The following is a 115,343-nucleotide window of genomic DNA, read 5'->3' as shown; positions in this document are numbered from 1 at the left end:
AATATCGTTCTGCATTGCTCGGGCAAATCATTTAAGGCTAAATTAATTTGGCTTTGCAATTCGCTTACTTCTAATCGATCTTCTCCAGTAGCATATACATCATTACATTTCTGCGTGTAATCTTCAAACTTACTTTTCACTTTCTGGTGTTTTAAAAAGTTCAAACTATCGTGGTATACACATTTATAGAGATACGCTTTCATGGAAGTTTGTACGGATAATAATGCTCGCTTTTCCCAAAGTTTCATAAAAAGTTGCTGCACGATTTCTTCCGCATTCTCTTCATCCTTTAAAATAACGGCAGCATAGGCATGTAATGCCTTATAATGCGTTTTAAAAAGCACTTCGAACTGCACATCAGTAAGATTTAAAGAAAGGATTGCCGTTTTGTTCAAATTAATTCGTACTCAAAATTATAATTTAAATAGAAATTCGTTTAATAATTTCTTTACCTGTTTCGCTATTGGCAGTTATCAAATCAATGTATTTTACTTTGGGAAACCAAAAAGACCCTCCATCTACTTTCACAAACACTCTTTTAAGCAATAAATTTTCATTTCCATTCTTAATGTACATTTTGTAACTATGATCAATGTCCGACCTCAACAAATACATTGGCATCTTTTTATAGGCCACCAAACGGATTTCAAACTCATCATTACCCAAGGGCTTACATTTTACTCCATAGGCAAACCTTTGTTCAATATTCGTTAAAGGCTTGTATTTTTGTTCTTCTTCGTATCGAATCCACGAGCCAACTACAGGTTTTTTTGGATCAATTCTTCCATCCTTTTTAAAATTTATCTCATAAATAACTGTATTAGCATCTGGAGTTCGTTGTAGAAAGAATAGAAGGTTTTTACCTACCGGAGTTGGAAGAGCAGTAACCTGCTGGCCCTTTATTGCATTTGTTAACAAAAGCAACAATATTGCTAAAATCGCTACGGCTTTACTATACTTTCTGTGCACTTTCTTTTGCCCCAAAGCAGGTATAACAAGTAATTTTCGCTTGTAAATTTCACTTGGACTAGCGAAAATAAAAAATAATGCTTCCTTTAATCCCATGCTGCTTTTTACATCCCTAAACATATCTATGTATTCTTGAAAATTTAAGATAAAAGGATTTATTTTAGTAGTAATTGGGGTTGTTAAGCCATAAATTGGTTTTTCCTCTTCATATTGAAATGATTTAAATAGATGATCCCAAATCATAAAGGTTGCTCCAAAATTCTTATCTAAATATTTTTCCTGGCTACCATGATGCACACTATGATTGGATGGCGTGCCAAAATATTTTTCAATAAAAGGATGCAATTTCCCAATAACTGCGGTATGTACCCAAAATTGATAAAGTGTGCTTAACTGACTAGCCACCATAAATATTACCGGGTGAAATCCAATTAGCAATACAGGAATAAAAAAAACACCTTAAAATGCTGCACCCAACTTTGTCTGAATGCAACCGTTAAATTATAATGCGCTGCAGAGTGATGCACTACATGGGTTGCCCAAAAGAAGCGATTGTAATGCGAAATGCGATGCGACCAATAACTACAGAAATCGTATACTATAAAACATGGAACCAAGCTATACCAGTTTAAAAATATTCGCCAGGGCAGCAAATTATAAATCCAGATTGCAGCATAGATCAATACTATTTTCATCAATAGATTAACCGTTAGATTTCCTAAACCGACTAATAATGAGCCTAAGGTTTCTTTAGTATCGTGGGTTTTATGAGATCCAAAATGGGACACTAGAAATTCAATGCCGGCAAAGAAAAAAACTATGGGTAACGCATAATGCATTAGGTCTGGAGCCTTAGATTGAATTAAATTAATTGCTGAAGAATTAATTTTAGCCGCGCCAAACCACTCGCTTTGCGCCTGCAAAAGGAAAACGACACCTAACATCTTTTTTAGAATTTAATGAGTTTACCTGAGCCTGAGATTTTAGAATCTAGTTGTGGATTCCCTTTATAATACACCTCTCCACTCCCGCTAATCCTTGCCTTTAAGTAATCGGCAACTTGTAGGTGAACATCGCCACTGCCTGAAATATCGATATCAGCTTCCTTAGCCATTGCTTTTTGGAAAAATGCTTTTCCTGAACCTGATATTTTCACATTTATGTTATTAACGATTAACTCAGAGTTTACCGATGCATCGCCAGAACCGCTAATCCATAAATCAAATTCGTTAATTGAAGCGAAACTTCCGTCGATGTCTAATCCACCACTCCCACTTATTGATGCTCCTGTAATTAAAGGTAGCGTTACAAAAATTTCGATATCGTCGTGGTTAACGTTTGCGTTTTTGTAGCTTAGATTAAGATTTTTTCCAGCCACTGTAGTTTTAAAATAAGGAATGAGATTACTTGATCCTTTCAGTACCACTTTGTATTCGTTGCCATAACTAACCTTAACCTTATTGGAGCCACTAATGTGAACGCTTGTAAACTCATTTAATGACCTGGTATCTGTAATTCGGTCGCCATTTGCGGTTAAATGATCTTTTGCGCATGAGGTTAGCATAAAAATACTGATGATGATTATTGTTAGCTGTTTCATTGTATGTGTTATTTGTTTTTAAGTTTTTGAATTTTTATTTTTTGGATGGGCACTAAAATAAGATGTGTGCACCTACGGTGTAACCGATGTAAAGAGCGGTGTAATCTCTACCCCATTTGTTGCTCCAGCTCTTTAAGGCTGTGGTATAGAGTTGCTTGCCTTCATCACTGCTAGTAGTAACAACGTTGAGTGATGGACCGCCGAAGAGTGCAAGGGCATTAAACAGCTTGATATTTGGCATTAATCTAAAACTCGTTTTAAAATAGTCTGCTGTTTTAAAATCTTCTAAAACGGTTGATACTAATTCGGTATTTAGGCAAAATACTTGCGAAGAAAAGAAATGGGCACCCAGACCTAGCTCTGCAGCATACACTTCATCTTCATTTTTAAAGTTATATCCTAACCCGATTAGGCCATACAATCCTTTTCCTCCAGATCTGAAACTTAAAATGGTGGTTTGCGTTTCGTCGGTACTTATGCCAATACTTTTTTCACCATTTTTAATGATGTTGATGATACCTATCGGATAATCTGAACTGTCGGCAACATTAACAAAGCCAGCTATTTGAGCACCTTTTACTTTTCTAGCAATGTTTATAAATCCTGCAAGCTGCGTTCCTTTTACGTTGCCCGCTTTATTTATGAATCCTGCAATTTGCGATTCGCTGATGCTTTTATTAACAATGTTCATGAAACCCGCAAACTGTGATCCCTTAATGCGATGGGCATAATTTATAAACCCCGAAAATTGAGCACCATTTACATTGCCATGGGCTACATTGGCGAATCCTGCAAATGCGACACCCTTGCCACCACCATATGTATTGGCAAAACCTGCAAATTGGGCACCGTCTGCTTTTCCACCAACATGGTTAGAAAATCCTGCAAACTGACTGCCAACGGCGTCTTTAAGGATTACATTACTAAAGCCTGCGAAACTGGGGCCACGCTCAGCAGCAGAAACACCAATAAGTAAATGAATAGATAGATTGTTGGTATCTAAAGGTGCGTGAGTACCATTGGTACTTAGGGGATAAACTAATCCGACATGTATTTTACCGGGTAATTGAGCTATAGCTTTAAAGCTGCTAAAGATGAGTGTTAGTAGTATTAATTTCTTTGTAAGTGTGTTCATTTGTGTCTGATTTTAAAATGAGACAACAAAGTGATAGGTTACCCCTACGAGGGGCGTAAAAAAATATTTCGGCTTTACGCCGATGGTTCTTGAATATTGCAATCGCAATTAGCTACGCTACTTCCTTAAGGTTCGAGGCCTACTAGCAGAATGCATACCTCACACAGCGAAGTTGATGCCTATATAACGCTCATTAATCTGCTCATCTGCGGCAAAAGCGAAGCATAAAAAAATCGGCTAGTGTGTAGCTAACCGATTTAATAAATATGTTTAAATTTAACTTACTTTCTTACTTAGCAGCGATGTATCGTACTCTACCGGGGTTTTTAATTACCAATTTTAAATCGAGCTGAATAATATCCTGAGTTTTTTTATCAGCAAAAACAGAAATAGGGTTCTTTTTATAATCGCTTAATTTAATAGCACGTTTTCCCATTATGGTTATGGTTTCGCTATTGTTTTCTATATAATTCAATTGAAAATTAACACGAGTTCTAACGCCTTGTATATTTAAGTAACCTATAGCATGGATCATATTAAGTTCTGGCAAAACCATAGCATGAGTTAATTCAAAATTAATATCATTCTTGGGTTGTGAGGTATTTAATATTGCAGTATGTATTAATCCCTGGTCATTTTTTCCATTTAAGGGTAAGTTAAATTTTAAATCGTTTAAATGATCTAATTCGCCATTTATCATGTTAAATTTTCCTTCACAAGTAAACTGTGTAGTTATTGGGGCAAATTGACCGTTATTGCTACTACTTGAAATCTTTACTTGGGAACCTTCTAAATTCGAAAAGAACAATTGAGCACATGCTTTTTGCAAATTAGTTATTAGCATTAAAACCAGGATAAATGAAAATAATCTAATCGTGAGAGAGAAGTTAATTTTAAATGATTTCATAAGTGCTTTTTTTGCGAATTAATATGTTACTTATAAAACTATGAAGAATATTTTAATAAATAACAATTAATATTAAATTATGTGATATAATTTCTCATATCGTAGATTAATTTCCCCTTTTTTACACACTAAATTATTCTTAAAAAGAATATATTGGCTTAAACGCTATTTAATTACGTCGTAAGCAAACCGAAGTATCGTTCCAAAAATTACAATTAAAAAGAAAATCCGAACAAATTTGTTCCCTTTTAATAAAGCTAATTTGGCACCTAAAAATGAACCCACAACATTAAAAATTGCCATAGGTATTGCGTATTGAAATAAGACATGGCCAGTTGAAGTAAAGTAAATTAACGCAGCTAAATTAGTAGCCATATTTACAATTTTAGCGTGTGCACTTGCACCAATAAAATCGAAACCCAATACCGCAATAAATACCAAAATCAAGAACGAACCCGTACCAGGTCCAATTAATCCATCATAAAAGCCGATAATTAAACCGAAAACACCAGCTAAGAACACTTGCTTTATGGGTGAATATTCTTTTTGCTGGTGAATACCAAATTGCTTATTAAAATAGGTATAGCCAGCCACTAGAATTAAGACCCCCAAGATAATTGGTTTTATTAACTCATTGTTTATTTTACTAACCGAATATGCGCCTATCAGCGATGCACAAAAGGCCGAGACCACACAAGCAATTAAAATTTTATAATTTAACTTAATCTGATTGGCATACTTATAAGCGGCTACGCTAGTTCCCATCAGCGAGGGGATTTTTACCGTACCAAAAATGGTAGCAACTGGGTAATGCGGCAAAATAAGTAACGTTGCTGGCGTTTGCAATAATCCACCACCACCTACTATGGCATCAATAAAACCCGCAGCAAAAGCGGCTATGCAAAGGAGAATGAGTTCTTGGATCATTACATCCGCTCAGGCACATTTATCCCTAAAATTCTCATCCCAGCTTTCAATATATCAGCCGTTAGGCGGCAAATATTTAATCGATGTTGTTTAACAATTGCATCTTCCTCTTTTACAATTGGCGGCACTTCGTGATAAAATTTATTGAATAGCTTTGCAACTTCGTACAAATAATTGGCTAAAAAAGCCGGACTGTATGCCTTTGCAGCATTACTCAATTCGTCTGGGTATTTGGCCAACAGCATAATCATATCGAGTTCTGTTGGCAATAAATTAACTGAAAACTGTAAACTATTAGTCCGATCGCTATCGGGTGAAAAATGATAATCCGCTTTGCTAAGTAACGATTTAATCCTAGCATGGGTATATTGTATAAAAGGACCCGTATGGCCTTGGAAATCGATAGATTCTGAGGGATCGAAAAGCAACCTCTTTTTAGGTTCTACTTTTAACAAAAAATATTTTAAAGCGCCCAAACCAATATTAGTGTACAATTCATTCTTTTCTTGTTCAGAAAAATTATTTATTTTACCTAAAGCTTCTGTTTTCTGCTTCGCTGTTTCGATCATTTCGGCCACTAAATCGTCTGCATCTACCACTGTTCCTTCTCTGCTCTTCATTTTTCCGCTAGGTAGGTCGACCATTCCGTACGATAAATGATGTAAACCTTTAGCCCAACTCTTGCCTAATTTCTTGAGAATTAAAAACAACACCTTAAAATGATAATCTTGTTCATTACCCACTACATAAATGGACTGATCCATATGAAAATCATCGTATTTCATCTGAGCAGTTCCTAAATCTTGTGTAATGTAAACCGAAGTACCATCGGCCCTCAAAACCAATTTCTCATCTAAACCATCGGCGGTTAAATCGATCCATACTGAACCATCCTCCTTTTTAAAAAATACACCTTTTGCTAATCCTTCTTCAACTGTATCTTTCCCTAGCAAATAGGTATTGCTTTCGTAATAATATTTATCAAAGTCGACCCCAAGATTCTTGTAGCTAACTGCAAAACCGTCATACACCCAACCGTTCATTTTTTTCCAAAGTGCAATTACAGCTTCGTCGCCTGCTTCCCATTTTAAAAGCATTTGCTGAGCTTCTTTAATTAATGATGCATTTTTTTTCGCTTCTTCTTCAGTTTGTCCATCTGATTTTAATGCATCGATCTCTTTTTTGTACTCCTTATCAAAAATCACGTAGTATTTACCAACCAAATGATCGCCTTTTAGGCCCGAACTTTCTGGTGTTTCACCCTTGCCCCATTTTTCCCAAGCCAGCATCGATTTGCAAATGTGAATGCCCCTATCGTTTACTAAATTTACTTTGTACACCTCATTTCCGTCTGCTTTAAGCAACTCGGCTACCGAATACCCCAATAAATTATTACGAACATGCCCCAGATGCAGGGGTTTATTGGTATTGGGTGATGAATACTCTACCATTACCTTTTGTCCCTTAGGTTTCACACTTAAAAAATCATCTTTTAACAACTCATTGTTAAATAGATTTAGCCAATAGCTATCGGCTATGCTAAGATTTAAAAAACCTTTTACAACATTGAAACTTACAATCTCTTTTACATTTTCGCGTAAGTACGCCCCTATCGCATTTGCGGTTTCTTCTGGAGATTTCTTCGAAAACCGAACAATCGGAAACACTACAATCGTTAATTGGCCCTCAAATTCTTTTCTGGTTTCTTGTATGCTGATCACACTTTCGGCTACCTCTTCGTTATAGAGTTGTTTAATGGCGTTAAGCGTTTCGGTAAGGATAAAATTCATGATGCGAAAATAGGGAAATAAGGTGAAAGATTAAAAAGAGCTTTTGTGTTTAGCATCAATCGATTTGACGACTAGTTAACCACTGAGAGAAGGAGAATGCACAGAGAACACCGAGGCTAAAGAGGCTAAATTAACTTAGTGAGCTCGTGTAAAAACTCAGTGTTCTCTGTGTTAAAAACTATAGACTTTTTTGAATAGCTTTGTATCGTCGCAAACCAAATATATGAGTACAAGCAAAGAGAATTTTAAAGTTCAAGTTAATACAGAAATTGGTCGTTTACGAAAATTGTTAATCCATAGTCCAGATAGTGGATTAGGTAAGGTTGTTCCCTCTAAAGCGCAAGATTGGCTTTTTGAAGACATTGTTCACTTAGACACCATCCGTAAAGACGAATACGATTACTACATTAAACTGTTAATGTACTTCTTAGATCCTGCAAAAATTAAAGGCAAACTCGAAGCCATTGATTCAGTTGAAGCGGATAGAGCGTTCTTTAAGCCGGATAGCAAGGATTTTCATGCTTCAGAAAACGTAGTTGAATTACAACAGCTATTAGGCGATATATTAGAGGATACAGCCATTAGAAAAAAATTAAGTGCCTCTGTGTGTGCTATAGAGGGATGTACTTATAAACTCCAACTTCAATTAATTGAAACGGATCCGAAAGAACTTGCCAAAACCTTAATATCCGGTTCATTGCCCGATGGAAGAATGATTTTCTCTCCCATTCCCAATCTTATTTTCACACGTGATGTGGGCACTACCATTAACGACTATATTTTATTAAACAAACCTGCCAAAAAAGCACGGGTACGCGAAAGCTTATTGATGCGTTATATTTTCTTTAATCATCCCCTATTCGAAGCCTACAATGATCATGTGCTAGAAATTCCTGATTCAGAACATCACTTTTTGCGTCCTGGTGAGGAATTAGAAAACCGCACTACGCTAGAAGGTGGCGATGTGATGATGATTAGTACAAATCACGTACTGATTGGTTGCAGTGAACGTACCTCGCCCTATGGCGCTAATGAAGCCATGAAATTATTGTTCGAGAACAATGTGGTTGATAAAATTACCGTGGTTAAAATCCCCAATAAAAGAGATTTTATGCACTTAGATACGGTATTTACGCAGGTAAAACGAAATGTTTGGGTGCTACTGCACTCTATTGCTAGTGTGGATGAGAATAAGTATAAGAATCCGATCGATTTCCTAGTTCAACCTGAACCGAAAGAGCAAACCGAAATTATCCAATTTTATAAGGATAAAAGTAAGCCGAAGCATTTTCTAAGTATGGAGCAGCTCTTCGAAGATATTAGTAAGCATGATCTTAAAAGTATTGAACCTGTTGAGTTTATTTATAGTGGTAACGGTGTTTTCCCATTCGATTCACGCGAGCAATGGACTGATTCGTGTAATCTTTTAGCGCTAAAAGAAGGTGTAGTGTTAGGCTACGATAGAAATGATAAAACTGTTGAGGCGTTTAAGAGTAAAGGATTTGCTATCGTTAAGGTTAAAGATTTAATAAACGATTTAGAAAGTGGAAAGGTTAATGTCGATACGATTACCGATACGCTAATTTTAATGCCATCGTCTGAATTGTCAAGAGCGCGTGGTGGATTTCATTGCATGAGTTTGCCTTTGCTGAGAGATGATTTAGATTGATAATATTAAATATTGATATTCGACACAAACTATTTGATGCTACCAAAATGCAAATAACCAACCATATTTTAATGATTAGGCCGATTGATTTTAAGTTTAATCCGCAAACGGCTGGCAATAATAAATTTCAACAAGAGAGCTCGGAAAGCGATGTACAACAGCAAGCCTTAAAAGAATTCGATGGCTTCGCAGACATGCTCCGTTCAAATGGAGTAGATGTAACTATTATCGATGATACCCTAGAACCTGCTACACCGGACTCGATTTTCCCGAATAATTGGATTTCGTTTCACGAAGATGGCTCGGTATACTTATACCCTATGTTTTCTGAAAACCGGCGTGCCGAGCGTAGAAAAGATATTATCGACCAATTGAGAAAGCGATTTGAATTGAGGCATGTGGGCGATTTGAGTTTTTTTGAGCAACAAGTTTTATTCTTGGAGGGCACGGGCAGTATGGTATTAGATCGTGATAATAAAATAGCCTATGCTTGTTTAAGTGTTCGCACGAGCGAAGAGGTATTGAACAACTTTTGCATGCTAGCGGGGTATTTTCCGCATACTTTCCATGCGATAGACCAAACCCGTTATCCTATTTATCACACCAATGTGATGATGTGTGTAGGCGATACCTTTGCGGTGGTGTGTTTTGAATCTATTCCAGATGCGATAGAACGGGATGAATTAAGGCATAGTTTTTTAAGTACCCATAAAGAAGTAATCGAGATTAGTTTCGATCAGATGAACCAATTTGCAGGGAATATGCTACAAATGAAAAGCAATGCAGGCGAAAGCTTATTGGTGATGTCGGAACAAGCCTATTTGTCGTTAAACGATAGCCAAATTGCTTCCTTAGAAAAGCATTGTAGATTGCTATATGCACCTTTGTACACCATCGAAAAAAATGGCGGGGGCAGTGCACGATGCATGTTGGCCGAAATCCATTTGCCCGCTTTATTGAACAGCCAACCCGTCGATAAATAAGCCCATTGCATCTATTGAAGTTAATCGCACTTTATACGTTCCTGCATTAATCATAGTACCTGTATTCGTAGCTAAATAATTCCATTTCCCTTCTTTTGTTGGTGAAAAGGTAATTTCTTCCGTTTTCATTAGCGTTCCATCTGCCATTAGAAACGCTAATTTACCTTTTAAATTCGTTTGGAGGGGATTATGATATTTTAGGGTAAGCGAATACGTATCGGCCACACCAACATTTATGGTAAATTCGAGAATATCTCCTGACTTAGCTTTATAGGTAACTCTTTGCTTACCCATTAATTCTGCTTTTACGATAGACAAACCTTTTAAAAGTGCATCAGTTGCGCTATAGGTGGTTACGGATTTCAAATCGTACGCTGGCTCTAAATTAGTTGGAGGTAAAACGGCAACTATTCCATATACTCCCAGTTCAACCTGTGCCCCTTTATTAAATCTTTTTCTAAATACCTTAAATTGTTGACCTGAATTATTGATAATGCTCGTTTTAGTATCTTCATAGTCTTTTAATACATCAGGCCGGGAATTGCCATAGATGGCCACAAAAACATCAGCTGTATCGTTTAATTTAAAACTTAAGTTGCTTTTTGCTAGTCTATCTTGAAACCAATCGGCACCATATAAATTTGAAGGTAACGAATTTAAGAGGATACCGTGTGCGGGAAATTGTTCGTTACCAATATCCATCCAGCTTAAGGGTTTCTGATTTGATTCTGCAACCATCGATTCGCTTTGTGGTGCAGATTTAACATTTTTATTTAAACTTGCAATGGCGATGGCAGAAATCACAGCTTGACCAGCTTTTATTTCGGGAAAAGAAATAATTAAGCGTCCGCCTTTTACAGTTGTTTTAATAGTTTTCTTGAGTAGAGAATCATGTCCGGTTAATTTCCATATATCTAGGTCGTCTAGTACCGTTTTATCATTAAAAGCAACATCAAATAAACGCATGCCTGTAGCATCCATTCCCCCACCCGTACCCATCCAAGGCTCGATAAAATACAACTCCACCAAATATTCGCCATCTGGTAAGGGAAAATGAAATTTTAACTGATCGCGCCCATACCTAAAGGTTTGAAAAAGTGGCCAATCTTTAGTACCATTAATGGGATCGAAAGTGCGGCGTTGACTTGCGAAAAATGATGGCACGCCTGGAAAATCGATTGTCCACGAGGTAGAACCGAAATTTTCTTTTCCCGAAAGTTGTCGATCGGCCCACCATTTAAAACCTTGTTTGTCGGTATAGTCTGGCCCCCCACAATTTATCCGATAGATATAGTTGTAATCCTTTTGTGGGGTATTGAGGTTAACATTGCTATATAGATCATCAAAATGAGGAGCTGGAATCGAGAAATTTTGCAAGATAATTACATCTTTTGCTACTGGTTTTCCATTTACATAACCTATCGCATAAAGCACATTGTATTTAACTAATGGCTTATTCCACTGAAAATGAGTACCAATGCTGTTTCGTTTTTGTTTACCTAGCGATTGATGATTTACATCATTAAAAAGTTCTACCTCATCGCAATTTGAGTACACCACAATGCTATCTTTTATTCCTATGTTCGTTTCAATTTTATCCTTTGCCGAAGCACTAGGCCATCTATTTGGCCAAGTATGCGATACGATATACACCATGGGTTCTTTTTCTTTCGGCGCATAATTTGCACGAAACATATAAAAAACATCAGTTGGTTCTTCCCATGGGGTAAACATTCCCTTATAATTCACTGGACCTACACGATCTAAATCGCGTAAGCCTTCACCTCCTTGTACACGACCAGGATTATCGTGAGAGCTATATAGCCAAAAGAAATGTCCCGCTACTTTATCTTTTACCGACTCGGCTAAACGAACTTTCGTTTCCATTAAACTGCTCATGAGGTTTTCGGTGTACCCTTTACCTAAAGAATCGACTTCATGTAAATCAAGCGTTCGCCATGCGCCATATTCGCCCACCAGAACCTGCTGCTGTAAATCTTCGGCATAGGTAAATGGATTTCCGCCATAGGTACCCGTCCAATTTTGGGGAACATCCCAATCAGTGCCCTTGCCCCCATTACATGTAGTTACTTTACGTTGTGCAGAAGCAGTAGGGTCGAGCTTTCTTATTAATTCGGTACATTCTCGCGCAAAATCTTCGGGCAAGGTACTTTCGTTTTCTAAGCCCCATAATACTACCGAAGGACTATTCCTACGTTCGATTACCCAATCGGTTAATAATGACTTAAAATTCTTTCTAAATTCGGGAGTATCGTACCAAATATGTGCAGCCATTTGCGTCCAACTTAAAATGCCCAGCTTATCCCAATAGGTTTGATAAAGTAAATTATGAGGTTGATGAGCATCACGAAAAGCGTTAAAACCGGCCGATTTAATCTGCATCACCCTCGACCTAATTTGTTCATTGCTAAAAGCGTGGCTTTGACCGATTAAATGTTCATATTCGGCAATTCCATTAATAAAAACAGGCTTTCCATTTAACAAAAACTGCTTGCTATTCTTTGCATCCCCAATAGGCCAGCTAATCCATCGAATGCCATAAGGCGTAGTAATTTCATCTGTAAGTACCCCATTTACCCTTAAAGAAGTGTTAATGGTGTATAAATATGGGTTTTCTAAAGACCAAAGCGTTATATTTTTTAATTCATCGGTAATTTGTTTGACTATCATTTGCTTTCTAGGCAAAACGGTTACGCTCTGTGATATTGTCTTAACCACCTTACCCTTAGCATCTACAACCTTATTGGTAAGCGTTATCTTCTTAGTGATGGATGAATAGTTCTTCAGCGTTGTAGCAAAATTTAAGTATGCTGATTTTTCAGAAACCTGATCGTTATTCCAAATATGCACCCCGAAAGGCTCAATTCGCACATCATTGGTAACAATAAGATGCACTGGCCTAAAAATCCCCATGGGTTGTGAGCCTTCAGAAAAACCTCGCTCCGTAGCGCAACCTCCATCAACCCAAGGTAAATCTTGAACGTTAGCGGGGTGATCAGCCCGGATGGCCAGTAGGTTTACCTGATTATTGAGCTTAATAAAAGCAGTAACGTCTACCGTAAATGTTGTTCTTCCTCCAGCATGATAACCCACTCTTTTCCCATTTAACCATACAGTAGCATACGAGCCCACACCTTCAAAAAATAAAAAAAACCGTTTTCCTAACTTTACCTCATCAATTTTAAAGGTTTTACGATACCAAGCATAACCATGCTTATTTCCGTGTAATTTACGTTGATAACCTTCGTATTGATCCCAATTATGCGGAACATTTACTTTTTTCCAAGTATTGGAAACATAATTGATGTTCTCGAAGCCATGATAAGCAGTTTTACTTTTCTCGTCGGCTATGGTTAACCAATTTGAGTTTAAAGAAATGTTTTTTCGAGTATTTTGAGCTACGGCTGGGGTTATAAGGAGCAGACTAATGGTAACCACATAGGCACATAGATAACATAGGGTATGCGTCTTAAAAAATATTTGTGCTAGGTGCCTATGTGGTAAAAAAATACTTTCAATCATAACAACTGTAGCTCCCCATTTAATTTATAAGTCTCACCAGCTTTAGTAAGGATAGAAACATGCTGCTTTTTATACATTAACTTACAATTCCCCCCAACTTTCGATTTTACTTCTAAAGCAATTAACTTTCCTTTATCCCATTTTATTGCCAGTTCAAATCCGCCTCTAGCACAAATTCCTTTCACTTCACCATAAGGTAGTGCGTTTGGCAGAGCGGGTAAAATTTCGATAAACGATTCGTGACTTTGAATAAGCATTTCACCAATGCCCGCAGCAGCACCAAAGTTTCCATCAATTTGAAATGGCGGATGCGCATCGAAAAGATTTACATACGAACCTGCCTTACCATCGGTTGCAGGCTTAAGCAGCATTTTTATCATCGTCATGGCATGGTCTCCGTCTTTAAATCGTGCCCAAAAGTTAATCTTCCAAGCCAAACTCCAACCAGTAGCTTCATCGCCCCTATATAACAACGATTGTTTAGCGGCATTCATTAGTTTAGGTTGCGTTTCCCACGTAATATCGTCGCCGGGATAAACGCCCCAGAGATGGGAAACATGCCTGTGTTTGTTTGTGGTATCGTCTATATCCGTTAACCATTCTTGCAGGTGACCATATTTACCGATTTGATTTGGTGCTAGCAGGGCCAATTTTTCTTGCCATATTTTTCGTAAAGCTTCATCTGTTCCTAAAATCTGGGATGCTGAGATACAATTTTTAAATAGTGTTCTAATGATTTGATGATCCATGGTTGGACCGGCAACTAGGCCTCCATTTTCTGGGGAATTGCTCGGGGTGCTAATTAGCCAACCTGTTTTTGGATCCTTCACCAAAAAATCGTTAAAAAATAGGGCTGCTTGCTTCATTAGTGGATAGCCTTCATTCGCTAAAAATAAGTGATCTTTTGTAAACTGATAATGCTCCCACAGGTGTTCGCATAACCAAGCTGCTCCGCTAACCCAAATGCCGTGATTCGAGGCGTTAATTGGCGCTGTACCGTTCCACAAGTCGGTGTTGTGATGCAGTACCCATCCGTTAGCATTGTAATAGTCTTTAGCCGTAACAGCACCTTTATCGGCAAGCGCTTTCATTTTAGCAAACAGTGGTTCGTTTAAAGCAGATAAATTAAGAATTTCTGTGGGCCAGTAATTCATCTCTAAGTTAATATTGGTAGTGTATTTGCTTCCCCAGGGTGGACTAAGCAAATCGTTCCATATGCCTTGTAAATTGGCGGGCTGGCCGCCTGGCCGAGAACTAGAAATGAGTAAATACCTTCCATACTGCAGATACAAAGCAATTAAGTTCGGGTCGTTAGCCCCATCGAATTTTTTTAAGCGTTCGTCGGTAGGCAGTATTTCATTTTCCGTTCTGCCGAAGCTTACATCAAAACTGTTAAAATAATGACCATATTCCCTGATATGTGCTAGCTTTAAATCTGTATACCTTTTGTTCTTTAAGCTCGTTAAAGCAGTTATATTTGCCCTTGCCGGATTTCCTGAAACATCAGTCGCATTGATAAAATTAGTACCCGCAGTAAGGTATAACGTAACTTCATCAGCATTTGCTATCGAAATCTTACCGTTTGCAGTTTTCACTGCTCCATTCTTTACGATCGCCGTTAATCTGCTTTCGCCCTTTAGGGCACCATCTTTAACGTGTATGGAAAGGGAGATCATTTGGTTAGATAACCCTTTAACCATCGAATGTTGATGTACGCTAGACAATACTGCATCAAAAGAAATCGATTTAGGTTTACTTGCTGTTAAATGAACAATAGTGGCTTGATTTACCGCACTAGAAAAGTATTCTCTTTTATAGTTAATACCATTTAACGTATAAGTTGTTGTCGCTATTGCAGTACTTAAATCAAGCATTCGCCCATAGTTTTTGACAATGCCGGTATGATTTTTAAAATACAAGTTTAAATCGCCAAATGGCTGATAACTTGCTTGATATTGCGCCACTGCGGGCGGTTCGCTATTTTGGATTTTGTATTTCCATTTTTTTACGAGCGAAATTCCTTGCTCAACAGTTAACCCAACAGGATAAATTCCGATTTTTCGTTTCGTGTCTTTATAGCCTGCCAACCCACCTTTATCGAAATAATTAAGCACCATTATGGCTATGGAGTTTAATCCGGGTTTAAGCAATTGCGCTGGAATACTATATTTTCGAGGTTCAGCATTATCGGTATTGCCAATCAACTTTCCATTGATGTAGGTAAAATCGTGGTCACGTATACGATTTAAGTCGAGCACTAGCGCTTTCCCTTTCCAATTGGGCGGAACAGTAAACGTAGTCCTAAACCAAACTGCTCCATCTAAATTTGGCAAACCAACCGTCTCCCAGCCTTCGTACGAAGGTACATTGATCGTTTTCCAAAGGCGATCATCGAAATGAGGCATAGAAGGTCTTTTGTCTGCCGTTACGGCTACCGTCCATTTTTCGCGATCGCCAGCTTCACTTTGCAGGCCCATAAACCTTTCTTGTGCTAAGGTTTCGGCTTCTTTTTGTTTCCCTTCAGCTAATAATTGTCGTATTTTCGGCAAATAAATGCTAGCATCTGGCCGATTATAATTTCGGGGCTTACCGCTCCATAACGTTTCTTCATTAAATTGGATATGATCGGTAGCCACACCCCCGTACAGCATTGCGCCAAGCCTACCATTGCCTATAGGAAGAGCATCTGTCCATTTTTCAGCAGGCTTTTTATACCATAATACATATTGGGAAAAAGCATCAGATGTACAAAGTACAAGTACTACAAAGAAAACTCTCTTAAACAAATTAGCCATCATTCGTCATTCGTCTATTTTAGTTACAGGTTCAGGAACATCATCTTCACGTTTTATGGGATTCTTAAGATTATTAAAATTATTTGCGCCTAAAGTAATATTTTTAGTTTCAGCACCACTTAATCGTAAATAAGGGGATTCGCTTTTAATGGGAAAAGCGTTGTAAATAAAAGCATCGGTAACATCTTTTAAATCTATAGTTGCTGAGTTTACTATTGGCGAAAAAGTTTTTACGCCATTTGCAATAAGGTAATTTACTTTCGCTGCCTTTATGGCTGAACCGATTTCTGTGTTTACGGTTACATTATGGAACTCAATTTTACTGGCGTTATTAATGATAAAGCCTGTTTTTGCGTCTAAATTAATATCGTTAAACGAAATATTATCAATAGGCATTTCTTCTATTCCGTTAATAAAACCTGCTTGATTAACTTTGCCGGTTATGTTACTAAAATGAATATTTCTAAATCGTGGTGTACGTTCAGAAACGGGCTCTGGAGTTGTTTTTGCATACTGCATATCGAGTACAATGGCCTGATCCCGTATTTCTTTCATGATGATATTACTTATGCGGATTTCCTCGACAATTCCGCCTCTTCCCCTTGCGGTTTTAATTCTGATCCCGCGGTCGGTACCATCAAACACACAATTGGATATGCTAATTTTACGTACATCACCACTCATTTCACTTCCGATTACGACGCCCCCGTGCCCCGAAAGCATGGTGCAATTGGTGATGGTATAATTTTCTGCAGGCATTGCCATTTTTCTACCTGGTTCATCTTTACCCGATTTAATGGTGATACAATCGTCGCCCACACTGATATGGCAGTCGGATATACGCACATTTCTACACGATTGTGGATTTATGCCATCCGTATTCGGCGCCTGCGATTTAGGATTAAGTATTGTGACAGCATGAACCGTTACATTTTCACAAAACTCAGGATTAACCGTCCAAAAAGGCGAATTAATAATGGTAATTCCTTGAATTAATAAATTTTTGCAATACATGGTCTGAATGAAAGGGGGTCGTAAAAATCCTCTCTTCATTTGTTTAGGGTCGTCTGGCAATAAAATATCTTTATTAAGTTCGTCGAATTTGATTTGCCATTTAGATCGGGGTCGACCTTCCTTATATCCCTCTACAAAATCCCACCACTTTTTACCGTGACCATTGATTATTCCTCTGCCCGTAATGGCAATATTTTCGGCTTTGTAAGCATAAAACAAGGGCGAGAAGCTGGTAACATCTACACCTTCGTATCTGCTTTTAACCATGGGTAAATAATCGTCGAAGTTATCGCTAAAATGGAGTTCGGCACCAGCATCGATAAAAATAGTTATGTTGCTTTTTAAATGAATCGGACCCGTTAGATATTTCCCAGCAGGAAAATAAATGGTGCCGCCCCCTTTTTTTGAAGCCGCATCGATAGCGTTTTTAATGGCTAAAGTGGCCAGCTTACTGTTATCATTTTTTGCACCATAACTAACTACATTATAGTATGATTGAGCCTTAATACTTAAACTAAAGATTAATAGTATGATTACTAATTTTATGGCGTGTTTCATGTGCATCTTTTTTACCATTACTTCTTAATGGTTTAAATATTTAATTTAATTGCTTTCAACGCTGTTCCTTTATAAATTTGTTTGCCGTTTACATAAACTTTAAAACCCTGCCCTTGGTTAAATTTTTTGCCCGTTTTATCCCATAATATACTAATGGTTTTGCCGTGGTAAGATACATTCGAAAGCTTAAACCATTCCCATTTTCCTTTCGGGATGAGTGGATTAATTTCTAAGATTGAATCTTTTCTTGGTTTGATACCAATTAAATCACTAATTATTAAATCGTTAAAGGTAGAATGATTGTAAAAGCTGCTTCGTGGATTATCGCCTTTTAACCATTCGCCAGTTTTTTCATCCTGGTATTCGCCAATATAAGGTTTTCCATTTTTAGTGTGCGAAAGTGCATATTGGTGCAGTTCGTTATAAAATACCGTAGCATTCATTTTACCATGATTTTTATAATTCGTTAACAAGTTAGAAAGACCTTTAAGGGTTTGCGAGGTAGCAAAAGGCCACAATGCACCATCCCATTCACAACTATGGCCCGAACCACGCGTTCTAAAGGTGGGTTCTCTACGCTCGGCAGTGGTTAGCCCCCAAGGCGCTTTAAACCCATCTGTGTCGAGTATTTGATCCCAGGCCTTGGCATATTCAGGTAAATCTGCTGGCAAGTTAAAATCCCAGGGAACAAACCCAATAGCTTCGCGAGCTGTGGCAAGCGGGCCTTTAGCCATTTTAGTTTTAAAGAAAGAGGCAGATGAATCCCATAAACTATCCATTACCAATTTTCTAAGTGCAGCTGCTTTTGCCTGATATTTAAGTAGAAGCGCTTGGTTGCTGGTTTGTGCAGCCATTTCGCTTAAAGCTTTAGCATTGGCATACATGTAGCTATTAATGGTAGGGCGTCTATTCTCATCCTTTCTCGAGCCGCTTACTGATTCTTCCATGCCGTCTTTTACATCATGCTGCCAAAATAATCCACTTTTTAATTGCCTTTCATTTTCCCATTTATCGTAATCAGCAGCTAAGTCCGGTAAAATTCTTTTTATGAAAGCCAGGTCGGGTTTAACCAGATTATTTTGATAAACCGCATCATCTACCCAACTGCTAAACTGGTGAAAACGAGGCTTAGATTCTCCTTTATCAGCACTATACAACCAAAAATTAATGTATTCCTTGAGGTAGATAGTGTTTTTAAGCCAACGGCCTTCGTAGAGGTGGTGACCTAATGCACAGCTAATGGAATTGTATTTTCCTGCATGTTTTACAGGTTCTATAAATTCGGTAAAGATGAAACCATCGGGCGATTTTACCAAGTGCTTACGGAAGGTCCACCACCGATAATAATAATTTTGTTCAATCACTTGATCGGGGCATTCTAACATCGGAATATTTTCATTTAGCCAAGCAAAAGCCTTATCGTTTGGGATATAATTTTTTACAGCTTCGGTGTCTAAACTGTTAAAAAAAGTTACATATTTCTTCAATTTTCGATTTGGGCCAATGTATTTATCCTGGGTATAGCCTATCAAATTTAAAAAGGCCAGCAGTAAGATTAAGAGTCCTATTCTTTTCATCATTATTCAAATAACCAATCTATATCTCTTCCTCGTCTGTCGAGACCAGCATTAAAAATCCGTATTTGTTCTTTATCATCTATAAATCCCAAAACAAGACACAATCCTTTGCCCAGGTTTAAGGTATGTGAACCTGTATTGAAGGTAAAAGTATGTACGTTTACAGGTGGGAAACCGTTCACAATAACTGCATTAGCGATTTTAATTTCCGATTGACCGTAGTTATTTGCACTTGCATCGGTCTCTAACTGTGGGGCAGCCAAGTAGGTCGGGTTTTTCTCATTAAAATACCCAATGAGCAGTTTTACACGATTTGTAGTGGTAAATTTAATTTCTGTACCCGTATTAATTTGCACTGCTTTCGAAAATTTTATGCCTTTTAAGCCCACTAACTTTTCAGTAATTTCTTTTATTTTAACGGAAGTATCAGAAAAAACTAAACCAGAGGTATCTAATTCGTAAGCAGCAAAATCTGAAAGCAATTGTACTTCAGCATTTTTAAAAGGTAGAACTTTTGTTAGGGTGCCAGTTTTATTATTTTTCAGGGAGTCGATACTTCTTTTAAAATGGTTTAACTCGGCCGTAAAAACTGGTAGCATTTCTTTCCAGGTGATAAAGGTTTTATCGACCCCTCTCATTGGTATTTTGCGCTGCTTGGTTTCCATACTGTTAGCGTAGAGATAATCTTTCTCTGTTAGCTTAACGAGTTCTGTATAATGAGTTAAACTTTTCTGTAAGAATGGTAAAGCTTGTTCGAGGTCGGAAACTTGATTGGAGTACTTGAACCGTAAAACTAATAATGCTGCCTTCACTTTTTCGGCATAAGCATTTGCCATGGCATTGTAGCAATACATATCGTTTTTTAAGCGTGCGAACTCCTCTTTGTTCTTGGTAACCGAACCAGAAGCCAGATTAATGGCCTCAATTGCTTTTTTTCCATGTTCTACAACTTCCTTAGCTATTTGAACAGGGGTTTCTCCAACATGCGGTTGTTTATTCCATTCCTTATCGGCGTATTCGATAATCATTTCACCTTCAGGAGCTTCAGATTCGTACATCAATGTAAACAATCCATAACGAAACGGATTAATTAGTTGTGTCATTAACATACCGAGTGTTAGGGTTTGTCGATTACCATCTGTTATTCCGTAGCGGCGCAGTAATTTGGGGGAGATTTCGCCCGATTCTTCATAGGCTTTTAAAATTGACTTTCCAGCAGTTAAATGAGTACCATAAGTGGTAGCCAATTGATTACTCCAATAGTTAACTTCACCTTCACGATTTCTATCTGCATTCCAAGCGTAGCGCCCCCATTCCTTATACCAAATCCAATCGCGCTCTACCTCTAGTTGACGGCCTTTTACATTATCGGCCGAATATGGCCAGTCCCAATAGGAGGCTTGAGGATACAAATGCAGGCCGTTAGCACCATAAATCTTATGCATAGCTTGAACAGATTTTTGAATGAAATCTGCAGAACCATAGCGAAAAGGTTCTAAATTAGCCAAAATATGCACATTTGAAATATGAACGGTGCCGATAGCACTTAAATTACGGTGTAGCTCCGCCCAGCTTCCTCTGGGTGCGTAGGTGGTTAATGCCTCACCATTAAATTTGGCTTCGGTATATAAATTTTTGTAGATTGGAAGTGCCGCTTTCATTACCCTTGCAGCATCTGTATCGTGTGCTCGGAGTACAATTGGGGGTTCTCCTTTAATTCCAGCTTCCTTTAATCCATCTTGCACACCAGGAATAATCGTTTTCGTGAACCAATCTACATCATCTTGGCCAACTCCCTCCATAGCTTCGCCTAAGGCCACCATCAAACCTACATTAGGATATTTTCTCACAAATTCGGCAATCGATTTACGAGTATAATCGGCAATAATTGGAATAATTGGTCGGTTTCTATCCTGCGTTTTCAGGTTATGTTTTTCTGCAAAAGGTTTTGGGATAAGGATGTTATAGAACATCTGGATTACCCAAATACCCCTCTTATCAGCCTCTTTAGTTAAAAATCTAAAGATTTCTTCATTTTTCTTAAACGTTTCCTCATCAACCTCTAAAGCGTAAGGATAATCTTTTAATTTAACGAGTGATGAAAAAGGATGTCCGTTCCATAGATAGAGTGAATTGTAGCGGTTATCGACCATCATATCCAGATATTTAATCCACAAAGCCTTATCGTAAAACCATGGAAAACTTTCTGGTGTATAGGGATATTCGTATACATCCCTACCGGGCAAATAGTCGGGTTTCTGTAAACCAATACACGTACCCCTTAACACCATTTGTGGATGATCGATAAGGTTTAGCTTCGCTGGAATCTTACCTTTAACTTTAATATCATCAATTAATGCTAAGCAACCATATAGAGTTCCAGAAGCATCTGCTCCAACAATATAAAGCGTGCCATCTGAAGTATAAGTTAAGGTAAAACCTTCTTTCCCTGCTGCTAAAGCTTTCTTTTTAACTACTTCCGGAAGGATTTTGTTTAAAACAGGATCGTTAACTACACTAATTACTATTGCTCCTTTAGCTTTTTTAAATGTTTCATTGTAATTAACTACTTTAAGGTTAATATCATATTTTAGGCGAACTAATTCTTTAACAATTTTCTCGGCACCAAAACCCACTCTTGGATGTGTACTAATTTGCGTAGAAAGAAATACAGTATAGGTTGGTTTAGGCCCTGTACCTTTTGCAAAAGTGGGCAGATACCAGAGAAACACCATAAAAGGTATAAAATTTCTTAGAAAAGGCATATTTGGTTAATTAGCTTTCAAATTTAGTGACCAGCAGTTAATTCTTACTGTAGCATTTCTACCAATTCATGTAGAATATTAGCAATATATAAAAATAAAATTAATTTACCTATAAATATATTATTCACCCATAAATTTTTTTAAACAATCACTTTGCACCAATTTGATCTACGATTTATTTTCTTTTTACTAAGTAATAATTACATCATCAGCCACTATTACTTTCTAAATTTTTCTAAATATTATTTTCCACTAATTACTAATTCCCACCAATTGAGTTATCCAATTTTTACTTAAATACTTGTTAATGTATAAGGATGTTTTGATGGCCATACCGCTTGACTATGCCAATATAACACAATCTTTAGGCAATAACATATAATGAATACCCTTTAATATCCACTTTATTTGTAATAAAATATTTATTCATTTAGCTAAAAAATATCACAAAAAATGCAAGCAAAATCCTATCTTTCGAATGATAATGCTTCTCCTATAAAATCGTATCATTTATATGTTTTCATTACAAAATAAAAAAGCAGTAGTAACAGGTGGTGGTAGTGGAATAGGCAAGGCCATTTCTATGCTATTGGCGAAGCAAGGCGCGGAAGTTCACATCTTAGAATTAACTACCGATCACGCTAAATCTACTTTAGAAGAAATTGAATTAGGTGGAAACAAAGCCTTTAGTTACGCTTGCGATGTATCTGAACAAGAATATGTTATAAATACATTTTGTCAAATTGGCAGGATCAATATTCTTGTAAATAATGCGGGTATTGCACATGTTGGTAAAGCAGATACCACGCTAGAAAGTGATTTTGATCGGGTAATGAACGTAAATGTAAAAGGAGTTTACAACTGTCTTTATGCTGCCATTCCACAACTTCGTTTATCAGGTGGTGGGGTAATCATTAACATGGCCTCAATAGCATCTTTAATTGGCTTGCCCGATCGTTTTGCCTACAGTGCTGCGAAAGGGGCGGTTAAAGCGATGACCATGAGTGTTGCCAAAGATTACATTAATGAAAATATTCGATGCAACTCTATCTCCCCTGCTCGTGTTCACACTCCTTTTGTAGACGGATTCATTTCAAAAAATTATCCAGACCAAATGGAAGAGATGTTCGATAAATTATCGAAAACACAGCCCATAGGCCGCATGGGAAAGCCCGAAGAAATTGGCGCTTTAGCCCTATTTCTTTGTAGTGATGAAGCATCTTTCATTACCGGATGCGATTATCCAATAGATGGGGGCTTTACCACGCTTAATAATTAATTTGTAAAAAGAATAAAGATTAAGGAGTAAGGATTAAACGAAAACAACCAACAAACTAAAAAACTAAAAGATGAAATTAATACGATTTGGTGAGGTAGGAAAAGAGAAACCAGGTTTAATTATAAACGAAGACTACTTCGATGTATCTACACTTGTTGCCGATTACAATGAAGATTTTTTTGCAGGCGATGGAATCGATCAGCTAAAAGAGGCAATTAAAACTTCTTCGTTGCCACCTGTGGATAAAAATGTTCGACTAGGTCCTGCTCTTGCCCGTCCTTCAAAGCTTATTTGCATCGGTCTAAACTATAAAGACCATGCCGCCGAAACCAATGCACCTATTCCGTCAGAACCCATCGTTTTTTTTAAGGCTACTTCGGCCATTGTTGGGCCAAATGATGATTTGGAAATCCCGAAAAATAGCATAAAAACAGATTGGGAAGTAGAATTAGCGATTGTAATAGGGAAAAAAGCCAAATATGTTTCAGAATCTGATGCTTATCAACACATTGCGGGATATGTTTTACATAATGATTATAGCGAACGCGAATTTCAGTTAGAACGCAATGGTCAGTGGGTAAAAGGAAAAAGCGCAGATACCTTCGCTCCTATCGGTCCTTTCATAGCCACTCCCGATGAAATTGAAGATGTTCATAATTTACGCTTATGGCTTACTGTAAATGGTAAACTATTACAAAATGGTAACACTTCAAATCTTATATTTAACGTACCGTATGTTGTTTCTTATTTAAGCCAGTTTATGACACTTTTGCCAGGGGATGTGATTACCACAGGAACCCCAGCAGGAGTAGGATTAGGACAAAAACCAGCGCCATGGTACCTAAAACCTGGCGATGTGGTAGAACTGGGTATTGATGGACTGGGTACAAGTAAACAATTAGTTAAAGCTTATAATGGATAGGTATTGTTTTGCACTTGATTTAAAAAATGATCAAAAATCGATTTCCACCTACAAATCCTACCATAGATCGGTATGGCCGGAGATTAAGGATAGTTTAAAAGAGGTTGGGATTCTAGGCCTAGAAATTTATTTAATTGGCAATCGCCTATTTATGATTATGGAGGTGGACGATGAATTTTCGTTTGAAGCAAAACACAAAGCTGATAAAGCAAATGCAAAGGTGCAAGAATGGGAAAAGTTGATGTGGAATTTCCAACAAGCGCTACCTTGGGCTAAACCTGGCGAAAAATGGGTAATGATGGATCAGATTTTTGAACTTTAGGTTCGGTTGTTAGTTAATATTAAAAAAGATGATTGATTCTCATGTGCATTTTTGGAATTTTGATCGAGTAAGAGATAGCTGGATTACACCAGAAATGGCTGCAATTCGACATGATTTTACTCCAGAAGATTTTGTTAATGCAACTTCAACAACCCCTGTTTCTGGATGCATCGCTGTTCAGGCCGATCAAACGGAAGAACAGAATCAGTTTTTACTTTCGTTAGCAGAAAACAATAGCGTAATTAAGGGAATTGTTGGCTGGGTTGATTTCCTAGACCCAAATTTGGAAGAACGTTTAATCTATTGGAAAAATTTCCCGCTGATTAAAGGTTGGCGCCATGTCCTTCAAGCCGAAAATGACGCGTTTATCTTAAATCCCAGCTTTGTAAACGGACTTCAACAACTAAAAAATTTTAATTACACCTACGATCTACTGTGCTTTCATCATCAACTAACTTCTATTATTAAACTGGTTGATCAATTACAAAATCAACCCTTCGTATTGGATCATTGCGGTAAGCCGGATGTAAAAAGACAAGATTTGAAAACATGGGAAAGTCACATTAAAGAATTAGCCCAAAACAAAAATGTTTTCTGCAAAGTTTCAGGTTTGTTAGCCGAAGCTGATTGGAAAAATTGGAAAGAGATAGAGCTTTTTAATTGCTTTGACGTGATTTTTAAACACTTCGGTACAGATAGAATTATATACGGTAGCGATTGGCCTGTAATGTTAATTAGCAGGCCTTATGAAGATTGGTTAAGCTTAGTTTCGAAATACGTTTCGAAGTTTGATAAAATTAAACAAGAATACTTTTTCTCTGGTAATGCGCATCGTTTTTATAATTTAACATCCTTAGCCAAATAGACCCTTTTAAACCGTAACAGCACATAACAGATAATTTTCCCAAAAGAGTTAAGTTCGAAACATCCAAACTAGATATGAGCAAAAAAATTACTTTCACTTACGACCCTAAATACCCTTCTGTAGCTGATTTAAGACGCAAAGCCAAAACTAGAATTCCAAAGTTCGCATTCGATTATTTAGAAGGGGGCTGTAACGAAGGACTCAATTTAATGCGTAATGAAAGCGACTTCGATACTATTTACCTTAAGCCCAATTATCTGCGTGTAGGTGGAGATATTGATCTTTCTGTAGAATTATTTGGGCATCGCTATAGTGCTCCATTTGGTATTTCTCCGATAGGATTGCAAGGTTTAATGTGGCCAAATGCTCCTGAAATTCTGGCAAAAGCTGCTGCAAAAAACGATATCCCCTACATCTTAAGTACGGTATCTACAAGTAGCATAGAACGCATTGCAGAAGTATCAGATGGCAAAGCGTGGTTCCAATTGTATCATCCCACAGAGAATAGATTAAGAGATGATATTTTAAACCGATTAAAAGCGGTAGAATGTCCGGTGTTAGTTGTTTTGGTAGATGTACCTTCTTTCGGCTTAAGATATAAGGAGATTAAAAGCGGATTATCCATCCCGCCAAAAATGTCGATTAATAATATTTTACAAGCTGTAGCACGCCCATTATGGGGCATGAAAACCCTACAGCATGGCATTCCATCATTCGCAACCTTAAAACCTTACATGGAAAAAGGCCTAGACATGACGCAACTGGGGCAATTTATGAACAGAACATTTACCGGCAAAGTGAATGTAGAAAAAGTGATGGCCATTAGGGATATATGGAAAGGCCCATTAGTATTAAAAGGCATTACAACAGATGAAGATATGCAGGCTGCAATTCAAATTGGCGTAGATGGGGTAATTGTTTCTAACCATGGCGGAAGGCAAATTGATGCGGGCGAATCGTCTATTCATTCGTTGATGAAGTTAGCGGGTAATCCAGATTACCGATCTAAATTAAAAATCATGTTAGATGGAGGCATTCGTTCAGGCGTAGATTTGGCAAGGGCACATGCAGTTGGCTCTGATTTTAACTTTATGGGGCGCCCTTTTATGTACGGTGTGGGCGCCTTAGGCAATAAAGGTGGAGAGCATACCATCAACATGTTTAAAGCCCATTTATACCAGGCGATGCAACAAGTTACTATTGAGCATGTTTCTCAGTTTCCGGAGCGATTGCTTAGTGAGTAGTGAGTATTCTCAATACCTTACTTCAAAAATTTATACGTTGTACTTGTAGCATACGTTTCTCCTGGTTTTAACACTGTTGATGCAAAATTAGCGTGATTTGGCGCATCTGGAAAATGTTGGGTTTCTAAGCAAAATGCAGAACGGTGTGGATACGATTTCCCACCTTTTCCGTCCTTATCAACACCAGTCATAAAATTCCCGCAATAAAATTGAAGGCCGGGTTCAGTGGTATACACTTCCATTATAATGCCAGTAACAGGGCTTTTTACACTGGCAACGGGTGTTTTTCCGTCATTTTTGTTCAATACCCAATTATGATCATAACCTTTACCAAACTTCAATTGTTCATCCGCATTTTCAATTTCTTTTCCGATTGTTTTCGCCACCGTAAAATCGAAAGCTGTACCTTTAACTGGGGTTAATTTTCCAGTCGGAATAAGTGTAGAATCTACTGGGGTATAGGAATCAGCCGCAATCATCAATTCGTGATCTAAAATAGTGGGACTACCCTCGCCACTTAGATTAAAATAAGTATGGTTAGTTAAATTTACGATTGTAGTTTTATCAGTAGTTGCAGTATAATTAATTTGAAGGGCATTATCATCCTTAAAAGTATATACAACTTTAACCGTTAAGTTTCCGGGGTACCCTGCTTCTCCATCGTTCGAGACATAGCTTAGCTCTAATTTTTGTCCGTCTTGTTTAGCCTCCCAAACTTTAGAGAAAAAACCATCGGTACCCCCATGCAAGCTATTTGGGCCATTATTTAACTGCAACTGGTACTCTTTCCCTTCTAAACTAAACTTGCCTTTTCCAATTCTATTGCCATAACGACCAATTAATGCACCAAAAAATGGTTCTCCTTCTTTTCGATATGAGTTTACGCTGTCGTAACCCAAAGCTACATCAACCAATTTATTATTCTTATCCGGAACATGAATTGAAACTACACGGCCCCCATAATTCGTAATGGTAACCGAGGCGCCACTTTTGTTGGTTAATGTATATAATTGCACCGCTTTACCTTCAATAGTTGTGGTATAGGATGAATCGACTTTTGCGTCGGTTTGATCGGTTTTTGTATTCGAATTACATGAAGTAAAAGCCGCAGTCAAACAGATGGCTGGAAATAGAATAGATTTGAAAAATGAATTTCTCATGAGATTTATTTTGGTTGAGGCTAATGTAAGAAAAATAAATTACCGTTATAATAACGATTATAATTTTTATTTTAGCTTTCTATATGCAAGATATCAATTTTAAACCTAAAGCTTTTTTGTTCGATTTAAATGGCACTATGATTAACGACATGAAGTATCATAACGATGCTTGGTTTGCTATTTTAACCGAAAAATTAGGCCTAGCTATTTCATATGCAGCTGTGAAAAAAGAAATGTACGGAAAGAATGAAGAACTCTTAACGCGCGTATTTGGGAAAAATCATTTTACATCGGATGAGATCGAAGCGATTTCTATGGAAAAAGAGGAACGCTATCAAAAAGCATTTTTACCCTTCTTAAAATTGATTGATGGTTTAGACGATTTCTTGGCCAAGGGCAAAGAAAAGGGTATAAAAATGGCTATCGGATCGGCTGCTATTCCTTTTAATATCGATTTTGTGGTTGATGGGTTACGAATAAGACCCTATATTGATGCCATTGTAAGTGCCAATGATGTAAAGTTCAGTAAACCCGATCCCGAAACCTTCATGAACGCAGCTATTGCATTGGGCGTTAAACCCGAAGAATGTTTGGTTTTTGAGGATGTACCAAAAGGCGTTGAATCGGCAAATAGAGCAGGAATGAAATGTTTTGTGATCACTACTACCCATGGTATCGAAGAATTTAATAATTTCGAAAATATTTTAGGATATATTGCAGATTATAACGACCCTATATTAACTCACTTGTTTTAAGTTTTAAGTTTTAAGTATGAACCCGACCTAATTAAAATACTCATTAAAAACGAAATGAATATTTTAATTATCAAAGGCTCCATATGGCAATAAAAAATATTATAAAATACATATGAAGTACGCAGATCAAAAACCACTCTTGGTGGCAGTAGATTGTATCATTTTTGGCTACGATGGCGAAAATTTAAAATTATTAATCATTAAAAGACCAATAGCGCCTGAGAAAGACAAATGGAGCTTAATGGGAGGTTTTATTGGTGAAGATGAAAATTTAGATGGTGCGGCAAAACGAATACTGCTCTCCTTAACTGGCTTGCACGATGTTTATCTCGAACAATTATATGCCTATGGAGATCCAAATCGTGATCCAGTAGAAAGAACACTTTCGATAGCTTATTTTGCCCTAATCGATATTAAAAAATATAGTAAACAAATAAACAACCTCTACCATGCCGAATGGTTTAAGTTAAAAGAAATTCCGGAACTAATTTTTGATCATACTAAAATGGTTACGGCTGCTTTAAATAAAATTCGTTATCAGGCTGCTTTACATCCTATTTTATTTGAATTATTACCGAAAAAGTTTACTATTCCACAGTTACAGGCTTTGTATGAGCAGGTTTATGATTCGCCAATAGACAATCGAAATTTTATCCGCAAAATTACATCGAGCGGGATGCTGATTAAGCAAAATGAAAAAGATAAATCGAATTCACGACGAGGTGCTTTTTACTTTAAGTTAGATAAATTAAAACATAGGTCTCAGTTTCAGTCGTTTTTAAATTTTATTCCTAAATAGTACTTAGTACTTCTACAAAGACTTCCTCAGTGTTAGATAAAACGGCACCTCAATTTTCTCGGTTCGGTTATCTAATATGAGTTCGGCTGCTTGTGAACCTAATGCTTTGAAATCGGTCGAAATAGTAGTTAAGCCATCTAAAATGATTCGTTTTAAGGGTGTTTCGTTGTAAGAAATTACTCCGACCTCTTTTCCAATTTTTAACTTTAAAGCTATTAATCGTTCAATTAGTGTAACTAAATCATCCTCCATTAGGTTAATATACACCTCACCTATGTTAATTTCTTCTAATTTAATTTCATGAATTACTTTATGATTAAAGGCATATTGTTGGCAGAAGCGATAAAAACCGGTTAAAATTTCTTTGGGGAAGTAACTTTCTTTAGGGAAAATTATTTTAAGTGTGTGGTAATTGGCTAGACGACTTAATGCTTGTTCTAGCGCAGCATAAATGTCTTGTGCAAAATTTTCATACACTGCACCATAATCGCCTGTAACCCCTGGCAATAATTTATCCAGTATAATAAGTTTTTCTTTTGGAATTGTATTAATTACATCATGAGCATTCTCTCCACCTTCAATAAAATGAGGGATGATTACATAATGCGTATAGTCATCCTTTTTACTGATTAATTGTTTTTTAAACAATGCAAAATCATTATTATAAATATAAAAGTCTATTATGGCCTGTTCGCCAATTGCTTTCTTAAAAGCATCGTAAATTATTTTTTTATGTGTGCTAAGCTTATTAAACAACAAACATATTTTTAGTTTTCTAGAAAAATCTGTATGAACAATGAAGTAGCCTTTCCCAGGTACGGATTCAACTACGCCTAGCTTTCTCAAATGTCGATAGCCTTTTTCTGCCGTATCGCGCGAAATTTCGAGTTTAAAACTCAATTCATTAATAGACGGTAAGAGACTATTTTTCTTGAGCTTCCCACTTTCTATGGCCGACAATATAGCATTAGTTAATTGCTTATATTTCGGAGTGGATGAATACTCGTCTACAACTAAAAAGGCTATAAGATCTTCTGGCTTCACGTTTAGAAAATTTGGTTCTCCAAGATAGTATTTTGTTTGTTAGTTTGGAAATGGGAAAACGCACCATACAAGCTAAAGCGTTCGCTGAATAAAGGAATAATACTTCAACTCGATAATATCATTCGGAATGGGATTGGTATTCCACACATCATTAATCGACAATGCTGTACCAATTGCTGTGGCCTGCGAAACAGATGAAGCATACACTTCAATATCTGGAATGGAAATAGCTAATAAATGCATATAAATGGCATTTTTACCAAAGCCTCCATCCACAAAAACACGTTTTACGCCTGAGTTTAATACCAATCGCAAAGAGTAAACTTGTTGTTTCACTAAATCCATAATCAGCTGGTGATAGGCTTCTTCGGCAGTTTTAAATAAAGCTAAATCGCGAGAACCGAAAGCAGAAACCGTTGTAAATTGGGTCTGTGGATAGGCATTTTCTGGAACTTTAGTTCCGAGTTTTAAGAACAAGCCCGGATTAAATTTTAAATGCTTAAAAAGGTAGGCCGCACGGTCGAAACGATCGGCAATGCGCTTTAATTGTTGTTCATGCTCATTTCCTGCAAAAATTCGGGAGGCTTTAACAGCTTTACCTTTAAAATGCATATAACATAGGCAATCTTGCTTTAATTCATCAGCCGTTAACGGATCTTGGTTAAAGGGATTTAAACTTATGCACCAAGTTCCTGTAGATAAGAGTACAAAAGGTGTAGAAAAATTAGCTAAATACGGTATTAAAGCCGCTGAACTATCGTGTAGCCCTACTCCAACTTGATAATTTTTACCTTCATATTCCGCTAATGAACTTGAATCAGCAGGGGTAAAAGTTCCAAATTTTTCATCAAGCCCCTCTTTAATTACCCATCTGTGGTATTCATTTTTAGTAAAATCCCATAAGTGGGTATGGCAACCTATGCTGGTAATATCGGCCATTGCCTTGCCTGTGATTAAATAGCTTAGGTATTGTGGTAGGTGCAATGCCCATTTAACCTTTGCGAAAAGTTCAGGTCTTTCCTTTTTAAGTCGATAAAGTTGCAATCCTGAATTTAAACTTCCCAAAATTGGCGAAGCCGTTTCACGGGAAAGTTGCTCTTCACCACCATACTTTGCATAAAATTCATTTTTAAGTTCTTCTGGATAAGCTTTTAAATAATTATAAAGCGGTGTTAAGGGTTCACCGTTTTCGTCAAGATAAACGAAACTTGCGCCGTAAGTAGAAAAATTGATCGCTTTAATATCATAATCTTCCATTTTTGATACTTGCTGCAACGAATCGTAAACCGAAGAACGTAAGCTGTCTAAGTTTTCACAAGGTTCGCCATCTTCATCAACAGTTTCTACAAAACGTGCTGAACGTTCGTATACAATTTGATAGTTTTCATCAATTAAAAACAACTTCTTATTCGTTTTTCCAACGTCGAATATGGCAATAACAGGAATGGGCATAGCTTATCTTATAAACCGGTGGCTACCGTATTTTGTCCACGCTCTCCTATTAATGATTTTCTGCAGCCCAAACCACGATATAAGGTTAACGGCGATAATGCAGCTCCTGCTCTTAACCTAGCTTCGGCAACCAATGCCCTTAAATCGCTACGGAAGGTGTGCTGTAAAATCTCTTGACAGAGCACCACATCGTTATTTTGTTGCGCTTCAGTTAAGGCTTTACGATCAACCAACAATGCCTGCGCATAAGCAATCATTATGGCTTCTATCGATTGCAACAAATCTTCTAAAGGATCCTTCACATTGTGCGATGCATCGATCATCCATCCTAAACTAGTTGCATGATCCATATTACGTGCGTCCATTCCCTCTACCAATTCATTAAAAATCAAGAAGAGCTGATAGGGTTTAATACTACCAGTGGTTAAATCATCATCGCCGTATTTAGAATCGTTAAAGTGGAAACCACCCAATTTTCCTTCCATTAACAACAACGAAACAATCTGTTCAATATTTGCATTTGGGAGATGGTGGCCCAAATCGACCAACGTATATGCCTTTTCGCCAAGTTTATTGGCGTATAGTAACGACTGGCCCCAATCTCCTACCGTTGTAGAGTAAAAATTAGGTTCATAGGCTTTATATTCGACAAACATTTTCCAGTTTGCAGGCAAAGCTGCGTAAATTTCTTTTAAGCTGCTTAACGTATTTTCGAATGCTTTTCTAAAGTTAAGCTGTCCAGGGAAACAAGAACCATCAGCCAACCAAACGGTTAGCGACTCTGATCCTAGGGAAACACCTTGTTTAATTACCTCGATGTTATGATCTATAGCTTGTTTACGAACCGCTTTATCTACATGTTGTAATGAGCCAAATTTGTAACTTACTGGCGATCCTGGTTGATCTTGAAATGTATTTGAATTTACAGCATCGAATTTAAGTCCGTAGCTAGCTGCTAAATTTTTAATTTGCTCAGGATTTTGTGGAATATCCCAGGGAATATGCAGTGATATCGCACCGCTAGAAGCATTTAATGCATGTAATAAGCCTACATCTTCAATTTTTTCTTCAATATTTCTAGGCTCGCCTCCGTTAATGGCAAAACGACCAAATCGAGTTCCTCCAGTACCTAATGCCCAGCTCGGAATAGCAATTTGGAAATCAACCAATTTTTGAATCACTTTTTCAAGATCTAGGTTTGTCCATTCGCCTTTTAAGTTGCTCAGTTTTTGCTGATGACTTGATAAAAGCGAATCGTTATGTTGTGCTATTTGATTTTTTTCGATGTTCATACTTTAGTTTTTACTTTTATTCTTCAATATTGTTGTAAAGTTGGATTGTTTTAATGTTGGAACGTTCAGAGCGATTAATCTAGACATCAAAAACCTTCCAACTTTTCAACCTTTCAACACACTCAACTTCCACTTACCTAACAAATGCCATTGCCACTCCACCATCTACATTTAATACGTTTCCGGTAGATTTATTTAATAACCCCCCTACAAAGGCGAAGCATGCGTTGGCAATATCATCAGGCAATATAATTTGATTTAGCAAGGTACGCTTCGCATAATAAGCAGGCAATTCAGCTACGGTTATGCCATAGGCCTTTGCTCTTCCCTCTGCCCATCCGCCAGCCCAAATGTTACTATCACTAATTACCGCATCTGGATTAACTACATTAACACGAATGTTATTTGCACCTAGTTCAGCTGCATTTAGTCTACTTAAATGTAATTGCGCTGCTTTCGCACTTCCATACCCTGCATTGTTAGGGCCACTAACCAATGCGTTCTTGCTTACAATATTCACAATATCTCCACCAATATCTTGCTTTTGCATCATAATTGTAGCAGCTTGTGTGATAAAAAATTGCCCTTTTACTAAAACATCATATAATAAGTCCCAGTCTTTATCGGTGTGGTCGGCAATGGATTTAGAAATGGATAAACCAGCATTGTTTACTACAATGTCTATTCCCCCAAACGCTAAAGCAGCAGTATCGAATGCCGCATTAATTTCTTCGGCACTGGTTACATTTAAAATTGCAGTGCTATAGGCATCTTTTCCATAGCTAGCTTCAAACTCTTGTCCTGCTTCAGCTAAACGTTCGGCATTCATATCATTTAAAATCACCACAGCACCTTCTGAAACAAACTTTTTAGCGATTGCTTTTCCAATACCTCCAGCGCTACCTGTAATTAAGGCAATTTTACCTGTAAGTGGTTTTGGTTTTGGCATACGCTGTAATTTGGCTTCTTCTAACAACCAATACTCGATGTTAAACGCTTCTTGATGTGGTAATGAAGTGTATTCAGAAATTGCTTCTGCTCCTTTCATTACATTAATGGCGTTGGTATAAAACTCGGCAGCAACTCTTGCGGTTTGTTTATCTTTAGCAAAAGTAAACATTCCGATACCGGGATATAAAATAACTACTGGGTTATTGTCTCGAATGGCAGGACTATTTTGGTGTTTACAGTTTTCGTAATAGTCGGTATACATTGCTCTGTATGCTTCGAATGCAGGCGTTAAAATGGCTTTTAAAGTGTTAGTATCGCTCAGATCGGCATCGCTGGCTAAGTCTAATACCAGTGGACTAATTTTCGTTCTCAAAAAGTGATCAGGGCAACTGGTACCCATTGGCGCAAGGCGTGATAAATCGTTCGAATTGATAAATTCTAACACGCGAACATCATCCGTAAAATGACCGATCATGTGTTGTTGAGAAGAGCACAGTCCACGTAAAACAGGCGCTAAAGCAGCAGCTTGCTTTTTACGTTGCGACGCTACGGCACTTTCTATTTTTTGGCCGCCAAAAACTGGACCTTTTTTACCATAGTTATTCTGTAGATACTCAGAGCAAATTTCGATAACGTCGAGGGTATTGATATAGCTTTCGTAAGCTGTATCGCCCCAGGTAAATAGGCCATGAGAACCTAACATTATTCCTCTGATACCTGGGTTTTCATCTAAGCATTGTTTTAATTGCAAACCAAGTTCAAAACCAGGCTTTTTCCATTCAACCCAACCTATGGTACCCTTAAACAATTCTTGTGTAATTTTCTTTCCGTCTTTAGCTGCGGCAATAGCAATAGCTGCATCGGGATGTAAATGGTCGATATGTTTAAACGGTAAAAACCCGTGTAAAGGGGTGTCAATTGAGGGCGCTTTTGAGCTTAAATCGAAAATACAATGGTTAAATAACTCAACCATTTCATCTTCGTAGGCAACACCTCTGTAAATATTTTTTAAACTTCTTAAACGATCAACATAAAGCGCTGCTAAGCCACTTTTCTTTAAGGTTCCTAAATCACCGCCAGAACCCTTCACCCACATTACTTCAGTTTCTAAGCCAGTAAGGGGATCTTTTTCCATCAATTTGCAGGAAGTGTTACCTCCACCATAATTTGTTAAGCGCAAATCGGCTCCTAATAAATTAGATCGGTAGATTAATAAGGCTACTTCATCTCCAGCCAATTTTTTGGCTTCTTCTTCATTCCAGAGGTAACTTACGTACTTATATTCTTTAACTGACATATATATTGTGTTGTTTTATTATTCATTAATTAATTAATTAGCTATTTTGCAAATTAGCTAATTAGCGTATTGAGTTTCCATACCCTACTATGAGCACAGAAGCAATGATGGTGATAATGCCCACAACTACCGTAATAAAGGTAGTTTTTGATACCCCTTTCCATTCTTTTAACACAATTCCCCACATGTTGGCAACTAAAATAATAAAGGCCATGTGCAAGATCCAAGAACTGGCGCCATTGCCCATTTTGCTTTCGCCCATACCATAGAAAAAGAATTGTAAGAACCATGTGGTTCCAGCTAAGGCAGAGAAAATATAGTTTTTTAATAATGGAACAGTGGGTTTTGTATAATCGCCAAAGGTTTTATTACGCGCATTTAAAATCATGCACCAAATAAAATTGGTAGTTAAACCGCCCCATAGCACTACAATGTAAGTCACGTTATTTTGAAATAAAAAATTTCCGGTCTCGCTAGGGTGAGCTGCTTTCCAAAGTTGATTGGCAGCATCGGCCATTGGTTTACCAGCCTCAATGCCAAAGTTAAAACATGCACTTAAAACACCTGATACGATACCTACAAATAAACCCAATCCAAATTTATATTCAGTTTTCACCTCTAAACCATGCGGATCGGTTACTGCACCTTTAAGCTCCTTTTCTTTCATCATTCCGGCCTTACCACAAATTACAATTCCCACCACACAAATCAGCAAGCCCAATAATACCATACGGCCCCATTCGCTATTCAAAAACATAGTAAATGTATCTTTACCCTCTTTTGGGAAAATATCGAAATAAATAGAAGGAAGTATCGACCCCAACACCATACAGAGGCCTAAAATAATGCTACTACCTAAAGAAACCCCTAAATAACGGACCCCTAAGCCGTAGGTTAATCCGCCAATGCCCCAAAGTACTCCAAAAAAATAGGTAAGCATTAAGATTTGTCCACCTGTACTTGCAATAATATCTCCAAAATTAGGAATGGTTAAATAGGCTGCCAATGGCGGAACGATTAACCAAGAAAATATACCACCTACTATCCAATAGCTCTCCCAGGCCCAGCCCTTTACTTTTTTATAGGGAATGTAAAAACTACCCGAGGCAAAACCACCGATAAAATGGAAGAAAACTCCTAAAATTGCTTGCATAAAATTTATGTTTGGTTAATCGAAAGTATAAATTGATTGAAATTTAACTGTTATGAACTGTCATGGACTTAACTTAATTGCACTATAGGAATTAAAATTATATATAAATATCTAATTTACCAGTAAATAATTAAAGTAACCACACCCGCTAAGTTCATTACTACTAAGTAACATTTCTATCCCAGTTTATAAAAGGCTAGTTAAAAATTTTAATTTAGGTCGAATTTAAAACGCTTTAGCTATTAATTAATATGATGAATAAGTATTTACTACTGGCAACGGGTTTTGCACTTAGTTTAAGTGCATCTGCCCAACAAGGCAAGACTTTTACCGATAAGGATTATGAGCATGCCGAAAAATTTATGTCCTACAACACCGAATCGTATATCGATAAGGGAAGTTTGCGACCCAACTGGCTTGGTGGCGATCGTTTTTGGTATCAAACTACTTCTGTTCAGGGAACTGAATTTATTTTGGTAGACCCCGCTAAAAAAGGCAAAACTGCAGCTTTTAACCATCAGAAAATGGCGAATGCACTATCAACAGCCACTGGAGCAAGCTATCAAGCTAATCAACTACCAATTACTGCACTCAACTTTTCAGCAGATGGAAAATCGGTTGGCGTTACTGTGGATGGAAAACGATGGAAAGTTGATTTATCGAGTTATAAAGTTACCGTCGACGAATCTACCCCACCTGCACCAAGTAGAAATGGGTTTCAAGGTAGAGGTGCAAGAGGTGGCGGCGGTGGAGGTACACCAGAAACCTTATCTCCTGACGGCAAAAAAGCAGTTTACATTAAAGACTATAATTTATGGGTACGTGATGTTGCAAGCAACGAAAAAAAGCAACTTACTAAAGATGGGATTAAAGATTATGGATACGCAACCGATAATGCAGGGTGGAAATCGAGCGAAAGGGCTATTGTAAGATGGTCGCCTGATTCGAAAAAAGTAGCCACTTTCCAGCAAGATCAACGGATGGCTAACGATATGTACTTGGTAACGACCAATGTAGGCGCTCCTGTATTAAAAACATGGAAATATGCCCTTCCGGGCGATAAAGCAGTTCCAACGATACGAAGAGTAATTATCGACATAGAAAGCAGCGCAGTAGTGAGTTTACAAGTTCCACCAGATCCGCACCGAGCAACATTAAGTGATGACATTGCCAGTAGCGGAACATTTGATGATATCGATTGGAAGGCAGACGGCTCTGAAATGGCCTTTCTATCAACCTCAAGAGATCACAAAATAGAGAAATTCCGTATTGCAAATGCATCTTCAGGTGCTGTTCGCGAGGTTTTTGAGGAAGTGGTAAACACACAATTCGAATCTGGTCGCGGCGCTATTAACTGGCGCTATTTACCTGCAACGAATGAAATTCTTTGGTATTCGGAGCGAGATAACTGGGGACATATGTATTTGTACGATGCAACAACTGGTAAGCTTAAAAACCAAATCACAAAAGGCGAATGGGTAGTTACACGGCTATTAAAAGTAGATGAAAAAAATCGCCAGCTTGTGTTTATGGCTTGTGGGCGCGAACCTGGCAACCCCTATTTTACTCATTTGTATAAAATTGGCTTTGATGGGAAAAACCTAGTGTCTTTAACTCCAGAGGAAGGGAATCACCAAATTTCGTTCTCTCCGTCGGAGAATTATTTTATCGATACGTATTCTCAACCAAATGTACCTCCAACGATGACGTATCGCAGCATGACGGGCAAATTGATTAGTGAATTAGAAAAAACGGATGTTTCACGTTTACAAGGTACAGGTTGGAGAGCGCCAGCACCGGTTTCGGTAAAAGCGAATGATGGTAAGACTGACATCTATGGATTAGTATTTACGCCAACTAACCTGGATCCGCAAAAAAAATATCCCGTAATTGATTATATTTATCCAGGTCCACAAGGTGGAAGTGTTGGCAGCTGGTCGTTCTCGGCTTCGAGAGGCGATCATCAGGCTTTAGCCGAACTAGGCTTTATTGTAGTGATGATTGAAGGAACAAGCAATCCTTTCCGTTCTAAGAGCTTCCACGATATGAGTTATGGCAACATGGCCGAAAATACATTGCCCGATCAAATTGCGGCGATCAGACAACTTTCGCGACAATTCCCTATCGACACCAACAAAGTGGGCATCTGGGGGCATTCAGGTGGTGGTTTTGCCACTGCAGCAGCCTTATTCCGTTATCCAGATTTCTTTAAGGTGGGTATAGCCGAGTCGGGTAACCACGATAATCGCAATTACGAGGACGATTGGGGCGAACGTTATAATGGTTTAGCAGAGAATTCGAATTACGAAGCACAAGCGAACCAAAACTATGCTAAAAACCTAAAAGGTAAATTGCTACTGGCGCATGGTATGATGGATAACAATGTGCCTCCATCGAACACCATGTTAGTGGTTGATGCATTAATTAAAGCAAATAAAAGTTTTGACTTGGTATTGTTCCCGAATAGTCCACATGGCTATGGTCCTTTTGCTCCGTATATGATGCGCCGCAGATGGGATTATTTTGTGACTAATTTATTAAACGGCACACCGCCAAAGGATTACCAGATGAAGGTTGGCTCTAGGAACTAAAATTTTAATTAGCTAATTAGCGAATGTGCTAATTAGCTAATTTTTTAGGTTCAAACCTTACAACCTGATTTTTTAAAGGCTTTACGGTTCTTAAATAAGCATAAATAGCTTCCAAGTCACTTTTTTTCATTCCTCCATACATGGTCCATGGCATGGGTGTATTCATCCCTTCCCCTACTTTTGGTGATTGATAACCGGGTGCTACATACAATTGAAAACGTTTTACAAATGCGTCTTTCGTCCAACTTCCAATTCCCGTTTCTACATCATTCGTAATGTTTACAGAACGAACAATTCCTTGAGGGAAATTAAACTCCATACCACCACCAAATTCAGTTCCGGCAACGATACTTCCTTTTTCCATTTTACTATGGCAATCTACACAGCCTGCTGCGTTAACAAGGTAACCACCATACTTAAGCGTATCGTTTTCTTTTGGGAGGGTGGTAAATGAAGCCTTTTTAGGCATAGTATTAATTAAAAAATTAACCGGAAAATCGGGTTCTGAAGCAGGAATAACTTTATCATCAGCAGGAAGCGAGCGCACATAAGCAATAATGGCATAAATATCTTCCTTATCCATTTGCCCAAAGCGATGAGCAGCCATTAACGGGAATAGGGCCTTTCCATCTTTGTTTACGCCAGTGGTAATGGCTCTAAAAAGTTCGCCATCTGTCCAATTTTTTAACGCTCCTGGAGTAATGTTTGGCGCATGAAACGAACCTGGGAAGCCCATTTTTTGATCGAATACTTCACCTCCAGCACCAATTCCGCTTTGTGCCATCGGACCAGCGTATAAACTCCAATCTCGAGTGCTATGACAATCCATACACACGGTTACATGATTGGCTAAATATTTTCCACGTTCTAAACGTTCTGCTGTAGGTTTAACCACCAATTCGGGAGCTTCACCCACATCAGGCAAAGCAAATTTCACATACGTACCTCCGGCAAGCACAAGAAGTATTACAAAGGCAATTAGCCCCATCAAAATTTTTAAGAGTCTCATTGTTAGGTTGTTTGTTTGGTTTAATGAAGATACAAATGTTTAATTATATTCCAAAAACAGCTTAGACAATGATAATTTAATTTTTGTTACATTTTTAAAATATAAGCTGATCTAGCATTTACTAAGCTTCAAATAACGATTTTAATGGCAACGCTATTCCTTATCAACCCTCCGCTTTATAGTTGCCCAGATTTTCAAAGAAAATTGTTTAACCAAAAGTTCTTCCATTCTCATATTGCAGGAGATACCGTTAACTAGCAGTCAACAGATTGCATCAAAAATGCTGTTTGGCAGTTAATTATTTTGTAGCTGTTATATCTTTCCAGTTGTCGGTTCTGAATGGACTCGCAGGTAATCCGCTCGCATTATATAGCGTGGCGTTTGGATTATTTGCCCAAGCGTACCTTACCGCCACCGGATGTGCTACTTCTTTACTTTTTACAATAATCGTATTTCCTTCAATTTCTGCGTTTGCCCAATAGAATTTCTGATCTGCGCCTGCAATTGAAAAGCCTTGTAATGGAGCTCCATTGGTGGTTAATCCGTCGGCATACTTAAAAGTTAAGCGAATAGCATCGCTTTCTTTTTTCATGGCCAAATAACTTGGGCCAGAAAAAGGGATCTTCATTCCGTATGTTTTTGCCAGTGCAATGAACGCTAAACGTTTGCCAACATCTTGTTTGTTTTTTGGATGAATGTCTTTATCGTTACCAATATCTATCGTTACTGCCATACCCGTATTTTGAAGGCTAAGCGTACCGAGTTGTGCATCTCTAAGCTCGGCCCAGTCAGATGGTATAGGCTCTTTTTCGACAGATTTAAAGTTGGCCAGTTGCACAAAATAAAATGGAAAATCGCCAATCTTCCACAAATTCCTCCAATCCCTAATTAACGAAGGAAAAAGGGTTCTATATTGATGAGCACGAGATGCATTCGATTCGCCCTGATACCAAATCACCCCTTTAATTGCAAATTGAATAAAAGGATGAATCATTCCGTTATACAAAAGCGTGGGTTTGTTTACGTTTTGGATAATTTGCGGTGAGGGACCAATTGTTTTAAGATTTAAACCTACATTATATTTCCAATCGCCAGCAATTGAAATTACCTCATCTTTACTCACAGCAATGTTCATGGCCTTGGCCTCACTTGGTGAACCTCCCCAACCTCCACTATCGAAAATTCGAACAGCAATGGTATGTTCTCCGGCGGTAACTTTGTTTGCCGGAATTTGATAGGTTCTATTTGTGTTAGCGGTTAGAGTTTCACCAATTTTTTCCCCATCAAAATAAGTAATATCTTGATCATCGAGTGCTCCTAAATTTAAAGTTAATGCTTTATTCGACCAATTTTCAGGGAGTATAATTTTTTTCCGTATATACACAACTCCATCAAAATTAGGTAAAACCGATTTTTCCCACTGACTTGGCATTGGTATCGTTTTCCATTTGTTATCATCTACCGAACGGTTGAGCCAGGTGTAACTACCGTTTTGATAACCCCTATCGTTCTGAAGCATTGATTGTTGCCAATTTACTATATTTTCGCCCTCTGATTTACCAAATTCCGATAAACCCGATTTTGCTATCGATAGTGTTTCTTCAGAAAAATCGCTATTGGTTTTAAGCGTTTTTGCACTGATCCAGGCTTCTGCAACGGTACCTCCCCACGATGTATGGATTAATCCGATAGGAATTTTTGTTTTTTGATAAATTTCTCTTGCAAAGAAATAAGCGGTTGATGAAAATTCAGCAACGGTTTCTGAGCTACACGGTGTCCAACCGCCATTTGTTACTTTAACATCATCTAGTGGCAATTTGCTCGGTACATGAATTACCTGCAACAACCTTATATTTGGATATGTTGCATCCTTAATTTCTTGTTGGTAATTATTTATTTTTCCCCATCCAGCTAATGGCATTTCCATGTTCGACTGACCAGAACATAACCAAACTTCTCCAATAAGCACATTTTCGAGTACCAGTGTTTCTCCATCTGAAATGGTGATACGAAAAGGGCCTCCATATTTTGGAGTGCTTACGCTAATTTTCCATTCACCTTTACCTGTTGTGGTAGCAGTATACGTTCTATTGTCCCAACTAGTATGTAGTGTAACTGATTTTCCTGCACTAGCAGCACCCCAAATGGCAGCATTAGTTTGCTGTTGCAACACCATATTATTCGTAAAAAATGAAGGGAGTTTAACTTTTGCAAACGCTGTGGATGCATATAAAACAAAAAGCAGCAGAATTAGGTTTTTTTTCATTGGCTTAATTTACGAATTTAAAAGTAGTTAGCTTAAACGAGCCCTAAAAATTCTATTTTAGAAAAATTAATCGACACCCAACCCTAACTAATATGAACATCGAAATCCATGAGCGAGGTGAAATAAGAATAGCAGAACTAACTGCCGACCATTTGTTAGTAACAACAGCAGAGAGTGGTCTACAACTACTTGTAGATTGCTATTATCAAAATTTTGATGGCATAATTTTGCATGAAGAACATATTAGTGACGACTTTTTTGACTTAAAAACCGGTTTAGCAGGCGAAATTCTACAAAAATTCTCAAATTTTCGGGTCAGGCTTGTAATTGTTGGCAGTTTTGATAAATATCCAGGAAAAAGTATCCGTGACTTCATAATTGAAAGTAACCAAGGAAGACTGATTAATTTTTTATCGAGTATTACTGAAGCAAAAGAACGATTATTTACATAATCAAGCTGCCAGGCAGATCTAGCGTATAATTAAATCTTATTTCTTTTCAAAAATGTCATTTGGGTTCCAATTTGGTTTTACCTCATTTGCTGGATTAATTAATGTAGGATGTTAAGCACCCAATGCGGCAATCGAAAAGTAAAGGTGCGATAATGGTTGATTTAATTGCACAATAACTGGAGATGCCAGAGGCATTATCATCTGCTCGGTTGTAAATCGAATGGCCTGCTATGGCTCTACCCACAACTAAGTGGTCTAAATGCCCGGTATGAACTACATATTATATCGTATGTGAAGTATAGCTTTTGGTTGTAACTTTTCAGATACAGTGGCATAGTTTTTGAAATCTTCAACTCATTAACTAATTAATCTACTACATCATGAAAAAAAATTTCAAACACGCCATTAAAGCAAGCGCTCTTCTACTCGCACTCTCATTCACGTTTGTTTCGTGCAAAGACGATAAAGATGATGAACCTACAGCCGCAATGGCTTCACTTACAGTTGTGAATAGCGTTGAAGGCTCTGGTGCACAAGACTTTTACGTGAACGACTCAAAAAAAATAAGTAGCCTTACTTATGGAAGTAATGCGAATATAAGCATTACATCAGGTACCAATGTAGGGGTATTTCGGAATTCATCTGCAACTACTGTAAACGCTAGTGCTACTTTTACGGTTGGTGCAAACACCAAGCAAACCATGTTCCTCATTAAAAATGCTGATGGAAGTTATGGGGTAAACGCGTATTCTGACGATAATACCAGCACTAGCGGTAAAGCAAGGGTACGTTTTATTAACCTTAGTCCCACTTTAGGTGCCGCTATTAATGTTACTACTTCTACCGGTACTTCTCTGGCCTCGGCACTTGCATATAGAGGTGCATCTACTTATCAAACTATTGATGCAAATACCGCCCTTAATGTAAACGTGATTGGTTCTTTACAAACCACAACCATTGCTGGCAGCGAATTTCAAGCTGGGAAAGTTTATACCATTTGGTTCGATTCGTCTACTACCACTGAAGCAAAATATCATGTGATTGCGCAAAATTAAAATTAAAGCATTTCGTCAGGTGCTCTTCCATGGGCAACTGACGAAATTTTTATAAATTACTTTTTAATTTCTCTTTTTAAAGCCCGCTGTTTATTTTCTTGTTGTTTTTCTGCTGCATCAATAGAGTGTGATTGATGAATGTCTATATCTTTTTCCGACTCATTAGATAGCCTAGCATAATAACGGTGCAGCACATCAAGTTCTTCCTCATTAAGTGCTTCTATATCAACCATCCGATTACTGGCGTGCCTACTGGCAGCAATTAATTCGTTTAATTTTAGCTGAATGGCTTTACCATCTTTATTTTGCGACTTTTGAATTAAAAAAACCATCAAAAAAGTGATAATTGTTGTTCCAGTATTAATTACCAGCTGCCAAGTATCAGAAAAGTGAAACAATGGACCAGAAATTGCCCAGAATAATATAATTGCAAATGCAGTTAAAAACGCTGCCGAACTCCCCGTCCAACATGTTATAGCATTGGCTATTCGCTCAAAAAGATTGTCTTTTTTCTTTTTCATCTAAACTTTCTATCAACGAAACTCTACATATTCCTCAACAACGGTAACTGATGGGTTGGAAAGGATCCCAACATCGTTTGCAAAGGTTTTGGCATCATTTACAAATTCGGGGGCTTTTTCTAAAAAATCGTCTAGAAGAGATCTTCCAGTTACTATATCTTTTTTTGTAATGTGTTGAACCGCAGCATAAACAGCTACACCGAACAACGCTCCTTTTATAAATCCCATAGGTCTATTGTTTTAAAATGTAATAATTCAACACCTTAAGATATAAAAAGTTTTATTGGATCGAATATTTGTTCAGGCAGTGATATTTTTGCTGTAATTTCTAAAAATAACAACCATCACTAACAAAGATAATGCGATCAGCACTGCATAGCTATAGGCTAGATTAAGTTCATCTTTGGCTGGAATAATGGCAATAATACCGTAGCTAAGAAAAGAAACAATTACATAATTTATCCCTCCGGTTAAACCACTTGCTATGCCTGCATTCTTTGGAAAGCGACTTAAACAAAATGTAAAAAACGTATTGAAGGTATAACCAGAAGTAGCATGGATACAAAAGGCAAAGAAGATCAGCGAATAGAGGTTAGCCACAAAGAAAAGGCTTCCGAACATTGCTAAACAGAACCCCAATTGTAATGCACTATTAACGATAAGTTTTTTTACGAATGGCTTATTAATAGTTGCTTTACCCAATACCCCCCCTACCATTACTGCAGCGCCTAAGATCAGTGAGCTATAACCTGCTACAATCGGACTAAGGCCGAGCTGATGCTCGATGATAAAAGGACCGGTCATATTATACACCATTACCATACAATACGATAGGCCCAACATAACAATTCCTAGCGTAAAACTCGCTGTACCAATCATATCGATATAGACATTTGCAATCTTTTTAAGGCTAAATACCATTCGTTGCTTAATGGTTTCGCCACTAAAGATGAGCTCTAATAGTAAAATAATGAACGCAAAGAGGGCCAAAAAATAAAAGTTAGCCTGCCATCCAAAAAAGCTTTGCAAATACCCACCAACAAAGGGAGCAATAATAGGTGCCGTTGCCCAAATAATCGAAAACATGCTGAGGTAATTTTTCAATTTTTCACCCGTGTAAACATCTACAAAATAAGCACGTTTCGATACTACAATGGCACCAACGGTAACACCATGAATAATTCGCATGGCATAGATGAGATAAATATTTGCCGTATTCGCAATGATTATACTTGCTACGGCAAAAATAGCCAAGCTAATTAAATTAATACGATACCTTCCGAAGCTGTCGAGCAAACTGCCTACAAATAACTGAGAAACCCCATAGCTAATTAAAAACATGCCCAAGGTTAATTGTACTGCTAACTGGCTAACGCCTAGCGTTTGCGCCATAGTAGGGAGCGACGGAATATATACATCGGTAGCAAAGCCCGACATGGGGATAAGCGCAAAGGCTAATATAGTAGCTATTTGTTGATTTTTTTCTTTTAACATAGTGATTTAGGTCGTAAATTGACCTATGAAGTCTTTTCTAGGTATCATGTGCAAATACGCATAGTCGCCATTTTGCTGTTTACGTTGCTTTAACTGGTATAAAAAATAACCACCCAGATCAATAATAATTGGGCATTTTGCTTCGTACCACACGCGATGTGGATTTAACCATCGAAAAGAGTAATAGTGCGAAGTTAGCGGGATGATTCGTAATTCGGGATGATGAAAGGTCATTTTCTTAGATTCTCCTTTTCTAACCATAGTTAGGTTAGCCGTGTGCGAAAACTCGAAATCTAATAGCCTTATATCATCCACATCGGGTAAATGTTTTAATACTTTAAAGCCTTTAAACTTTGCACCATTTACTACCCAAATTAAGTTAGGATAAAACGCTTCCCTACTTTGTAGTTCCTCTAAACAAATTGGTGAATTCTGGAATTCAATAGCCGTACCACATGCTGTAAACACATCAGCACGATGATAATAACCCATGTTACGGTTTAAAAAAGTTTTCTCACGATAAGCTTCTGGAAATGATTTTTTCCAATCGCTGTGCCATACCGTTTCTCCCGAAAAATAGCGTAATGTTTTTTCGCTTGCTTCGCTAAGCTGATCCATTAAGCAAAGCTAGGAAATATCAGTTAAAAAAATTAACCTAAAAATCTAAATCCGATATTCCCAATTCAATAAAACTAGTATTTAGCCATTTAATCATCAATGGAGTTCCTGCATCTTTTTGCGTTTCGAAGCTAACATCTTTTCCTGTTCCGTAGTTAATTTGTGCAAAGGGATTTTTATCAATATTTAGTACCAAAAGCAATCTACTTCCCTCTTTAATTTGTTTACTAAAATAACGCGAGCGATAAAAAGGGATAGTTTCGACTTTGCCAGGAACCAATAATTGTCGTTTAGTTCTATCTTTGGCATAACTCGCTCTTCCTAAGTAGTACGACAGTTGAAAATATTCACCTTGCGGTGTTACTTCATACAGAACTAGGCCAACATCTATATCTTTTTTATTGATAATTGCCTTGAGTTCACCTGCTAAAGCACCACTTACTGACACGGATTTTTTAAAGGGCTTTGTCCAATAAAACACTCCGTTTTCTTTTCCAATTTCCTTTTTGATAATCGGATCGGGGTAGTATTCGTTATAGTAAGTATTTCTGCTTTGTAAATCTACAACTTGTGTAGCAAATTCTACTTTTGTGGGTTTTCTCGGAGATAAGCCTATTGTGCTATCTAGATAAAACCGAATCTTGTTTTTTTCCATTTTATCAAGAGAGGCTATATGCTTCCATTTACTTGCCCCCATTACTTCGAAATTTATCTTATCTTTTAGTAACGCGGGTTTCTTTCCTCCTTTAAAAACAAAATCGAACCATTGGAACGTAATTTCTTTAGTATCAATTAACGCATTTGAGTCTACTTTATATCCCCTTAATTCAGGCACCCCACCTAATTGGGCTCCAAAATGATCATAAGGTCCAATTATCAAATAATGTTCTGCGTTAGGGTTGTATTTATAGTGCTCCCTTACGTATTCGATTGCAGAAACCTGCCCATCGTCGTAATACCCCGTTATGCTTAAAACTGGGATGTTTATTTTCTTGAAATCGTTACCAACAGGCACCATATTTTGCCAATAACTATCGTAGCTTGGATGAGAAAGCCACTTTTGTAACCATGGATTTGGCGTTCCATCTACGCTGTCGATCTTATTATATGCAGCTCCACTATCCCACCAAGCACCTCGCATTTTACGCCAACGCGCATTATCATTATTTACTACATTGTCGGTGTATTTGTTGTTAGTTACATAAAAAGGCCATTGATAGTTAGCGGTGATGAAAACATTATTTTCCATTGGCAAACCTTGTCCGGGTATAGCAGCCACGTACGGCACAATGGTTTTAAGTGCAGGATGCAAATATTTTGTTGCCGCCCATTGTGCAAAGCCCGAATAGCTTCCGCCATACATTCCTACTCTACCATCGCTCCAAGGTTGGGCAATTATCCAATCGATAACTGCATTTACGTCTTTAACTTCGTGTTCATAAGGTGCAGGGGTATCTTTGCTTAGCCGCTTACCTCTAGCATCGGCCACAATACCTATATAACCATGGTCGGCCGCTACTTTTGCATCCATCAAACTTCTATATGTATTCGAATAAATGAAGTAAAATAATGCTGTAGGTAGTTTCTCCTGAGCTCCCTTTTTTCTTACCACTACTGCCGAAAGCGTTATGCCATAAGTCGTTTTAATCATCACGCTATCGTTAATGATGTAATTTTCTGCATTAGGAATTTTTTGTTGACAAAAGCCACTCATCCCAATGAATAGGCATAGCAATGCCATGCTCGATTTTATCAAGTTATTTTTCATCTGTTTATAATTTTGTTTTTAGTTGTCAGATGTTCCTTACCATGATTAAATAATCATACCTTGTGTGTTTAATGATTCTTTAATCATGGTCGGTTCATTTTAAAAAATTTTATTTATTGATGTTTCTAAATTTGGATGCCTGTCGCTCCGACAGCCGTATGAGTTCATCTGTTGTTAATTTTACCCACATTCCCTCTTTATCTGTACCGATTTCTTTCACATAGTTCAGGTTAAACAGTTGTGCACGTCCGGCTCTAAAAAAATGTGCACAATCAGGATTTTTTACAAGTTTATTCAATGAAGTTTTTAATAAAACATGTTCATTACCAAAATGAATTCGAGCATAATTTTCGACCGACTCGATTAAGTGCACATCTTTCCATTTTATGAGGTGATGCCTACCACGGTCTTTTATAAAAACAGATGGCTCATATCCATAGTTAATCTTTTCTATGACTTGATGAATGGCTTTGGCAAATCGCTCCTCACGAACAGGTTTCATGAGGTAATCTAATGCGCTCACTTCAAAAGCCTGCAAGGCATAACGATCAAATGCGGTTACAAAAATAACCTGTGGCAGCTGTTCTAATCTTTCTAGCAGCTCAAAACCAGATGCATCGGGCATTTGAATATCTAAAAATAGTAGATCAGGTTTTAGCAATTTTATAAGTGATTCGGCTTGATCTACATCACCTGCCTCTGCCAAAAGGGTTACTTGTGGATAGTTTTTTAACATCCGAACAAGCTCCATTCTTGCAGCGGGCTCATCGTCGATAATTAACGCACGTATCTTTTTCATCGGACAGGAATTTTAATTTCAGCGCAAACCTTTTCTTCGTATTCATATAGGCTAAAACTAGCTTGCTCATGATAAACCATTTTTAGTCGTGATTTTAAATTTTTTAACCCCACCCCAAATTGGTTAACATTTTTTCCCAACTTTCCGGTATTCACCACCCTTAAGCAATTAAAATCTTTCTCTTTTATTCCGTAAATTATAAGTTCACCCCCATGCTTTTGATTAGCTATCCCGTATTTTACTGCATTTTCGACTAAGGTTTGCACGCTCATTCTAGGCACTAGAATGGGGGCTAACGAAGGATCAATTTCAAAACGATAGCTTAATCTTTCCTGCAGTCGTAACTTTTCGAGTTCTAAATAATCTTTCACTAAATCGATTTCATCGGCTAGAGGTATTTCTACTACATCACCACTATACAATCCACTTCTTAATAGCTCACTCATTAAATCAATTGCACGTGCCGCTGAATTAGGGTTAGTAAAAATTAACGATTTTATGGTATTAAGTGCATTAAAAAGAAAATGTGGATTTAACTGTGAAGAAAGATTATCCAATTGTGCTTGTTTAACGCTAAGCGCTAATTTTGCATTTTCTGATGCCAAATTAATCTCTCGTTTTGCATAATGATAAAGGTGATAAGCCAATAGCCAAATGGCCATCAGGCGGAGGCCGGCCACGTAAATCCCCAGTGCATTATCCTCAAAAAAACCAGAAAAACTCTGCTGTTGGTGCGTTTGGAATAACCACCTTACCGCATAAAGCTTTATTAATGTTACGAGCAAATACAAAATTGCCATAAGTGGAACAGCTATAACTATACGCCAAATAAGCCTGTTCAGCGATAATTGTTGCCAGTTATTTAGCCGTGCAAAAGCCCGATAAAGATGAGTTATCGCAATGTAAACCACCAAATCGCTAAGTAACTGGATTACAGCCATACCCCATAAAAATCGGCCTGTAGTGTAGCCTTGAAACATCCAATAGAGTGATGCGGTAGTCCACCCCATAAGTTGGCACTTCCAATAAAGCGATATAGGTTTGTTTTTTGGCATTTTCGTTTAGTGAAAACAAAGCAACACAAAAAAAAGTAAAAAGAAAGATAAAGTACAGGAGTGCGGTATTTTGGGTGATGAAGAGGTATTAATTGAGAATATTATTGGTAAATACGCAAACGTTTACGTGGATTTAAATAAAGCGTTCGCAAATTTAATGGCATTTTAAATAATTGTGAATTCGATTCCGCAATTGAACAGTATAGTACAGGATGGCAGATTACCTAAAAAACAATAGTTTCACTTCACCAAATTATAAATCAAATCTCATGAAACGAAACCTGTTTTTTTTTGTTTTCGCACTAATAACCCAGCTTACGTTTGCCCAAAACCAGCGAAGTACCTATAATTTTAATCCAGATTGGAAGGTGTATGTTGGTGATGCAGTTGGTGCCGAAGCTACCGATTTCGACGATAAAACATGGAAAGGCATTACCCTACCTTATGCTTGGAACGAAGATGAAGCCTTTAAAAAATCTATCGAAAATTTATCAACAGGCATTGCTTGGTATCGGAAACGTTTTAGCATACCAATTGGCAGCGCAGATAAAAAAGTATTTCTTGAGTTTGAAGGCGTACGCCAAGCAGGCGAATTTTACTTGAATGGAAAATTTATTGGCCGACACGAAAATGGCATCACTGCTTTCGGGTTCGATATTAGCAATTTAATTGTAGAAGGCAAGGAAAATGTTATAGCTGTAAAAACTGATAACTCGTGGACCTACAGAGAAAAAGCTACTAACTCTACCTATCAATGGAACGATAAAAACTTTAATGCCAACTACGGAGGCATCTCAAAAAATGTGAAATTACACATTACTGGTAAAATTTTTCAAACTTTAGGATTGTATTCTACCTTAAAAACAACGGGTAATTACATCTATGCAAAGGATTTTGATATCACAGGTAAAAGCGCGGTAATAGTTTCTGAATCTGAAATTAGAAATGAAACTAACGAAGCAAAAAATATAACTTACGAGGTAGAAATTAAAGATGCTTATGGAAAAATTATCAAAATCTTTAGCGCAGCGCCACAAAGTTTAGCAGCAGGGGAAACAGCCATTTTAAAAGCCGAATCGTTAGTAGGCAACTTAAATTTTTGGAGTTGGGGGTATGGTTATTTGTATACCATTAATTCAAAATTAAAAGTAAACGGCGACAGTGTTGATGAGTTAATCACCAAAACAGGTTTCAGAAAAACTGGGTTCAAAAATGGAATGGTTTACTTGAACGACCGTGTTTTGATGATGAAAGGCTATGCACAACGCTCCAGTAACGAATGGCCTGCAATTGGTTTATCGGTTCCTGCATGGTTAAGTGATTACAGCAATCAGCTGATGGTAGAAAGTAATGCCAATTTGGTGCGGTGGATGCACATCACTCCGTGGAAACAAGATATCGAATCGTGCGATAGAGTGGGTTTACTACAAGCGATGCCCGCAGGCGACTCAGAAAAAGATGTAACTGGAACTAGATGGGATCAGCGTAAAGCGGTAATGACCGATGCTATTATCTATAACCGAAACAACCCGAGCATCGTTTTCTACGAGTGTGGAAATGAATCGATTAGTGCTGAGCACATGATAGAGATGAAAGACATTCGTAACCGCTACGACCCGAACGGTGGACGTGCCATTGGATCTAGAGAAATGCTCGATATTGATGCTGCTGAATACGGAGGAGAAATGTTATACATTAACAAAAGTGCTGGCAAGCCATTATGGGCAACCGAATATTCGAGAGATGAGGGTTTACGTAAGTATTGGGACGAATTTTCGCCTCCTTATCATATAAATGGGGCTGGACCGAAATACAAAGATGCCGATGCAAGCGATTACAATAGAAACCAAGATTCGCATGCCATTGAAGATGTAATTCGTTGGAACGAATATTATCAAGAACGACCAGGTACGGGCACAAGAGTAAGTTCGGGTGGCGTAAACATCATCTTTTCTGATTCAAATACACACCATCGCGGTGAAGAAAATTACCGCCGAAGTGGTGAAGTAGATGCCATGCGCATTCCGAAAGATGGGTATTTTGCACATAAAGTAATGTGGGATGGCTGGGTTGATGCAAGAAAAACCGGTATCCATATAATGGGACATTGGAATTACAAAGCAGGAACGAAAAAGAATGTGTATGTGGTGGCTAGTGGCGATAAGGTAGCGTTGTTCTTAAATGGAAAACCCTTAGGGTTTGGCGAAAAAAGCAATGGATTTTTATACACCTTTAAAAATGTAAATTATAAGCCAGGCTCGCTAAAAGCAATTTCTTATGATGTAAAAGGATTAAAATTAGCAGAAACAAACTTAAAAACAGTGGGCAAGCCAGTTGGTCTAAAATTAACTAAAATGCAAAATCCTACAGGGTTTAAAGCAGATGGTGCTGATTTAGCCTTGCTGCAAATAGAAGTGGTTGATGCAGCAGGCAACCGCTGCCCAATTGCACTAAACATGATTAATTTTTCAGTTATTGGTGAGGCCGAGTGGCGCGGGGGCATTGCGCAAGGCCCAGATAATTATATTTTAGCAAAGTCGTTACCCGTTGAAGGAGGTGTAAATCGAGTGTTAATACGCTCTACAACTACCGCTGGCAAAATTAAGGTTACTGCAACGGCAGATGGATTAAAACCTGCAACAATTACCTTAGAAACCCTACCTGTTATGGTTAAGACTGGTTTATCGTCGGAGTTCCCTGCGGAGGGTTTAAAATCGAATTTAAGTAAAGGCCCAACACCCATTGGTGCATCGTATCAAATTAGTCGCAAAACAGTTAAAATTAGTAGCGCTAGCGCTGGCGCAAATAACGATAAAGCAAAATTAAGTTACGACGATAATGAGCTCAGCGACTGGGTAAATGATGGCACATTAGGTACAGGATGGATAACTTACACGCTCGAAAAAGAAAGTACCATTACTCAGGTAGAATTAAAATTGAATGGGTTTAGGACAAAAATTTATCCGTTACGCATCTTAGTAGATGGAAAAGAGGTGTTTAAAGGAAACAGCAAAAATAGTTTAGGTTATTTTACTGCTATCTGTACGCCTACAAAAGGTAAAACCGTAACCATACAGTTAATGGGTTCGGGCAAGGATAATAATGCGAATATTGGTGTAGAAGTGAATGGTAAAAAATTGGACGACGGTGTGGAACGAGCAGAAACCAAGTTAAAAGGAGGTTTGAGTATTATTGAAGCAGAGATTTATACGAATCCATAATTGTTTGTGAACAAGAATCGTCATAAAGTAAATTTAAAAATGAAAACAAGCTATAAATCATATCTCCCCCTCTTCCTGTTTTTTGTTACAGTTTTATTGTCCTTTACCTTAATTGTAACCCGAACAATAGCACAAAACATTAAAAACGATGTGTTTTGGAACACCAAAGATGGGCAACCTATAAATAGTCAGGGTGGTGGTATATTTAAGTTTAACAACATCTATTATTGGTATGGTGTACACTATGCAGAAGCTGATATTTATCGCAAAGATCCATCAATCACACAACCAAAAGCTACTTTCGAAGCGGTTACTTGTTACAGTTCAACAGATTTAACAAATTGGACCTTTGAAGGCAATGTATTGACTAAAAATGAGACCAATAAAACGGGTAAAACTTGGGTTGGGCGTTTAGGGGTAAGCTATATCAAAGCGTTAAAAAAGTACGCAATGTTTATTCAACATGGCAATCAAGTGCTGATTACTGTTTCTGATTCTCCAAACGGGCAATTTATCTGGCATCAGAAGATTAATATGGAACGTATGATTGGTACGACCAATACGGGCGACCAAACCGTATTTACCGACGAAGATACAGGTAAATCGTATCTCATTTATTCGTATGGAAAAGGTCGAAATAAAATCTATGTTTCGGAAATTGGTGTTAAAGATGGAAAAGTAAATTTGATCGATTGTACGGAGATTTTTAAAGGCGAAAGTAGAGAAGGTAATTGTATGTTTAAATACAGAGGTAAATATTACATGTACGCATCGAATATTTATGGGTGGGATTCTTCACATGCATATTACCTAATGGCCGATAATATTAGGGGACCTTACCTACCCTCGAATAAGATGCTCGAAACCGAAGGTGCTAAAAATGATTATGCTCACGTATCGCAAACCGGCTTTTTCGTAAATGTAAAAGGTAGTGAGCAAGAAACCGTGATTTATTGTGGCGACAGATGGGCTAATTTTGCAGGAAATGGCTTAGGTTATAACCAGTGGTGCCCAATGTCTTTTGATGGAAAAATACCATATTTTAATTCGCTAAACTCTTGGAATTTAAATACTAAAACAGGAAAATGGTCGGTAGCACTAGATAACAATTACACCATCAATGGGAGTTTTGAGGCCGATCGCAAACGCATCCCTAGCGCAATAAAGCCTGTGCAAACCGAATTAACAGGTTGGCAAACTACCATTATCGCAGGTAATAAAATTAGCCTAGATAGTGCTTCTTCCCCAGATCTGAATCATTTTAATACGGAGACGGATAGAAAATCGGTGATTTGCGAAAAAAGTTTAAGAATTAGTGATAAAATTAATTTTAAAAGAAAAGTTTCGCAACAGATTGCATCATCACCTGATGTGAAATTAAAAGATGGGTTGTATACGTTAACTGCCAAAGTGAAAAACAACAAAGGGTTTAACTTGCTAGAAATGTATGCAATTAGCAATGGAAAAACCTTCCATTGCCCTATAATGAAAGAAAACATCACATGGCAAATCATCGCCATAAAAAATATTTCAGTGAAGGCAGGGAAAGTAGAAATTGGTTTTTTTGCAGATGGAAAGTCGAGTGCGGTTTGTGATGTTGATGATGTGGTATTGACTAGGAATTGAGCAAGGCTTATTTCCCCAACTTAACCGGTTTTACAACCTCAAAAACATCAACAGGTAAAATATTACCTTCCTTATCAAATCTCATCGGCGAAATACAGGTTTCACGATTATAGCCGTTACCTCCAGGTATTTTAAACCGGTGATAAACAATATACCACTCATCCTTACCCGGAACTTGAACTACCGAATGATGTCCCGCCCCCTTTACCACGCCTTTTCCTTTTAGAACCGGTCTGTTTTCGGCTTTTTTAAACGGACCTAAGGGAGAAGTTGAAGTGGCATAGGCCACCGAATACCTTGGATCTCGGGTATCAAATTCAGACCACATTAAATAATATTTTCCATTTCGTTTAAACACGAATGAGCCTTCATTGTAGCCTTTTGGCTTAATTGAGATTACTTTAGTGCTGTCGTATGAAATCATATCATCAGCTAATTTCACCATATTGCAATTGCCCTGTCCCCAATATAAATATGCCGAACCATCATCATCTACAAGAACCATGGGATCGATCATTTGCCCACGCAACATTGCTTTTCGCACCAATGGTTTTCCTAGTGGATCTTCAAAAGCACCCGTAGGTTTGTTCGAAACGGCTACTCCTATATTTACATCTGCTGAAAAATAATAGTAATATTTTCCATTTTTAGAAGCGATGGCCGGTGCCCAAGCGCGTTCTTTTGCCCAAGTTAAATCTTTTGGTAAATCGAGAATTACGCCCTCTGCTTTCCACTTTACTAAATCTTTTGATGACCATGCGGTAAAACTAGATGATTTCCATCCTTCAGATCCATCGGTAGTGGGATAGATATAAAATGTTTTTCCAAAAACAGCTATATGAGGATCGGCATAAACTCCCGGCAGTACGGCCCTAGGAGCATTTAAGGTATCTGTTTGAGCAGATGCAAAGGTTTTGAAAAGAAGTAAACAAAATAGGGCTAGGATTCTAGGTTTCATAACTACTAAAGCGACTGTCTTTTAATAAAACTAAACTCATTTTTAACTTTTAAGATATTTTTAGTTAAAATCATTTCTGCTGCTGTTCTGCCCATGGCCGAAAAATTGGTACTCACGACAGTAATGCCCAAAAGTTCTTTTAATACAGTTTCATTAAACGAAAGAATACCAATGTCTACTCCTAATTGCAAATCTGTATTTCTAATCTTTTTCACTAAAGTTGCCAACTCATTTTCGGTTAAGGTTACGTAGGCAATTCCTTTTGTAGGAATAATTTTGGTAACATCGGCTACCAACTTAAATTGCTTTTTCTTTGCAAGGGAAAAAGCTTCAATACCATTAATAATTTCTTTTGGGTGGTGACTTTCTTTAGGGAAAACTAAGGTAATGCCTTTGTATTTTTCAAATAATTCGCTTTTAAGCAATAATGCGTCTAAAATATCCTTTTCGAAGTCTTGAAAAACATTAATGAACTTTTTATCCAAGATAACCTCTTTATCTAATACCACTAATGCAGCATTCGGGATCTCGTTTAAAACTTTAACATATTCTTCTTGTGGGGTTTGATGAAAAAAATGTGGCATCACTACATAATAATGATATTTCCCTTTACTTTCTTCTACAATTTCTCTAAAAAGGTTAATATTATAATGATGAATCTGTAAGTCGACCTTCGCAGTTTCGCCTAAGGTTTCGATAAATGATTCATATACTTCCTTTTTATAGGAACTCATTTTATTCAAAATCATCAAGATTTTTAGGCTTTTTTCGTGGCCACCTGCTACATAGTTTCCTTTGCCTGGTACACCTAGAATGTAACCTTGTTTTTTTAGGATATTATATGCTTTTTCGATGGTATCTCTTGCTACCTTATGGTTTTTACTAAATTCGTTTATGGAAGGCAATTGCATGCCCACTTGCAGTCGACCCGCTTCTATATCTCCACGCATACTTTCGGCAATCTGAGCATGCTTTGCTATACTAGAATTTGATTTAATGGTAATTTGATAATTCATACTGCTATCAGAAGGTGGTAAAAATAAATATTTGATTCGAAGTACGCTGTATCAAACGTTATAAAAATAGGATAAATTTGTATCCTGTGGTACCCTGAAAATAAAGAAACCCAGGATGCAACAGGATTCTATTCACATGAGCAAACATTATTTTTGACAACCAAGTAGTGTAGATACAGTGAACGAAAAAATGTATATTCATGCAAACATCATAAAGTTTAGCTCAACGAATTAATAGCGATCGGTACTTTTCTAGATGTTAATTAATTAGCATTCTAATTCCCGTCGGGTTTTACCATACTCGTGCGTAAGCTCTCAGGCCAGCGCCACGTCGAAAATTCATCAGGCTTGCTAGGCTCAAATTTTTGTTTAGGGTCGATTAGAAAGTTGGCTAAAGGCAATTTCGCTGCTTTTATCCCTTCTATCACGCAGCGTGCAACCTCATACGCTCCGAATGTATTGAAATGCGTATTATCTGCTAACGCCAGCGGCTGATCTGGGTAGGTATTTGCAGGATAATGAACAAATGCTTTTAGAGATGCCTCTTCGCCCATCGCATTAAATAAGGTTGTAGTTAATTTATTTAAGTCTATTAAAGGAACATTTTCTGCTGTCGCAAGTTTTCTGGCGGCGTCTGGAAAATCGCCTAAAGTATTTTCCATTTTTCCGTCTTTACCAAATCGTCTTCTGGCTGTTGATGTAACAATAACGGGAATTCCACCTTTTTCTCTAGTTCTGGTTACATATAATCTTAAACGTTCTGTATACGATTTGAAGGCACCATCGTTTGGCCCTTTATCTTTTTGATCGTTATGCCCAAATTCGATGAAAAGGTAATCTCCTCTTTTCATTACGCTCATTACTTTATCGAGTCGTTTACTTCCTAAGAATGAGCCAAGTGTTAAACCCGATTCGGCGTGATTAGCAAAAGCAACGCCTGGCTTAAAAAAATGGGGAATCATTTGTCCCCATGAACCCCAAGGCTCATTTTCTTGATTAACAACGGTTGAGTTACCTGCTAAAAATACAGTAATCTGATCTTCAACCTTCTTTATTTCTAGGGCTTTAAGCGTTACATAACGATCGAATTCTAAACTCAGCTTATTATCCCAATCGAGCTTGGTTAATTCTCTATCTTTTAGCTTTACAATTTCGTTAGCATTAATTTTTCGATCTTTAATGTTAACGATGAATGTCTTTTTTACAAACTGTCCTAGTTTCGTTTTAACATCTTCTAACATTAATCTTCTCGACTCGGCTTTTACGAAAGTTCCATGGGTACTACTTAAAGTAACGGTAACCTGATAATTTCCCTCTGGCACATCTACCGAGAAATAAAAAGGTTGGTCTTTTTGCATGGTGGTTCCAAAATCGAAGCCAGCTCCATTCTTAGGGGTGTAGATTAATAAATTTTCGGCTTTGGTAAAATCGAAATGGAATGTTGTTTTTATTTGGGCTGATAGTTGCGTACCGAAAAGAACAATGATGATAACACTAATGGTTGATTTGAATTGCATACGTTTAACTAAATGTGATATAAGAAATTAAACATCTATACGAGACTTGCGAAATTTAAAAATCTCGCAAGTCTTCAGCTCTCTTTATTTCCAATCAAAAGGCAAATACCAATTTGCTGGTGTCATTAATTTTGCTCTTGCTGCTGCTGCATTTGGATCTCCATCTTTAAGTAACTTCTGATATACACGATCGGCTAAAAATGCAGGATTATCTTCTCTCGTGGCTACACGCACTAAGTCTGGCCAACGATTACCTTCGAAGGCCATTTCTAAAGCGGCTTCATCAATTAATTTTCCTTCCAAGCCTAACATATCAGTTTGGTAGCTTACATCAATAGGCGTTATCCCTGCTCTACCTCTAATACCGGTATTTCTATACCATGGCCCTCTAAAATCGGTATTGCTCGATGCGTCCATAAAATAGGGTGCATTATAAGGTGTTCTCATGGTGGCAATATCATCAAATGAAACGGGTGCCGGTGAGCCTGCAGAATTCCTTGTGCCACTATAAAACGTATTTAAAACCCCTGTATTCAATAAAGCCCAGCCCAATTTCCCTTTACCATCGCGGTTTGCAGCTTCTGCATAACGTAAATGCAATAATGTAGCACGGTATAAACCCCATTTCCCACCCTTATTAAAAGCAGATGGCAATGCTATATTGTCTGTTAACTTCGTGATTTCAGGGCCTGCGGTGCCTGTTGTATATGATAATTTCCCTCTTGCATCGTAAGGTATGCCACTATTTTGGCGTTGTGCATTCCAGCTGTCGATAATGGTTTGTGAGGGTTTAACCAGATATTTACCAAATTGTTGCGAACAAAGATCTACCATTGGGTTACCCGGCTTATAATCTGAACTATACGGGATACCCCATAAAAATTCGCCAAGCCACACTCTATTGGTTGTTGGTAGCGTAAATATCGTTCTCCAACCCACATCGTACAACAAGGTGCTTTCATCTTGATAGCGACCATAACGTACGGTCGCATCGGCCCATTGATCTGCTGTATATACAACTTTATACCAACTAAATGACTTATTGAACTCAGGATTGGTGTTTTCAAAATCAAAGATTTTAATATAGTTTTCTGCAGCTTTGGTATAATTATTTTTCCAAAGGTATAAATCGCCCAAAATAGAAGGTTTACTAATAAACATTCTTTCTGTGGTGTTCCCGTCAATGGTAACCATTAAAGGGTGTCCAGTCGGATAAGCGTACACTTCTTTATAAGGCAGTTTCTCTACAAAATCAATCAGTTTATCTACAATTTCATTTACGTTATAACGCGGATATTGACTTAGATTTTTAATGCCATCTACATTTTCGAGTGGCTCAGTAATGTAGGGAATAGAGCCATATTGTACGGCAACTTGTAAATAGATGTAACTACGTAAGGCGCCAATGTCTGAGTAATGCTTATTGTAGTCATCAACACTCATTCTATGGTCATCAACCATGAGTTTGAAATTTTTCAATGCATCGTTACAATTTAAGATAACTTCATAATAAGGACGTGGATCTACGTACGGATTATCTTTTGTAGCAGTATGGTTAGAAAGCTGACGCATATAAGGATCGGCATTTGCTGTTGCACTCATTAAATCGGCCCGCAATTCATTTTGCAAAATAAAAGTTTTATGCAGGTTTAAAAACTGCCCATAGATACCAATTACGGCAGCATCAGCATCTGACGAGTTGCGATAAGCATTACTTATATCTACTTTATCTTGTGGTGCTTCATTATTCTTTTTGCAAGACCATGAACCTGTTGCAACAAGGGCTATTCCCACTATTGCAATAACTTTTTTATTAAAATCCATCATTATCTTTTTATACCTTATCATTATAAACCAATTCTTAAACCCAATTGAAACGACCTAAATTGAGGCTCCATTGTAACATCAACACCTTGTGTGAAAATACTTCCCGAAGCGCTAAATTCTGGATCATAGCCCAAATAATTGGTTAGTGTAACTATATTATTTGCTGTTGCATATACTTTTGCATATTTAAACGCAGTAGATTTAATCGGGATGTTGTAGCTCAAGTTTATGGTCCGTAACCTAAGATACGACCCATCTTCTATCCAACGGTCAGAAAACGTAGCATTACCCATTGGGTCGCCATAAGCTGCCTTAGGTACGTTGGTTACTTGTCCCTCACCTCTCCATCTATTTCTTATTAAATCAGTTTGATTATAGTAGCTACTTCCAGATTCCAAAACTGAGCGCGTATAATTATAAATATCGTTCCCTAAAGAAAAAGAAAATAACACCGCTAAGTCCCAATTTTTATAGGCGAATGAATTCGTAAAACCTCCGAAAAGATCAGGGTTTGGATTGCCAATGATTACTCTATCCTTAGAATCAATTACTTTATCGCCATTGGTATCTACGAAACGCATATCGCCACCTTTAAAAGGCATTTTTGCACCTGCAGTATTTACGATAGATAGACCAGCGGAACTGGCTTCTGCATCTGTAGCATAAACACCATTTGTTCTTTGTCCGAAAAATGAATTGGTTGTTTCGCCTTCACGAGTTAAATACGTACCATTAGCGTAGGTAGTTAATACATCTGTATGGTTAACAAGTTTAGTGGTTTTGTTACTGTAGGTACCTAGATTCATACTAATATCCCATTTAAACGCTTTATTTAAAAGTCGCCCATCTAAATTAAAGTCGACTCCCGTAGTGCGCATACCGCCACGATTATCAATAAAAGAGGTAATCCCTCCAACTGAAGCTACAGGAACATAATTAAGCATATTGTATGTTGTGTTTACATAATAATCGACACTCATGCTTAAACGTTCATTAAGAAATGATCCATCAAGGCCTACATTAAATTTCCCAACTTTCTCCCATTCAATATAGGGGTTAGCAATATTGCCTCTCACTAATCCTTGTAAACCCAAAAGGTTCTGAGACACATAATATTGGCGATTATTATAGTTGCCAATATCATCATTACCTACAAAACCATAACTCGCTCTAAGCTTTAGGAGATTTATATGTCTGTAATCGCGCATAAAATCTTCTGACGAAATTAGCCATGCACCACTAACCGCAGGTAAGATGGCCGTTTTACCAAGAATAAAATTATCGTTAGCATTTTCACGTCCAAAACGAGACGACTGATCGGCAGCTACAGCAGCACTTAAGTAGTATTTTTCTTTATAATTATAATCTCCAGTTAAATAGGTATTTAAATTGCTCCATCTACCAATATTTCCACCAAAAGAACGTAACGAAGAGTTGGTATTTCCAATACTGATTAACACGTCTGTTGCCGAATTATAACCCAAAGCAAGATCTTGCTCACTCTGACTAGAATTAAAGCGTGAACCTAAGGTTGCATGAAAGCGATGATAGTCACCAATTTTCTTATCAAAAGTTAGACGTAAATCATCAAACACACTAAAATATCGAATAACTTGGGTACCCGACTTGCTATCACCAATTGTGGTAGCTAACACTTCATTTACCACCCCTTTACGAGGAATAAAAAGAGTTTCCTGAGATTTATCGTAGTTTACCCCTGTTAAATTCGATAATTTGAATGATTTGTTAAAGGTAAAATCGAAGTTAATGTTACCAAAGAAGCGATATGCTTTTTTGAGATTAAGTCCTTTTTCTATCAATGCACGTGGATTACTTACGCCTAAGGTATCTGCATCAGCCAAATTGGGTGACACTGCACCTGTAGCACTAATTTCGTTAATAGCCATAAACGGCGATTTTACAAGCGACAAGAAAATTGGATTAGTATTCGGTGCGATGCCCTGATCTTTTAAACTTTGTTCGGTATAGGTAAATGATAAATTAGTGTTTCCTTGTAGTTTTTTAGTAAGATTTAAATCACTATTAAAACGCATGCTGTACTTGTTGTTTGCTGTTGAATCGATAATTCCCTTTTCTGAAGAATACGCAGCAGATAAGGCATATTTAGCAATGTTGTCTCCACCAGTAACCTTTAAATAATAGTTCTGATCTAGCGTATTTTTAAACACCTGGTCTTGCCAATCTGTATTTTGATGATAGATTGGATAAGTAGGATTAGCTGTCGGATTGGTATCGTCATTCATATAAGGCTTAGCTGCAATTTGAGCGGGTGTTAAGCCTTGACTTTTTAAAATATCGGAGAGGTAACTTCTAAAGTCGCTGCTCCCCATCACAGGTAGTTTCTTAGGTGATAAATTATACCCTGTAAACGCAGAAAAATCGATTTTTGTAGCCAAATCTCTTGCCCTATTCGTGGTAATTACAACAATGCCATTGGCGGCTTTGGTGCCATAACTCGCCGTAGCGGTAGCATCTTTAATTAAATTAATACTTTCAATATCACGAACATCGATATATTGCAACGGATTGTTGATATGCCCTGCAGTTAAGGATGTTCCGTAAGAATTTGCATCATAAACCATCCCATCGACGATATATAGGGGCTGATTTGAAGCATACATTGAAGTAAATCCTCTCACAAAAAGATCGGCACCAATGCCAGGGGTTCCAGATCTTCTAATCACATTTACGCCGGCAATCTGTCCCTGTAAAAAACCAGTAGGGGTTTCAGAGTTCATATTCCAACCACCTTGTGGTTTAGTGACGTTTAGTGCGGCCAATGACCTCGAAAAGTTTTCTGTTCCCAAGGGCAGTGTAACTTCTGTAAACATGGAATTAAATGTTTCTGGCCAAATTTTAATGGTCTCTAATTTTCCTTTATGTACCGGTAATAACTTGGCATGATAACCATCGAAGCGGACAATGATTGTTGCATTAAAGTTGGGAACATTTATAGAAAACCTTCCTTTATCATCCGTTATCGCTGCCGAAAAATCGACAACGGTTAGCTTTACGCCTACTATGGGTTTGTTGGTGCTTCCATCAACAACCATTCCTATTACCTTTTCTCCGACTAATTTGGTATTCTTTACATTTACTGTAGTCGTATCGGTACTATAATTCTTACTGGTATCTGTTTGCGCATACGTAGCGGCAGAAAGTAGTACGCCGAAGAGCAGCAATGAAAGTCCTTTTTTTATGATGGTAAAATTATACATAGTCTTTTGTTTGAGTCAGATTGATTTGATTTAAGGAAGAATAGGTTCAAATCTTAAATAATCTAAGATTAGGGTATTTACATTTACAGCGGTACTGTTCGCAGCTGTAAGTCTGAGTTGTAATGGACCAAATTGCTCTGGTGTATATTCTCCAAGATAAACTTCTGCATAGTTTAGGGGTGTTACAACTTGGGTAGCAAATAAACTATAAACTAAAGTAATTGGGTTATAAAAAAAATAGCGCTGAGTAAAATTTGCTACCTGCGAGTCGCCAGGCCCGGCAGAAATAGCTCGTGCATATACCCTATATTTTGTTTGGGGTAATTGGTTATATCGGTATTCTATATAGTATTCTGCAACTGCATGATTGTATACTTCTATATCTTTGTACAGTACACCATTATCATCTAACTTTGTTCTGTAAAATGTATTTCCGGTTCTATCTGCTCTAAAGGCAAACGGATTTTCTCCTTCTATTTTAAACACAGGTACTTTATCTTTTAATGCAAAGGGTAATGCACTTACCACATAAACTATCCCATTGCTTGCTTTATACGATTTAACAATGGCTGATTTGTTGATCGGAATTTTAACACCCCGGGTAGATAATAAAGTATCTGGTAATTTATCTAAAGTATATATCCCCCTTACTGCTAAATCACGAACAACAGTATATTCACTAGCGGTAGAGAAATAAGGAGTAACCTTGTCCACTTCGGCAGTATAAGCGTTATCTTGTAACATAAAGAAAGTAAATTGCTGATTTTCTGCTCGTAAATCGGCAACGGCACTCCAATAGATATTTCTTGATACCATTGGTGGGTTGGGTGCAAAAATGGGATTACCCAGTGTATTATAACCAATTATTGTGGCATTAGCGGTATCAATAACTTGCGCAGATAAATTACTTACAAACGAGCTTTGAAGCGGTGCATCGGTACTTGATGTCATATAACTCCACACATTAAGTTTGGTTGGAACGGGCTTGTCGATTACATATAATGCACCATTTTTAACGAATTTTCCACTACCAACAATTCCGGCTTCTTCATAAGTTGGCCCAACAACTGTTGCAATTTTGCCATTTAAAAGATTAACCTTAATGGTATCTGTTATGCCTTTTGAGGCCACGTATGAGGTAAGTGCAATATGGTTAGCTACAAAATCTTTCAACTTCACAGGGTCTGATGTAATTGATGCATCAAGTGAAGCTAAAGCGGTGTTTGTAGGCGCCCATACCGTATACGATTGAGAAGATGCTAAGATTTGATCAAAACCTGTACGTTTAATAAAATCATTAAACAAGCTTATATTCGTCTCTGCGCCAATCTTTTCTGTAAGATTAATACTATTATCTGCATTGGTGATCTGTACGTGTTCGTTTAACACATTTTTACAGCTTCCTAAACCAATCAGGACACCAAGTATCAGCAATGTATTTTTTATATTGTGTTTCATTCGAGTATAATTTATTTATGGTGAAGAGTTTTATTAAGGTCTTGGAAACGCAACACCTTGAATCGAAAATCTTGGATAATTTTGATCGGCATCAATCGGGATAAAGTGGATCATATCTAACCATGTGGCATTACTACTGCCCCCGTTGGTAAGATTAGTTAACCTGATCCAGTGTCTATCGGTAGTTTTAATATCTACTGTACCCGCTAAACGACCTACCTGGTTATCCCAACCCGAACCATTTACGGTATTCGTTCCAACAAGTGTTCCAAATGTATCAGTAGTTAACGCCATGTACCTTTTAAAGCCATTGGTAAGCATTAGCGGATCTGCTGATGGAAGAGAAGCTGTGGATGCACTCACCCCCGAAGAACTTAAATACTGCCTAAAATCTACAATATTTGGCAAGGTTTGTTCGCCTGGTCTACCGACATCTACGCCTACTTGGAAAGCTACAGAACTACCATTTTGATTATAGCAAATCCAAACTTTATATTTTCCTTTTACCAAAATTGGTGTTCTTAATTCCATCCATTGAGCCCTTAACGTATTTGCCCCCATAGATAGATTAAAGAAATCGTTCCCATTATATTTACGCACTGCATTCGGTACAACTACGCACTCGTAGTTAAGGGGTTGATTGTATTTCGAAGGATTGTTCCATATTAAACCACTTAAGGTACTTTCCCCGTTTGCATATAATGGAATAGTAGCAGCAGAAGCTCCCCGCCATTTAGGGTTTGCTCTTAATTCAGGTTGGTCGGCTACATCCCAATACACAGCTGTTTGAACTCGCACTTTAATGGTAAAAGCTTTCTTAACTTCATGATAAACCCCATTTGCTGCTGTTACATCACTATATGTTCTATTAATAGCTACTCCCGGTTCAACAACCCCATTAAATTCATCCTCATTTAAAAGCACATTTTGCCCTGAAAATTTGGTAGTGATTACTTCATTTGGAGCTAGGGTATAGATGGCTGGTGTGGTAATGATATCAGGCACATAGGTTGGGCCAGTAGAGATATGATAAGCCATATAGAGCCATAAACTGTCTGCATGACTTTGCGGATTTCCCGATTTCGAATACCGCTCTTTAAAACTTGCATAGGTACTAAATCCAGCTGCTTTTAGTGCTGAATCTGATTCTAATATTACGGTTTGGAATCTTCGAGTGGTGTCTTGAACAGTTGCCCCATTCACATTTAACGAATCGTAAAAACCGGTTTCCTTTAAAGCTTGTGTAAAATAGGTATATCGAGCATTACCTTCAATACTTTTTGCTAAACTTAGGGTAGCGGGTAGAAGCACATGATCTACTACATGAATAATACCGTTACCTACCCGAACATTAGATTTAGTAATGAAGGCTGATTTATTTACCACATAGCTAGTAATTCCACTTTGAATTTTTGCACCAGTTTGTAAATATTGTCCATATAAAGTAATTTGAGATAATTTTCCATCAGTAAACTTATTCGTTGCTATAGTATCTGGAAGCAAATGATATTTAATCATATCTTTAAGCTCTTCAACACTCATTTCATCAACTTTAGTTTTACCTTTGCTTTTAAGCCACTCGTTTACCGCTGCATTAGAGGGTGTAAACAACGTATACTTACCATAGGCTGCCAAAAATCCAGCCGTTCCTGATCGTTTAATAATTTCAGTCATTAACGAAAACTGTTCAGGATTTTTTTCTAAGTAGCCGGTAATATTTACATCTTCAGTTGTAGTTTGCTTGTAATTTACTTGTTTACAAGAATTGATAAATACAAAAGCAAAGGCGCAGATTACTGCCATTACGGCAAAATTGCGAATATTGTAATTACGTTTCATAACAATCATTTATTTGGTGTAAAATGGATTTTGAATTAATTTTGGATCAACAAACAACTGCTCCTCACTTATAGGCAAATAATGGCTGTTTTTATCTTGAAATTTGGTAATAGCCGATTGTTGTACAGCTGGCGATACCGTTGATGCAATCATCTCCGTTAGCACACCAAGTCTCCTGTAATTATCTCTTTTAGCCACGCGTAATAAATCATACCACCGTTTGCCTTCGAACGCAAACTCTCTTGCTCTTTCATGTAAAATATAGTCTATAATAGCATCCGAATCGCTAGGATCTGGGGTTTCAGCTGTGGTTTTGACCGCACCACGTTTTAATCGGATGTCGTCTATAATAGCAATAGCTTCTGCTCCAGCATTGGTCAAGGCCAGTGCCTCGGCTTTTAGCAACAACACGTCGGTAATACGGTACGCTTGCCAATTTACATACGAAGGATTTTCGGTACCCCATTTTACAATAGTTAAGTCGTTAGATCTAAAAGAGTTATCAGCTCTTATATCGAAAATACGATCCGGATCCACATCGTCGGCCACAAATGAACTTGTGATCAGATAATCAGATGCGATATAACGTTTTGTACTTGAAATCAATAGGTTGTAAAAAACATTTGGTACCGAACCTGTCGACAATTGATTGTTAAATTCAAATATCGTTTCTGTTGAACTGCCGTTAAAGAAAACGTTGGTATACCACGATCCATTGGCAGCTTGCATACTGAATAACTGTGAGTTAATTACTTTATTGCATTCAGTTATACAGCCGGTATAATTATCCATCCAAAGGTACACATCTGCCAAAAGCGTATTTACCGTATATTTAGTAACCCTACCCTTATTCACGAGCGAACTACCATAGCTTATTACCGCAGCTGCTTCAGCCTCTTTTAAATCTGAAACAATTTGTGTGAGCACTTGAGCTGATGTGCTCTTAACGAGTTCTTCTAAGTCGGTATCTTTTGCCGATGAGGTTAGTTTTAACGGTACATCTCTAAAGGTTCTAACCAAATAAAAATACATCATTGCCCTAATGGTTAACGCCTCAGCTCTATAGGCATTCAATTGTGAATCGGTTAAGGTTGGATCATTTTGTTTAACTCCTGGTGCATAGTCTAACACCGTATTACAGTAGTTAATTGTACGATAATAAGCTGACCAACTGGTTAAGGTCGATCCTGCTACAATATTATTATCGAACATATCACGTTCCTCTATCGTGCTTCTAAGGCCTGGATCAACCATATCTGCTCTGAGTTCCCCATGTATAAAAATCCACTCTGTCAATGCCTTATCACCCACTCTAGGTGGTGGTGCTAATAATGAAGTATAAATTCCTGCAACTGCAGCTTGAATATCTTCTTTTGTCTTCCAAAAACCTTGTCGGGTAATCCCATCACGAGGCTTAACGTCTAACCACTTGTTACATGAACTTACGGTTATCAATACTAACAGCAAGCTTACTTTATATATTAATTTCTTCATGAGTTAAAAATTAGCAGTTAAACCAAAAGTTAAAGTCTTTATAGGCGGAGTAGTCGAGTTATCAACCAGGGTTGAAAAGGCCGTCTGTCTTATCGCTACCTCTGGGTCTTGGCCTGTATAACGGGTAAACGTTAGGATATTTTCCATCATTAAGTTCATACTCAAATTTTTCATACCTAATCTTTTCATAAAGGCCTTGTTAAAGTCATATTTAACGGTCACGCTCCTTAAACGTAAAAAACTAGCATCTTCCACGTAACGGTCTGAGCCTAAAAAGTTATACCCACCACCATATACAGCTCTTGGCATATCGGTTACATCCCCTTCCGATCTCCATCTACGCAATACCGCAGTACTTTGATTCGAGAAGCCATTCATGCTTGTCGTCGAAATTTTTGTACCGTTAATCATATCATAGCCATAACGATAACTAAAGTTGGCGCCAAACCTGATGTTACCAAAAAGTGTAATTCCAGTACCAAACCCTCCTGTTAACTTAGGATTTGAATTCCCCAAATACACAATATCTTTATAATCTATATTCCCATCGGAGTTAATATCTTCATACATTGAATCGCCTGGTTGGAAAACATAATCGATTGATGGATAAGCGAAACGCATATATACTTTTTGTCCATTTGGACCAATGATCTGATTGCCATTCTCATCGAGTGCGATGGTTGAGTTCAGATCTTTATATACCCCTTTAAATCTAAATCCGTAAAAAGATCCGAATGGGTTATCTTCTTGTACAAAAACTTTAAACCTATTATTTTCGGTAATTTTTACATTGTTTTCTCTAGGGAAATAAGGTGAAACTTGACGAATAATATTCTCGTTATGCGAAATATTAAAGCTATAATCTATTCTTAAATTTTTCTTTTTTACTGCAAGGCCGCTTACACTAAACTCCCAACCTTGATTATCCAATGTTCCAACATTCATATCTACAGCTGTATAGCCATTGTAATTAGGAATCGATAATCCTGGGTAAAATAGATCCGTAGTACGTTTGCGATAGATATCAAAATCCATATTCAATGCATTTTTAAACATCGATAGTGTAATCCCGGCATTCAGCTGCGCTACCTTTTCCCATCTCAAATCGGCAAGTTCTAGATTGCTAGAATATACACCTGCCTGCCCTAAGTAGCTAAAGCCATAGTTTTGATAAGTATTTAAGAATGTATAATCATACCTCGGTGCATTTCCAACTACGCCATAACTAGATTTTAAGCTAAGATTGTCGATAAATTTGGCCGTATTTTTCATGAAGGGCTCACCCGAAATTCGCCAAAGCCCCGAAATAGAAGGAAACAATCCATAACGGTTATTTGGCCCAAATCTAGAATTTCCATCTCCACGAATACCAGCATTAAAGATATAGCGATCTAAAAATTTATATTGGCCACTGATCAACAAACCAACAGATCTACTTTGTGCGAAACTAGAATAAGCAGACCCTGTAGCATTATTTCTACTTTCTATGGATGGATCGGCCAAATAAGATGAAGCAGTATTGGTTGTAAACATCCCTTGTCCAGTTCTTCTACTATCGTTACTGTCGAACCTACTAAACAAAGTTAGATCATGTTTTTTTCCAAGTTGAGGGGTATAAGCTAGGGTAATATTTGATGCCATTGTAAAGGCATCTCCATCGCTATCTCCTGCAGCATTTACACTGGCATCCGTGAATGGTCGTCCAGTTGCAATTTGAGGTAAAAACGATTTAACTTTGGTATTGTTAATGTCGACTTGGAAATTCCCAGTTAACAATAGTTTATCTGGAATAATTTGATACCTCAAACCAAATTTCGGCAATAAACGTTCACCTAGCTGATGATTTTCAGCAGCCAAAGCCATAGCCAAGGCATTATAAGTTGCAGCGGAATTATTTACAATAAATGTTCCTTGTGCAGTTGCCACAGGGCTAAAAAAGTTTGAGGTGATATTTCCGTATTCATCATATTCAAAAACAGCTTGATTTGGCATTTTTTGATAAGCAACATCTCTTATTCTGCTCGTATTTCCTCTATCATTATATAAGTTTCGGCTATCAATATGTGTATACACAATATCTGCACTGAATCTAATTTTCGTCGATACCGTATAATCTAAATTTACCCTTGCACTCATACGGCCAAGACCTGTTCCCTTGGTTGTACCCTGATTGTTAAAATAATTAACTGAAGCACGGTATTTAGCTTTCTCGCCACCACCCGAAATCGAAAAATTATGATCTTGTAAATAGCCAACACGAGTAATGGCATCTAACCAATTTGTATTGTTGCTAAAGTTATAATAGTTATAAGGGTCGTTTCTATCATATTGAAATTCTTTCGCAAATTCTGAGGTAGAAAATTGACGGCCTGCATTGTAAAATTCTTCTAAAATTAAGGAAGAATACTGGTTACCATTTAGCATTGGTACAGGGCCAGGTTGTTTAGCATACGAACCTTTAAAGTTGTAAGAAATTGCTGGTGGACCAATAGACCCTCTTTTTGTTTCGATCACCAATACTCCATTTGCCGCTCTTGAGCCCCAAATAGCCGTAGCAGCAGCATCTTTAAGTACACTAATCGTTAAAATATCAGAAGGTGAAATATTTAACAATTGTCCGAAAGCATTTTCATCAGAGCTTCCCAGGTTAAAATCTGAAGGAATAGAAATATCGTAAGGCATTCCATCAACCACAATTAAAGGATCTACTGCACCATTAATTGAAGAAATACCACGAATTCTGATTTGCATGGGTGCACCAGGATCGCCACTGGTTGATGTAATATCCAGACCAGATAAGCGACCTTGAAGGGCCTGATCTATAGATGCAGCTTGCATATCTTCCAATTCTTTTGCATTGATCGTTGCTATTGATCCCGTTAGATCTCTTTTATCAATACTCATTCCACTACCATTATTCGATTTTACGCGGCCAACAATGGTTACCTCATTCATCTGATTATCTGCACTCTCTAATTGAAAATTGATGATAGCCTTATCTATAGCAAGTGGTGTGGTAGATTTATAACCCAAATAAGAAACTCTTATTCGGTAAGTTTTATCGGTTACAGGCAATGAATAATTTCCGTCTATATCAGAAGAAACACCCCTTACCACACGACCATCTTTATCAAGCAACACTACTGATGCTCCAATAATTGCTTCTTTATCTTTTTTATCAATAATCTTTCCTTTTACGTTGGTGATTTGTACCTGTGCATTAGCCACAATAGATACTAGCAAACAGCAAATGATTATACAAAAACTGTATATATATTTTTTTGTCATCTTCATGGATCGTTAAAATTGATATCTTAAATAATTGTTGATTTGGTGTATTACTGCTCGATTAGAAAGTACATTACTTGCGTCTGTTGGACCTAATAGTACATTAGTTGTTCTATTGGCAACGTCTCTTAATGTTAACGTAGTGGTAGTATTTACCGTAACGGTAATTTTTGCGGCATCACCTCCATCGTTTTTAAGTAACGATTCGAATTCCCCACTCTTCTGTCCATCACTGGCTACTGTAGCTTTATTGATAATATGGTATTGAAGAAACCTCGCCACTTTATTTTGGTCCAGTGCATTAGTAGAATTATACGTGGGCACCCCTGTGGTAACATTACCTGGTAATATTCCATCTTTAACGGCTTGTATAATCGCTGCTTTGTTAGGAATAAATACGGTATAAAACACACCATCAGTGAGGCCAGTAAATGCACCTGTTGATGCAGTATATAAAGGGCTATTTTTTAAATATTGAAAAAAATCATAATAGGGGTCGGTAGCCAATGTTCCATATTTTTCGATGCGCTTACCAATTGGCACTACGGTATAGGTTAATGCCTCTTTACCGTAAACTGCTGCCCCATTTACTGCCGTAGCTATCGAATCGACTGGGATAGTTTGTTTATTTACGAGAACGCTATCTTCAGTTCCAGCTGAGATCAATTTACCTGCATTATATTTAACATATTCACCATTAGACGCTTCTAATATTCCTGATCCAGTAGCAATATTTGGAACTGCACGCTCGCCTAAAGGGATGATGGAGGTTTGTAAAATTCTTTTAAAAGCTTGGTTGTCGCCTCGGATTGGGGCGTTAGGGTAAAATGGATCATAATAAAAACCCATTTTTATCAAGGTCTCATTTGGGATCATTACAATCAAGTAACGAAGTGTGGGGGTTTTGAGGGGAATAGTTAAGCCGAAGAAATTTATGGCTTGTTTCATGATACTGTAATCGGGGTCGAGATTTACATTCCCATATACTGTAGAAAATACATTTGCATCTTGTGCTTTATTTATTCCATACAAATAACCATTACTTAGCGCTTGCTTATCAACAACATCGGCTAAAGTACGCTTGCTTTCATCGCCAAGTGCATTTAAACTCGAGGCGAACTTACTTGGCCAAACTGGATTTAAAAAAAGGTGAGAATTTACAAAGTCTTTAATTACGTCGGCAGCAACCACATACAATTCATTTAGGTTTTTAACCCCTCTTTTTCCCCAATACTTTAATAAAACATTTTTTGCATACGTATTTACTGCTTCATTTGTTGGCGCAAAAATACTGTAACTACCTTGCTGGGCATCGTTCGCATCTAATTTTAGAAAGTTCTCGTTATTTGGCGCAAATGCTAATAAAGTACTGTAGTTTTTAACATATACATTTGCTGCCTTACCCGATAAAACTTCATAGCGATGAGAAATATCTGTATTTAAGTTATAAGACACGAACTTGTCTAATAATCCTTTGAACGAACTATACTCAGGTTTGGCGCTAACGTATTGATCGATACTTAATGGCGGCACGAGCACTCTATCTATTACATGAATGAATCCATTTTCTGCGCTGATATTATATTGACCCTCTACAATATTTGCTGGACCAACATTTTTCCCTGTATAGGTAGAACTTGGGTAGAAATAGGTATAATCAGTTGGAGACAATCCTGCAAACCCCATAAAAGGTGCAAAATAATAAGGTAGGTTCTTATTATTAAAATCGGTGGTAACGAAACCACCATTTCGGTTTGAGGCTACAGCCTTAATCGCATTTCCGTTGTTATCGACAGCATCATATACAAAGTCGTAATAAACAGTACGACGTCTAAATGCATTATTCTTAATAAAACCTTTATTTGAGAAATAATCCGTTAACTTTTCTACCTTCTCTCCATCGTAGGTCATCGAATATCTTACAATTGAAGAAGCCAATTCTGGAGTTATCGTAGAAATGTTATTGTCTGTTAGGTATTTTGCAAATGCTGCATCAGTTGGTGCGAAAACCGTCCACGATCCAGATGCACTTAGCGCTTCTTTATATCCAGATTTATCAATACACTCTAAAAACTTAGTAAAATTTCCCTTTTCTTCTAGTTGCTGGTAAATCGGATCACCCAAATTTTCGGGCCTACCATAAAATTCATCAAATTCCTTTTTTCTGCAGCCAGTTAGCAAAATGATAAGCGTCAGTAAGACGATTAAAGGTTTTGGTAAGAGTTTAATCATAGCAATTTTATTGAATAAAACGGCTATTACTTCAAGCATAAAAAGCACATTCAGTCCCTATCAAATAGACCTGTAAAACAAAAATAGTAAGATAAGGAGTAGCGTTTATTTCATACTTAGCAATAACAACGTTAGTTTATATTTGGTTAATGGGTTATTATATTTTTTTACTTATTCTCAACTTTAATAAACGTCTAAACGACGATTAATTAATTTTAAAAAAAACAACCAAAGCAACTATTTGATCATTAAAAAATAGGCCGTGATGTACATGAAATAAAGGACTAGAAATGTCTAGTAGAATATTTCATACAGTTAGTTAAATTATACTTGGTTAAAGGTTATTGTTTTAACTTTTTAAATGTAAAATTTATTTCTTAAACCCCCATCCTGTACCATCCTGTCATTTTATTATAAAATATTATCACAAATAAGATATTATTGAGTGTTCCAATACTAAATCGATTTACTTTAGTGTTAAGGGGGCATTATGTTAAGTTTAAGGGATAAAATATTTTTTAAAAAATTAATTAAATGGAGTTATAGATACTGGCCCGATTAGGCCTGAAGGCATAATATCCCATTTTGAGGCATCGAAATCTTTATAATTTATATCCACGAAATTAATTTCATGATAATTTCTCCATTTAATTTTGTTGATGTCCATGTTGCGTATGCGATTGGCCATTAAGTTTACCACTTCAACTTTTATGGTATTTGCACCTGCTTTTAAGTACTTGCCAATTCTAGCTTCGAATGGTATACTCCACAAAATACCAACAGCTTGTCCGTTAACATATACCTTTGCGCTTTCATCAACCTGGTTTAAATTTAAAACATATTCTTTAGCGTTTTTAACTGGAAGGGTGAAGGTGGTAGTATATACGCCAGTTCCAGAAAATGACTGCAGCTTTCTATCATCTACGTTTGTCCACGAAGTTAACTTAGTTAATTGCTGATCTGCAGGTAATTCAGGTCCGCCTTGCGTAAAGTGTAGATTCCAAGGATTAGTGAAAGGAATAGTAGCCGATGGTTTTTCTAAATAAGACCATTTATTACCTACTATTTGATTTTCCTTTGTAATTTTTAAAATAATACTTTCTCCTGATTTTAATTGAACTCTGGTTTTAAACTGGTTATTTTCTACTTTTGTTGCAGCCAAACCAAATGTCCCATTTAAAGGATCCATCATCACTACTTTTCCATTTTCGTTTATGGGCAGATAGGTGTCTACGGCTTTATCGGTATGGTTTACAATATAGTAATACTTCCCTTCAGCAATGGTACGGCGGATAAATTGCAATCCTGTATCGGTTAATCCTTCCCTTTTTAAGGATTTAAACTGTAAAGCTTGTTGAACATCATTGGCTAATAGTACTTGCCCCTTTCCTACTTTAACTTGTTTAATCCCCTTAATTACTTCCACAAATTCTAGCTGTGCTAACGCTTTTTTTAATTGGTTTTGTCTTGCCGATAAATCATTTAAACCTGGTACATCTTTAGGTAATTCTTGGAATATAATCGTTGCACCTGCAGTTGCCAATGCCATTATTTCCGTAAAAGTGGTTAAACTCATCATTTCACATTGCGGAATAATAAGTGTTTTATAGGGCGATGAATTTGCGGCGGTTTTTAATAATCCCTTTTCTACAGCAGTTTGCGCAATTAAATTATCGGATGCAAAATCAAATGCATAACCCACTTTAGAAAGATTAATTGCTAGTTTATAAAATGGTGTTGGATGCAACCACTCGTCTACATCATGCACTTTCAACGCCATATCTAATCCTTTAGCATTATTCCAAACGTCATAAACTGGCCAGTAAAGCAACAACTCATTATCGGGTTTGCCCGATTGAAGTACAGATTGGCAACGTGCGATATACTTGTTAAGTCCATCGATTTGTGGCCACAAACTATTTGTTGGGTTCATTTGAACCGATGCATAGAATAACCAACCTGGCCAAGGGGCATCGGCCGGCGAATTCGTTGTACCATGGTAAAAAATATGATTTACGCCGGACAAAAAAAGTTGTTCAGCTTCTGGTTTACATTGTGAAAACGAAGTTTTAAAATGTTCAGTTAACCATGTAAAAGTTTCTGAAGATACCAGCTGTTTACCTGTGGTGTGAGCAGCTGATGATGCAAACTTACTCATCATAGGGTCTGGATTTACATTTCGAACATCCGCTGCATTTCTGCGAAGCCCCGGGATGGCAAAATGACTTGAGCCAAAGGTTTCGGTTTCTGGAATATCAACGGCGCTATATAAATCTAATAAATTGCCCGGCGAACCATGAGATTGGTTTTTAGTTAATGATTTATATTTATGCGCCCAAGTTGTCCACGGTCTAGTAAAATTATTTAACAATAGTTCGTTCATTGTTTCCCGGTAATCGGATTTAACCCTAGCAATAGTTTCGCTATTACCTTCATCGCCCACCAATTCTTTTAAATAATTTCTTAAATCGTATCCTCTATTTTTTTTAAATTCTTCGAAAAAAGTGGGTGTCCAATTGGCGCCATACACTTCATAGCTATCGTTAAAAAATGAGCGTATGCCTTGTGGTTTATGGGTGAAAGCATTATCGAATCGCGTTAAATATACTGCTACCGAACCTTTATCTAAATGATCGAGCGTAAAACCGGCCCCACCTGGGGCTGCACGCTTTACAAGTTGACGGGTTTTACCTGTAAAAAGGGCGTAAATTTCCCAGTTTCCTTTGGTGGGCGACCAATCTAGATTCCCATTTTCATCAACTTTGTTTAACAGATTTAGTATTTCACCTTTATTGTTGTATGCCGTTAGTGCCTGTAGTTTAGCTATTTCCTGCTTCGCTTCTTTTACTTTAATGGCTTCATTTAATTTTTCGCCTTCCTTAAGCCTATATTTTTGGGTAATGAGTTTAGTAGCTGCATTTTCGGGTTTAATTTGGGGGCCACCAAAAGGCCAGCCTGTACCTGTATTCATATCAACACCCAAACCCAGGCTTCTTGATTTGTTAATGGTAAATTGAAGCATACTCATCCATTTTGGCGATAGGAAATCGATATACTTATTTTCGTATCCAACAGCGCCATAAATTGGCGTAATTTCTACACCCCCTATTCCGGCTTTTTGGTACGTTGATAAGTTGGTGGTTAAGTTCTTTTCATCCACAGCACTACCCATCCACCACCAGCGTACCCATGGTTTCATTTGTTTCTCTAGGGTTGGCCAAACTGTTTTTTGGGTTTGTGCTGATGAGAAATTTGCTAGCGATAATGTTATCAGGATTACTGCGAAAAATCTTTTCATTTTATTAAAATTTATAATCGGTTTATTGCCGCCGAATGGCTACTTCTTTTATTCAGTTTTAATTTATGTTTTTAGCGGTCTTCATGCTTGCTGCGCAGGTTTTTTCGGGTATCTTATATTTTTAAAGTTCAATACTTCCAATAAAGACAAAAACAAACAAGTATTAAACTCCCGGCTGCTTGTTTTTCTATTTATGTTGGTGCGATGGCTAATTAGTGCATCCCGAAAAACAAAAGGCCGGTTTAAGAGCAGAACGGAGGTTCGGTGGTTTTGCATAATGTCTAACCCTATCCTTAACTTTAACTCGTCTTAATCCAGATGAAAAACCTCAATTAAGTTGGTGTTTACTGGCGAGTTATCTGGGTTCGTTTCCATAATATCGGCCATATAAGCCCACCATCGTTGAACAATTTCGGTATCGCCTAAGTTTTGCGATGATTTTCCATTTTGCTGCTGAACGGCAAATAAAATATTGGTTTCCTCGTCCAAAAAAATGGTATAATCACTAACCCCATTCTCTTTTAACAGAGCCGATAATTCTGGCCAAATGCTATGGTGCCTTTTTTTATATTCAGTAGCATAGCCTGGTAAAAGCTTCATTTTAAAAGCAATTTTCATCTGTTTATAATTTTGTTTTTAGTTGGCAGATGTTCCTTACCATTAAATAATCATACCCCTGTGTATTTAATGATTCTTTAATCATGGTCGGTTCATTAATTGATATTTAGTTTAATATCCTTATTATTTTTCCCAGCCGTTTTAATCCACAGTATTTTACTTTTTGCATCATAAAACCACCCTGTTTGAGTGGCTAAAGTTTCAACAGCACTAACGGCAGTGATCTTTTGATCATTTTCGGTTATCGATTTAGGTTGGTTCATATTGGTCCAGTGTATTTCTGCCAGATACCCATGCTCGCTTGGTTTAAATTTACCTAGCGGTGCATCGATGGTAAGGTTTAAATTTGCACCAAATACAGTAGAGGTAATTTTAGTAAGCGAAAAATTACCATTCTGATAATTTAAGCTCAATTTATCGTCTTCATAAAAGTTATACGAAGACTTTCCGTAAGGGAAAACTGCCAAGGTAATTACATCAACGGGGTTTTCGTCGCTATAGCGCATTTCGGGTTGCATTGGAATAATGCTTCCTCCTTTTACAAAAATAGGAAGTGTATCTAAAGGGGCTACAACGTGATGATAAGCATGGCCATCGTATTTCTGACCTGTCCAATAGTTAAACCATGTGCCTTTTGGCAAATATACCGAACGTGTGATGGCACCTTTTGTAGTTACTGGCGCAATCAGTAAGTGATCACCAAACATATATTGGTCGGCTATTTCATATACATTTTCATCATCTTGATGATCTAAAACCAGCGCTCGCATCATGGGCACCCCGGTTTCGTATTGTTGATGCATGGTGGTATAAAGGTACGGAAACAAGCGATACCGTAATAAATCGTATTTTTTAAAATTACGAAGGGCTTCATCGCCATATTTCCAAGGTTCTTTATAGCCAGGGTGATCCATTCCAAAAACCAAGGCAATGGGACTGAACATGCCAAATTGCACCCAACGTATATATAATTCAGGATCGGCTTGATGCTCGAAGCCACCCATGCAATGCGCCCAAGAGCCTACACCCGATAGGCCAATATTTAGGCCTGCCTTTATTACAGGTGCAAAATACTGCCATTCGCTAGGCCAATCTCCTGCAAAAATATAAGGATAACGTTGTATGCCCGAATAGCCTTCACGGGTTTGATTTAATCCTCTAAAGCCATTAAATTTCTCAAAGGCTTGGAATGGGGCTTTTGCATAAGCGATGGGGAACACATTATGCAATTTTTCGGCTTGCTTTCCAGTTGGCCCCACCTTTTCGCTTTCGTTGGCTAAGGCACCAAAGGCACTTCCTTCGTCGGTTTTTAAGAATTTAGCACCCAGATTAGCAACTTTCATTACCCCATTTTGCCACCACCATTTTACGGCAGCTGAGTCGAAGAAATTTACAAATTCTCCTGGTTTACCATTTTCTGGATAGGTAAAGCCTTTAGCACGTGCTTGATCTAACAAATTTAGCTTTTTAGCATTATCAAAACGTGGGCGAATGTGCAAACCTACCATTTTATAATTCATAGCGTAAAGGGTATCGAACATCGATTTTGGGTTTTTAAAGGTTTCACGCCACTCGAAGGTAGTTGCTCCTTTACCTCCATTTTCGCCAAACAATCGCCATGTAGAATCGAGCCAGAATAAATCGACAGGAATACCTAGCTCTCTATATTTTTTAGCCAATTCTACTACATACCGATCCGAACTTTCTGCTTCATGCCCCCAAGTACCCCCACTATACGTACCTGCATGTAAGCCCAAAGCAAATTGGGGCAACATTGGCGATTTTCCAGTTATTGAAGTATAATTAGTTAAGATATTCGAAAATTTTGGTCCGTATATAAAATAATAATCCAATTCACCATCTGCCGCTTTAAAGCTATATTGGTCATTTTTACTGGCCCCCATATCCCAATCGGTGGCAAAAGAATTATGCATAAAGATGCCATAGCCTTTTGTACTCATAAAAAATGGCACTGGGCAATAGTTGGCTTCTAGAATATTATAAGCACCGATTGCATGAGGCAAGCCTTTACCTCTGCCTACATTTAAACTCACTCGTTTACTTCGACGATCCATAAAATCCATACGTTCTCCGAAGCCAAAGAAGTGTTCATCAGCCGCTAGTTTTTTATGTACGCTCACTGCATTTCCGTCTTTTTGCATGCCATTTTGATCGGCACTCAGCAATTTACCTTTGGAATCGAATACGTAAATTTTAAACGGACTTTTATAAAGTTTTACGATTAATTTCGTGGTCGTTAATAGAAAATATTCTTTATTATCTTCTAACTTAGCATTTACCAAAGGCCAATTATAATTGCTAACCATAAGATTTTCATCAGGCTCAAATTTGCCGTTCCAACTTGCGCGTACTCTAAAAATTTCTGGAGAACAAATTTCAAGTTTAACTGCACCGTTTGTGGTTAAAAAAGATAAGGTATTTCCTTGTTTTTTATAACCAGCGGTGATGCTGCCAATGGTTTGTGCATTACTAAAGAATGAACCTAAAACTAAAATAAATGTAATGGATAAAAATTTCAACATACCTATTGTATTTCCAATTGATTAATTACGGTTCCGGGATCGAGTAAATAAATTTTGATAGTTGTAGTACCTGGAGTGGTAATTTGATGTTTAGTTACGCCAGAGGCAAAGCCTTGCAGTACATTTTGCTTCCAAATATTGTTTTCAGACGTAGGTGCAACATTTATAACTTGAGGTTTATCGTTATTAACAGAAATAGCATACCTTACCTTACTACCTGCACTAACACCTTGGGTAGGTAAACACTTCACTTCGATTAGATGCTCGCCTGCTTTCTTAATATCTACCTTATACGTAACATAAGCTGCATTTTCTAATTCACTGTCTTTTACCGCCAGAAGATTTAAGGGAAAAACAGAAATACCCTTTCCGCCTCGACCTAAACCGGTAATTATTTTTAAAGAGGCACCCCTTGGTGTTGATTTACCGACAAATGTGGTCGCCCCAATAATTTGCTTGTTTACAATCTTCTTTTGAGTTAATATATTTTCAGATGCTGACGTAGCCACTGTTGGCATATCAAAAACAGGAAGATTACGTGGACGGTAATCCATTATCCCGTCCCATTTACCACCTGCAATTTCTTTATTATACTTTAAGGTTATTTTTTTAATCTTCTCGAAAGCATCTTTTGACTTTTGTGCATACATTAGTGCTTCACCACCGCCAGCTAGGCTTTTTTTTGCGTACAATATTTTCTGATTCATTAAATATGCCCCCTCTACTGGGTAAAGAATTAACTCGAAATAAGCATCTTTTAATCGCGCAGGAATTTTTTCATTCAAGGCAACGGCGCTTTTATAAATCGATGCATAATCTGCCAGTCTTTGATCGGCTTCTCTGTCGGAAAAATTAACGGAACTCATGTGTTCAGGCTTTGCAGCTTGCGCTAAACGATAATAGGTCTCCTTTATAGCAGCTATTGGTTTTGCGAATGTTGCGCCGAAAGTTTCACTAGCCCAACTCTCGGCATAATTATGTGCATTTTCAGGATTCCACTTTGTTACATCCCAAGCTAAATCCATCGCAAATTGAGTTTCCATTTCTGCGGGTTTGATATCGCCTACATTAATTACCCATAAACGATTGGCTTTATACTGATAGGCCTTTGTTAACTCGTAAGAAATTAACGAAGGCGAAATAGACGACAACCACAAATAATCGTGCGGAGCACCCCAATATGAAATATGATAATATACACCGCTCGCCCCCGAGCGTTTTTGCTCTTCTTCATTAGAGAGTTGGCGAATATAGCCATGATTATCATCCGACCACACAATGGTAACGTCGTCTGGCAATTCTAATCCTGCTTGATAAAGCGACAGCACTTCTTTATAAGGGCAAAATATTTGTGGAACCGTATTTACGTTCTGCGACAAATTTGCGGCAAGGATGCCTCTTTGGTCTTTGATCACTTCGTTTAAAAGCTTCACCTTTTCATTTTTATCTTTAGGTCCCGGCATGCTTCCATCATGGATTCCTCGCATTCCAACCGTATAAACCGATTCGTAATTCTTAGCTTGTTTTACCCGATCGGTCCAATAGGTAGAAATTTCATTTTTATTTAAATCGTATCGCCATTCACCTGGTTTTTTTCCGTATTCGTGCTCAAAATTTTCGGCCCATTCAAAAACATTGTTTCTAAGCATGGGTTCGCAATGGCTAGCTCCCAAAACAATTCCATATTTATCGGCAATAATAGGATTGTTTGTATAATAATAAAAAGCTTTAGTTGAGGGATGCATACCCGGCCAAATGTAGTTAGCTTTTAACCTTAACAACAATTCGAAAACTTTCGAGTACGCTTTGGGACCAAGATCTTTTACATCGGTATCCATTTTTTTTGCTGCCCAAGGTTGTATGCCCCAATCTTCATCGTTAATAAAAATGCCTCGATATTTTACTGAAGGTGGGCCGACAATGTTTTCGCCTGAGCTTACAAAAAGTGAATTTTTATGAGCTGGTTTAACATCAGCCCACCAGTATAATGGCGAAACGCCCAACCTCCGCGAGAGTTCGAATACTCCAAATGCGGTACCTCTTCTATCACTACCTGCAATAACCAATGCTCTTTTCACACCCTTTAGTGGATTTTCGATTACAGAAATCGAAAAAGTTTCCCATTTTCCGAGCAAGGTAGCTTTGTTAATTTTATCGTCCTTAACCAGTTGATCGATATAAAAAGACTTACCCACTGTACCAATAATGATTGGATAGGTACTTAAAGAATGATTGTTTTTAAAAACCGTAGGTGTTACACTCGTTAATAAATTAACGTCATTTTTAAACGCCTCGGCTGCAATGCCTACTACTTCAGCATCCTTTTGGTCGATATAAATCGAAGCAGAATTACCCTTATTAACGATGGGGAAAGAAAGAGGCAAGTTTATTTCAGAAATAGAAATTTCGTTCCTTTTATTTTGCGCTAAAAGCAAGCAAGACCAGCCTATTAGCAGAAAAATTAAGGTTAGACAAAAAATATTTCTGATCTTCATCATCTTACTTCTTCATTTTATATACTTCAGTTCCGGCCAATAAAAAACAACCTAAGCCATAATCTTCAAAATCGGGCATACTGGTATAGGTTACGGGCTGACCATCTTTTGGTTCTTTTCCAGTTCCCTGCATGTAACCCAAAAAACCTGTCTTTTGAACCGCTTCTTTCGTCATCCCTTTCCAAGCCTTCGTAATAATTGGTTTGTATATTTTTTTAGCTAAAATCCCTTTATTTACGCCCCAAGCCATTCCATAAGCAAATAAAGCAGTTCCAGAGGTTTCTTTGCCACCAAAATGTGTTGGATCTACCAAGCTTACATTCCAAAAACCGTCTGCACGTTGCAAAGGAGCTAAAGCCTTAATCATTTCGCGATAGGTTTTTAAGTATTCGGCCCGATGAGGGGCATTTTCAGGCATAATGTCTAACACCCTAACTAAAGCAGCAACTACCCAACCGTTGCCTCTAGACCAGTAGCAATCTTTACCATTTGGTTCTTTGTAAGGCGGCACAAAATCTTTATCTCTCCACCATAATCCATCTTTTGCGTTATATAAACCGCCACCCTCAACGGTTTTAGTATGCATATACATTTTATACATGTATTCGTAATAAGCATCATCTTTATACAGTACGGCTAATTTAGCAAAAACAGGCATTGCCATTTGCAAGGCATCAATCCATGTCCAGTCGTTTATTTTTCCCGATTTCATCATTAAATCTATCGATGCCTTAATGTCTTTTATGCGTTCGGGTTTAGGGTCGATGTTATATAAATCGATAAAGGTCTGTCCACATGCCTGATCATCACCATTACGGGTTTGAATTCCATTTCTTAATCCCCATTTATGTTTTTCGCCCCATTGCACTGCATAATCGTAATAAACTTTATCTGGTTTTAATTGATATAGCGCCATTAAGCCTTCGTAGTATACGGCTCTAGTCCAAATGTTACTTGGTCTTTCTCTATTGGTGAAAATTGACTTCCCGGCATCTGGCCATTTATTCATGAAATAGGCATTGGTTACTTTCATCACCTTCATTACATCTTTTTTTGAAGGGAGTTTTTGAGCAGAAACTGACGCTGTGATCACAAAAATGAGTGTTAAGAGTAGTATGGGCTTTTTCATATTTCTGGTGTTAAGTTTGTCAATCTTTAAAAGATTTACAAACTATTTATTCGTTTTAGGTTTCGGTTTTAGCTCATCGGGCGAGTCTTTCGTAAACGTTTCGAATTGCTGTTTAGATGGGGTTTCGAATAAATCTTTAATCGTGTTAAACGCTACTTCGAATTTCGGGTTAAATTGCGCTGAAACCATGTATTTTTGCAGACTATAATAAAGTTGTTGTGCACTGGGCACCCCTTTTAAGTAGGCTGATAAATTAGTGCTCGAAACAATCAGCTTTCCATTCCCTACTTTAGCTTCGAAAACCATAGCTAATCGGCGATTTAAAAACCAAGTGTCTATGGGTTGAATAATAGGCTTAAATTCTTTCGGGAAATCTTCCAAATTCATTACTTGCGTTTTGTTTACAATTTCCCACCATTGCATATCGCTATGATAAGAAGTTGGGAATTCAGCCAGCGCAGGGTTTTTCGGGTCGACCACAATTCCCAAAGTATGAGGCGGGCGCATTTTAAACCATGAGGTATTCCAAAATACCGGTAAAAAAGTTTGTGTAACTTCTTTTCCTTTCACCACCTTACCCGCTGCATTTAAAAATACTTTACCTCCATTTTCTAATACTTCTTTGGCTTTATCATCAAAACTTGTGGTGTAATATACCTCTGTGTTAATTGGAGGAAGTGTAGAAGGAAACACCCAGAAATCCCAATCATTAGCATATTCCGTTCCGTTAATCACCACCTCTAATTTTAATTTTGATGCTTTTTTAAGTTGATTTAAAGCGAATCTAATCTCCCCAATTTGAATGCAATTGGCTATGGGTAATGTTTTCGGAGCAAAATTTCCTTTAGATAGAACGAGGCCAGTTTCATCCTTTATAGTCCACGATAGCTTTGCATCTTGCATAACTTGTTTTCCAAAATGTGCAACTTCTACCTCAGCCGCTAACAATTCATCAGTGGTAAATACAAATTTTGGCATTTTTGCCAATGGCACAGTGCTATTCGAAAAGCGTTTAAATTCTTTAGCGGTGATGTATCCTTTTTCGTCCCAAAAGGCATCCAATACACCAATAAGTGCGGTGCCTTGGCCAGGATAATCATTTAACGATAACAATTGATACCCGTTATAATTTGGTGTACGCAATGCTTTCTCGATTTCATTTTTATAGCATAGCGCTTGAAGTTTCCCAGAAGCCATCAAGAACGATTCGGCTTGATCGGCCATGTTGTGATCTTTTAAATCTTCTTCAAACAGTTCGAAGTTTTTAGCGCGGTAAACGCCAGTGTATTTTTTAATCTCCTTAAAATTTGGAAAAACGCAGTATTGCCCCATTTCGTGTGCTACAAATGGAACACTAAATTGCTCAATTTGCTTGGCATAGGTCGACATACTTTCAGGCCTACGGCCCCAGTCTAATCCTCTCGCACCCGCACGTACCATAAATTCGTTATTTGGAATTATTGGCCAGCTCCCTCCCACGGATGCACCCGTATAAATTCTTCTCGAATCTTTTGCTTTCCAATACTCGTTAAATTTGGTAAGGTATTCTACTTGCTTTCCACTTGGCTCATTCCCATAAGCCATCATACAAAAAGACGCATAATTCCCATAATTCTTGCTCATGCGGTTCGTTTCGTCGTATATAAATTGATCAATTGGCCTACCATTACCGATAGATGTACCATGATTTGCCCAACTCGGACCTTCGGGTTGTAAATAAAATCCAATTAAATCTGCAGCGATAAACGCAGCTTCTGGTGGGCACCACGAGTGAAAACGCATGTGGTTTAATCCATGATCTTTACAGATTTTAAAAATCCGAACCCAAGCGGCAACATCCATGGCAGGGTACCCGGTTAATGGAAATTCGCAATTATTTACCGTTCCCCTAAGAAAAACTGGCCGGCCGTTAATTTCAAAACTTCGGCCCACGGCTTTAAATTCTCGCATACCGAATTGAACCTGCTTTTCGTCCTTTTTTCCATCTTTACTAAGCAATACCACGTTTAGGCGATAGAGTGCGGGATCAAACTCATCCCATGTTGCAATTTTATCGCCCATTGGCAATTCAATTTCTAGTGTTCCTGTTCCGTTGGTGATGGAATAGGCTTTCGTTAAAGGTTTTACATTTAAAAGTTGTTTCGTATTAAAACTCGATGCCGAGAGTGTTATATTGCCAGAAGAAGAGCTGTTACCGTTTGCTTTTAGCTGAAGCTTAACTTTAGCCATTTTACGCTTTAAATCGGGATACACTTGTACATCTTCTATGTAAATTGGTGAACCGGCTTGTAATTCCATCTTTCCAACTACTCCATTCCAGTTTCCTTGGGTATGGTCGGTTAAGCTATGCGAATCTTTCCCTACATTAATTGCTTTAATGGTGTTGTCGATTTGAAGTGTGATGGTGTGCTTACCAGGTTTTATATTCGACGGAATTTCGAAATTCTGTGCTACAACAAAGGTATATTGCATTCCAATTTCGACATCATCTATCCACACCCTAGTTTCGGAATGGGGGTATTCGAGTGATAAGACCATTCTTTTGCCGTTCCAATTGGCTGGGATTTGAATATCTTTTTGATACCAAGCTACACCAACATAATGTTTTGCAGGTGTTAACCAAAATGGGATTTTGATATTGTTCGCAACACGATATTTTGCTAAGCCGGGGTTGTAGAAGTATGAGCTATCATAAATACTTCCTGTCCACTGAGTTTTTAAAGTTATCTCATCACCTTTTAAATTTTCGGCCATGGAGCCAGGCAAATTGACTGATTCTGGTAAAATAGTTGAAAACCACTTCGCTTTTAGCCCTTCATTTTTAGCGTCTATTTTAAAGCGCCATTTTCCTTTTAGCGATAAGGTTTGGGCTTGAGTGGCAGTAGAAAATAGGGCAAGTAAAAAAACGGCAAAAAATATCCATTTATTTAGCTTAAATTGATTTATCAACATGTAAGTACACAACTATTTGGTTCAAGCTACTATATTACGGCAAAATGAAGATATGGGCAACCTGTAGTGTCCTGTATCAATTATAAATAGACCACAAAGAGCACAGCGTGATTTTCGCAGAGAACGCAGAGGTGTGCTATAACCGGAAAAGGCACGAAAGACACAAAGATTTGAATCCAACTTTGCATTCTTTGCAACCTCTGCGGTAAAAAACTATTTTAGGTAACCTTTAAGCTTCGAATCCTTCAACATTTTCAATCCCTCCACTACTAAAGCAGCATTTAATTTTGCACCAGCCTCATTGGTATGCGTATGATCCTTTTCAGTAAAATAAGTTTTAACAACTGCAGCAGTTGAAGCAGCATACCTATCTTTAATTAATTGGTTTAAAGGAATAAAATCTACTTTTTCTGCTTTAGCAACCTCTTCACTCCATTTAGCATAGCTATCGTTTGCTAAAACCACTTGATCATCTTTAACGGGATTTCGAGGAATTGGAGAACATACAATCGGGGTTGCACCTTTGGCTTTTATATCGTTAATGAATTTGCGCAGGTACCATCCATAAGTATAAACTACTTCATGTTTTTTCTTAATTGGATTGTAAATTTCTTTACTTTCCGAACCCACTCCCTTTATCGTTCCACGAGCGCGGGCAGTATCGTCTAGCGGACTGCTATCATTGTGACCAAACTGCATCATCACAAAATCGCCCTTTTTAATTTTGGCTAAAACAGGTTCCCACAGTCCATTAGTTTGAAAAGTGCGGCTGCTGGTACCACCTAATGCATTATTCTCTATTGTTAATTTATTACTGTCGAAAAGTTCAGCAATAAAACTTCCCCATCCCCACAAAGAACCATCGCCTTTGCCTTTTCCATTTTTAACGGTCGAATCGCCAATGAGGAAAAGTGTTGGCTTCTCATTTTGTTTGATGACGATGCAAGAAGAGAGTATAACTAAACTTGCAAGTAAGGTGAGAGTTAAATGTTTTCTAATCGATTTCATCTATATGCGTATAAATTTTATCTATATGTTATTTAATAAATGTATTAAGCGGACAATCCTTTAGCATTTTCAACTCCTCTATCACCGATTCGGCATTTACGGTTGCGCCAGCGAGGTTGGTATGGGTATGATCGCCCGGGAAAAATAATTTAACCTTTTCGGCTCCCAAACTATCATATTTGTCGGCCGTAATTTTATTTAAATCTATAAAAAAAGTGTTTTCTTCTTTTGCCACTTCTGCTGCCCATTTCCCAAAATCCTTATCGGCACGTAACACTTTACCGTTCCTAAATTCATTTCTCGGAATCATCGAAATTACGATTGGGGTAGCGCCTTTTGCTCTTGTTTCATTAATAAATTTTCTAAGATACCATCCATAGGTATGAACAATTTCCTTTTTCCCATCAGGCCAAGTTAATTCTTTCGTTTCTTCGCCAATTCCTCTTAGTACTCCTCTGCGACCTGCTTTAGAGGTATCAGGAACGCTCCCTTCATTGTGTCCAAATTGCATGGTTACAAAATCGCCAGGCTTTAAGGTTTCCAGCACTTTAGCCCATCTTCCCTCCGAAATAAATGTTCGGGTACTTCGTCCCGCCATTGCATTGTTTTCTACATGCAACTTCGTGGTATCAAATAAAGATGCGATTGGTGTGCCCCAACCCCAGGTTTCTTTGTTCGAATTGCGAACGGTAGAATCGCCGATGGTGTGTAAGGCAGGTTTACGTTGGGGGATAAAGGCGAAGGAGATCAGTGAGATGCCTATTGCTATAAAAATTGATTTTGTTTTCATCTGTTTATAATTTTGATTTTAGAGGTCAGATGTTCCTTAGCATGATTAAATAATCATACCCCTGTGTGCTTAATGATTCTTTAATCATGGTCGGTTCATGTTGATTACTATTTCTATGTATTTAAATTATTTTACCTCCAAACTTACCGAGCTCCCCAGCAATCCATCGGCTGTTGCTTTGACTGTTATTTTACCCAAAGGTTGATTTGCTTTTACCAAAGCGATACAAACTCCACGATAGGCATGACGTTGTAAGGCTTTGTAGGGTTCGTGACTGGCAATATTTCCATTATCAACGGCGGTAATAAAACCCGCACCCGTAATATCAAATTTTATTAATTCGTCGGCATTCGGACATACATTTCCATCAGCATCATATATCATTGCGGTAACAAACGCGACATCATCCCAGGTATTGTTAATCTGGTTTTTATTTACACTCAAAACCACTTTTTCAGGTTTACCAGCCGTTTTAAATTCCTCACTGGTTACTACTTTTCCCTTATTTTTCCCAACTGCTTTTAATGTGCCTTTTTCGAAAGTTACGTCCCATAGACGAGGTGAATCATCAGCAGGCTTTAATTTAGAACCTAAGGATTTATCGTTTAAAAACAATTCAACTTCTTCGCAATTACTATAAATGGCAACTTTAGCATCATCATACGTATCGAAATCGGTAGGGGTCCAGTTATTGATCCATGCGCCCGCACCTGCATTTTCTTCCTTTCGCACCATATGAACTACCGGTTGTTCTGCACACCAGCTTTGTCGCTGTAAACTCTGCTGTTTCCAATTTCCTGCACGATCGAATAACCCTTGTCCGTTCGTTATTTGAGGCCAATCGGCTTCCCCTAAATAATCGAAGCCCGTCCACAAGAACTGCCCCGCCATAAAAGGGTTATCTCTTAAAGCAAGATATTGAACTGGAACGTGTGTATTTTCGGTACCGATTACTTTCAAGTTTGGCTTTGCTTGATGCAAGGCGACCAATTCATTTTCGCGATAATTTTGCCCAACCACATCCATTATTTCTGCAAAGCCGTTGGTGTACACTTTAGAGTTTGCAGGGCGAAACAACGCCATGGTTACCGGGCGGGTGGGATCTAGTAAATGTATCAGGTCTTGCTGATCTTTATATTTTTTAAATCCCGCAGGGCTATTTAAATCATCATGAATCTCATTTCCTACGCTATAAATTACGATGGATGGATGATTTCGATCGCGCATAATCATGGCACGGGTATCACGCTCCCACCATTCGGTAAAAAACCGATTGTATCCCTTTTCGCCATTATTTTTCGCCGAGTTCCAGGTGTCGAAGGTTTCGTCCATTACCAAAAACCCCATTTGATCACATAAATCTAAAAATTCTTTAGCTACCGGATTATGAGCTGTTCGAATGGCATTTACGCCTACCTCTTTTAACAATTTTAGCCTGTTTTCCCAAATGGCTAAGGGAACTGCTGCTCCCACTGCACCACCATCGTGATGTAAACATGCTCCTTTTAATTTAAAGTTTTTACCATTTAACCAAAAACCAGTTGCCGCATCGAACTTGAATGCCCGAATGCCAAAAGTATTTAATTGATCGTCGACCACCTTTCCCCCAACGCTAATTTTGGTAAGCGTTTTATACAAATTAGGGCTTTCTAAATTCCAAAGTTTCGGATTTGCAATGAGCATTTCTTGCTTAAAATTGAAGGACTCACCCTCAGCTACGCTTTGTTTGCTTTGCACTGTTTTAACCACTTTACCTGATGGGTCTAAAACCGCGGTTTCGATAATAATTTGAGCAGGTCTTAAGGATTCGTTTACTACATTGGTTTGCACTTTAACCGTTGCTTTAGCGGAGGCAGCATCTTCGGTAGCGATAAAAACGCCATAATCGGCGATATGCACTAGATCAGTAGCAATTAACCGTACATGCCTGTAAATTCCGGCTCCCGTATAATAGCGCGAGGCTGGCTGTATCGAATTATCGGCCCTAACGGCAATTACATTTGTTTTTCCTTTGCCAAAATTTAAATGTTTAGTTAACTCATAAGAAAAATTAATATAGCCATAAGGACGTTTTCCAAGATGAAAACCGTTAATGTATACCTCGCTATTTGCCATTACACCATCAAATTCGATGGTAATTTTCTTTTTCGCCAGTTCTTCGTTAACTGTAAAATTTTTACGGTACCATCCAATTCCAGAAGGCAGATAGCCACCGCCTCGAGCCGTTAAATTTGCTTTATCGTATGCCCCTTCGATACTCCAATCGTGCGGTACATCTAATTTACGCCATTTCGAATCGTTAAATGCTAGCTTACTCGCATCCTTTACGTCTTCTTGAATAAAAGTCCAATTTTTATCAAAATTATCGACAATCCTAACTTGGGCGGGCGACAAAAACTGGACAAATAGTAGACCGGTAAACAATAATATTCTTTTCATTACTTCTTTGGTTCTACGAGTACAATATTGGGTTTTGGTGCTTTTTTCATTCCATTACCGAAATAAAAGCCAGTATGTGGGGGTTGATTATATCCAATGTTTTGCCAAGCTATGCTTAAACGGTATTGGGGATCGTGCATTAAGGTATAGGTTCTATGCTGTGTTGGAATGGTTGTGGTATAAATACGCAGGCTTTTTCCATCATACGAACGAAAAATTACTTCTTCGCGCCAATCGCCAAAAAGGTCGGCGCTCAATGCTGGTGTAGATTTGGTACCATTATTTGATAAATAACCATTAGCCGTAAATAACCTTCCCCCATTGTACTTGTCGATATGATTTCCATCTAATAATTCTCGCGACAAATCGCCATCCCAATAAATTAAAAAATTTGTAGAGCGGGGTTGATCTCCGATCCGGTTCCCTTTTATATCATATAATCCATTTGAGCCCGACCACCACATTTGTGCACCCACCCGGGTGTTATCAATGTTATCGGCAACACCCCTACCCACATCTTCATCCTCAGAGCCCTCGAATAAGATTTTACCTGTTTTTGCATCATAAACCGCTACGCCTGGTCCCTTTGTTCCCTCTTCGATCTCGTGAACACCGAATACTTCCATACCTGGACGTTCCGGATCAAGATCGCTAACATGCAAAGCATCGCCATGGCGTAAACCCGTAGTGTATAAACCTTTACCATTATCATCAACAACCATAGCGCCATAAACAATTTCATCTTTACCATCTCCATCTACATCTGCAACAGTTAATCCATGATTGCCCATGCCAGAATATGGATTTTTACCATCTTTCGTATCGAATACCCAGCGTGACGTCAATTTTTCATCTCTCCAATCCCATGCTGCCAAAACTGTCCTTCCATAATAGCCACGGCACATAATTATACTGGGATGAATTCCGTCTAAATACGCTATGCAAGCATTAAATCGATCTACCCTATTCCCAGTAAAATCATTTTTTCCATTACCACCAATGCCTCCCCATGCTCCAATATCGCCCCTGGCAGGAACATAAGGGGTAGTAGCTAATGCTTCTCCCGTTTTACCATTAAAAATGGTAAAAAACTCGGGCCCATCCAAAATTCTTCCATTCCGATTTACCCAATTTTTTGTCGAATCGCCTATAACCTTGCCCTTTCCATCTACCGTGCCATCGGCAGTTTTACAGGCAAATTCGGCAATCCCATCACCATCTAAATCGTACACCATAAACTGTGTATAATGTGCACCCTCACGGATGTTTTTACCTAAATCGATTTGCCATAAAAAAGTGCCGTCTATTTTATATGCCTGAAATATAGGTGGATCTGTAAAACCATTTGATGAATTATCGCGACCTCTGCCCGCTTGATGTAAAATGAGTTCATATTCTCCATCTCCATCCAAATCGCCCACCGACATATCATTAGGGGTATAACCCAAAGGTGTATTTAAAGGAATTTCTAAATATTGTTTCGAAACAACGTTAGCGGCTAAAACATAGACTTTGCTTGCCATTTCTTCTATTCCTTTATGTACTGCTTTAACAAAATACGCTTGCGAAAAGTTAAAATCCACCTTGGTGTCTACAAAATTTGTGCTTTCCGTGATCGGCTGTTTATTGAGTTTAACTGGATTTTGCGTGCCCGTTTTGCGGTAAAGATTAAATGCAATATCATCGGTTTCTGTACCTAACAAACGCCAACCCACATAAACTGTATCTGTTCCTTGGCGCATGGCAATCAAACCTCGATCTAATTTTTCCATCTGTCGCTGGGCGAAACTGGTAGTGTACATCATGACTAACAAGACCAGTACAGCCGAAAATTTATAAGAATTGCGATCGATTTTCAATTTGGTTAGTATTATGGTGCACTAAATTGCATATAAATTTGGTTTTAACTCTCCTGTACAATCCTGTTTAAAGCTAAAATCCTTCCCCTTTTTTAGTAGTTAATTTATCGAACGAAATTACATCCGCCTTTTGCGCCCAATTCTCATATAAAATGATCATTTCTTGAACTTTTCTAGGTTGCGCCTTGCTTAAATCGTGCAGTTCGGTTCTGTCGTTTGCCATGTTAAACAAATGCCATTCATTATCGGGGTAATTTGATACCAATTTCCAATTGCCCTGCCGTACCGCCCTATTGCCTTCGTGTTCGAAAAATAAAGCCTCGTGTCCACTCCAATTTTGTCCTTTAAACAAAGGAACCAGGCTCACACCGACTGTCTGTTTAATCTTTTGCTCCTTATAGGTTGATGGATACTTAGCTCCCGCAAGGTTTAAACAGGTTGACATGATATCTATAATATGTGCAGGTTTGCTCGACGTAGTTCCAGGCTTTATAAATTCGGGACCATAAGCAATAAATGGTGTAGAAGTACCTCCCTCGTACTCCCAATGTTTAAACAAGCGAAAAGGAGTATTACTCACGTTTGCCCCTTCAAATCCGTATGCTGTGAAGGAGCTAGGATCACTCGCTAATTTCTTGCTGCTCCGGAAAATTTCGGGTAAAAATCCATTTGGATTAATGGTTTCACTACTGGCACCATTATCGGACAAGAACATTAATACCGTATTTTTATCTTGACCCAATTCTTTAAGCTTTTTCCTTATTTTACCAATATTTTGATCCATACAATCGATCATTGCGGCGTAGACGGCCATCTTATCGTCCCAGTTAATTTTTTCTTCCTGTGTTAGGGAATTCCATTCGGGCAAATTGCTATCTCTTGGCGATAATTTTATGCTTTTAGGGATAATGCCAGTTTCTTGCATCTTTTTAAAACGAGCTAATCGTAATTTATCCCAACCTTGCATATATCGTCCTTTATATTTAGCAATGTCTTTTGGTAGCGCTTGTAAAGGCCAATGTGGGGTTTGATAAGCAAGGTATAAGAAGAATGGTTTTTTAGTTTTATCATTCTCTTCGATAAACTGTAATGCATAATCGGTGTATGCGTTTGTTGAATAATAATTTTCATTAAGATTTAACGAAGTAAACTCTTTATCGTCTAAAGCAATAGTGAGTTTTTGTTTCGGACGATAGGGATAAGGTCCGAAATAGCTTCCCGCGCCATCTATCAAACCAAAATAACGGTCGAAACCTCTTTTTGTTGGCCAATGCTCCGGAGCTTGTCCAACATGCCACTTTCCAGCCATAAAGGTCTGGTATCCAAAAGGTTTTAGAGCTTCTGCAATGGTTACACAGTTCTGATTGAGATAACCTTGATAGGCAGGTTCCTTTCTGGTGTTGACCATATCGCCTACACCGGTTTGATGTTGGTACAAGCCAGTTAACAGCGAAGCACGGGTTGGGCAACACCTCGATGCGTTGTAAAATTGAGTCATTTTTAATCCCTTTGCCGCCATTTCATCCAAGTTGGGGGTCTGTATTTCTGAACCAAAACAACCAATATCAGAATAGCCCATATCATCGGCCAATATTAAAATGATATTAGGTTTTTTTTGACCTTGTGCAACGAGCATAAAAGGTGTTAAAAAAAACAAGAATAATAAGTGTTTCTTCATGTTATTGAACTTTATAGGTCGATTTTGCTACAACTGCCACGCCATTCGATGTAATTCCATTGGTTTTGATCGTCATTTCTCCCGTATTATCTCCATTAAAGAAAGAAACACTCAATTCACCATTATCATTTGTTTTGAGTAAGGGCGCCCAAAATATGGTGGTTCTTAAATCTTTTATCGGAGGAGAAATAGAAGTATAATTGGGTGAATAAAATGATCTCGCTGAATAATAACCTTTTAAGTTGAGGTTTAAAAGATTAAGGTTCTGACCAAGTAATGCAGTTTCTTTTAAATTCAGGTAAATCACATAGGCATCGGCAGGTGCTGAAGGTCCAGCAGTAACCAAATGTTTTACTACCACCTGGTTGATTTGATCCATAGTTAAACTATAATAATCTAAACGATTCTGAATGTCTTGTTTATTGTTGATGATTAAGGCAGGTCTCACTTTTTTACCCGACGAGAGAAAAGCTATTCCCTCGTTACCTGTACTATCTCCGTCGTCGAGTGGAAATGCGCCTTGTATCTTGGTTAATAACCAATGTTCTAATCCTTTATAACTGTAATCAGCAGAAGTGATATTGAATACTTGGTCTTTATAGCCAAAAGTCATTAAAGATTGATCAAATAATTCTACTCTTTTGGCTGCTCCTGTTATCGTAACCTCCTCTAATAGAATAGAATCTCCCTTTTTATACGATTTATTATATGCTGATCGTTTTGTCATTTCGGCTTCTAAACTAGGTGAAATGGAGAAGGCATTCGGTACTTTAAGATGGATAGGCATAGGTTTAAATGAGGTATCGATTTGTAACCAACCTCCTTTTTTTCCGTAACCATCTCTTGAAGAAATTTTTATGGCTTCATTTCCATACCAATTTAAACCATCAATAAAATATTTTCCTGATGCATCTGTCTTCGTAGCATAAATTTTGTCTCCAATAAAGCCAGAACTAAACAAGGTGATGTTCATGTTAGGTAAGGGTTTATTTCCCACTTTTTCTTTAACCGAACCCTTAATGGTAATTCCAGGCTCGGGCATATAAACTATCTTAATTGTAGAATCGGCTAATCTACGCCATAAGTATTCCCTCCAACCTTGGGTTAAGAGCAACAAATCTAATTGTTTAAAACGAGCAGAGTTTTGGAGATCAAAGTAATGTTCGGCATTTTTAATTTCGCCCTTTAGTTCTGATTGCAAGGTGAGATAGCCCACCATCGTAGTCGGATCATTTGTAATTAAACCGTCGACAACGGCGAGCGAGAGGGAAGCTTTTGCAGGAGAACCCTTGTAATCCGTTGACTTAATGCTTAAAGTAACTTTCTCTCTAGCAGCATAGCTTTTTTTATCTGAATTAACCGTAAAATTCACTCCATCACTAGATTGAACAAAAAATAATCGTTCGCAATTGGGTCTTCCTAAATCATCAAATAAAGTTAAAATGGATAAACCGGCAGGTAAATTTTTAGTAGAAACACGAAATGACAAATCAGGTTTAGTTAATGAAAGTGATCCCGTATATACATTGTCGCCTGCATGCTTAATCACTATCGAAATAGGTTTACCTTTTAACTCTTGAAATGCCAATTCATTGGTATTAATGGAAACTTTAATAGCAGAAGAATCTGAAGTTAAATGCATAACCAAGCCCTTTTTTAAGGCTAAAGGTAGATCTGTTCTAAATTTTTCGGCACCAAAATTGCCAACTACACTATATTTTTCGTTTGCCAAAGGCGTAAAACTAAAAATCCCCATTCCAAAATCAGTACTTTGAAAGCTGGTAACCGTGTCGCCTTTAGAAGAGATTAAACTTGCGTTTGATGCTAATCCATTCCCAAACTCATCATTTGTTTTAAAAGCAACAATAGATGTTAACCCCTCCACCAAATTTCCACCTTCAGGAAAAAAAGAAATTGTTTTTTTAGCTTTCACTTGACTTTCTGTTCGTTTTAAAACAGTTTTCGGTGCATTGGTAATGTATATTTTCTTTTGAAAAACAAATTCATCGCCGAAATTCCGCATCCAATTTGTGTAGGCTCGAATATGGTACCAACCCGCTTGCAGTGTATCATTTAGTTTGAAATCTCCTTTACCCAGTCCACCCTCCAAACGAATAACCTGATTATCAATGATTTTTGAATTTGGATTAATCAATTCTACATAAAGAGTACGACTAGTACTGGTTAAACTTGCGCTTTTACCATTTACCAAAAATGCGCTAAACCAAACATTTTCCCCACTACTATAATAGGCTCTATCAGTTTGCAGGTATGTTTTTTCGAAAAACAGTTGAATAGCATTTTTATCAGCAATTGCCGCATTTTGTTGCGCCAATGCTGGCAGGCAAAAAGCACCTATTATCAGAAAAACTATGGGATTAAAAATCTTAATCATAAAGCAAATACCTCATAAACCGCCCCTGCTTTAGTAGAAAGTCTCGTTTGGTAAGCTTTACCCAAACTGCTTTCTATTACTTTGGAAGTCGATTGCTGACCTATAATTTTAACAGGTATATTGGTTAATAAACTCAATACCCCTCCGGTTCTCGACTTAATCGTTGCTTTACTTAATTTTCCACCTTCCCAAATTAAGTCGACCACAAAATTACCCCGTGCCACCAGGCCTTTAATCGAGCCACTTTTCCAAGCATCTGGTAAGGCGGGCAACAGTTGAACTTGGTTGAGGTGACTTTGCAAAAGCATTTCTGCAACTCCTGCTGTAGCACCAAAATTACCATCGATCTGAAAAGGCGGGTGGGTATCGAACAAATTATTGAGGGTAGAATTCTTTAAAAGTTCTTGATACATTTTATACGCATGATTCCCATCGAGCATTCTGGCCCAAAAATTAATTTTCCAAGCTTTACTCCATCCCGTACCTTCGTCGCCCCGCACCAATAAGGTTTGCTTTGCTGCATTTGAATAGAGCGTGTCGATTAAGGGAGAAATTTCTCTGCCGGGATGTAAGCCAAACAAATGCGAAATATGTCGGTGTTGAGGATCATCGTCCTCGAAATCGCCGTACCATTCTTGCAAATTTCCTTTTTTGCCAATATGAAGTGGATAAAGTTTGTTGTATTTTTCCTTTATAAGCAAAGCGAATTCTTTATCAATACCTAACGTAGCCGAAGCTTCTATTACATTCTTAAACAGGTCTCTAATAATAGACATATCCATAGTAGATGCAATGGTTACCACTTCTTTAGTGCCATCTGGAAGTTTATAACTATTTTCAGGCGAAGTGGATGGTGCCGTGACTAAATACCCATCTTTTTCCACTAACCAATCGATACAAAACAAGGCTGCCCCTTTCATTAAAGGATATGCGGTATCTTTTAGGAATAGTTTATTTTGAGTATACAAATAATGTTCGTAGAGATGTTGAGATAACCAAGGACTTCCCAAGGCCCAATTGGCCCATTTCGGATCGCCACTACCCTCTCCGACCGGATTTGTTTGTGCCCAAATATCTGAATTATGGTGTACCGCCCAACCCGAAGCTTTATAATAGTTAGCAGCCGTAGCTTTCCCATTTACGGCCATGTGTTTAATTTGAGTGATCAAGGGCTCAGTTAATTCCGATAAATTGCAAACTTCTGCCGGCCAATAATTCATCTGCAAATTAATATTTGTGGTAAAATTACTACGCCAAGAGGGCCTGATAAGCGGGTTCCAGATACCCTGCAGATTTGCTGCAATGCCGTTTGGACGAGAACAAGAAATTAATAGATACCTTCCAAAATCGAAATATAATTTTTCAAGACCATAATCTAATTTACCTGCTTTGTAATTTGCTAACCTCTCATTTGTAGGAATATTGGCAAAAGTTTCACTAACATCGTTAAGCGTTAACACCACGCGATTAAAGAACAGATGGTAGTCGGCCATATGGGCAGTTTTTAATGAAGAATAGGGCTTTAAAGCCGCAGCTTTTAAAAAATTGACTGCTATTGCATTTTCGTCTTTTCCGTTTAAATCGGGATATTGATTATAGCCATTAAAGCTAGTTGAGCCCGAGATTAATAAGACAATTTCTGAAGCATCTTTAACATTTAGTAAACTATCAGTGCTTAGTTTTCCATCGGTTTTAACCACTTTAAGACGGGCTTGATAACGCATCCCATTATGATGCAAACTATCTGAATATACTATCGGCTTAGGGTTTCTACGTTCGTCTGATCCGATTCTAGCTTTTCCATTAAGTACTAATTCATTTGTTCCCTCAGCTTTCACTTTAACTTCTAATTCATGGCTTAAACCAAAACTTACATTTAGAGATTTAGGCGTATTCGAAGTGAGGCGCAATACGATTACCTGATTAGGCGCTGAAGCAAAAATCTCTCTTGTATATTCAACTCCATTAACTTTAAAGTTCGTAGTTGCTATAGCATCGGCGATATTTAAGCTACGCGTATAATTGCTCACCTCACCGATTAATTTTTGTTTTATCACTACGTTTCCCAAAGGCTGATACATATTGGTGTTGGGACCTTGCATTCTACGCATCAGTTTTACAGCATCTCCATTTTTGCCTTCAAAAAGTGATTTTCTAATTTGAGGGAGATATTGCGGAGCAGCCGGGTTGGGGTTAGGATTTACCGGTCCACCTGTCCAAAGTGTTTCCTCGTTCAGCTGGATGAGTTCTTGATCTATTCTACCAAATATCATGGCCCCTAATCTTCCGTTTCCAATAGGCAGGGCTTCATCCCAGTTTTTTGCAGGCTTTTTATACCACAATGTTTCTGCGGCTCCAGAATTTGGCGTAGCTGATGGAGGTGTACCTTGGGACAAAACACACTGAAAACAGAACAGTAATCCGAAAAATATTAAAGTGGAAACTCGCATAGCATCATATTTGGTTATAGGATAACAATTGCCAATTTAGGGAGTTAACGGCTAAAATGCATCCTGCCCCATCCTGCATACCCGTTCACAGGATCCTGGGTTTTTAAAGTTAAAGATCCACTTTAATTGATTCAGTGATTTTAACTTTTCCTCCGTTTGCAGCTTTGATCATTACATTATCGAAGGTCCAATTTTCTGCAAAATCTATTACGCCAGCATCAAGCGTCTCGATATTAATGTCTTTAAACGAAAAGTATTTTAATGTACTAGCATTTAATCCATTGGCAACAATTGCCTTTTTAGCACCAGTTGCTTTTACGTTAAACAAATTAACATTTTGAATTTTTGGAATTCCTTTTTCCTTCGGTTCTACGTGGGTTAACATTTTCTTCCAATGTAATGGAATTAAATCTGGGTTAAAACCAGCTGGTAAGGTAGAATAGCTATAAGAAGGGTTCCAATTTGGGTTAACTTGGAGAACATTTCCCACACCATGCATAGTAATATTGTTGAAGTAAATATCTTCTACTGTACCCCCTCTTGTGGTTGCCGATTTGATATTTAAGGCGTTTGATGTATTGTATCCTGTTAAATCGGTTGCCCAAACGTGACGGATGCCACCCGATGTTTCGCTTCCCAAGGTAACAAGACCTGCGCCTTTTCTTGCAATAGAATTTCGAATAACCACATATGCTGTAGGTCGGTTTACACGCAAACCATCCCAATCTCTACCTGCTTTTAAGCAAAAATTATCATCGTTGCAGTCGATGTCACAGTTTTGCACTAATATCCATGACGACGAATCGATGTCGATGCCATCTGTACTCGGACCGCTACCATCTACATTATTTCGAATAGTAATTTTATCGACCGTTATATAAGTTGAATATAAAACCTGAACTGTCCAAAAACCTGCTTGTTGTAGATTTACTTCTTTTAAATAAATATCTGCCGATTCGGCTATCAAGATGGTGCGTGGTCTTTTCGCATCATAATCTACTATCCATCTTAAGCCTTTCGGTTCATATTCCTTCCTCAAATTCCAATAATAATCCCAGAAGGGTTTACCTTGCGCATTAATTAAGCCTTCGCCCGATATTATGGCATTGTTTTGTTTGATAATATTAATTAACGCCGCTGGCCATTTCATTTCGATACCTGCAACTCGGGTATCAATTTCAGGGTAATCTTGTATATTTTGGCTTCCTAAAATTTCTACTCCTTTACCAATAGTTAAATTCACATTCTTTTTCACAAATAAAGAACCTGTTAAATATTTTCCTGGCAAGAAAGAAATACTACCTCCTCCTTTAGCAGCGCATTCATCAATGGCTTTTTGAATGGATGCGGTGTTTAAAGTTTTACCGTCATTTTTAGCGCCAAAATTATTTACAAGATAATTTTTATTTGGAATGACTACTTTTCGTGCACCAACCTTAGCAACCCAACTAGGCGTTTTTGGTTGAGCATTTGCTTTAAAACTTGCGAGCATAAACAACGTTAGTATACTAGTAGTTAAAAATTTCATGTTGTATATATTTGGTCGGTGAGCTTTAATTATCATCAAAGTTAGCGACTATTCGCATTAACTCATCCTGTTCCATCCTGTAGATCAATCTTGTTTAATAACCTTACAGTAAATATTCTATCAATAGAACCTATCTAAATGTATTTTAAAAGTGGTTAGGTAAATAAATTTTCAAAAATAATAATCGTCAAATTAACGTTTATTATTTTAAATTTTTACATTTACAATTTAGAGTTTTCCAAATATAGAACGTTATGAAATTAAATCCCCCAACTAAGCGTGCATTGGGCGTAGTGCTTGCTTATTCGTTTATCGGATTAGGGTTTTCAAATCTAGCTATTGCTCAAATGGCAAAAATAGTAACCGTTAAAACCGATCAATCCATTGCTAAAATAGAACCCAATATGTGGGGCGTGTTCTTTGAGGATATTAATTTTGGCGCAGACGGAGGTATTTACGCGGAACTCTTAAAAAATAGATCGTTCGAATTTTCAAAACCGTTGATGGGTTGGAATGTTCAGAAACAAAAAGAAGGTGAAATTTTGGTGGTTAATCGAAAAGAATTAAATGAAGCAAATCCAAGGTATCTCCAAGTAAAAAAAGAAGCTGGTAACATTGAAATCACAAACGAAGGATTTAAGGGCATTGGAGTAAAAAAAGGTCTTCGTTACGACTTTTCAATGCTATATCGGATGCCGATTGGTGGAATGAAACTGGTTTTACTGTTAAAAGATTCAAAAAATAATACTATTGGTCGAACTGAATTAATTCCCAACCAAACAGATGTCTGGCAAAAACAAACTACCAGTTTAATTGCAACAGAAACCGACCTCAAAGGAAAATTTATGGTCATTTTGCAAGGTAAAGGGGCAATCGATTTAGATATGATTTCTTTGTTTCCGAGCGACACGTGGAAAAACCAGCCTCAAGGCTTACGAGCAGATATGGTTCAAATGCTAGCCGACATGAAGCCGGGCTTTATTCGATTTCCGGGTGGATGCATTGTTGAAGGAACCGACTTAGCCAATCGCTATCAATGGAAAAACACCATCGGACCGATTGAAGATCGAAAAATGATCATGAACCGATGGAATGTTGAGTTTGCTCATCGCCCTGCGCCCGACTATTACCAAAGCTTTGGATTAGGTTTTTTTGAATATTTTCAACTGGCAGAAGACATTGGCTCCGATGCTCTCCCGATCTTAAACTGTGGCATGGCTTGCCAATTTAATACGGGCGAAGTTGCGGCTTTAGATGAATTGGATCCCTATGTACAGGATGCTTTAGATTTAATTGAATTTGCCAATGGCGATACTACCACTAAATGGGGAAAAAAAAGAGCAGAATTAGGTCACCCAAAACCATTTAATTTAAAAATGATGGGTATAGGCAACGAAAATTGGGGCCCACAATATTTAGAACGTTTAGCCATTTTCACTAAAGCCATAAAAACAAAATATCCAAACTTTAAGCTTATCAACAGCTCTGGAACAGGTCCTGATGGCGATCGTTTCGAATTATTAAATACCTCACTAAGAACGGCAAAGGCCGATTTTATTGATGAACATTACTATCGTCCGGCAGATTGGTTCCTAAAAAATGCTGGTCGTTACGACAACTATCCTCGAAACGAATCAAAGGTTTTTGTTGGGGAATATGCTGTTCATGCTGATTCAAAAATTATAGGACCTAACCGCAACAACTGGCAAAGTGCACTGGCTTCGGCTGCTTTAATGACGGGTTTAGAGCGAAACGCAGATGTGGTGCAAATGGCCTCCTATGCCCCACTTTTTGCACATGTTGATGCTTGGCAATGGGCTCCCGACCTGATTTGGGTAGATAACTTAAATGTTTATGGTACGCCAGATTATTATGTCCAAAAATTATTTTCAACCAATAAGGGTACCGATGTGGTATCGATTACGGCCGAACAAAAGAACTTAATAGGACAAGATGGCTTATATGCATCGGCGGTAGTTGATAAAATCAGTAACGAATTAATCATTAAAATCGCAAATACCGAAAACAGGCCGCAAAACATAAATTTAGGGCTTGATGGGAAGAAAAAATTTAAATCTGAAGGGTTTATCGATGAGCTAGAGAATAGCAATTTAAATGAACTTAACTCGATGGAAAAGCCTAAAGCTGTTGCCCCAAAAAGAACTAATATTTCCATAAAAGGAAAAAAATTAAACTTGATACTAAAACCTTATTCGTTTAACGTAATAAGAATACCATTTAATTCATAGATCATGAAGAAATTAATTCTTTCACTTTTTATAAGTTGTAGTTCATTGCCTTCTATTGCGCAGAATGAAACAATTTTAACCATTAAGCCAGCCTCGAATCAAATTATTAGCAAACACATTTATGGTCATTTTTCGGAACATTTAGGTCGCTGTATTTACGATGGTTTTTGGGTAGATGAAAATTCGACCATCCCAAATAAAGGGAGAATACGATTAGACATTGTTGAAGCTTTAAAAAAGATTAAAATTCCCAACTTACGTTGGCCAGGCGGATGCTTTGCCGATGAATATCATTGGCGAGACGGTATAGGGCCACGAAATCACCGCCCTAAAATGGTAAATACCAACTGGGGCGGTGTTACTGAAGATAACAGTTTCGGTACGCACGAATTTTTAGAACTCTGCAATTTGCTAAACACAGCGCCATACATTGCCGGGAATGTGGGTAGCGGCACAGTAGAAGAAATGGCGAAATGGGTAGAATATTTAAATTTTGATGGCGTTAGTCCGATGACGGCCATTCGCACCCAAAACGGAAGAAGCACCCCTTGGAAAGTATCGTTTTGGGGTGTAGGAAACGAAAGTTGGGGTTGCGGGGGTAATATGACTGCACAATTTTATAGCGATCAGTATCGTAGATATGCTACTTATGCACGCGATTATGCTGGAGCCCCGCTAAAAAGAATAGCTGCCGGTGCAAACGCAGGCGATTATGGGTGGACAGAAACCTGCATGAAAAACATCGGTACTCGCATGTGGGGATTAACCTTGCATTATTACACCCTCCCAACCGGCAAATGGAATGCAAAAGGTTCAGCAACCAATTTCGATGAAGTTCAATACTTCAGTACCATGCAAAACTGCTTAAAAATGGAAGAATTGGTAACCAAACATTCGGCCATCATGGATAAATACGACCCTGGCAAAAAAGTAGCTTTAGTGGTTGATGAATGGGGCATTTGGACCGACGTTGAACCTGGCACAAATCCAGGCTTCTTATACCAACAAAATAGCTTGCGTGATGCTTTAATTGCAGGAACTACATTAAACATCTTTAATAATCATTCAGACCGAGTTAGAATGGCAAATTTAGCGCAAACGGTAAATGTTTTGCAGGCCCTGGTATTAACAGAAAAAGACAAGATGATTTTAACTCCTACCTATCATGTTTTCGATTTATTTAAAGTACATCAAGATGCTAAATATTTGCCAATCGATTTTGTGAGCCCTGATTATGTTTCTGGTGATAAAAAAATACCTGCTTTGAATGTTTCTGCTTCTCAGGATGAAAACGGCGCCATCCATATTTCGCTGGTGAATTTAGATCCGAATAAAAAAATTAACTTAAACACGGTTTTAGAGGGAATAAATTGGAAAACCGTAAGTGGACAAATCCTTACCTCCGCAAAGATTAATGATGTAAATTCCTTTACCGAGCCGAATAAAATTCATATCGTTAACTTTAATGGTGCTAAAAAAAGTGGCAAGGCGCTCATGGTAGAACTACCTGCACAATCGGTAGTGGTGTTAGAGTTAAAAAATTAACTATGAAGAAACTTTATTTAATAATAATCTTAGGTATTTTCACCTTCTTTAGTACAAGCGCACAACGCAAAGTTTATTTATTTTCTTATTTCAATAATAACGGACAAGACGGTCTTCATTTAGCCTATAGCAAAGATGGGTATCAGTGGAAAGCTTTAAAAAATGATAAATCGTTTTTAGCACCAATGGTAAGCAAGGATAAATTAATGCGCGATCCCTGCATTATTAAAGGCGCAGATGGCTTATTCCACATGGTGTGGACGGTTAGCTGGAAAGATAAGGGTATTGGCTACGCAAGCTCTAAAGACTTAATTACGTGGAGCGAACAACAATTTATCCCAGTGATGGCAAAGGAAGAAGGCGCAAGAAATACTTGGGCTCCAGAGATTACGTACGATAGCGCTACTAAAACCTATATGATTTATTGGGCAACTACCATTATCGGTCGCTTCCCTGAAACGGCATCGAAGGCTGATGATGGCTATAATCATCGTATATATTATGTAATCACTAAAGATTTTAAGAGTTTTTCTGAAACGAAACTTCTGTACGATCCAGGTTTTAATGTAATCGATGCTACAATTGTAAAAGATAAAGATCGATTTATCATGTTTTTGAAAGACGAAACCAGAAATCCTGATCAAAAGAACTTGAAAATTGCTTTTAGCGACAAACTAAATGGCCCTTATTCAAAAGCGAGTGAAAAAATTACCGGAAATTATTGGGCTGAAGGACCAACAATCCTAAAAATTGGCCGTGAATGGTTAGTTTATTTTGATAAATATCGAGAGCACAATTATGGCGCCATAAAATCGTCTGATTTGCAGAACTGGACCGATGTGTCGACGAAAATTTCTTTACCAAAAGGAATTCGTCACGGCAGCATTTTAACCATCAAGAAAAGTGAATTGAAAAAATTATTAACGGTTAATTAAAATGAAGCAAAGTACAAAAGTTCTCAGCGTAGGCATGATGATCATTGCAGGCCACTGCTCAGCCGTAGCACAAGAAAAAATTATCGTCTCAAAAGGTAATCCAATCATTACCGATAAGTATACTGCGGACCCAGCTGCCTATGTTTTTGGCGATTCAGTCTATTTATACACAGGTCACGATGTACCCAAACCCCCAAAAAATTCGTACGAAATGAACGAATGGTTAGTGTATTCATCAGCCGATATGGTAACCTGGAAAGCGCATAAATCGCCATTAAATACGAAATCTTTTGCTTGGGCCAGTGGCGACGCTTGGGCTTCGCAGGTGATAGAAAGAGACGGTAAATTCTATTGGTATGTGGCGATAAGCCATGGTACGATACACGGTAAATCAATAGGTATAGCAGTTTCTGATAGCCCAACAGGTCCCTTTAAAGATGCACTAGGCAAAGCGCTAATTACCAATGATATGACGACCGATGTAAAGATTAGCTGGGATGACATCGATCCAACGGTAATTATCGATACCGACGGACAAGCGTATCTCTTCTGGGGCAACCAGAAATGCAGGTATGTAAAGTTGAAGAAAAACATGATCGAAATGGATGGGCCTATAGTAACCTTAGATTTAAAAGAATTTACCGAAGCCCCTTGGATTCATAAAAGAAAAGATTGGTACTACCTTTCGTATGCCTCTCAATTTCCAGAGAAAATTGTTTACGCTATGAGCAAAAAAATTACAGGCCCATGGGAATATAAAGGGATATTAAATGAAATAGCAGGAAATTCGAACACGAATCACCAAGCCATCATCGATTTTAAAGGCAAATCTTACTTTATTTACCACAACGGTGGAATAAATACTGATGGAGGCAGTTTTAGACGTTCGGTGTGTATTGATTATTTATATTATAACAAAGATGGAACAATGAAACGGGTGGTGATGACAAGTGAAGGTATAGTGGGAGTAAAAAATTAAATATTGTTAAATGAAATTGAAACTCTGTTTTACGCTATTATTTTTAACTGCAACGATAACATTTGCACAAGATAAATTACATGCGTTTAACTTAAACGAAATTTATTTACTCGATGGACCATTTAAAGCTGCTCAACAAACCGATTTGGCTTATATGCTTTCGCTGGATGCCGATCGCCTTTTAGCCCCCTATTTAAAAGAAGCAGGTTTACCAAAAAAAGCTGAACAATATGGAAATTGGGAAAACACGGGGTTAGACGGACATATGGCGGGTCATTATTTATCAGCACTATCACTCATGTATGGTACCACAGGCGATTTAAAAGTGAAAGAGAGGATTACCTATGTGCTCAATGAACTCGAAAAATGCCAAATTAAAAATAGAAATGGGTATGTAGGTGGAGTTCCAGGAGGCAAAGCCATGTGGGCGCAAATTAAAAATGGGAATATTAAAGCTTCAAGTTTTTCGCTAAATGACAAATGGGTGCCTTTGTATAATATTCATAAGCTATATAGTGGCCTGTACGATGCCTATGCAATTACGGGAAATGTAAAGGCAAAAAATATACTTCTTAAACTTACCGATTGGTGTGTAGATTTAGTAGCTAATTTAACCGATGCACAGGTGCAAACCATGCTAAAGAGTGAGCATGGTGGTTTAAATGAAATTTTTGCAAATGTAGCTATGATAACGGGCGATAAAAAATATCTCAAACTGGCGCGTCAGTTTTCAGACTTATCTATTCTTAATCCTTTGCTAAACCAAAAAGATGCATTGAATGGCTTACATGCCAATACCCAAATCCCAAAAGTAATTGGCTTCGAACAAATTGCAAAAGTAGATCAGGACACAAGTTTGGCAAATGCAGCAGATTTCTTTTGGAAAAGCGTAGTAAACAACAGATCAATCTCAATTGGTGGAAATAGTGTACGAGAGCATTTTAACGCAACAAACAACTTTTCAGACATGATCGATTCGAGAGAAGGTCCAGAAACATGCAACTCTTATAATATGCTCAAGCTAACAAAGCAATTATTTCTAGCTCACGCAACGACGGATTATATTGATTATTATGAAAGAACGCTATACAATCACATACTTAGTTCGCAAAATGCAGCTGGAGGTTTTGTGTACTTTACCCCCATCCGTCCGGGTCATTATCGAGTTTATTCTAAACCACAAGAAAGCTTTTGGTGCTGTGTTGGGTCTGGACTAGAAAACCATGCAAAATATAGCGAAATGATTTATGCGCACAACGATAAAGATATATTTGTGAATCTATATATCCCCTCTAACCTTCACTGGAAAGAAAAAGGTTTGAGAATCACCCAACAAACCAGCTTTCCCCTTACAGAAAATTCGAAATTTACGGTAACACTAGCCAAGCCTAGCCTTTTTTCCATTAATTTCCGTCATCCATCCTGGATTCTTGAAAATACATTAACGGTTATGGTAAATGGAAAAAAACAAGCAATCACAAAAAATAAGAATGGCTATGCAACTATCAATCGCCTTTGGAAAACAGGTGATGTGGTGAATATTAATTTACCAATGCACACCACGACCGAATTTCTGCCCGACCAGTCGAATTGGGTTTCTTTTTTGCATGGACCAATAGTGCTTGCCGCTGTTCTAGATACCTTAAAACCTAAAAATGTAATTGCCGACGGAAGCAGAATGGGGCACATTGCCTCAGAAACATTATTTCCGATAGATCAAGCACCATTAATTTTAGGTCCAAAAAATAATTTAGCGAGCAAAATTACGCCCGATGCAACACATAAAATGCAATTTACCGCCAATAACCTCATCTACCAACCACGATATAAGAATTTAAAACTAGTTCCTTTTTATACCATCCAAAATAGTAGATATATGCTGTATTGGCCGTTCAGTAACGAAACAGATTTGTCTCATCGTTTGTCCACGATTAAGAATATCGAAGATGAAAAGAATGCACTCGATTTACGTACGGTCGATTTAATTAATACAGGAGAGCAGCAACCAGAAACCGATCATAATTTTAAAGGCGAGCAAACCGAAAATGGCACCTTTCAAGAACGTCATTACAGAAATAGTAAAGCTTGGTTTAGTTACGAATTAAAAAATAAAGAACTGAAAGGAGTTAGCCTTCGCTTAACGCTTCACGAAAAAGATAAAAATAAGAAATTCAATATATTAATTAACAATACCTTAATAAACACTTTATCAATTGACAGTTCAAATGGAGGAACCTTTTACAGCATTGATTATCCTATTCCTACCACCCTTTTAACCGAAATTATTGAACTTAAATTTGTAGCGCAAGAGAAATCTATGGTTGCGAATATTTACGAAATTAGGCTGTTGAGGTAGAGCTATTTAAATGTGAGCGTCATTGTCTCAAACTAGGACTATAAACATTCGACTATATTTTTAGTTTATGTATCTTTTTTGTACTTTAGAATTGTCGCCCATTAATTACCGCTCAAATACCTTACCATGAAAAAGGCAATATTTGTTTTCTTTACACTATTAACCCTTTACTCATACCACCTTTTCGGCCAACAAGCTACTCCAAAAGATTTAGCTAAGGTTGTCTCAGAATTGCACGAATTTACAAGTGTTCGTCCCCAAGAAAAAATCCATATCCATTTCGATAAACCCTTTTACAGCGTTGGCGATACGGTATGGTTCAAGGTGTATTTGGTTAATGGACTTGGCCATAAACTATCTTCTATCAGTAAAATAGTATATATAGACATAGTACCTCCTACCGGAAAATCAAAGCATTTGGTAGTTCCCATTAATGCGGGTATGGCCTCGGCACAGCTAGTGCTTGTAGACAGTTTGTATCAAGCTGGGGATTATCCTTTGAGGGCCTATACCCAGTGGATGCGAAATGCCGGTGAGGATTATTTCTTTAATCATACACTGCGTGTGGGCGATGTACTACATTATAAAGCTAACGTTTCGGCTATTTTTGGCGAAAATGAGCAGGGATTAACTGCCGAATTAACCTATTCTAGTGCAAAGGGCAATGCGCTGTCTGCTCAGGAAGTTAACTATAAGCTAAAGCAGGGAGAGAAGGTCCTATCAGCTGGAAAGATAACAACTGATCTGTCGGGGAAGGCTGGCGTGATATTCCCTGCCGATAAAATACCAAAAGAAGGCAAGTTGGTACTTGAAACCATAAGTACGCTAAAGTCAGGGTCCGTATTAACCAACCGTTTCACCGTAAATACTGGTAAGAATATCCTAGCTGTCGATTTCTTTCCCGAGGGAGGGTCTTTGGTTGCGGGCATCCGATCGAAGGTAGCATTTAAGGCCGTGGGCAAGGATGGGTTGGGAATGGCGATAAGAGGCCATATCGAGAACGAAAAAAACGAAAAGGTCTCCGTATTCGAAACTTCACATGCGGGCATGGGCGTATTTGCACTTTTGCCACAAACTGGGGGCAGCTATACTGCAGTTCTATCAGATGAACTGTACAAAGGCCAGCGTTTTGTACTGCCAAAGCCATTGCCCGAAGGATTTGTACTATCAACTAATCCTACAGCAACAGACGATATATTGGTGAGGATTAGCCGCTCGGCTGGGATAGAAGCTGAAAAAGAGGTACGCTTAGTGATACAGGCAAATGGAGAAGTACAACAGGCAGTTAAGCTGCCGATGAACAGTAATTCGATTACTTTTACCATTCAAAAATCTAAACTTGCTGATGGGATTAACCAGCTAACTTTGTTCTCTGCAGATAACAGGCCACTGGCCGAGCGATTGGTATTTGTTCAGCAGAAACAGGTAAATTCCATTCTTGAAAGCGACAAGCCGGAATATGCAACTCGCGATCTAGTAAAGCTGAAGTTCGATAATGCAGATGGTGTTGTAGGCGGTTATTCCGTTGCTGTGGTAAAATCAGATAAAATAACCCTGCCCGAAGAAAAACAATTAACTATATATTCCAATTTATTGCTAAGCTCGGACCTGAAAGGCAATATCGAAGTCCCGAATTATTACTTCACCAATCCCGATGCGCGAAAAATGGCCGAGCTCGATGCCCTATTGCTTACCCAAGGATGGCGCAGGTTCAGCTGGACGGAGGTACTTTCAGAAAAAGCAGCATTGCCAAAATACACCGCCGAAGAAGGATTGGAAATTAATGGCAATATTACTACGCTTATTGGTGGAAAGCCGGTACCAAATGCAAAAATAAAGCTGCTGGCGACAAAAGAAATGCTATTCCTCGATACGGTTAGCAATGCAACTGGTAGGTTCAGCTTTAAGGATTTGCAATTAAGCGATAGCGTAGAGGTAGTGCTCAGGGCAAGCGGAGCAAAAGAAAGTAATAATGTAAAAGTAGTGTTAGACGAGGTTGATGAAATTGGACCGTTAACGATTAGAGAAGAAATAGTACCTTTAAGTATTGCGGCAGATACGGCGATGAAAGCCTATCTTTCGCAGACCTCGAGTCTATTCGACGAGATGGAGCGTACGGGAAGGATCATCCAGGGAACCACGCTAAAAACAGTCGAGATTATCACCAAGAAAAAAGTGCCCGAGATAAAGGGCTCGGTTTATCCGTTTGCGGCCTCGCCGCCGGATTATACTTTCGAGCCGGATAAATTACAGGAAATGGTGAACCTCGAAACGCACCTAAAAGGCTTAATGGGGGTACAAGTGAAGCAACAACAAATTTGGGGGTACTGTGCAAGCTGCAAAATTAAAGAGGGTCGAATGACAATTTTATTAAATGGGATGGCTATAGAGGATTTATCTGGTATTAACCCAAGATCACTTACGGGAGTACAGATTATTAAAGGAAGTATTATCGCAGCTAACATGCGTGAGACAGGCAATAATCCCTATGGCGCTGTCTTCCTCACCATGAATGGCATCCCCAATAAATTCATTAAACCTAACCGTCCGCCGGGTTTTTTACAACTCCCGATAGCAGGCTATACCTATGCTCGAGAATTCTATGTACCCAACTATGAAGTCCAAAAAAACGGTCCCAAAAACGATTTCCGCTCCACCCTATTCTGGAAACCAAATATCATCACTGGCGAAGATGGAAAGGCAGAGTTTTCATTTTATACGTCAGACGAGCCAGGGCAATATCGGGTTACACTAGAAGGAATCGATGTTAATGGACAACTTTGCAGAAAGATTAGTTATTTAACGGTAAAGTGATTTTACCAGCTTACGCTTTAACCCCCGTCACTGCGAGGAACGAAGCTGTATAGCACAGAATGGTATGAATTGGTCATTATACAGTACTTCAAGTTAGGGCTCAAACCCCGTCATTGCGAGGAACGAAGCAATCTCCTCGCTAAATTTCTCTAGTAGATTGCTTCGTCGTGCCTCCTCGCAATGACGATGGGCCTAGTAATAAAGTTAGCAGAATTCTACAGAACTTCAAGCTAGGGCTCAAACCCCGTCATTGCGAGGAACGAAGCTGTTTAGCACAGAATGGTATGAATTGGTCATTATGTAGTACTTCAAGTTAGGGCTCAAACCCTGTCATTGCGAGGAACGAAGCAATCTCCTAGCTAAATTCCCTAGTAGATTGCTTCGTCGTGCCTCCTCGCAATGACGATGGGCCTAGTAATAAAGTTAGCAGAATTCTACAGAACTTCAAGCTAGGGCTCAAACCCCGTCATTGCGAGGAACGAAGCTGTATAGCACAGAATGGTATGAATTGGTCATTATGTAGTACTTCAAGTTAGGGCTCAAAACCCGTCATTGCGAGGAACGAAGCAATCTCCTCGCTAAATTTCTCTAGTAGATTGCTTCGTCGTGCCTCCTCGCAATGACGATGGGCCTAGCAATAAAGTTAGCAGAATTCTAAAGTACTTCAAGTTAGGGCTCAAAACCCGTCATTGCGAGGAACGAAGCTGTTTAGCACAGAATGGTATGAATTGGTCATTATACAGTACTTCAAGTTAGGGCTCAAACCCTGTCATTGCGAGGAACGAAGCAATCTCCTAGCTAAATTCCCCTAGTAGATTGCTTCGTTCCTCGCAATGACGCATGCACGTCGCAATTAACTTTAAAACAAATCTTCATACAAATCTCGCCATTGAGGATTTAGACTATTAATCAATTCATTTTTTGCTTGACGACTTCCTCCTTTTATTCTTTTCTCTTCATCAATTGCTTCTTCTATATGTGGGAAAAAAGCAAAATATACCAATTTGTAGCATTTATATTTTGAAGTGAAACTGTTTGGATAATAATTATTTTTATGTTCCCAAACCCTACCTTCTAATTCCGAACTTACTCCTGTGTATAGCACAGAATGGTATGAATTGGTCATTATGTATACGCAGCCACCTTTTCCTATTTTCATTTTTTATCGCTTTAAGATTGCTTCGTCGTGCCTCCTCGCAATGACGATGGGGCTAGCAATAAAGTTAGCAGAATTCTACAGTACTTCAAGCTATGGCTCAAAACCCTCATTGCGAGGAACGAAGCAATCTCCTCGCTAAATTTCTCTAGTAGATTGCTTCGTCGTGCCTCCTCGCAATGACGCATGCTAATCCCTACTTCGCATTCAACGTAATCAGCCCAACCGGCAAACCTTTTGCCATTACCTTTAAGTTAATAAGCCCCTTTGCTTTTGTTGTTTCCACAATTACCACTGCCATGCCGCTAAAAGCCTTCATTTCGGGCTCATGAAATAATTGTAAGGAGGTGGCGTCGCCATTGCATGCCGCACGGTATTTTCCTGCGCCAGAAACGCTAAAGCTTAAATTATCGGTAGCATTCGGACAAAGATTCCCCTCCTTATCAACCACACTAATGGTTACAAAAGAAAGATCTTTTCCATCGGCTTTTAATTGCGTACGATCGGCACTCAGCTTTAAATGATGAGGTGCTCCAGCAGTTTTAACTTCTTCAGTTGCCACGGCCTTTCCAGCCTTATTATAAGCCACTACTTTAATACTACCTTTTTCATACACTACATCTTTCCACATCAGTCGGTAACGATTTAAGTTACTGAGATTACTCTTTTTCTGCACACCCATACTTTTTCCATTCACAAATAACTCTGCCGATGGATAATTCGTATAACAGAATACAGGAATCACCATTCCTTCTTTGCCTTCCCAATTCCAATGTGGTAAAAGGTGTAAAGTAGGTTCTTCGGGTTTCCACCTGCTTTTATATAAGTAAAAGCGATCTTTTGGCAAGCCCGCCAAATCGTAAATTCCAAAGTACGAACTGCGCGATGGCCAATAATCATCATAAGGCGTTGGCTCTCCAAGGTAATCGAAGCCTGTCCACACAAATTCGCCAGCCGAATAAGCCGTTGTATCTTGCACTGCCCATTCATCGTCGGGAACTTGCGACCAGTTGCAGTATTCTAGATCGTACGACGAGCTTTGAAGATCTGGATAATGCTTGTCCTTGCCCAATACAACCGGAAATTGGTAAATTCCTCTAGAACTTACTGTAGAAGCTGTTTCTGACCCATACAAGAAACCTTGAGGCAATTTTTTATAGGCTTCGAAATATTGTTTTGGCTTATAGTTAAACCCCGGAACATCTAAGGTGGCAGCAAAATTATTCTTTAGGGCAGAATTAATTCGATCCATTCCAGCAGTCACCAAACGGGTCGGGTCTACTTTGTGGCAAATGTCTTGAAGAAATTGTACCAACTTATATCCCTCTTTATTGTCTTGATCTGGCACTTCATTGCCAATGCTCCACATGATAATGCTGGGGTGGTTTCGATCGCGCTCGATCATATTCGTCACATCTTTCTCAGCCCATTGATCGAAATAGTTATGATAGCCATTCTTCATTTTCCACCTTTTCCACTCATCGAATGTTTCTTCAATCACCAAAAAACCCATTTCATCGCAAAGATCTAAAAATTCTGGTGCTACTGGATTATGAGAAGTACGAATGGCATTACAGCCCAAATCTTTCAACAAAACGAGCTGTCGACGAATAGCCGCGGTGTTAACTGCAGCACCTAGCGGACCTAAATCGTGATGCAAACACACCCCTTTAAACTTAACATTTTTTTCGTTTAGCCAAAAACCTGTTTCACGCTTAAATTCTGCTTTTCGAACGCCAAACCTAGTTTGCTGCTGATCTGTTAATACATTATTTAGGTATAATTTGGTAACCAAGGTATAAAGTGTGGGTTGCTCGGGCGACCATAATTTCGGATTTTTAAGGCTAAGATCAATTTCATTTTTCCCTAAAACCGAACGGCTAGCAAGTGTAATCCCTTTAGAATCTATAATGGAATAGGTTAATTTAAAACCTTTGGCCAAACTATCCGACAACTTGGTCTTTACATTCACTTTTGCCAGACCTGCCTCTATTTCTGGGGTGGTGATAAATGTTCC

At 38.0% G+C, this 115,343-nt stretch carries 73 protein-coding genes and 1 pseudogene (2 of these 74 cut by a window edge); 20 read left to right on the top strand and 54 right to left on the bottom strand.

Going from position 1 to position 115,343, the window contains the following annotated elements:
• From WG904_RS15100 to argS, 8 genes and pseudogenes are all read right to left on the bottom strand, one after another.
• A protein-coding gene (locus WG904_RS15100) for an RNA polymerase sigma-70 factor (RefSeq protein ID WP_339580169.1) crosses the window boundary here: on the bottom strand, window positions 1-395 show its 5' portion. The gene continues 178 nt to the left of window position 1, outside the view; only the first 395 of its 573 coding nucleotides appear in the window; it begins with the start codon at window positions 393-395; its stop codon lies off the left edge, out of view.
• A 25-nt stretch (window positions 396-420) separates the two neighbouring features.
• Window positions 421-1,065 (bottom strand): DUF4833 domain-containing protein, encoded by a 645-nt coding sequence (locus WG904_RS15095; RefSeq protein WP_339580511.1) that lies wholly within the window; start codon window positions 1,063-1,065, stop codon window positions 421-423.
• 183 nt (window positions 1,066-1,248) lie between these two features.
• Window positions 1,249-1,664: pseudogene (locus WG904_RS15090) on the bottom strand (sterol desaturase family protein); the annotation flags it as partial.
• Between the two features lie 254 nt (window positions 1,665-1,918).
• Complete coding sequence (locus tag WG904_RS15085; RefSeq protein ID WP_339580168.1) at window positions 1,919-2,569, bottom strand: head GIN domain-containing protein; 651 nt, start codon at window positions 2,567-2,569, stop codon at window positions 1,919-1,921.
• Between the two features lie 52 nt (window positions 2,570-2,621).
• Entirely contained in the window at window positions 2,622-3,704 is a 1,083-nt protein-coding gene (locus WG904_RS15080; RefSeq protein WP_339580167.1) for a hypothetical protein, read from the bottom strand.
• 289 nt (window positions 3,705-3,993) lie between these two features.
• Window positions 3,994-4,611, bottom strand: a complete 618-nt coding sequence (locus tag WG904_RS15075; protein ID WP_339580166.1) for a hypothetical protein — start codon at window positions 4,609-4,611, stop codon at window positions 3,994-3,996.
• A 165-nt stretch (window positions 4,612-4,776) separates the two neighbouring features.
• Entirely contained in the window at window positions 4,777-5,538 is a 762-nt protein-coding gene (locus WG904_RS15070; protein ID WP_339580165.1) for a sulfite exporter TauE/SafE family protein, read from the bottom strand.
• Entirely contained in the window at window positions 5,538-7,328 is a 1,791-nt protein-coding gene (gene argS, locus WG904_RS15065) for an arginine--tRNA ligase (RefSeq protein WP_339580164.1), read from the bottom strand. Before argS ends, WG904_RS15070 begins: the two co-directional genes overlap by 1 nt.
• Window positions 7,329-7,551: 223 nt before the next feature.
• On the opposite strand from argS, the gene WG904_RS15060 reads away from it, so the two are divergent.
• Together WG904_RS15060 and ctlX are read left to right on the top strand one after the other, a co-directional pair.
• Window positions 7,552-8,997: an arginine deiminase family protein gene (locus WG904_RS15060; protein ID WP_339580163.1), complete on the top strand. Its 1,446-nt coding sequence runs from the start codon at window positions 7,552-7,554 to the stop codon at window positions 8,995-8,997.
• A 71-nt stretch (window positions 8,998-9,068) separates the two neighbouring features.
• Window positions 9,069-9,980, top strand: coding sequence for a citrulline utilization hydrolase CtlX (gene ctlX, locus WG904_RS15055; RefSeq protein WP_339580162.1), 912 nt, complete (start codon window positions 9,069-9,071; stop codon window positions 9,978-9,980).
• Here the strand turns inward: ctlX and WG904_RS15050 are convergent.
• From WG904_RS15050 to WG904_RS15030, 5 genes are read right to left on the bottom strand one after another with little or no spacing between them, the layout of a single operon-like run.
• On the bottom strand, window positions 9,951-13,523 hold the full coding sequence (locus tag WG904_RS15050; RefSeq protein ID WP_339580161.1) for a malectin domain-containing carbohydrate-binding protein: 3,573 nt from the start codon (window positions 13,521-13,523) through the stop codon (window positions 9,951-9,953). The genes ctlX and WG904_RS15050 overlap by 30 nt on opposite strands.
• Window positions 13,520-16,321: a glycoside hydrolase family 95 protein gene (locus tag WG904_RS15045; protein WP_339580160.1), complete on the bottom strand. Its 2,802-nt coding sequence runs from the start codon at window positions 16,319-16,321 to the stop codon at window positions 13,520-13,522. The genes WG904_RS15050 and WG904_RS15045 overlap by 4 nt, the downstream gene beginning before the upstream one ends.
• A 3-nt stretch (window positions 16,322-16,324) precedes the next feature.
• On the bottom strand, window positions 16,325-17,890 hold the full coding sequence (locus tag WG904_RS15040; protein ID WP_339580159.1) for a glycoside hydrolase family 28 protein: 1,566 nt from the start codon (window positions 17,888-17,890) through the stop codon (window positions 16,325-16,327).
• A 32-nt stretch (window positions 17,891-17,922) separates the two neighbouring features.
• Complete coding sequence (locus WG904_RS15035) at window positions 17,923-19,470, bottom strand: MGH1-like glycoside hydrolase domain-containing protein (RefSeq protein ID WP_339580158.1); 1,548 nt, start codon at window positions 19,468-19,470, stop codon at window positions 17,923-17,925.
• Window positions 19,470-22,232 carry an alpha-d-galacturonidase gene (locus WG904_RS15030; protein WP_339580157.1) on the bottom strand — a complete coding sequence of 921 codons (2,763 nt, stop codon included), beginning with the start codon at window positions 22,230-22,232 and terminating at the stop codon, window positions 19,470-19,472. The genes WG904_RS15035 and WG904_RS15030 overlap by 1 nt, the downstream gene beginning before the upstream one ends.
• A gap of 514 nt (window positions 22,233-22,746) precedes the next feature.
• Between WG904_RS15030 and WG904_RS15025 the strand changes: the two genes are divergently transcribed.
• The 5 genes from WG904_RS15025 (at window position 22,747) to WG904_RS15005 (ending at window position 26,864) form a co-directional block, all read left to right on the top strand.
• Window positions 22,747-23,511 (top strand): SDR family NAD(P)-dependent oxidoreductase, encoded by a 765-nt coding sequence (locus WG904_RS15025; RefSeq protein ID WP_339580156.1) that lies wholly within the window; start codon window positions 22,747-22,749, stop codon window positions 23,509-23,511.
• Between the two features lie 70 nt (window positions 23,512-23,581).
• Window positions 23,582-24,433, top strand: coding sequence for a fumarylacetoacetate hydrolase family protein (locus tag WG904_RS15020; protein ID WP_339580155.1), 852 nt, complete (start codon window positions 23,582-23,584; stop codon window positions 24,431-24,433).
• A complete protein-coding gene (locus WG904_RS15015) occupies window positions 24,426-24,755 on the top strand; it encodes an L-rhamnose mutarotase (RefSeq protein WP_339580154.1) in 330 nt (109 codons plus the stop codon). Before WG904_RS15020 ends, WG904_RS15015 begins: the two co-directional genes overlap by 8 nt.
• A gap of 28 nt (window positions 24,756-24,783) precedes the next feature.
• Window positions 24,784-25,620, top strand: a complete 837-nt coding sequence (locus WG904_RS15010; RefSeq protein ID WP_339580153.1) for an amidohydrolase family protein — start codon at window positions 24,784-24,786, stop codon at window positions 25,618-25,620.
• A 74-nt stretch (window positions 25,621-25,694) separates the two neighbouring features.
• Window positions 25,695-26,864 (top strand): alpha-hydroxy acid oxidase, encoded by a 1,170-nt coding sequence (locus WG904_RS15005; RefSeq protein ID WP_339580152.1) that lies wholly within the window; start codon window positions 25,695-25,697, stop codon window positions 26,862-26,864.
• A gap of 17 nt (window positions 26,865-26,881) precedes the next feature.
• Here WG904_RS15005 and WG904_RS15000 read toward each other — a convergent pair whose 3' ends face one another.
• The gene (locus tag WG904_RS15000) at window positions 26,882-28,024 is read right to left on the bottom strand and encodes an aldose epimerase family protein (protein WP_339580151.1); all 1,143 of its coding nucleotides are present in this window, start codon (window positions 28,022-28,024) and stop codon (window positions 26,882-26,884) included.
• A gap of 83 nt (window positions 28,025-28,107) precedes the next feature.
• On the opposite strand from WG904_RS15000, the gene WG904_RS14995 reads away from it, so the two are divergent.
• On the top strand, window positions 28,108-28,779 hold the full coding sequence (locus WG904_RS14995) for an HAD family hydrolase (protein ID WP_339580150.1): 672 nt from the start codon (window positions 28,108-28,110) through the stop codon (window positions 28,777-28,779).
• 112 nt (window positions 28,780-28,891) lie between these two features.
• Window positions 28,892-29,578: an NUDIX hydrolase gene (locus WG904_RS14990; RefSeq protein ID WP_339580149.1), complete on the top strand. Its 687-nt coding sequence runs from the start codon at window positions 28,892-28,894 to the stop codon at window positions 29,576-29,578.
• Window positions 29,579-29,590: 12 nt separating this feature from the next.
• On the opposite strand, the gene WG904_RS14985 is transcribed toward WG904_RS14990, so the two are convergent.
• From WG904_RS14985 to rhaT, 5 genes are all read right to left on the bottom strand, one after another.
• Window positions 29,591-30,622, bottom strand: coding sequence for a GntR family transcriptional regulator (locus WG904_RS14985; RefSeq protein ID WP_339580148.1), 1,032 nt, complete (start codon window positions 30,620-30,622; stop codon window positions 29,591-29,593).
• A 72-nt stretch (window positions 30,623-30,694) separates the two neighbouring features.
• Window positions 30,695-32,074, bottom strand: a complete 1,380-nt coding sequence (locus WG904_RS14980; protein WP_339580147.1) for an FGGY-family carbohydrate kinase — start codon at window positions 32,072-32,074, stop codon at window positions 30,695-30,697.
• A gap of 8 nt (window positions 32,075-32,082) precedes the next feature.
• Window positions 32,083-33,366 (bottom strand): sugar isomerase, encoded by a 1,284-nt coding sequence (locus WG904_RS14975; RefSeq protein WP_339580146.1) that lies wholly within the window; start codon window positions 33,364-33,366, stop codon window positions 32,083-32,085.
• Between the two features lie 133 nt (window positions 33,367-33,499).
• A complete protein-coding gene (locus tag WG904_RS14970) occupies window positions 33,500-35,614 on the bottom strand; it encodes a bifunctional aldolase/short-chain dehydrogenase (protein WP_339580145.1) in 2,115 nt (704 codons plus the stop codon).
• Window positions 35,615-35,675: 61 nt separating this feature from the next.
• A complete protein-coding gene (gene rhaT / locus WG904_RS14965; protein ID WP_339580144.1) occupies window positions 35,676-36,767 on the bottom strand; it encodes an L-rhamnose/proton symporter RhaT in 1,092 nt (363 codons plus the stop codon).
• A gap of 251 nt (window positions 36,768-37,018) precedes the next feature.
• Here rhaT and WG904_RS14960 point away from each other — a divergent pair, with 251 nt between their 5' ends.
• Window positions 37,019-39,358: a S9 family peptidase gene (locus tag WG904_RS14960; RefSeq protein WP_339580143.1), complete on the top strand. Its 2,340-nt coding sequence runs from the start codon at window positions 37,019-37,021 to the stop codon at window positions 39,356-39,358.
• Window positions 39,359-39,386: 28 nt separating this feature from the next.
• On the opposite strand, the gene WG904_RS14955 is transcribed toward WG904_RS14960, so the two are convergent.
• Entirely contained in the window at window positions 39,387-40,367 is a 981-nt protein-coding gene (locus WG904_RS14955) for a c-type cytochrome (protein WP_339580142.1), read from the bottom strand.
• 298 nt (window positions 40,368-40,665) lie between these two features.
• The gene (locus WG904_RS14950; protein ID WP_339580141.1) at window positions 40,666-42,633 is read right to left on the bottom strand and encodes a sialate O-acetylesterase; all 1,968 of its coding nucleotides are present in this window, start codon (window positions 42,631-42,633) and stop codon (window positions 40,666-40,668) included.
• Window positions 42,634-42,725: 92 nt separating this feature from the next.
• Here WG904_RS14950 and WG904_RS14945 point away from each other — a divergent pair, with 92 nt between their 5' ends.
• Both WG904_RS14945 and WG904_RS14940 read left to right on the top strand, forming a co-directional pair.
• Window positions 42,726-43,085, top strand: a complete 360-nt coding sequence (locus tag WG904_RS14945) for a DUF4180 domain-containing protein (protein ID WP_339580140.1) — start codon at window positions 42,726-42,728, stop codon at window positions 43,083-43,085.
• A gap of 380 nt (window positions 43,086-43,465) precedes the next feature.
• The gene (locus WG904_RS14940) at window positions 43,466-44,140 is read left to right on the top strand and encodes a DUF4397 domain-containing protein (RefSeq protein ID WP_339580139.1); all 675 of its coding nucleotides are present in this window, start codon (window positions 43,466-43,468) and stop codon (window positions 44,138-44,140) included.
• A 56-nt stretch (window positions 44,141-44,196) separates the two neighbouring features.
• On the opposite strand, the gene WG904_RS14935 is transcribed toward WG904_RS14940, so the two are convergent.
• From WG904_RS14935 to WG904_RS14905, 7 genes are all read right to left on the bottom strand, one after another.
• A complete protein-coding gene (locus tag WG904_RS14935; RefSeq protein ID WP_339580138.1) occupies window positions 44,197-44,661 on the bottom strand; it encodes a low affinity iron permease family protein in 465 nt (154 codons plus the stop codon).
• 12 nt (window positions 44,662-44,673) lie between these two features.
• Complete coding sequence (locus WG904_RS14930; RefSeq protein WP_339580137.1) at window positions 44,674-44,889, bottom strand: YtxH domain-containing protein; 216 nt, start codon at window positions 44,887-44,889, stop codon at window positions 44,674-44,676.
• Between the two features lie 72 nt (window positions 44,890-44,961).
• A complete protein-coding gene (locus tag WG904_RS14925; protein WP_339580136.1) occupies window positions 44,962-46,155 on the bottom strand; it encodes an MFS transporter in 1,194 nt (397 codons plus the stop codon).
• Window positions 46,156-46,161: 6 nt separating this feature from the next.
• The gene (locus tag WG904_RS14920) at window positions 46,162-46,773 is read right to left on the bottom strand and encodes a competence protein CoiA family protein (RefSeq protein WP_339580135.1); all 612 of its coding nucleotides are present in this window, start codon (window positions 46,771-46,773) and stop codon (window positions 46,162-46,164) included.
• Window positions 46,774-46,810: 37 nt separating this feature from the next.
• Complete coding sequence (locus tag WG904_RS14915) at window positions 46,811-48,541, bottom strand: CocE/NonD family hydrolase (protein ID WP_339580134.1); 1,731 nt, start codon at window positions 48,539-48,541, stop codon at window positions 46,811-46,813.
• 109 nt (window positions 48,542-48,650) lie between these two features.
• Window positions 48,651-49,340, bottom strand: a complete 690-nt coding sequence (locus tag WG904_RS14910) for a LytR/AlgR family response regulator transcription factor (protein ID WP_339580133.1) — start codon at window positions 49,338-49,340, stop codon at window positions 48,651-48,653.
• A complete protein-coding gene (locus tag WG904_RS14905; protein ID WP_339580132.1) occupies window positions 49,337-50,395 on the bottom strand; it encodes a sensor histidine kinase in 1,059 nt (352 codons plus the stop codon). The genes WG904_RS14910 and WG904_RS14905 overlap by 4 nt, the downstream gene beginning before the upstream one ends.
• Before the next feature lie 269 nt (window positions 50,396-50,664).
• Between WG904_RS14905 and WG904_RS14900 the strand changes: the two genes are divergently transcribed.
• Together WG904_RS14900 and WG904_RS14895 are read left to right on the top strand one after the other, a co-directional pair.
• A complete protein-coding gene (locus tag WG904_RS14900) occupies window positions 50,665-53,616 on the top strand; it encodes a sugar-binding domain-containing protein (RefSeq protein ID WP_339580131.1) in 2,952 nt (983 codons plus the stop codon).
• A gap of 39 nt (window positions 53,617-53,655) precedes the next feature.
• Entirely contained in the window at window positions 53,656-55,242 is a 1,587-nt protein-coding gene (locus WG904_RS14895) for a family 43 glycosylhydrolase (RefSeq protein WP_339580130.1), read from the top strand.
• Window positions 55,243-55,249: 7 nt separating this feature from the next.
• Here the strand turns inward: WG904_RS14895 and WG904_RS14890 are convergent, their stop codons facing one another.
• From WG904_RS14890 to WG904_RS14775, 24 genes are all read right to left on the bottom strand, one after another.
• Window positions 55,250-56,200, bottom strand: a complete 951-nt coding sequence (locus WG904_RS14890; RefSeq protein ID WP_339580129.1) for a family 43 glycosylhydrolase — start codon at window positions 56,198-56,200, stop codon at window positions 55,250-55,252.
• Window positions 56,201-56,205: 5 nt separating this feature from the next.
• Complete coding sequence (locus tag WG904_RS14885) at window positions 56,206-57,216, bottom strand: GntR family transcriptional regulator (protein ID WP_339580128.1); 1,011 nt, start codon at window positions 57,214-57,216, stop codon at window positions 56,206-56,208.
• 275 nt (window positions 57,217-57,491) lie between these two features.
• Window positions 57,492-58,733: a GDSL-type esterase/lipase family protein gene (locus WG904_RS14880; protein ID WP_339580127.1), complete on the bottom strand. Its 1,242-nt coding sequence runs from the start codon at window positions 58,731-58,733 to the stop codon at window positions 57,492-57,494.
• An 84-nt stretch (window positions 58,734-58,817) separates the two neighbouring features.
• Window positions 58,818-60,557 carry a RagB/SusD family nutrient uptake outer membrane protein gene (locus WG904_RS14875; protein WP_339580126.1) on the bottom strand — a complete coding sequence of 580 codons (1,740 nt, stop codon included), beginning with the start codon at window positions 60,555-60,557 and terminating at the stop codon, window positions 58,818-58,820.
• A 23-nt stretch (window positions 60,558-60,580) separates the two neighbouring features.
• On the bottom strand, window positions 60,581-63,799 hold the full coding sequence (locus WG904_RS14870) for a SusC/RagA family TonB-linked outer membrane protein (RefSeq protein WP_339580125.1): 3,219 nt from the start codon (window positions 63,797-63,799) through the stop codon (window positions 60,581-60,583).
• A 30-nt stretch (window positions 63,800-63,829) separates the two neighbouring features.
• On the bottom strand, window positions 63,830-65,257 hold the full coding sequence (locus WG904_RS14865) for a fasciclin domain-containing protein (RefSeq protein WP_339580124.1): 1,428 nt from the start codon (window positions 65,255-65,257) through the stop codon (window positions 63,830-63,832).
• Window positions 65,258-65,290: 33 nt separating this feature from the next.
• Window positions 65,291-67,096 carry a fasciclin domain-containing protein gene (locus WG904_RS14860; protein WP_339580123.1) on the bottom strand — a complete coding sequence of 602 codons (1,806 nt, stop codon included), beginning with the start codon at window positions 67,094-67,096 and terminating at the stop codon, window positions 65,291-65,293.
• Window positions 67,097-67,105: 9 nt separating this feature from the next.
• Window positions 67,106-68,590, bottom strand: coding sequence for a RagB/SusD family nutrient uptake outer membrane protein (locus WG904_RS14855; RefSeq protein ID WP_339580122.1), 1,485 nt, complete (start codon window positions 68,588-68,590; stop codon window positions 67,106-67,108).
• Window positions 68,591-68,593: 3 nt separating this feature from the next.
• Window positions 68,594-71,833, bottom strand: coding sequence for a SusC/RagA family TonB-linked outer membrane protein (locus WG904_RS14850; RefSeq protein WP_339580121.1), 3,240 nt, complete (start codon window positions 71,831-71,833; stop codon window positions 68,594-68,596).
• A gap of 57 nt (window positions 71,834-71,890) precedes the next feature.
• Window positions 71,891-74,110, bottom strand: a complete 2,220-nt coding sequence (locus WG904_RS14845; RefSeq protein WP_339580120.1) for a fasciclin domain-containing protein — start codon at window positions 74,108-74,110, stop codon at window positions 71,891-71,893.
• 526 nt (window positions 74,111-74,636) lie between these two features.
• Window positions 74,637-77,408, bottom strand: coding sequence for a glycosyl hydrolase (locus WG904_RS14840; protein ID WP_339580119.1), 2,772 nt, complete (start codon window positions 77,406-77,408; stop codon window positions 74,637-74,639).
• A gap of 309 nt (window positions 77,409-77,717) precedes the next feature.
• A complete protein-coding gene (rhaM, locus tag WG904_RS14835) occupies window positions 77,718-78,026 on the bottom strand; it encodes an L-rhamnose mutarotase (protein ID WP_339580118.1) in 309 nt (102 codons plus the stop codon).
• A 95-nt stretch (window positions 78,027-78,121) separates the two neighbouring features.
• The gene (locus WG904_RS14830) at window positions 78,122-80,569 is read right to left on the bottom strand and encodes a glycoside hydrolase family 31 protein (protein ID WP_339580117.1); all 2,448 of its coding nucleotides are present in this window, start codon (window positions 80,567-80,569) and stop codon (window positions 78,122-78,124) included.
• A gap of 2 nt (window positions 80,570-80,571) precedes the next feature.
• Complete coding sequence (locus tag WG904_RS14825) at window positions 80,572-83,067, bottom strand: glycosyl hydrolase 115 family protein (RefSeq protein ID WP_339580116.1); 2,496 nt, start codon at window positions 83,065-83,067, stop codon at window positions 80,572-80,574.
• Window position 83,068: 1 nt separating this feature from the next.
• Entirely contained in the window at window positions 83,069-84,193 is a 1,125-nt protein-coding gene (locus tag WG904_RS14820) for a glycoside hydrolase family 88/105 protein (RefSeq protein WP_339580115.1), read from the bottom strand.
• Between the two features lie 42 nt (window positions 84,194-84,235).
• Window positions 84,236-87,145, bottom strand: a complete 2,910-nt coding sequence (locus WG904_RS14815; protein WP_339580114.1) for an exo-beta-1,4-galactosidase — start codon at window positions 87,143-87,145, stop codon at window positions 84,236-84,238.
• A 213-nt stretch (window positions 87,146-87,358) separates the two neighbouring features.
• Window positions 87,359-88,153 carry a rhamnogalacturonan acetylesterase gene (locus WG904_RS14810; protein ID WP_339580113.1) on the bottom strand — a complete coding sequence of 265 codons (795 nt, stop codon included), beginning with the start codon at window positions 88,151-88,153 and terminating at the stop codon, window positions 87,359-87,361.
• Window positions 88,154-88,181: 28 nt separating this feature from the next.
• The gene (locus WG904_RS14805) at window positions 88,182-88,943 is read right to left on the bottom strand and encodes a rhamnogalacturonan acetylesterase (RefSeq protein WP_339580112.1); all 762 of its coding nucleotides are present in this window, start codon (window positions 88,941-88,943) and stop codon (window positions 88,182-88,184) included.
• Between the two features lie 126 nt (window positions 88,944-89,069).
• Window positions 89,070-91,382 carry a glycoside hydrolase family 2 TIM barrel-domain containing protein gene (locus tag WG904_RS14800; protein WP_339580111.1) on the bottom strand — a complete coding sequence of 771 codons (2,313 nt, stop codon included), beginning with the start codon at window positions 91,380-91,382 and terminating at the stop codon, window positions 89,070-89,072.
• Window positions 91,382-93,241, bottom strand: a complete 1,860-nt coding sequence (locus WG904_RS14795; RefSeq protein ID WP_339580110.1) for a rhamnogalacturonan lyase — start codon at window positions 93,239-93,241, stop codon at window positions 91,382-91,384. The genes WG904_RS14800 and WG904_RS14795 overlap by 1 nt, the downstream gene beginning before the upstream one ends.
• Before the next feature lie 73 nt (window positions 93,242-93,314).
• Entirely contained in the window at window positions 93,315-94,919 is a 1,605-nt protein-coding gene (locus tag WG904_RS14790; protein WP_339580109.1) for an arylsulfatase, read from the bottom strand.
• Between the two features lies 1 nt (window position 94,920).
• Window positions 94,921-97,314 carry an MG2 domain-containing protein gene (locus WG904_RS14785; protein ID WP_339580108.1) on the bottom strand — a complete coding sequence of 798 codons (2,394 nt, stop codon included), beginning with the start codon at window positions 97,312-97,314 and terminating at the stop codon, window positions 94,921-94,923.
• A complete protein-coding gene (locus WG904_RS14780; protein WP_339580107.1) occupies window positions 97,311-99,764 on the bottom strand; it encodes a glycoside hydrolase family 95 protein in 2,454 nt (817 codons plus the stop codon). The genes WG904_RS14785 and WG904_RS14780 overlap by 4 nt, the downstream gene beginning before the upstream one ends.
• Before the next feature lie 109 nt (window positions 99,765-99,873).
• Window positions 99,874-101,292 carry a glycoside hydrolase family 28 protein gene (locus WG904_RS14775; RefSeq protein WP_339580106.1) on the bottom strand — a complete coding sequence of 473 codons (1,419 nt, stop codon included), beginning with the start codon at window positions 101,290-101,292 and terminating at the stop codon, window positions 99,874-99,876.
• 254 nt (window positions 101,293-101,546) lie between these two features.
• Here WG904_RS14775 and WG904_RS14770 point away from each other — a divergent pair, with 254 nt between their 5' ends.
• From WG904_RS14770 to WG904_RS14745, 6 genes are all read left to right on the top strand, one after another.
• The gene (locus tag WG904_RS14770; protein ID WP_339580105.1) at window positions 101,547-103,541 is read left to right on the top strand and encodes an alpha-L-arabinofuranosidase C-terminal domain-containing protein; all 1,995 of its coding nucleotides are present in this window, start codon (window positions 101,547-101,549) and stop codon (window positions 103,539-103,541) included.
• Between the two features lie 3 nt (window positions 103,542-103,544).
• The gene (locus WG904_RS14765) at window positions 103,545-105,086 is read left to right on the top strand and encodes an alpha-N-arabinofuranosidase (RefSeq protein ID WP_339580104.1); all 1,542 of its coding nucleotides are present in this window, start codon (window positions 103,545-103,547) and stop codon (window positions 105,084-105,086) included.
• A 2-nt stretch (window positions 105,087-105,088) separates the two neighbouring features.
• Window positions 105,089-106,021 (top strand): glycoside hydrolase family 43 protein, encoded by a 933-nt coding sequence (locus WG904_RS14760; RefSeq protein WP_339580103.1) that lies wholly within the window; start codon window positions 105,089-105,091, stop codon window positions 106,019-106,021.
• Between the two features lies 1 nt (window position 106,022).
• The gene (locus WG904_RS14755) at window positions 106,023-107,000 is read left to right on the top strand and encodes a glycoside hydrolase family 43 protein (protein ID WP_339580102.1); all 978 of its coding nucleotides are present in this window, start codon (window positions 106,023-106,025) and stop codon (window positions 106,998-107,000) included.
• Window positions 107,001-107,010: 10 nt separating this feature from the next.
• Window positions 107,011-109,356: a beta-L-arabinofuranosidase domain-containing protein gene (locus tag WG904_RS14750; protein WP_339580101.1), complete on the top strand. Its 2,346-nt coding sequence runs from the start codon at window positions 107,011-107,013 to the stop codon at window positions 109,354-109,356.
• Window positions 109,357-109,482: 126 nt separating this feature from the next.
• Window positions 109,483-112,170 carry a carboxypeptidase-like regulatory domain-containing protein gene (locus tag WG904_RS14745; RefSeq protein ID WP_339580100.1) on the top strand — a complete coding sequence of 896 codons (2,688 nt, stop codon included), beginning with the start codon at window positions 109,483-109,485 and terminating at the stop codon, window positions 112,168-112,170.
• Window positions 112,171-113,029: 859 nt separating this feature from the next.
• On the opposite strand, the gene WG904_RS14740 is transcribed toward WG904_RS14745, so the two are convergent.
• Both WG904_RS14740 and galB read right to left on the bottom strand, forming a co-directional pair.
• A complete protein-coding gene (locus tag WG904_RS14740; protein ID WP_339580099.1) occupies window positions 113,030-113,329 on the bottom strand; it encodes a GIY-YIG nuclease family protein in 300 nt (99 codons plus the stop codon).
• A 193-nt stretch (window positions 113,330-113,522) separates the two neighbouring features.
• Window positions 113,523-115,343, bottom strand: the 3' portion of a protein-coding gene (gene galB / locus WG904_RS14735; protein ID WP_339580098.1) for a beta-galactosidase GalB. Its footprint extends 603 nt past the window's final position; 1,821 of the gene's 2,424 nt are visible here — the last part of the coding sequence; its start codon lies beyond the right edge, outside the window; its stop codon occupies window positions 113,523-113,525.

Origin of the sequence: Pedobacter anseongensis (genome assembly GCF_037482965.1) — a bacterium.
GTDB classification, from domain to species: domain Bacteria; phylum Bacteroidota; class Bacteroidia; order Sphingobacteriales; family Sphingobacteriaceae; genus Pedobacter; species Pedobacter anseongensis.
The sequence above is the reverse complement of the archived record's forward strand: the minus strand, read 5'-3'. Positions and strand labels throughout refer to the sequence as shown.

Bases quoted from the DNA above. Each gene is read 5' to 3' on its own strand.
- WG904_RS15095 (WP_339580511.1), bottom strand. From the start codon at position 1,065: ATGGGATTAAAGGAAGCATTATTTTTTATTTTCGCTAGTCCAAGTGAA.
- WG904_RS15085 (WP_339580168.1), bottom strand. From the start codon at position 2,569: ATGAAACAGCTAACAATAATCATCATCAGTATTTTTATGCTAACCTCA.
- WG904_RS15080 (WP_339580167.1), bottom strand. From the start codon at position 3,704: ATGAACACACTTACAAAGAAATTAATACTACTAACACTCATCTTTAGC.
- WG904_RS15075 (WP_339580166.1), bottom strand. From the start codon at position 4,611: ATGAAATCATTTAAAATTAACTTCTCTCTCACGATTAGATTATTTTCA.
- WG904_RS15070 (WP_339580165.1), bottom strand. From the start codon at position 5,538: ATGATCCAAGAACTCATTCTCCTTTGCATAGCCGCTTTTGCTGCGGGT.
- argS (WP_339580164.1), bottom strand. From the start codon at position 7,328: ATGAATTTTATCCTTACCGAAACGCTTAACGCCATTAAACAACTCTAT.
- WG904_RS15060 (WP_339580163.1), top strand. From the start codon at position 7,552: ATGAGTACAAGCAAAGAGAATTTTAAAGTTCAAGTTAATACAGAAATT.
- ctlX (WP_339580162.1), top strand. From the start codon at position 9,069: ATGATTAGGCCGATTGATTTTAAGTTTAATCCGCAAACGGCTGGCAAT.
- WG904_RS15050 (WP_339580161.1), bottom strand. From the start codon at position 13,523: ATGATTGAAAGTATTTTTTTACCACATAGGCACCTAGCACAAATATTT.
- WG904_RS15045 (WP_339580160.1), bottom strand. From the start codon at position 16,321: ATGATGGCTAATTTGTTTAAGAGAGTTTTCTTTGTAGTACTTGTACTT.
- WG904_RS15040 (WP_339580159.1), bottom strand. From the start codon at position 17,890: ATGAAACACGCCATAAAATTAGTAATCATACTATTAATCTTTAGTTTA.
- WG904_RS15035 (WP_339580158.1), bottom strand. From the start codon at position 19,470: ATGATGAAAAGAATAGGACTCTTAATCTTACTGCTGGCCTTTTTAAAT.
- WG904_RS15030 (WP_339580157.1), bottom strand. From the start codon at position 22,232: ATGCCTTTTCTAAGAAATTTTATACCTTTTATGGTGTTTCTCTGGTAT.
- WG904_RS15025 (WP_339580156.1), top strand. From the start codon at position 22,747: ATGTTTTCATTACAAAATAAAAAAGCAGTAGTAACAGGTGGTGGTAGT.
- WG904_RS15020 (WP_339580155.1), top strand. From the start codon at position 23,582: ATGAAATTAATACGATTTGGTGAGGTAGGAAAAGAGAAACCAGGTTTA.
- WG904_RS15015 (WP_339580154.1), top strand. From the start codon at position 24,426: ATGGATAGGTATTGTTTTGCACTTGATTTAAAAAATGATCAAAAATCG.
- WG904_RS15010 (WP_339580153.1), top strand. From the start codon at position 24,784: ATGATTGATTCTCATGTGCATTTTTGGAATTTTGATCGAGTAAGAGAT.
- WG904_RS15005 (WP_339580152.1), top strand. From the start codon at position 25,695: ATGAGCAAAAAAATTACTTTCACTTACGACCCTAAATACCCTTCTGTA.
- WG904_RS15000 (WP_339580151.1), bottom strand. From the start codon at position 28,024: ATGAGAAATTCATTTTTCAAATCTATTCTATTTCCAGCCATCTGTTTG.
- WG904_RS14995 (WP_339580150.1), top strand. From the start codon at position 28,108: ATGCAAGATATCAATTTTAAACCTAAAGCTTTTTTGTTCGATTTAAAT.
- WG904_RS14990 (WP_339580149.1), top strand. From the start codon at position 28,892: ATGAAGTACGCAGATCAAAAACCACTCTTGGTGGCAGTAGATTGTATC.
- WG904_RS14980 (WP_339580147.1), bottom strand. From the start codon at position 32,074: ATGCCCATTCCTGTTATTGCCATATTCGACGTTGGAAAAACGAATAAG.
- WG904_RS14975 (WP_339580146.1), bottom strand. From the start codon at position 33,366: ATGAACATCGAAAAAAATCAAATAGCACAACATAACGATTCGCTTTTA.
- WG904_RS14970 (WP_339580145.1), bottom strand. From the start codon at position 35,614: ATGTCAGTTAAAGAATATAAGTACGTAAGTTACCTCTGGAATGAAGAA.
- rhaT (WP_339580144.1), bottom strand. From the start codon at position 36,767: ATGCAAGCAATTTTAGGAGTTTTCTTCCATTTTATCGGTGGTTTTGCC.
- WG904_RS14960 (WP_339580143.1), top strand. From the start codon at position 37,019: ATGATGAATAAGTATTTACTACTGGCAACGGGTTTTGCACTTAGTTTA.
- WG904_RS14955 (WP_339580142.1), bottom strand. From the start codon at position 40,367: ATGAGACTCTTAAAAATTTTGATGGGGCTAATTGCCTTTGTAATACTT.
- WG904_RS14950 (WP_339580141.1), bottom strand. From the start codon at position 42,633: ATGAAAAAAAACCTAATTCTGCTGCTTTTTGTTTTATATGCATCCACA.
- WG904_RS14945 (WP_339580140.1), top strand. From the start codon at position 42,726: ATGAACATCGAAATCCATGAGCGAGGTGAAATAAGAATAGCAGAACTA.
- WG904_RS14940 (WP_339580139.1), top strand. From the start codon at position 43,466: ATGAAAAAAAATTTCAAACACGCCATTAAAGCAAGCGCTCTTCTACTC.
- WG904_RS14935 (WP_339580138.1), bottom strand. From the start codon at position 44,661: ATGAAAAAGAAAAAAGACAATCTTTTTGAGCGAATAGCCAATGCTATA.
- WG904_RS14930 (WP_339580137.1), bottom strand. From the start codon at position 44,889: ATGGGATTTATAAAAGGAGCGTTGTTCGGTGTAGCTGTTTATGCTGCG.
- WG904_RS14925 (WP_339580136.1), bottom strand. From the start codon at position 46,155: ATGTTAAAAGAAAAAAATCAACAAATAGCTACTATATTAGCCTTTGCG.
- WG904_RS14920 (WP_339580135.1), bottom strand. From the start codon at position 46,773: ATGGATCAGCTTAGCGAAGCAAGCGAAAAAACATTACGCTATTTTTCG.
- WG904_RS14915 (WP_339580134.1), bottom strand. From the start codon at position 48,541: ATGAAAAATAACTTGATAAAATCGAGCATGGCATTGCTATGCCTATTC.
- WG904_RS14910 (WP_339580133.1), bottom strand. From the start codon at position 49,340: ATGAAAAAGATACGTGCGTTAATTATCGACGATGAGCCCGCTGCAAGA.
- WG904_RS14905 (WP_339580132.1), bottom strand. From the start codon at position 50,395: ATGCCAAAAAACAAACCTATATCGCTTTATTGGAAGTGCCAACTTATG.
- WG904_RS14900 (WP_339580131.1), top strand. From the start codon at position 50,665: ATGAAACGAAACCTGTTTTTTTTTGTTTTCGCACTAATAACCCAGCTT.
- WG904_RS14895 (WP_339580130.1), top strand. From the start codon at position 53,656: ATGAAAACAAGCTATAAATCATATCTCCCCCTCTTCCTGTTTTTTGTT.
- WG904_RS14890 (WP_339580129.1), bottom strand. From the start codon at position 56,200: ATGAAACCTAGAATCCTAGCCCTATTTTGTTTACTTCTTTTCAAAACC.
- WG904_RS14885 (WP_339580128.1), bottom strand. From the start codon at position 57,216: ATGAATTATCAAATTACCATTAAATCAAATTCTAGTATAGCAAAGCAT.
- WG904_RS14880 (WP_339580127.1), bottom strand. From the start codon at position 58,733: ATGCAATTCAAATCAACCATTAGTGTTATCATCATTGTTCTTTTCGGT.
- WG904_RS14875 (WP_339580126.1), bottom strand. From the start codon at position 60,557: ATGGATTTTAATAAAAAAGTTATTGCAATAGTGGGAATAGCCCTTGTT.
- WG904_RS14870 (WP_339580125.1), bottom strand. From the start codon at position 63,799: ATGTATAATTTTACCATCATAAAAAAAGGACTTTCATTGCTGCTCTTC.
- WG904_RS14865 (WP_339580124.1), bottom strand. From the start codon at position 65,257: ATGAAACACAATATAAAAAATACATTGCTGATACTTGGTGTCCTGATT.
- WG904_RS14860 (WP_339580123.1), bottom strand. From the start codon at position 67,096: ATGAAACGTAATTACAATATTCGCAATTTTGCCGTAATGGCAGTAATC.
- WG904_RS14855 (WP_339580122.1), bottom strand. From the start codon at position 68,590: ATGAAGAAATTAATATATAAAGTAAGCTTGCTGTTAGTATTGATAACC.
- WG904_RS14845 (WP_339580120.1), bottom strand. From the start codon at position 74,110: ATGATTAAACTCTTACCAAAACCTTTAATCGTCTTACTGACGCTTATC.
- WG904_RS14840 (WP_339580119.1), bottom strand. From the start codon at position 77,408: ATGAAAAGATTTTTCGCAGTAATCCTGATAACATTATCGCTAGCAAAT.
- rhaM (WP_339580118.1), bottom strand. From the start codon at position 78,026: ATGAAAATTGCTTTTAAAATGAAGCTTTTACCAGGCTATGCTACTGAA.
- WG904_RS14830 (WP_339580117.1), bottom strand. From the start codon at position 80,569: ATGTTGAAATTTTTATCCATTACATTTATTTTAGTTTTAGGTTCATTC.
- WG904_RS14825 (WP_339580116.1), bottom strand. From the start codon at position 83,067: ATGATGAAGATCAGAAATATTTTTTGTCTAACCTTAATTTTTCTGCTA.
- WG904_RS14820 (WP_339580115.1), bottom strand. From the start codon at position 84,193: ATGAAAAAGCCCATACTACTCTTAACACTCATTTTTGTGATCACAGCG.
- WG904_RS14815 (WP_339580114.1), bottom strand. From the start codon at position 87,145: ATGTTGATAAATCAATTTAAGCTAAATAAATGGATATTTTTTGCCGTT.
- WG904_RS14810 (WP_339580113.1), bottom strand. From the start codon at position 88,153: ATGAAATCGATTAGAAAACATTTAACTCTCACCTTACTTGCAAGTTTA.
- WG904_RS14805 (WP_339580112.1), bottom strand. From the start codon at position 88,943: ATGAAAACAAAATCAATTTTTATAGCAATAGGCATCTCACTGATCTCC.
- WG904_RS14800 (WP_339580111.1), bottom strand. From the start codon at position 91,382: ATGAAAAGAATATTATTGTTTACCGGTCTACTATTTGTCCAGTTTTTG.
- WG904_RS14790 (WP_339580109.1), bottom strand. From the start codon at position 94,919: ATGAAGAAACACTTATTATTCTTGTTTTTTTTAACACCTTTTATGCTC.
- WG904_RS14785 (WP_339580108.1), bottom strand. From the start codon at position 97,314: ATGATTAAGATTTTTAATCCCATAGTTTTTCTGATAATAGGTGCTTTT.
- WG904_RS14780 (WP_339580107.1), bottom strand. From the start codon at position 99,764: ATGCGAGTTTCCACTTTAATATTTTTCGGATTACTGTTCTGTTTTCAG.
- WG904_RS14775 (WP_339580106.1), bottom strand. From the start codon at position 101,292: ATGAAATTTTTAACTACTAGTATACTAACGTTGTTTATGCTCGCAAGT.
- WG904_RS14770 (WP_339580105.1), top strand. From the start codon at position 101,547: ATGAAATTAAATCCCCCAACTAAGCGTGCATTGGGCGTAGTGCTTGCT.
- WG904_RS14765 (WP_339580104.1), top strand. From the start codon at position 103,545: ATGAAGAAATTAATTCTTTCACTTTTTATAAGTTGTAGTTCATTGCCT.
- WG904_RS14760 (WP_339580103.1), top strand. From the start codon at position 105,089: ATGAAGAAACTTTATTTAATAATAATCTTAGGTATTTTCACCTTCTTT.
- WG904_RS14755 (WP_339580102.1), top strand. From the start codon at position 106,023: ATGAAGCAAAGTACAAAAGTTCTCAGCGTAGGCATGATGATCATTGCA.
- WG904_RS14750 (WP_339580101.1), top strand. From the start codon at position 107,011: ATGAAATTGAAACTCTGTTTTACGCTATTATTTTTAACTGCAACGATA.
- WG904_RS14745 (WP_339580100.1), top strand. From the start codon at position 109,483: ATGAAAAAGGCAATATTTGTTTTCTTTACACTATTAACCCTTTACTCA.
- WG904_RS14740 (WP_339580099.1), bottom strand. From the start codon at position 113,329: ATGAAAATAGGAAAAGGTGGCTGCGTATACATAATGACCAATTCATAC.